The organism is Butyrivibrio hungatei NK4A153, assembly GCF_000424465.1.
Classification (GTDB): Bacteria; Bacillota; Clostridia; order Lachnospirales; family Lachnospiraceae; genus Butyrivibrio; species Butyrivibrio hungatei_A.
On sequence record NZ_AUJY01000002.1, the window covers coordinates 1 to 115,343 of the forward strand.

General features: G+C 41.1%; 119 protein-coding genes, 1 tRNA gene, 1 pseudogene and 1 riboswitch (1 of these 122 running past the window's edge). Of the genes and pseudogenes, 97 read left to right on the top strand and 24 right to left on the bottom strand.

Annotation, left to right across the window (positions count from 1 at the left end; genetic code table 11):
- Nucleotides 1-253: pseudogene (locus G628_RS19325) on the top strand (group II intron reverse transcriptase/maturase); the annotation flags it as partial.
- A gap of 90 nt (nt 254-343) precedes the next feature.
- Here the strand turns inward: G628_RS19325 and G628_RS0102755 are convergent.
- From G628_RS0102755 to G628_RS0102765, 3 genes are all read right to left on the bottom strand, one after another.
- The gene (locus tag G628_RS0102755; protein WP_027208393.1) at nt 344-1,282 is read right to left on the bottom strand and encodes an alpha/beta fold hydrolase; all 939 of its coding nucleotides are present in this window, start codon (nt 1,280-1,282) and stop codon (nt 344-346) included.
- Between the two features lie 86 nt (nt 1,283-1,368).
- Nucleotides 1,369-3,006: a hypothetical protein gene (locus G628_RS0102760; RefSeq protein WP_027208394.1), complete on the bottom strand. Its 1,638-nt coding sequence runs from the start codon at nt 3,004-3,006 to the stop codon at nt 1,369-1,371.
- 29 nt (nt 3,007-3,035) lie between these two features.
- Nucleotides 3,036-4,781, bottom strand: coding sequence for a S41 family peptidase (locus tag G628_RS0102765; protein WP_027208395.1), 1,746 nt, complete (start codon nt 4,779-4,781; stop codon nt 3,036-3,038).
- 422 nt (nt 4,782-5,203) lie between these two features.
- Between G628_RS0102765 and G628_RS0102770 the strand changes: the two genes are divergently transcribed.
- The 5 genes from G628_RS0102770 (at nt 5,204) to G628_RS16210 (ending at nt 11,296) form a co-directional block, all read left to right on the top strand.
- Nucleotides 5,204-6,955 (top strand): GH25 family lysozyme, encoded by a 1,752-nt coding sequence (locus G628_RS0102770; RefSeq protein WP_027208396.1) that lies wholly within the window; start codon nt 5,204-5,206, stop codon nt 6,953-6,955.
- A 79-nt stretch (nt 6,956-7,034) separates the two neighbouring features.
- A complete protein-coding gene (locus G628_RS0102775) occupies nt 7,035-8,264 on the top strand; it encodes a UTP--glucose-1-phosphate uridylyltransferase (protein WP_026656128.1) in 1,230 nt (409 codons plus the stop codon).
- Between the two features lie 40 nt (nt 8,265-8,304).
- On the top strand, nt 8,305-9,321 hold the full coding sequence (galE, locus tag G628_RS0102780) for a UDP-glucose 4-epimerase GalE (protein WP_026667862.1): 1,017 nt from the start codon (nt 8,305-8,307) through the stop codon (nt 9,319-9,321).
- 81 nt (nt 9,322-9,402) lie between these two features.
- The gene (locus G628_RS0102785; RefSeq protein ID WP_026656126.1) at nt 9,403-9,672 is read left to right on the top strand and encodes a hypothetical protein; all 270 of its coding nucleotides are present in this window, start codon (nt 9,403-9,405) and stop codon (nt 9,670-9,672) included.
- A gap of 100 nt (nt 9,673-9,772) precedes the next feature.
- A complete protein-coding gene (locus tag G628_RS16210) occupies nt 9,773-11,296 on the top strand; it encodes a S1C family serine protease (RefSeq protein ID WP_051198992.1) in 1,524 nt (507 codons plus the stop codon).
- A gap of 95 nt (nt 11,297-11,391) precedes the next feature.
- On the opposite strand, the gene clpX is transcribed toward G628_RS16210, so the two are convergent.
- From clpX to G628_RS0102820, 6 genes are all read right to left on the bottom strand, one after another.
- Nucleotides 11,392-12,939 carry an ATP-dependent Clp protease ATP-binding subunit ClpX gene (gene clpX / locus G628_RS0102795; RefSeq protein WP_026656125.1) on the bottom strand — a complete coding sequence of 516 codons (1,548 nt, stop codon included), beginning with the start codon at nt 12,937-12,939 and terminating at the stop codon, nt 11,392-11,394.
- Nucleotides 12,940-12,962: 23 nt separating this feature from the next.
- Nucleotides 12,963-13,901: a carbamate kinase gene (arcC, locus tag G628_RS0102800; protein WP_026656124.1), complete on the bottom strand. Its 939-nt coding sequence runs from the start codon at nt 13,899-13,901 to the stop codon at nt 12,963-12,965.
- 101 nt (nt 13,902-14,002) lie between these two features.
- Nucleotides 14,003-15,925 carry a glycoside hydrolase family 2 protein gene (locus tag G628_RS0102805; protein ID WP_027208397.1) on the bottom strand — a complete coding sequence of 641 codons (1,923 nt, stop codon included), beginning with the start codon at nt 15,923-15,925 and terminating at the stop codon, nt 14,003-14,005.
- Nucleotides 15,912-16,652: a DUF975 family protein gene (locus G628_RS0102810; protein WP_026656122.1), complete on the bottom strand. Its 741-nt coding sequence runs from the start codon at nt 16,650-16,652 to the stop codon at nt 15,912-15,914. Before G628_RS0102810 ends, G628_RS0102805 begins: the two co-directional genes overlap by 14 nt.
- A gap of 17 nt (nt 16,653-16,669) precedes the next feature.
- Nucleotides 16,670-17,164 (bottom strand): hypothetical protein, encoded by a 495-nt coding sequence (locus G628_RS0102815; RefSeq protein WP_027208398.1) that lies wholly within the window; start codon nt 17,162-17,164, stop codon nt 16,670-16,672.
- 9 nt (nt 17,165-17,173) lie between these two features.
- A complete protein-coding gene (locus G628_RS0102820; protein WP_026667865.1) occupies nt 17,174-17,572 on the bottom strand; it encodes a hypothetical protein in 399 nt (132 codons plus the stop codon).
- Nucleotides 17,573-17,790: 218 nt separating this feature from the next.
- Here G628_RS0102820 and G628_RS16215 point away from each other — a divergent pair, with 218 nt between their 5' ends.
- The 8 genes from G628_RS16215 to metK all read left to right on the top strand — a co-directional run bounded on the left by G628_RS16215 (nt 17,791) and on the right by metK (nt 28,801).
- Nucleotides 17,791-20,508: a Tex family protein gene (locus G628_RS16215; RefSeq protein WP_034500591.1), complete on the top strand. Its 2,718-nt coding sequence runs from the start codon at nt 17,791-17,793 to the stop codon at nt 20,506-20,508.
- A 792-nt stretch (nt 20,509-21,300) separates the two neighbouring features.
- On the top strand, nt 21,301-22,113 hold the full coding sequence (locus G628_RS0102830) for a hypothetical protein (RefSeq protein WP_027208399.1): 813 nt from the start codon (nt 21,301-21,303) through the stop codon (nt 22,111-22,113).
- Between the two features lie 358 nt (nt 22,114-22,471).
- Entirely contained in the window at nt 22,472-23,941 is a 1,470-nt protein-coding gene (gene xylB, locus G628_RS0102835) for a xylulokinase (RefSeq protein ID WP_027208400.1), read from the top strand.
- Between the two features lie 110 nt (nt 23,942-24,051).
- Nucleotides 24,052-24,882 (top strand): hypothetical protein, encoded by an 831-nt coding sequence (locus G628_RS0102840; RefSeq protein ID WP_027208401.1) that lies wholly within the window; start codon nt 24,052-24,054, stop codon nt 24,880-24,882.
- Nucleotides 24,876-25,109: a hypothetical protein gene (locus tag G628_RS0102845; protein WP_027208402.1), complete on the top strand. Its 234-nt coding sequence runs from the start codon at nt 24,876-24,878 to the stop codon at nt 25,107-25,109. The genes G628_RS0102840 and G628_RS0102845 overlap by 7 nt, the downstream gene beginning before the upstream one ends.
- Complete coding sequence (locus G628_RS0102850; RefSeq protein WP_207637984.1) at nt 25,084-25,737, top strand: hypothetical protein; 654 nt, start codon at nt 25,084-25,086, stop codon at nt 25,735-25,737. The genes G628_RS0102845 and G628_RS0102850 overlap by 26 nt, the downstream gene beginning before the upstream one ends.
- Before the next feature lie 275 nt (nt 25,738-26,012).
- A complete protein-coding gene (locus G628_RS0102860; protein WP_027208404.1) occupies nt 26,013-26,933 on the top strand; it encodes a TPR end-of-group domain-containing protein in 921 nt (306 codons plus the stop codon).
- Nucleotides 26,934-27,397: 464 nt separating this feature from the next.
- Nucleotides 27,398-27,518: riboswitch (SAM riboswitch) on the top strand.
- Nucleotides 27,519-27,610: 92 nt separating this feature from the next.
- Entirely contained in the window at nt 27,611-28,801 is a 1,191-nt protein-coding gene (gene metK, locus G628_RS0102865) for a methionine adenosyltransferase (RefSeq protein ID WP_026513558.1), read from the top strand.
- Between the two features lie 151 nt (nt 28,802-28,952).
- Here the strand turns inward: metK and G628_RS0102870 are convergent, their stop codons facing one another.
- Nucleotides 28,953-32,492 (bottom strand): DNA polymerase III subunit alpha, encoded by a 3,540-nt coding sequence (locus G628_RS0102870; RefSeq protein WP_027208405.1) that lies wholly within the window; start codon nt 32,490-32,492, stop codon nt 28,953-28,955.
- A gap of 192 nt (nt 32,493-32,684) precedes the next feature.
- Between G628_RS0102870 and pfkA the strand changes: the two genes are divergently transcribed.
- The 16 genes from pfkA (at nt 32,685) to lysS (ending at nt 48,102) form a co-directional block, all read left to right on the top strand.
- The gene (gene pfkA, locus G628_RS0102875) at nt 32,685-33,653 is read left to right on the top strand and encodes a 6-phosphofructokinase (protein WP_026656114.1); all 969 of its coding nucleotides are present in this window, start codon (nt 32,685-32,687) and stop codon (nt 33,651-33,653) included.
- A 193-nt stretch (nt 33,654-33,846) separates the two neighbouring features.
- A complete protein-coding gene (gene folE, locus G628_RS0102880; RefSeq protein WP_027208406.1) occupies nt 33,847-34,401 on the top strand; it encodes a GTP cyclohydrolase I FolE in 555 nt (184 codons plus the stop codon).
- Nucleotides 34,402-34,422: 21 nt separating this feature from the next.
- The gene (folP, locus tag G628_RS0102885) at nt 34,423-35,253 is read left to right on the top strand and encodes a dihydropteroate synthase (protein ID WP_026656111.1); all 831 of its coding nucleotides are present in this window, start codon (nt 34,423-34,425) and stop codon (nt 35,251-35,253) included.
- A 20-nt stretch (nt 35,254-35,273) separates the two neighbouring features.
- Nucleotides 35,274-36,089, top strand: a complete 816-nt coding sequence (folK, locus tag G628_RS0102890) for a 2-amino-4-hydroxy-6-hydroxymethyldihydropteridine diphosphokinase (RefSeq protein ID WP_026656110.1) — start codon at nt 35,274-35,276, stop codon at nt 36,087-36,089.
- Nucleotides 36,090-36,422: 333 nt separating this feature from the next.
- On the top strand, nt 36,423-37,139 hold the full coding sequence (locus G628_RS0102895) for a LytR/AlgR family response regulator transcription factor (protein ID WP_026667869.1): 717 nt from the start codon (nt 36,423-36,425) through the stop codon (nt 37,137-37,139).
- Between the two features lie 68 nt (nt 37,140-37,207).
- The gene (locus tag G628_RS0102900) at nt 37,208-38,440 is read left to right on the top strand and encodes a GHKL domain-containing protein (RefSeq protein WP_196803694.1); all 1,233 of its coding nucleotides are present in this window, start codon (nt 37,208-37,210) and stop codon (nt 38,438-38,440) included.
- A gap of 75 nt (nt 38,441-38,515) precedes the next feature.
- Complete coding sequence (locus G628_RS0102905; RefSeq protein ID WP_026667871.1) at nt 38,516-39,316, top strand: TrmH family RNA methyltransferase; 801 nt, start codon at nt 38,516-38,518, stop codon at nt 39,314-39,316.
- A gap of 4 nt (nt 39,317-39,320) precedes the next feature.
- A complete protein-coding gene (proC, locus tag G628_RS0102910; protein WP_026656106.1) occupies nt 39,321-40,115 on the top strand; it encodes a pyrroline-5-carboxylate reductase in 795 nt (264 codons plus the stop codon).
- A gap of 149 nt (nt 40,116-40,264) precedes the next feature.
- Nucleotides 40,265-41,425: a cell wall hydrolase gene (locus tag G628_RS0102915; protein WP_026656104.1), complete on the top strand. Its 1,161-nt coding sequence runs from the start codon at nt 40,265-40,267 to the stop codon at nt 41,423-41,425.
- 95 nt (nt 41,426-41,520) lie between these two features.
- Complete coding sequence (argF, locus tag G628_RS0102920; RefSeq protein WP_027208408.1) at nt 41,521-42,513, top strand: ornithine carbamoyltransferase; 993 nt, start codon at nt 41,521-41,523, stop codon at nt 42,511-42,513.
- Between the two features lie 2 nt (nt 42,514-42,515).
- Complete coding sequence (locus G628_RS0102925; RefSeq protein ID WP_051198993.1) at nt 42,516-43,334, top strand: biotin--[acetyl-CoA-carboxylase] ligase; 819 nt, start codon at nt 42,516-42,518, stop codon at nt 43,332-43,334.
- 19 nt (nt 43,335-43,353) lie between these two features.
- Entirely contained in the window at nt 43,354-44,127 is a 774-nt protein-coding gene (locus tag G628_RS0102930) for a type III pantothenate kinase (protein ID WP_026656101.1), read from the top strand.
- A 21-nt stretch (nt 44,128-44,148) separates the two neighbouring features.
- Nucleotides 44,149-44,778, top strand: coding sequence for a DUF6145 family protein (locus G628_RS19090; protein ID WP_242827157.1), 630 nt, complete (start codon nt 44,149-44,151; stop codon nt 44,776-44,778).
- A complete protein-coding gene (dusB, locus tag G628_RS0102940; RefSeq protein ID WP_196803695.1) occupies nt 44,778-45,755 on the top strand; it encodes a tRNA dihydrouridine synthase DusB in 978 nt (325 codons plus the stop codon). Before G628_RS19090 ends, dusB begins: the two co-directional genes overlap by 1 nt.
- Nucleotides 45,756-45,911: 156 nt before the next feature.
- Nucleotides 45,912-46,397 carry a transcription elongation factor GreA gene (gene greA / locus G628_RS0102945; protein WP_026513575.1) on the top strand — a complete coding sequence of 162 codons (486 nt, stop codon included), beginning with the start codon at nt 45,912-45,914 and terminating at the stop codon, nt 46,395-46,397.
- Between the two features lie 121 nt (nt 46,398-46,518).
- Complete coding sequence (gene lysS / locus G628_RS0102950; RefSeq protein WP_051198994.1) at nt 46,519-48,102, top strand: lysine--tRNA ligase; 1,584 nt, start codon at nt 46,519-46,521, stop codon at nt 48,100-48,102.
- A 345-nt stretch (nt 48,103-48,447) separates the two neighbouring features.
- On the opposite strand, the gene G628_RS0102955 is transcribed toward lysS, so the two are convergent.
- Both G628_RS0102955 and G628_RS0102960 read right to left on the bottom strand, forming a co-directional pair.
- Entirely contained in the window at nt 48,448-49,200 is a 753-nt protein-coding gene (locus tag G628_RS0102955) for a hypothetical protein (RefSeq protein WP_242827158.1), read from the bottom strand.
- A complete protein-coding gene (locus G628_RS0102960) occupies nt 49,191-50,153 on the bottom strand; it encodes a hypothetical protein (RefSeq protein WP_027208413.1) in 963 nt (320 codons plus the stop codon). Before G628_RS0102960 ends, G628_RS0102955 begins: the two co-directional genes overlap by 10 nt.
- A gap of 529 nt (nt 50,154-50,682) precedes the next feature.
- On the opposite strand from G628_RS0102960, the gene G628_RS0102965 reads away from it, so the two are divergent.
- The 26 genes from G628_RS0102965 (at nt 50,683) to G628_RS0103095 (ending at nt 70,058) form a co-directional block, all read left to right on the top strand.
- A complete protein-coding gene (locus G628_RS0102965; RefSeq protein WP_026499325.1) occupies nt 50,683-50,985 on the top strand; it encodes an ArsR/SmtB family transcription factor in 303 nt (100 codons plus the stop codon).
- The gene (locus G628_RS0102970; protein WP_034500592.1) at nt 50,982-51,983 is read left to right on the top strand and encodes a permease; all 1,002 of its coding nucleotides are present in this window, start codon (nt 50,982-50,984) and stop codon (nt 51,981-51,983) included. Before G628_RS0102965 ends, G628_RS0102970 begins: the two co-directional genes overlap by 4 nt.
- 14 nt (nt 51,984-51,997) lie before the next feature.
- Complete coding sequence (locus tag G628_RS0102975; RefSeq protein ID WP_027208415.1) at nt 51,998-52,225, top strand: thioredoxin family protein; 228 nt, start codon at nt 51,998-52,000, stop codon at nt 52,223-52,225.
- Between the two features lie 14 nt (nt 52,226-52,239).
- Nucleotides 52,240-52,716 (top strand): GNAT family N-acetyltransferase, encoded by a 477-nt coding sequence (locus tag G628_RS0102980; RefSeq protein WP_027208416.1) that lies wholly within the window; start codon nt 52,240-52,242, stop codon nt 52,714-52,716.
- A gap of 24 nt (nt 52,717-52,740) precedes the next feature.
- Nucleotides 52,741-53,259 carry a GNAT family N-acetyltransferase gene (locus tag G628_RS16220; RefSeq protein WP_034500594.1) on the top strand — a complete coding sequence of 173 codons (519 nt, stop codon included), beginning with the start codon at nt 52,741-52,743 and terminating at the stop codon, nt 53,257-53,259.
- An 18-nt stretch (nt 53,260-53,277) separates the two neighbouring features.
- On the top strand, nt 53,278-53,538 hold the full coding sequence (locus G628_RS16225) for a C-GCAxxG-C-C family protein (protein WP_051198995.1): 261 nt from the start codon (nt 53,278-53,280) through the stop codon (nt 53,536-53,538).
- A gap of 64 nt (nt 53,539-53,602) precedes the next feature.
- The gene (locus tag G628_RS16230; RefSeq protein WP_196803696.1) at nt 53,603-53,821 is read left to right on the top strand and encodes a hypothetical protein; all 219 of its coding nucleotides are present in this window, start codon (nt 53,603-53,605) and stop codon (nt 53,819-53,821) included.
- A gap of 55 nt (nt 53,822-53,876) precedes the next feature.
- On the top strand, nt 53,877-54,602 hold the full coding sequence (locus G628_RS0103000; RefSeq protein ID WP_027208417.1) for a MerR family transcriptional regulator: 726 nt from the start codon (nt 53,877-53,879) through the stop codon (nt 54,600-54,602).
- A 144-nt stretch (nt 54,603-54,746) separates the two neighbouring features.
- Entirely contained in the window at nt 54,747-54,923 is a 177-nt protein-coding gene (locus G628_RS18645) for a hypothetical protein (protein WP_155841030.1), read from the top strand.
- A 111-nt stretch (nt 54,924-55,034) separates the two neighbouring features.
- A complete protein-coding gene (locus G628_RS0103010; RefSeq protein WP_027208418.1) occupies nt 55,035-56,456 on the top strand; it encodes an ATP-binding protein in 1,422 nt (473 codons plus the stop codon).
- Between the two features lie 137 nt (nt 56,457-56,593).
- Nucleotides 56,594-57,013, top strand: a complete 420-nt coding sequence (locus tag G628_RS0103015; RefSeq protein ID WP_027208419.1) for a DUF523 domain-containing protein — start codon at nt 56,594-56,596, stop codon at nt 57,011-57,013.
- A gap of 260 nt (nt 57,014-57,273) precedes the next feature.
- Nucleotides 57,274-58,047: an HD domain-containing protein gene (locus G628_RS0103025; RefSeq protein ID WP_026667078.1), complete on the top strand. Its 774-nt coding sequence runs from the start codon at nt 57,274-57,276 to the stop codon at nt 58,045-58,047.
- Between the two features lie 347 nt (nt 58,048-58,394).
- A complete protein-coding gene (locus G628_RS0103030; protein WP_026667079.1) occupies nt 58,395-58,844 on the top strand; it encodes an Hsp20/alpha crystallin family protein in 450 nt (149 codons plus the stop codon).
- Nucleotides 58,845-59,170: 326 nt separating this feature from the next.
- Nucleotides 59,171-59,650 (top strand): YbaK/EbsC family protein, encoded by a 480-nt coding sequence (locus tag G628_RS0103035; protein ID WP_026656056.1) that lies wholly within the window; start codon nt 59,171-59,173, stop codon nt 59,648-59,650.
- Nucleotides 59,651-59,677: 27 nt separating this feature from the next.
- Nucleotides 59,678-60,229, top strand: a complete 552-nt coding sequence (locus G628_RS0103040; protein WP_027208420.1) for a flavin reductase family protein — start codon at nt 59,678-59,680, stop codon at nt 60,227-60,229.
- A gap of 94 nt (nt 60,230-60,323) precedes the next feature.
- A complete protein-coding gene (locus tag G628_RS0103045; protein ID WP_034462088.1) occupies nt 60,324-60,566 on the top strand; it encodes an AbrB/MazE/SpoVT family DNA-binding domain-containing protein in 243 nt (80 codons plus the stop codon).
- On the top strand, nt 60,563-60,874 hold the full coding sequence (locus G628_RS0103050) for a type II toxin-antitoxin system PemK/MazF family toxin (RefSeq protein WP_026656053.1): 312 nt from the start codon (nt 60,563-60,565) through the stop codon (nt 60,872-60,874). The genes G628_RS0103045 and G628_RS0103050 overlap by 4 nt, the downstream gene beginning before the upstream one ends.
- A gap of 158 nt (nt 60,875-61,032) precedes the next feature.
- Nucleotides 61,033-61,248 carry a hypothetical protein gene (locus G628_RS0103055; RefSeq protein ID WP_026656051.1) on the top strand — a complete coding sequence of 72 codons (216 nt, stop codon included), beginning with the start codon at nt 61,033-61,035 and terminating at the stop codon, nt 61,246-61,248.
- Nucleotides 61,214-61,810 carry a DUF4143 domain-containing protein gene (locus G628_RS16235; protein ID WP_051198996.1) on the top strand — a complete coding sequence of 199 codons (597 nt, stop codon included), beginning with the start codon at nt 61,214-61,216 and terminating at the stop codon, nt 61,808-61,810. The genes G628_RS0103055 and G628_RS16235 overlap by 35 nt, the downstream gene beginning before the upstream one ends.
- Nucleotides 61,811-61,947: 137 nt before the next feature.
- Entirely contained in the window at nt 61,948-62,703 is a 756-nt protein-coding gene (locus G628_RS0103065) for a tRNA threonylcarbamoyladenosine dehydratase (RefSeq protein WP_026656050.1), read from the top strand.
- 404 nt (nt 62,704-63,107) lie between these two features.
- The gene (gene nadA / locus G628_RS0103070) at nt 63,108-64,019 is read left to right on the top strand and encodes a quinolinate synthase NadA (RefSeq protein ID WP_027208421.1); all 912 of its coding nucleotides are present in this window, start codon (nt 63,108-63,110) and stop codon (nt 64,017-64,019) included.
- Nucleotides 64,019-65,329: an L-aspartate oxidase gene (locus G628_RS16240; protein ID WP_026656049.1), complete on the top strand. Its 1,311-nt coding sequence runs from the start codon at nt 64,019-64,021 to the stop codon at nt 65,327-65,329. The genes nadA and G628_RS16240 overlap by 1 nt, the downstream gene beginning before the upstream one ends.
- Nucleotides 65,330-65,331: 2 nt before the next feature.
- Nucleotides 65,332-66,183 (top strand): carboxylating nicotinate-nucleotide diphosphorylase, encoded by an 852-nt coding sequence (gene nadC, locus G628_RS0103080; protein ID WP_027208422.1) that lies wholly within the window; start codon nt 65,332-65,334, stop codon nt 66,181-66,183.
- Nucleotides 66,184-66,191: 8 nt separating this feature from the next.
- Complete coding sequence (locus G628_RS0103085) at nt 66,192-66,725, top strand: transcription repressor NadR (protein WP_026656047.1); 534 nt, start codon at nt 66,192-66,194, stop codon at nt 66,723-66,725.
- A 296-nt stretch (nt 66,726-67,021) separates the two neighbouring features.
- Nucleotides 67,022-69,184, top strand: coding sequence for a DUF6055 domain-containing protein (locus tag G628_RS17915; RefSeq protein ID WP_051198997.1), 2,163 nt, complete (start codon nt 67,022-67,024; stop codon nt 69,182-69,184).
- Nucleotides 69,185-69,377: 193 nt separating this feature from the next.
- The gene (locus tag G628_RS0103095) at nt 69,378-70,058 is read left to right on the top strand and encodes a Pr6Pr family membrane protein (protein WP_155833757.1); all 681 of its coding nucleotides are present in this window, start codon (nt 69,378-69,380) and stop codon (nt 70,056-70,058) included.
- Between the two features lie 13 nt (nt 70,059-70,071).
- Here G628_RS0103095 and cobI read toward each other — a convergent pair whose 3' ends face one another.
- Entirely contained in the window at nt 70,072-70,731 is a 660-nt protein-coding gene (gene cobI, locus G628_RS0103100; protein WP_027208424.1) for a precorrin-2 C(20)-methyltransferase, read from the bottom strand.
- Nucleotides 70,732-70,864: 133 nt separating this feature from the next.
- On the opposite strand from cobI, the gene msrA reads away from it, so the two are divergent.
- The 11 genes from msrA to G628_RS16265 all read left to right on the top strand — a co-directional run bounded on the left by msrA (nt 70,865) and on the right by G628_RS16265 (nt 79,369).
- The gene (msrA, locus tag G628_RS0103105; RefSeq protein ID WP_027208425.1) at nt 70,865-71,356 is read left to right on the top strand and encodes a peptide-methionine (S)-S-oxide reductase MsrA; all 492 of its coding nucleotides are present in this window, start codon (nt 70,865-70,867) and stop codon (nt 71,354-71,356) included.
- 21 nt (nt 71,357-71,377) lie between these two features.
- Nucleotides 71,378-72,031, top strand: a complete 654-nt coding sequence (locus tag G628_RS18380; RefSeq protein ID WP_081670537.1) for a metallophosphoesterase family protein — start codon at nt 71,378-71,380, stop codon at nt 72,029-72,031.
- A gap of 80 nt (nt 72,032-72,111) precedes the next feature.
- Nucleotides 72,112-72,519, top strand: coding sequence for a hypothetical protein (locus tag G628_RS18835; protein ID WP_051198998.1), 408 nt, complete (start codon nt 72,112-72,114; stop codon nt 72,517-72,519).
- A 2-nt stretch (nt 72,520-72,521) separates the two neighbouring features.
- Nucleotides 72,522-73,691, top strand: coding sequence for a hypothetical protein (locus G628_RS0103120; RefSeq protein WP_027208426.1), 1,170 nt, complete (start codon nt 72,522-72,524; stop codon nt 73,689-73,691).
- 24 nt (nt 73,692-73,715) lie between these two features.
- Nucleotides 73,716-74,048, top strand: a complete 333-nt coding sequence (locus tag G628_RS16260) for an SDR family NAD(P)-dependent oxidoreductase (protein ID WP_196803697.1) — start codon at nt 73,716-73,718, stop codon at nt 74,046-74,048.
- Nucleotides 74,049-74,130: 82 nt separating this feature from the next.
- Nucleotides 74,131-74,301, top strand: a complete 171-nt coding sequence (locus tag G628_RS18650; RefSeq protein WP_155833758.1) for a hypothetical protein — start codon at nt 74,131-74,133, stop codon at nt 74,299-74,301.
- A 42-nt stretch (nt 74,302-74,343) separates the two neighbouring features.
- Nucleotides 74,344-74,661, top strand: a complete 318-nt coding sequence (gene trxA / locus G628_RS0103135) for a thioredoxin (protein ID WP_027208427.1) — start codon at nt 74,344-74,346, stop codon at nt 74,659-74,661.
- Nucleotides 74,662-75,043: 382 nt separating this feature from the next.
- On the top strand, nt 75,044-75,454 hold the full coding sequence (locus G628_RS0103140) for a hypothetical protein (RefSeq protein WP_026656037.1): 411 nt from the start codon (nt 75,044-75,046) through the stop codon (nt 75,452-75,454).
- Nucleotides 75,451-76,257, top strand: coding sequence for a hypothetical protein (locus tag G628_RS0103145; protein WP_026656036.1), 807 nt, complete (start codon nt 75,451-75,453; stop codon nt 76,255-76,257). Before G628_RS0103140 ends, G628_RS0103145 begins: the two co-directional genes overlap by 4 nt.
- Nucleotides 76,254-77,927 (top strand): vWA domain-containing protein, encoded by a 1,674-nt coding sequence (locus G628_RS0103150; protein WP_026667096.1) that lies wholly within the window; start codon nt 76,254-76,256, stop codon nt 77,925-77,927. Before G628_RS0103145 ends, G628_RS0103150 begins: the two co-directional genes overlap by 4 nt.
- 311 nt (nt 77,928-78,238) lie before the next feature.
- Entirely contained in the window at nt 78,239-79,369 is a 1,131-nt protein-coding gene (locus G628_RS16265) for a phosphoribosyltransferase domain-containing protein (protein ID WP_051199000.1), read from the top strand.
- A gap of 77 nt (nt 79,370-79,446) precedes the next feature.
- Here the strand turns inward: G628_RS16265 and G628_RS17925 are convergent, their stop codons facing one another.
- Entirely contained in the window at nt 79,447-81,546 is a 2,100-nt protein-coding gene (locus G628_RS17925) for an RICIN domain-containing protein (protein ID WP_051199001.1), read from the bottom strand.
- A gap of 552 nt (nt 81,547-82,098) precedes the next feature.
- Between G628_RS17925 and G628_RS18655 the strand changes: the two genes are divergently transcribed.
- The 3 genes from G628_RS18655 (at nt 82,099) to G628_RS0103170 (ending at nt 83,436) form a co-directional block, all read left to right on the top strand.
- Nucleotides 82,099-82,179, top strand: a tRNA-Leu gene (locus G628_RS18655).
- Between the two features lie 710 nt (nt 82,180-82,889).
- Nucleotides 82,890-83,144 (top strand): helix-turn-helix domain-containing protein, encoded by a 255-nt coding sequence (locus tag G628_RS0103165; protein WP_026656033.1) that lies wholly within the window; start codon nt 82,890-82,892, stop codon nt 83,142-83,144.
- Nucleotides 83,145-83,187: 43 nt separating this feature from the next.
- Nucleotides 83,188-83,436: a hypothetical protein gene (locus G628_RS0103170; protein WP_026667097.1), complete on the top strand. Its 249-nt coding sequence runs from the start codon at nt 83,188-83,190 to the stop codon at nt 83,434-83,436.
- Between the two features lie 67 nt (nt 83,437-83,503).
- Here G628_RS0103170 and G628_RS0103175 read toward each other — a convergent pair whose 3' ends face one another.
- Nucleotides 83,504-85,549, bottom strand: coding sequence for a methyl-accepting chemotaxis protein (locus tag G628_RS0103175; protein ID WP_027208429.1), 2,046 nt, complete (start codon nt 85,547-85,549; stop codon nt 83,504-83,506).
- A 282-nt stretch (nt 85,550-85,831) separates the two neighbouring features.
- Here G628_RS0103175 and G628_RS0103180 point away from each other — a divergent pair, with 282 nt between their 5' ends.
- The 7 genes from G628_RS0103180 to G628_RS17930 all read left to right on the top strand — a co-directional run bounded on the left by G628_RS0103180 (nt 85,832) and on the right by G628_RS17930 (nt 91,036).
- Nucleotides 85,832-86,599 carry a nucleoside phosphorylase gene (locus G628_RS0103180; RefSeq protein WP_026667099.1) on the top strand — a complete coding sequence of 256 codons (768 nt, stop codon included), beginning with the start codon at nt 85,832-85,834 and terminating at the stop codon, nt 86,597-86,599.
- Nucleotides 86,600-86,608: 9 nt separating this feature from the next.
- The gene (locus tag G628_RS0103185; RefSeq protein ID WP_027208430.1) at nt 86,609-86,950 is read left to right on the top strand and encodes an arsenate reductase family protein; all 342 of its coding nucleotides are present in this window, start codon (nt 86,609-86,611) and stop codon (nt 86,948-86,950) included.
- A gap of 98 nt (nt 86,951-87,048) precedes the next feature.
- Nucleotides 87,049-87,501, top strand: coding sequence for a PaaI family thioesterase (locus tag G628_RS0103190; RefSeq protein ID WP_026656027.1), 453 nt, complete (start codon nt 87,049-87,051; stop codon nt 87,499-87,501).
- Between the two features lie 16 nt (nt 87,502-87,517).
- On the top strand, nt 87,518-87,961 hold the full coding sequence (locus tag G628_RS0103195) for a GNAT family N-acetyltransferase (protein ID WP_026667101.1): 444 nt from the start codon (nt 87,518-87,520) through the stop codon (nt 87,959-87,961).
- A gap of 224 nt (nt 87,962-88,185) precedes the next feature.
- Entirely contained in the window at nt 88,186-89,610 is a 1,425-nt protein-coding gene (locus G628_RS0103200) for an AAA family ATPase (protein ID WP_026656026.1), read from the top strand.
- Nucleotides 89,611-89,684: 74 nt separating this feature from the next.
- On the top strand, nt 89,685-90,173 hold the full coding sequence (locus G628_RS0103205; RefSeq protein WP_026656025.1) for a flavodoxin family protein: 489 nt from the start codon (nt 89,685-89,687) through the stop codon (nt 90,171-90,173).
- A gap of 401 nt (nt 90,174-90,574) precedes the next feature.
- Nucleotides 90,575-91,036 (top strand): hypothetical protein, encoded by a 462-nt coding sequence (locus G628_RS17930; protein WP_139233789.1) that lies wholly within the window; start codon nt 90,575-90,577, stop codon nt 91,034-91,036.
- Nucleotides 91,037-91,090: 54 nt separating this feature from the next.
- On the opposite strand, the gene G628_RS0103215 is transcribed toward G628_RS17930, so the two are convergent.
- Together G628_RS0103215 and G628_RS0103220 are read right to left on the bottom strand one after the other, a co-directional pair.
- Nucleotides 91,091-92,176, bottom strand: a complete 1,086-nt coding sequence (locus G628_RS0103215; RefSeq protein WP_027208431.1) for a radical SAM/SPASM domain-containing protein — start codon at nt 92,174-92,176, stop codon at nt 91,091-91,093.
- Nucleotides 92,177-92,206: 30 nt separating this feature from the next.
- Complete coding sequence (locus tag G628_RS0103220; RefSeq protein WP_027208432.1) at nt 92,207-92,494, bottom strand: hypothetical protein; 288 nt, start codon at nt 92,492-92,494, stop codon at nt 92,207-92,209.
- A 200-nt stretch (nt 92,495-92,694) separates the two neighbouring features.
- Between G628_RS0103220 and G628_RS0103230 the strand changes: the two genes are divergently transcribed.
- The 5 genes from G628_RS0103230 (at nt 92,695) to G628_RS0103250 (ending at nt 99,155) form a co-directional block, all read left to right on the top strand.
- Nucleotides 92,695-93,849 (top strand): AAA family ATPase, encoded by a 1,155-nt coding sequence (locus tag G628_RS0103230; RefSeq protein ID WP_027208433.1) that lies wholly within the window; start codon nt 92,695-92,697, stop codon nt 93,847-93,849.
- Entirely contained in the window at nt 93,850-94,389 is a 540-nt protein-coding gene (locus G628_RS0103235; RefSeq protein WP_027208434.1) for a hypothetical protein, read from the top strand.
- Between the two features lie 137 nt (nt 94,390-94,526).
- Complete coding sequence (locus G628_RS0103240; protein WP_034500596.1) at nt 94,527-97,493, top strand: DUF3427 domain-containing protein; 2,967 nt, start codon at nt 94,527-94,529, stop codon at nt 97,491-97,493.
- A 15-nt stretch (nt 97,494-97,508) separates the two neighbouring features.
- Nucleotides 97,509-97,910, top strand: coding sequence for a (deoxy)nucleoside triphosphate pyrophosphohydrolase (locus tag G628_RS0103245; RefSeq protein ID WP_026656021.1), 402 nt, complete (start codon nt 97,509-97,511; stop codon nt 97,908-97,910).
- A gap of 129 nt (nt 97,911-98,039) precedes the next feature.
- Nucleotides 98,040-99,155, top strand: coding sequence for a 5-methyltetrahydropteroyltriglutamate--homocysteine S-methyltransferase (locus tag G628_RS0103250; protein ID WP_027208436.1), 1,116 nt, complete (start codon nt 98,040-98,042; stop codon nt 99,153-99,155).
- Nucleotides 99,156-99,215: 60 nt separating this feature from the next.
- Here the strand turns inward: G628_RS0103250 and G628_RS0103255 are convergent, their stop codons facing one another.
- Both G628_RS0103255 and G628_RS0103260 read right to left on the bottom strand, forming a co-directional pair.
- Nucleotides 99,216-99,941 carry a hypothetical protein gene (locus G628_RS0103255; RefSeq protein WP_027208437.1) on the bottom strand — a complete coding sequence of 242 codons (726 nt, stop codon included), beginning with the start codon at nt 99,939-99,941 and terminating at the stop codon, nt 99,216-99,218.
- Nucleotides 99,942-100,050: 109 nt separating this feature from the next.
- The gene (locus G628_RS0103260) at nt 100,051-100,395 is read right to left on the bottom strand and encodes a winged helix-turn-helix transcriptional regulator (protein WP_027208438.1); all 345 of its coding nucleotides are present in this window, start codon (nt 100,393-100,395) and stop codon (nt 100,051-100,053) included.
- Nucleotides 100,396-100,513: 118 nt separating this feature from the next.
- On the opposite strand from G628_RS0103260, the gene G628_RS0103265 reads away from it, so the two are divergent.
- The 4 genes from G628_RS0103265 (at nt 100,514) to G628_RS0103280 (ending at nt 102,450) form a co-directional block, all read left to right on the top strand.
- Nucleotides 100,514-100,714 carry a 4Fe-4S binding protein gene (locus G628_RS0103265; RefSeq protein WP_026656017.1) on the top strand — a complete coding sequence of 67 codons (201 nt, stop codon included), beginning with the start codon at nt 100,514-100,516 and terminating at the stop codon, nt 100,712-100,714.
- Complete coding sequence (locus G628_RS0103270; RefSeq protein ID WP_027208439.1) at nt 100,701-101,300, top strand: 4Fe-4S binding protein; 600 nt, start codon at nt 100,701-100,703, stop codon at nt 101,298-101,300. Before G628_RS0103265 ends, G628_RS0103270 begins: the two co-directional genes overlap by 14 nt.
- A complete protein-coding gene (locus G628_RS0103275) occupies nt 101,297-101,689 on the top strand; it encodes a C-GCAxxG-C-C family protein (protein WP_027208440.1) in 393 nt (130 codons plus the stop codon). Before G628_RS0103270 ends, G628_RS0103275 begins: the two co-directional genes overlap by 4 nt.
- 92 nt (nt 101,690-101,781) lie before the next feature.
- Nucleotides 101,782-102,450, top strand: coding sequence for a CatA-like O-acetyltransferase (locus G628_RS0103280; protein WP_051199003.1), 669 nt, complete (start codon nt 101,782-101,784; stop codon nt 102,448-102,450).
- 84 nt (nt 102,451-102,534) lie between these two features.
- Here G628_RS0103280 and G628_RS0103285 read toward each other — a convergent pair whose 3' ends face one another.
- Entirely contained in the window at nt 102,535-103,065 is a 531-nt protein-coding gene (locus tag G628_RS0103285; protein WP_026656014.1) for a GNAT family N-acetyltransferase, read from the bottom strand.
- Between the two features lie 159 nt (nt 103,066-103,224).
- On the opposite strand from G628_RS0103285, the gene G628_RS0103290 reads away from it, so the two are divergent.
- Genes G628_RS0103290 through G628_RS0103300 form a run of 3 tightly spaced genes read left to right on the top strand, consistent with a single transcriptional unit; the run spans nt 103,225 to nt 105,435 of the window.
- Nucleotides 103,225-103,914: an amino acid ABC transporter permease gene (locus G628_RS0103290; protein WP_034500597.1), complete on the top strand. Its 690-nt coding sequence runs from the start codon at nt 103,225-103,227 to the stop codon at nt 103,912-103,914.
- A 10-nt stretch (nt 103,915-103,924) separates the two neighbouring features.
- Nucleotides 103,925-104,656 (top strand): amino acid ABC transporter ATP-binding protein, encoded by a 732-nt coding sequence (locus G628_RS0103295; protein ID WP_278246531.1) that lies wholly within the window; start codon nt 103,925-103,927, stop codon nt 104,654-104,656.
- Nucleotides 104,657-104,682: 26 nt separating this feature from the next.
- Nucleotides 104,683-105,435: a basic amino acid ABC transporter substrate-binding protein gene (locus G628_RS0103300; protein ID WP_026667117.1), complete on the top strand. Its 753-nt coding sequence runs from the start codon at nt 104,683-104,685 to the stop codon at nt 105,433-105,435.
- Between the two features lie 62 nt (nt 105,436-105,497).
- Here the strand turns inward: G628_RS0103300 and panD are convergent, their stop codons facing one another.
- The 3 genes from panD to panB are packed head-to-tail and all read right to left on the bottom strand — an operon-like array spanning nt 105,498 to nt 107,667.
- The gene (gene panD / locus G628_RS0103305) at nt 105,498-105,890 is read right to left on the bottom strand and encodes an aspartate 1-decarboxylase (RefSeq protein ID WP_026656010.1); all 393 of its coding nucleotides are present in this window, start codon (nt 105,888-105,890) and stop codon (nt 105,498-105,500) included.
- 17 nt (nt 105,891-105,907) lie between these two features.
- On the bottom strand, nt 105,908-106,759 hold the full coding sequence (gene panC / locus G628_RS0103310) for a pantoate--beta-alanine ligase (protein ID WP_026667118.1): 852 nt from the start codon (nt 106,757-106,759) through the stop codon (nt 105,908-105,910).
- 44 nt (nt 106,760-106,803) lie between these two features.
- Nucleotides 106,804-107,667 carry a 3-methyl-2-oxobutanoate hydroxymethyltransferase gene (panB, locus tag G628_RS16275; RefSeq protein ID WP_051199004.1) on the bottom strand — a complete coding sequence of 288 codons (864 nt, stop codon included), beginning with the start codon at nt 107,665-107,667 and terminating at the stop codon, nt 106,804-106,806.
- 276 nt (nt 107,668-107,943) lie between these two features.
- Between panB and G628_RS16280 the strand changes: the two genes are divergently transcribed.
- From G628_RS16280 to G628_RS0103345, 6 genes are all read left to right on the top strand, one after another.
- A complete protein-coding gene (locus tag G628_RS16280; protein ID WP_081670539.1) occupies nt 107,944-108,957 on the top strand; it encodes a transporter substrate-binding domain-containing protein in 1,014 nt (337 codons plus the stop codon).
- 138 nt (nt 108,958-109,095) lie between these two features.
- On the top strand, nt 109,096-109,755 hold the full coding sequence (locus tag G628_RS0103325; RefSeq protein ID WP_026667119.1) for an amino acid ABC transporter permease: 660 nt from the start codon (nt 109,096-109,098) through the stop codon (nt 109,753-109,755).
- 4 nt (nt 109,756-109,759) lie between these two features.
- Nucleotides 109,760-110,428, top strand: coding sequence for an amino acid ABC transporter permease (locus G628_RS0103330; protein WP_027208443.1), 669 nt, complete (start codon nt 109,760-109,762; stop codon nt 110,426-110,428).
- A gap of 1 nt (nt 110,429) precedes the next feature.
- Nucleotides 110,430-111,164, top strand: coding sequence for an amino acid ABC transporter ATP-binding protein (locus G628_RS0103335; protein WP_027208444.1), 735 nt, complete (start codon nt 110,430-110,432; stop codon nt 111,162-111,164).
- 220 nt (nt 111,165-111,384) lie between these two features.
- Nucleotides 111,385-113,709: a carbohydrate-binding protein gene (locus G628_RS0103340; RefSeq protein WP_027208445.1), complete on the top strand. Its 2,325-nt coding sequence runs from the start codon at nt 111,385-111,387 to the stop codon at nt 113,707-113,709.
- Between the two features lie 228 nt (nt 113,710-113,937).
- A complete protein-coding gene (locus tag G628_RS0103345; RefSeq protein WP_330365408.1) occupies nt 113,938-114,339 on the top strand; it encodes a pyridoxamine 5'-phosphate oxidase family protein in 402 nt (133 codons plus the stop codon).
- A 73-nt stretch (nt 114,340-114,412) separates the two neighbouring features.
- Here the strand turns inward: G628_RS0103345 and G628_RS0103350 are convergent, their stop codons facing one another.
- Entirely contained in the window at nt 114,413-114,664 is a 252-nt protein-coding gene (locus tag G628_RS0103350; protein ID WP_027208446.1) for a TIGR03905 family TSCPD domain-containing protein, read from the bottom strand.
- Between the two features lie 130 nt (nt 114,665-114,794).
- Here G628_RS0103350 and G628_RS0103355 point away from each other — a divergent pair, with 130 nt between their 5' ends.
- Together G628_RS0103355 and G628_RS0103360 are read left to right on the top strand one after the other, a co-directional pair.
- On the top strand, nt 114,795-115,028 hold the full coding sequence (locus G628_RS0103355) for a GlsB/YeaQ/YmgE family stress response membrane protein (protein WP_026656002.1): 234 nt from the start codon (nt 114,795-114,797) through the stop codon (nt 115,026-115,028).
- Between the two features lie 75 nt (nt 115,029-115,103).
- Nucleotides 115,104-115,343, top strand: partial view of a 2-C-methyl-D-erythritol 4-phosphate cytidylyltransferase gene (locus G628_RS0103360; protein WP_027208447.1) — the beginning only. Its footprint extends 489 nt past the window's final position; only the first 240 of its 729 coding nucleotides appear in the window; its start codon is at nt 115,104-115,106; its stop codon lies beyond the right edge, outside the window.

A 115,343-nucleotide genomic window follows, 5' to 3' on the forward strand; every position in this document is an offset into this window, starting at 1 on the left:
GGACTCAAGAATTCGTTTTAGATTGCGTATGTGTATTTGGAAGCATTGGAAAACTCCACAGAATAGAGCTAAGAATTTGATGAAGCTGGACGTACCAAGATGGGCGGCGTATAATATCGCCTACTGCGGAGACAGATATGCAAGACTCGCTCACAATGGATGGGTACAAAAGGCTATAAGTACAAAGAGACTAACCTCATTTGGATTAGTCTCAATGTTAGATTACTACACCGAAAAGTGTGTTACTTGTTAAGTTGATTGAACCGCCGTGTACCGAACGGTACGCACGGTGGTGTGAGAGGTCGGAATTTCTCATTTATGAGAAATTCCTCCTACTCGATTATTATAGTGCTTTCAAAAACTCTTTTATATCCTTCGCGATTCTTTTTTCTTCAAATTTATATACATAGTGTGCACAGTTGAGTTTTACAAGTTTTCCGTTAGAAGATGCATCTACGAGGGCCTGATGGCCTTCAAGCCAGCCGGGAGAGAGTTCGGTAGTCTGTGCCGAGATGTACTGGATTGTCGGAGCTGTAGGGAGAGGATTGCTACTGATTTCATGTAGGGCTTCTATGCAATTTAAGCCTTCGTCCAGCTTGCAGTTATTTACGTCGTTTCTGTATCCAATGGCAGTTTCCATTTTAGCAAGCTCATCGGCTTCATCTGAATGTCCGCTCAGAACTCGCATAATTCCTGAATCAATAAGGCATCTCATAATTGGAAATTGCTTTTTGGCGGCGTCAAACTCTTCCTTATATTGATCATCCAAACCGGGGATTGATATATCCATTCCAACGATTCCCTCTACTTCCGCGGGATATTTCTGAGCCCAGAGAGTTGCTTCAACTCCTGCGATTGAATGAGGACATAATACGAAGGGGCCTTCTATGCCGGCTTTGGAAAGGCATTCTCTGTCATTTTCGACGATCTTATCGAAGGTTCTTTCTTCTTTTACAACGTCGCTTAAGCCGTAGCCGAATCGTTCAATGATAACCACTTTTGCATCGGTGCTTAAGTCTTTGCAAAGAGGAAGAAAATTGACGTATGGACTTGTGTCGCCCCAGCCTGACATAAGTACGATTGTGTGGTCGCCTTCGCCTTCCGTGTAGATGTGCATTTTGTGGCCGTCCACTTCGACATACTGTCCGGGAGGATTTTGCCATATCGCTTCTTCTTTTTTGAGCTCTATGCGGTGGTATATAAATGCACCTGTTATAAAAAGCAGGACGATTATTAAAATAACTGAAAAGATTCTTCCGAGTATCTTTAAAAATTTTTTCATAGTATACCTCACTTATCTAAAAGGGGGTCCTTGTTTCAAATACACTTTATCTTGTCTTAAATATACTGATTCATTGTGGTGAATGTTTAACTGTTCTTATTTTCCTGTTTGAAATAATTGGTGTCGGATTTATAGCATGCAAGCCATCTCGTTTCGCCGACATATTCGTATTCGTTTGCAATGTCTTCGGAGACGTAATCGGTTAACTTATTGAAGTTTGGAATAGCAATTACATTTTTGTCCCCGTAATAATTAAAGTTCTTTTCATCATTGTAGTAGTTGATCTCTAGCGTGATGCTCTCGTTTTCGCTGTCGTAGCAGGCATACTTCTTGCTGTCGTCAACGGCCTTGCACATGAGCGCAGTGTCTTTATCATCTGCAATGAAGACGGTGTCAACGTCAAGCGTATCAAAATAGTCGGTCATATCGACGATGTAATCTTTGTCCATGAGGTTGTCGTTTGCTACTTTGAAGTTGCCGACAAGCATATATGCACAAGCGAGCATTATGAGAGCCATTACAGGCATGGACTGCTTGTTTTGGTGAGTTGCGAGGTATCTGTTGAGCATGATTCCCATTCCGGTCAAAAGAATCGGTATTCCCACAAAAAGGTATCTGTAAGGAATGAAGTCATTGCCGGCGCGCATATCACCAACGATCAAAATGAGCATGTTAAACAAAATTACCGAGAAGAACGGTAAATAATAGTTATAGTTTGCGGCGCCGCGGATCCATTTATAGATGACGAGCGCTGTGACAATAAAAATCAATAAAACAAAAAGTGTTTTTAGCAAGATGAAAAACCACATCTTGGAAAATACAGGAACAGTTTCGTGTCCCATAATACCAAAGGCCTGGAAAACTCCTGCAAAAACGTACTTCAGGTTATCCCAAAACTCTGATATCTTTACCGGGGATGTGTCGGGAGAATGACCTGTGTAGATCAGGTTATAGGTAAACACACCTATTGAGGCAAAGATGCCTGTCATTGCCCAGACCGGAACCACACTTTCCTTGAAGGGATATCTCTTTTTCCACAAAGAGAACAGAGATGCAAAAAAGATTGGTGTGACTCCGCAGACAATTGTGTAAATTCCTGTAGAAGCGCATGTCACAAAAAGCAGTGACAGATATGTAAATAAGAATATGATTCTTTTTCTCTTGCTGAAACAATCGGCGAACTCACCATCATCAAATGCTATAAGGCATAGCACAAGCATGATCGGAACAAGAGCCTTAATGCTGTAATTGGCGTGCGCAAAGAACAGCATCTTGAAGTAATCAAGCCAGTCATAGTTATAAGGTGTTATGATGACGGCAAGCGAAAGAAATCTAACGCCGATCCGCACATGGAGCGCCATTAAAATGTTCCATATTGCGTAAATATATATGAAAACGATCAAAAGATCGGATAAGCCCACCGATAAGAACTCGTTGCCTGTGATCGCAAAAAACGGAACTGCAAATATGAGAGTGGAGTCAAACTCCATGCTGGTGGTTGCTACCCAGTTTGGAAGAATGAGACTTCCTTTATTTACAATCTCTCTAAGATGATATACAACGGTTGCAAAATCGGGATCCAGCGAAAGGCGAAGATCTGAAAGGTTAAAGTAGAAGATACTTGAGAGATTAACCGTAAAAAGTATCATCGCTGCTATTTCCCATAAACACATGCTCTTAATTCTCTGATATATTGTCTTAAAATAATTCTTCAAGTAATTCATTGCTGTCTCTTTTCTTATGTCGGGTAAAACTAAGTATTGCTTTGGGTAAGGTAATTTATAGCCCAATTAAGTTCGTAATCCTCGCCGGTGTGGAATATTTCAAGTGCGGCGTTTTTATCAAAAGGAATGTGAACCTCTACAGGGTTACGGCTGATGCGGTCTGCCTTTACATCAATATTGGGCTCGTCATTTTCGTTCAAGATAAGGCTGACCGGATAACTGACCTTGATTTTGTCATTTGCCAGAGTTATTGCTCCGCCTACAGCCTGGTTTGAACCATTGGGATTGGTGATTCCTGCAAGGGTTACATTTGGAAGCTTTGAAAGATAAAGCGATGTTCCGTCTCCTGCGCTTACACATGCAAAATTTGTGAGAGCAACTGCTTTAATGTCAGCAAATTCGCCTGTTCCATGTACAGCATGATCGGGAGAAACATCGATGTATTTTCCGTTCTTGCGAATACCGAGTCCCTGACCGAAGTAGTAATCATTTGTGAGGAGACTTGCAAGTGCACAGCCTATTTCGTCTAAGCCACCCGTATTTCCTCTGAGATCTATAACAAGGTATTCCATGCCCTGAGCCTTGAGTTCGGTAAGTCCTTTACGGAATATTTCTTTGGATTCCTTGTGATTGCCGGTGAGCATACCGAATATGTCACCGGGTTCGATCGATTGAACAGAGAGCATTTCACTGTTTAAACGCAGGTATCCGACATTGCCGGTAAGCATTTTTGTGCTAAAGTTTTCGTTAAACCACGGTAAGGCTTCTTCAATTGATTTAGCATTCGGCCTGTGTGAGTATGTTGTAAGTGTTTTTATACAGGTTGTGTTTTCTCCGATATTTTGCAGAGAAACAGTCTGCTCGGTGCCTTCTTTATTAATGAAAGATACGTCGACTGTTTCATTCCCGTAAGCTGATAAATAAATATATGAAAGGAATTCAGCATTTTCTTTTACCGGGACGCCCATGTCAGGGATACTTTCGGCAGCAGCTTTGATCGGCTTACCGTCCCACTTTGTAATAACGGTTCCGTCTTCGATCCCAAGTTGGTTGACTTCGGGAAGTGTGTTTACTGCAATAACTTCATCGTTATCAAGATGAACCATACAAAGGCCATATTCGTTATTTTTAAATATGGAATTGTTGGTTTCTTCATTCGAATCAAGTTCTACACCTACGTGCCCGTCATGAAGCTCGTTACAGAACATCTTCACCGCGTCGTAGTATTTGGTCAGATTCTTCTCGTTTTCAGCTTCTTCAACCATAGGCATATATTTTTCTTCAAGTGCTGAAAAATCTACATCTTTCCATTCTTTTAATATGTATGTTTTATCCATTGCCTGAGCCATCAGGTGAAATGATTCTGTATAACTCTTTTCAGAAAAGTTATATGTATTTGACGGAAGCATGAATAATAATGCTATAAAGCAGGCAATTGAAAGAAGGAAGGTAATGACGGTAACTACTTTGTAACCGATTTTTCTTTTTCCCAATAAAGTAGCTATCAGTGTCATAAGAGCCAATGCGTAGATTGGGAGGAAAGAAATAATGCTTTCTTTGCCGGCAATAACATAAATAATAATGTGGATCAAAGCGAGAAATATTGGGACAAAGCTTGCTTTTTTCCACAACTTGAGTTTGTTTTCATCGCCCTTTATTCGGGTATGGAGTATTCCGAGGGTCAATGCGATCAGTGCAAAAACTGCGAACCAGATAAGGTGAGTTTTGTCCATGGTGTATATGACCTGGTAAAGGGAGCCGAGTAATGTCTTCATTGTTACAATCCTTTCCTATATGTCATTTTCCGGTTAGTAGTTCTATTGCTGATGAAATAAATACTATCAGCAATATCAAAAGAATGCATAGCCGCTATGTTGCTTTAAATGCTTTGTTTTTTATGCCATATCTCTTTTGTTGCGATATTTCGATAAAAGAGTATCGACATATGCTATGCCTGTCATGGTACGACTGTAGTACTACGATAGGCATAGTACCATATGAAAACTGTGTTGTCAACATTTCGCTGAAAAAACTTTTTTACGTATCGGAACTGTTCTGATACCGTTAGTTTCAGGTAAGTTGTTAATAAAGTGTAAATATGCCAATTCTCCATTGACCTACGCAAACGTTTACTAATATAATGAGAACGTTAAGTGTGTGATTTAATGCGATAAAAAAATGGGAGCGAGGTATTATAATGAGAAAAGTTTCGAAGATTGTTACATCACTGGGGGCTGTCGGTATGTCAGCTGCCTTATTCTTTACTCCTATTGCCGGCGTAAGTGCGAGTGCACGTGCGGTAGGGCCTGAATTGGCTACAGGTATCGACGTATCCAAGTTTCAGGGTGGAATCAATTGGCAACAGGTTAAGGCAGCAGGTATCAGATTCGCCATGATACGTGTGGGAACAATGAAAAAGGGACTGGATGAACAGTTCGTCAACAATATTAATGGCGCAAATGCAGCAGGCATCAGAACAGGTATTTATATCTATTCTTATGCAACAACTCCGGAGGCAGCAGCTGTGGAGGCAAATCAGGTTCTTGCCTGGATTGCACCCTATGCGGTAACATTTCCGGTTGCGATTGATATAGAAGATAACGTTCAGAAAGGTCTTAATGCTGCACAGCTTCAGGCTATTGCAGATACATTCTGCAATATTCTCAGTGGCGCAGGATATGAGACATTGGTATATGCAAACAGAAACTGGTTCATGCAGAGGATGCCTTCAGTATCTGCACCTAAGTGGGTTGCACAGTACGACGTTGCCTGTGATTATCCGGGCGATTACGTAATGTGGCAGTCAAGCAGCCATGCAACTTATCCCGGAATTCCCGGTAGAGTAGACGTAGACCACCTTTATTCCGACTATTTCACAAGAATTATTCCTGAAGGTTTTAACAGCTGGGGCGGACATACATTCTATTATCACAACTTCCGTAAGCAGTTCGGATGGATTAATCTTGAAAACAAGAAATACCATTCCGATCCTAACGGATATATCCAGACAGGCTGGTTCCAGGACGAGAGTGGAATCTACTATCTCGATCCTACAGCAGGCGGACTTGCCAAGACAGGATTTGCCGATATCGAAGGCAAGCGCTATTACTTTGATGAAGCAGGCGTAAAGAGAACAGGACTTCTCAACCTCGGAGGAACTGTTTACTACGCAAATGCAGACGGTGTATGCCAGAAAGGTCTTGTACCTCTTGAAGACGGCGTTCACTACTTTGATGATGAGTATAAGATGCACACAGGTCTTACGCAGGTTGGAGATAAGCTCTACATGTTCAATCCTCAGGGTGTAATGCAGACCGGTATGGTTGCACTTGAGACAGGCAAGTATATGTTTGGTTCAGACGGCGCAGCTATCAAGGGATGGTATTCAAACGAGCAGGGACAGAAGTTCTTCTTTAACCAGGATCATGTTGCGGTTACAGGTAATCAGACTATTGAAAAGGCTAACTACCTCTTCAATCCTGAAGGCGTAATGCAGACAGGTTGGTCAGGAGAGATTGCTACAGGAAGATATTACTTCGGACCTGACGGAAAAATGGTTACAGGATGGAGCGATATCGAAGGACAGAGATATTACTTCGGTGCAGACGGTAAGATGGTTGTAGGAATGGCTTCACTTCCTGACGGAGTATACTATCTTGAGCCTAAGGACGGACACAGAACTGTAGGATGGGTTCAGCAGCCTGACGGATGGCGTTACTTTGACGGCAACACAGGTAAGATGCTTGTAAAGACAACTGCAGTACTTGAGAATGTGTCATGCACATTTGATAAGAACGGTCTCCTTGCAGATCCTGCAGGTTGGACACCCGGAACACCACTTCCGGCTCCGGCACCTGACGCAGGTGCGGCTGCATCAACAGGAGCCTCAACACCCGCTGCTTCAGCAGGAGCTTCAGCACAGACAGCTCCCGCGGCACCGGCTAATTAATATAATAATGAGGGGTTGGACGCTCAGTGCAAAAGCGCGGAGCGTCCAAAAATGTTTATAAACGGAGGGAAATTTAAAAATGAACATCGAAGAAGCAAAAGAGAAATTACAGAAGTACGGACAGGAGCATGTACTTAAGTATTATTCCGAACTTAGCGATTCTGAGAAGCAGGAGCTTCTTGCGCAGGTTGAGGACACGGATTTTGCGGTACTTGCTAATTGTAAGAATCTTGGACATGCTGACGAAAGAGGAGAGTTTGCGCCTTTGGCGGCTCTTCAGGTATCAGAGATCGAGAAGAGGAAAGACGAGTTTACTAAGCTTGGCGTTGAGACGATCAAGGCAGGCAAAGTTGCCGCAGTTCTTCTTGCAGGTGGAATGGGAACAAGACTTGGATCCGACAATCCGAAAGGAATGTATGATATCGGTATAACCAAGCCTGTTTATATCTTCCAGAGAATAATCGAGAACCTTCTTGATACAGTTAAGCAGGCAGATGGCACATACATCCGTCTTTTCATTATGACTAGTGAAAAGAATAATGATGCTACTGTTAATTTCCTTAAGGAGAAAAACTTCTTCGGTTATCCTGAAGATAAGATCACATTCTTTAAGCAGGAGATGGCACCGGCATCCGATTATGACGGAAAGGTATACATGGAGAGTAAGTCAAGAATCTCAACTTCTCCCAATGGTAACGCCGGCTGGTATTCATCACTTCTTAAAGCAGGACTTCGTGATGTCATCGTAAAAGAGGGCATCGAATGGATAGACATTTTTGCAGTAGACAACGTTCTTCAGAGAATTGCAGATCCTTGCTTTGTAGGAGCTACAGTTGCAGCTAAGGTTTCTTGCGGAGCCAAGGTTGTAAGGAAGAACGCTCCCGATGAAAAGGTAGGCGTTATGTGTCTCGAAGATGGCAAGCCTTCAATCGTAGAGTACTACGAGCTTTCACAGGAGATGATGGATGCCAAGGACGAGAATGGCGATCCTGCTTACAACTACGGAGTTATCCTCAATTATATGTTCAATGAGAAAGCTCTCTATGAAATCGCTCAGAAGGAACTTCCGCTTCACGTTGTTGAGAAGAAGATTCCATATATAGACGAGAATGCCAATCTCGTTAAGCCCGAGTCACCGAACGGATGCAAGTTTGAGCAGCTCGTTCTTGATATGATCCACATGCTTGATACATGCCTTCCTTATGAGGTAGTAAGAGAGCACGAGTTTGCACCTATCAAGAACAAGACAGGTGTTGATTCTGTAGAGTCTGCAAGAGAACTTTGCAAGAAGAACGGAATCGAGCTTTGATCATACGCAGAAATTTGAATGACAGAAAGAAGGTAGTAATATGACTATACTGGTGACAGGAGGAGCAGGTTACATCGGCTCTCACACTGTTGTTGAACTTCAGAACGCCGGATACGATGTTGTCGTAATGGACAACCTTGCCAATGCGAGCAAAAAAGTAATCGGAAGAATTGAAGCAATCACAGGCAAGAAAGTACCTTTCTACGAGACAGATATCAGAGACCGTGAAGGTCTTGAAGAGATCTTTTCAAAAGAAAAAATTGACGGAGTTATCCATTTTGCAGGACTTAAGGCAGTTGGAGAATCTGTTGAGAAACCTTGGGAATACTACGAGAACAATATCTCGGGAACACTTACACTTGTTGATGTTATGAGAAAGCATAACTGCAAGAACATAATCTTCTCGTCATCGGCGACTGTATACGGAGATCCCGCTTTTGTTCCTATCACTGAGGAGTGCCCTAAGGGAACATGCACAAACCCTTACGGATGGACTAAATCAATGCTTGAGCAGGTACTTTCCGATATTTATAAGGCTGATAACGAGTGGAACGTTGTTCTTCTTCGTTACTTCAATCCTATCGGAGCACACAAGAGCGGAACAATGGGAGAGAATCCGAACGGAATCCCTAACAACCTTATGCCTTACATCACACAGGTTGCTGTAGGAAAGCTCCCTCAGCTCAATGTATTCGGTAACGATTATGATACGCATGACGGAACCGGTGTGCGCGATTACATCCACGTTGTGGATCTTGCACTCGGACATGTTAAGGCGCTTAAGAAATTTGAGCCCGGAAGCGGACTTAATATCTATAATCTTGGCACAGGTGTCGGATACAGCGTTCTTGATATAGTCAAGAACTTTGAGGAAGCAACGGGAGTTAAGATCCCTTATGAGATCAAGCCCAGACGCGCAGGTGATATTGCTACGTGTTATTCTAATGCGGATAAAGCGGCAAAAGAGCTTGGCTGGCACGCGCAGTATGGAATAAAAGAGATGTGTGCGGATTCATGGAAATGGCAGAGTCAGAATCCTAACGGATATGATGAATAATTAAGATGTAAAAATATGTCGGTCGTATGCTCTGTAGGGAACATGCGACCGGTTTTTACTATCGGAATAGCAGGAGATAAGATGTTTAGACTTTGGGTAAGATTGGTGGAAGACAACCACCTTATAAAAGATATGGTCGTTTGCGACGAATCAAACGATACAAGAACACATAAAGTAATGAATGCCATTGAGAAGGCATGTTATGAAATGGACCTTTCCAAACCTATTTGGCTTGATAATATAGTAAAAGATTTCCAGATCCATTCAAAGTGTCGATTCAACAAAGACGCTTTTGTGGAGCAGATTGAGTTTGATTATATGGAGATACAAGTTATCGAAGAAGACTATTAAAAATTTACGTTATTTTTTTATAATAAAATAAACACAATTTCGACACATAATGAAACTATACTTATTTTAACAAATAGAAAAAAGGAAGAAGGTAGATACTATGTATGAAGATGTTACCAAAGAAAACAGTGGTGTAAATTCGTCAAACTCATACAACAGTTATAACTACACTAATTATAATTATTCCGATGATAAGACATATAACGGAGATTTGACAGGAAAGAGCGCATATGGATATGGAAACGGCGGGAATAATTACGGAGCCTATCAATATTCAAATGCAGGAAGTACAATGGGGAATGCTATGGGTAATATGGAAAGACCGGCTAAGAAGAGAGGTCTGAAGATTTTAGTTTCAATTATTGTGTTGCTTGCGATTGTCGGTGGAATTGGCGCAGGCGGATATTTGTATCGAACATACGGTAAGGACAAGCCGTTGTTCTCATTTAATACTAAGAAGACAGAAGAGAATACCGGTGCAAATCCGGATAATATAGCTACCACGACGGTATCAAACGTGGGAAAAGCTACAGTAACGGATGTTACAGGTGTTGTTCAGGAAGTTATGCCTTCAATGGTTATCATTCATAATAACCGTATCAAATCATCAAACTTTTTCGGATACGGTCAGGAATCAGAGGGACTTTATGCATCAGGAAGCGGAATTATTGTCGGCAAGAATGATTCGGAGCTTTTGATCGCAACAAACTTCCACGTAGTAGACGGAGCTGATTCAATCGAAGTTATCTTTTCCGATGGATCATCCGATGAAGAGGCGGCTAAAAAAGCGGTTCAGGCAGATCTAAAGGGTCCCGACCCCGAGATGGATCTTGCGGTAATTGCTGTATCTCTTAAGGATATTCCTGCTGATACGGCGTCAAAGATTAAAGTTGCCACACTTGGTGACAGTAATGCGCTTACACTTGGTGAGCCTGCTATCGCGATCGGTAATGCTCTTGGATATGGTCAGTCTGTATCTACAGGTGTTATCTCAGCGGTCAACAGAAAGTTTGATATGGGAGAGGGTTCATCCAAAATATATATTCAGACAGATGCAGCTATTAACCCAGGTAACTCAGGTGGTGCACTTCTTAATATCAAAGGTGAAGTAATCGGTATTAACTCTATCAAGATCGGTGAAGCGGCAGTTGAAGGTATGGGATATGCTATTCCTATCTCGCTTGCTAAGCCTAAGATTGAAGAGCTTATGAACCAGGAAACCAAGAAGAAAGTAAAAGAAGAAGACCAGGGAGTTATTGGAATCCAGGGTATAAGCGTTTCTGCTGAAGATACAATGAAGTATGGTATCCCTCAGGGCGTATATGTTTATGAGACTATTCCCGGAGGCGGAGCAGAAAAGGCAGGTATCGAAAAGGGCGATGTTATTGTGAAGTTTGACGGATCCGAGATCGGTTCTATGGAAGAACTTCATTCAAAGCTTAGATACTATTCGGTTGGAACTTCGGTTAATATAACGATACTCAGACCTAACGGAAATCAGTACGATACGATAGATGTTACGGTTCAGCTGTCCAATAAGAATATAGGTTCATCGGAAGATAATAATTCCAATGCGGAATCCGATAGTGCTTCAGATGATGAGAAGGCAGGAACAGGCGGCTGATATTAAGATAAGAAAGATAACAGAAAAGTATTAAATAAAAGAGGCGGTTCAAAATGGAAATTCATTTTGAACTGCCTCAATTTTTTGATCAAAATTTATACAAGAGTGGCTTGTTCCTTGTTGAATACAGGAATCTGAGGGTGAATACCTTCGCCTCGTATCTCAATAAGAGGTGAAGCCTTTCCTTCGATGTAATCTCTTGTAATGGTTACGCGTCCGATGTTGTCATCTTTGGGAATCTCATACATGATATCAAGCATGAAATCCTCGATGATGGCTCTGAGGGCACGTGCACCGGTTTCTTTTTCCAATGCTTTCTCAGCGATTGCTTCGAGAGCGCTGTCGTCAAATCTAAGATCGACCTCATCCAGGGCAAGTAGCTTCTGATACTGCTTAAGGATTGCATTCTTTGGCTCTTTGAGAATCTTGATAAGCATTTCTTTGGTAAGAGCCTGCAATGTACAGATGATTGGAAGTCTTCCGAGGAATTCGGGAATCATACCAAACTTCTTAAGGTCCTCAACCGTTACATTGGAAAGAACGTTGGGGTCATCTGCATATTTATCCTTAAGATCGGCATCAAAACCGATTGAAGTCTGTTTATTAAGTCTCTGAGTGATGATGTCTTCGAGGTCGGGGAAAGCACCGCCGCAGATAAACAGGATGTTTCTGGTGTTTACTGTGGCAAGAGGAACCATGGCGTTCTTGCTTCCTGCTCCTACGGGAACTTCTACATTTGAGCCTTCGAGAAGCTTAAGCATTCCCTGCTGAACAGATTCGCCGCTTACGTCTCTTGCTGTTGTATTTTTCTTTTTGGCAATCTTATCTATCTCATCGATAAATATAATGCCGTGTTCTGTCTTTTCCACATCGTTGCCTGAAGCTGCAAGGAGCTTACTTACAACGCTTTCGATATCATCTCCGATGTAGCCTGCTTCTGTTAGAGATGTTGCATCAGCAATAGCAAGCGGAACATCGAGAAGCTTGGCAAGAGTCTTAACAAGATAAGTCTTACCGCTACCTGTGGGACCAAGGAGAAGAATGTTTGATTTTTCTATCTCAATCTCATCCATGGTATCTGTCGCAACCCTTTTATAGTGGTTGTAAACCGCTACAGACATGACTTTTTTGGCCTTGTCCTGTCCTATGATAAATTCGTCAAGTTTGGCCTTGATCTTGTGGGGAGCGGGAATGTTCCTTATGTCTATAACGGGTTTTGATTTAGCTTCGCTCTTTTTCTTGATCTTCTGTGAGTTGGGAATGCCACCCATGTTGAAATCACCGGGCATATCGCCTAAGTTGAAAAAGCTCACATTCGGAAATGTCCCCATATTCTTATTGAGTTCATTCATAAGATTGGGGTTATTCAGAAGATTCTGATAATCAAACTGTGTGACCGTGTCCATTGTTTTGTGCATACAGTCTTCACAGATGCAGATATTATTGGGAAGATGGAACATCTTGCCCGCCTTGCTCTCAGGTCTTCTGCATACGAAGCAGACATCTTCAAACTCCGACTTGTCATTATTATCATTGTTGTCGGTATTTGAAGTGGTGTCTTCGGTATCTTTTGTGTCTTTGTTATTCAGTTCTTCGTCTGTAACTTCTCTGAAATCGAAGTTATCGTCTCTTTTATCTTCCATATTATCTCCATAGAGAAAAGAGGTTACTCAAAAGTTATGAATGTACCTGCTTTTCCTTTGAGTGCATCAGCTACAGAAGCAAGAGAAGTAATTAGAACCGAACCGTCGTGATTTGATTCCAAGAACTCAATTGCTGCCTGAATCTTGGGAAGCATGTCTACTTCGCCAAATTCGTCTGCTTCGATGTACTCTTTAGCTTCTTTAACGTTCATTTTAAGGATAGGTTCCTGATCATCCTTACCAAAATTCTTGTATACGTAAGGAACCGATGTAAGAATGATAAGTCTGTCAGATTTAAGGTCTGCAGCGAGCTTTCCTGCGATAGAATCTTTTTCGATTACCGCTGAAGCGCCTTTAAGAACGTGACCTTGCTCAATTACCGGGATTCCGCCGCCGCCGCATGCGATAACTTCCTGACCGGCTTCTACAAGAGTCTTGATAGCATCAATCTCAACAATCTTGATGGGGTTAGGAGCGGCAACGATTCTTCTGTAGCCTTTTCCGGGATCTTCTTTTACAAAGTTACCTTTCTTAATCTCTGTATCGGCGTCTTCTTTTGACATATAACGTCCGATTGCTTTAGTCGGTGCATAGAAAGCTTCGTCATAAGGATCTACCGTAACTTGTGTAAGGATAGTGCTTACCGGTTTGTAGATTCCTCTGCTTGTGAGCTCTGTTTTAAGAGAGTTCTGAATGTCATAGCCTACATAACCCTGGCTCATTGCATTACATACGCACATAGGAGCGGATGTGTAATCGATATACATTCTGTGGAGCTCAGTCATTGCTTTGTGGATCATGCTGACCTGAGGTCCGTTACTGTGAGTTATAACAAGCTGATAGCCTGCTTCTATAAGGTCGGCGAGTGCTTTTGCCGTAAGCTTTGTGGCATTTCTTTGTTCGTGTGTGGTTACTCCCAGCGCTTCGTGTCCGAGAGAAACAACTGCTTTGATGTTTTCCATGTTGGCCTCATTTCTGCACGTTGATCGTGCTTAATAAGATAATAATTTATTGTACAATAACTCCGTCTTTTTTGGAAGTAATACAGTAACGTACTACACTGCTAGTTGCGGTGCAGTCTGGCGTATACGTTGGGATCGAGATCCGGATTGACCTTGGTTATTTTTCTGTCATAGGTCATAAGTCCGTTTACTTCCTCTTCAACGTCGCTGACCTGCGTATATACTGCGCCTGAGAGCCCCTTTGAGATAAGCGGGATAATGTTCGCGTTTATCACGTTGTAGTAAGCAACGCCGAGTGCCTCGAGGTTATCGTATTTTTTGTATCCAAATACTCTGTCAACGCTTGAATGTCCGTCTATGTGGCAGGTAAATCCGCCATATTCGGAGATGACAAAAGCCCTGTTCTTAGGATCTTTTTCTACGGCAAGAGGTCTGAAGTAGTTGTGCACGCTTCTAAAGTCGCCGCTTCCTTCATCAAACCAGCCGCTGGCCTGGTCGATAGGTCTTGTGTTGTCGAGCTCTTTTGCCATAACGGTAGCACCTGCGGCGTTAAACTGCCCCCATCCTTCGTTGAAGAGAACCCACGTTGCTATTGAAGGTACGCTGTAGAGGTATCTTATAGTGTTCTGCATCTCGTTAAGCCATTCTCCCCGTCCTTCTGCCGAGTGTCTTGAGAATGTCTTGTAGTACGCGGGGCCGTCTGACATTCTTCCGAATACTTTCGGGAAAAGAGTCGGAAGATAGGAGACCATGGGCTTTGCATAGGATGAACCGCCGCTTACCATGTCCTGCCAGACTATCATTCCGAGCCTGTCGCAGTGATAGTACCAGCGCGCAGCCTCAATTTTTACGTGCTTTCTCATCATATTGAAATGAAGTCGTTTCATCTCAGTTATATCAAATATCAGCGCTTCGTCTGAAGGAGCGGTGTAGAGGCCGTCCGGCCAATAGCCCTGATCGAGAACTCCCATGAGGAAGTAGGGCTTGTGGTTAAGGAAGAAACGCTTTGTTCCCGTATTGTCTTCTTCAATGGTAAAAGATCTCATGGCAAAGTACGACTGAACGCTGTCGTCGCCTGCTTCTATGAGAATCGGGTACAGGTACGGATCCTCGGGGCTCCACAGATGAGCATCTTCAATTTCAAAAGAGAAGCTGTAACCTGCGGGAGCAAATTCTTTTACGCCGGCTTCGTTAGAAGGATATGTGTCTGACGAAAAGAAATCCTCACGCTCGGAGTTAAAGCTTTCGCCGGATTTCTTGGGCTTAATTGCCTCGTGTCCGGGAATTCTGACATCGATGTCGCAAGGCTTATTTGTTGAAACTTCGATAGTTACGCTCTTTAAATCCTGTGAAGGAGTTACGATAAGCTCTCTTATGTAAGTTTCGGGAACTTCCTCAATCCAGACAGTCTGCCAGATTCCGCTCTGAGCGGTGTAGTACATTCCGCCTCGTCTGAGAGTCTGCTTACCTCTGCTGTGGTAGGAGCTGTCGCTCGTATCCCTGACTTTAACATGAATAAGAGTGTTAAGAGCGGTGCTGTCATTATCCGTAAACTTCAGATGGTCCGTTATGTCCAGTGTAAAAGGAAGATATCCGCCGCCATGCGAGCCTACAAAAGATGAATTTATATATACTTCGGCAAACTGATCCACAGCTCCGAAATGCAGTAAGAATCTTGAGTTTTCATGTTTTCTTTTAAGTGTCGGAAGTACCTTTTTGTACCAGAGAACCTGATCGGGAAGAAGTCTTTTTTCCACACTTGATAAAAAGCTTTCGGGTGAAAAAGGTACGAGAATTTCGCCGTCAGTGTCCGCAGGGAGAACATTTGCCGATATATCCTGAACAATCTTGTATTCCCAGATACCGTTCAAATTCATAAAGCCGTCTCTTACAAAGCGCGGCCTTGGATATTCGGGAAGAACATTGTCTTTATCAAGATTTTCTCCCCATACTGTATAAAGCCTGTTAAGCACATCGTCCTCGTGAGGTTTGTCGATTGCTTTTATTGCATCAATTAAGTCCATTTTCAACCTTTCCTGTATTTCCGGCAGCGATGAGATCTTGGTAGAACGCTGTCAATGTTGCATATCTGTAGACAAAAATCCACAAAAGCGGAATGAAAAAGGTCAAGCATCCGAAAATGATAAGCGGAATGAAGCTTATGTGCAAACGAAAGAGCTTAAACCTGTTCCCTTGCATAAGAGTTTTGCTGTATGCAAGGAGCTCTTTTGCCGATCTGTCAGGATAATCATGTAATAAATAAAAAGCCTGTGAATATGTAAGTGACACGTAGATGTTCACGATAAGTCCGAATAGCAGTGCGATGAAGAGTGCGACTCTGACGGAAAAAGGTGATCTCGGTGTCAGGATAAACCAAATTATTGAAGCGGGAAGACTTGAAAGGAAGTCCGCAAGTACAAAGACTGATTGAATCTTTACCGCTTTGTCGGGGTGCTGCTTAAGTCCGAAGAAAATGTCGCCTGTTGAAACCGTCTGTGAGTAGATGAGATTCATGTACAGGTACGCTTTTCCTGAGACCAAAACACCAAGTAGTATGCTTACTATAAGGAATATTATTTGATTTATCGCAAATATAACAAGGCTACCCGAGCTTGAGATTGTCACAATGCTCGAGATAGCCATTTGCAGAACGAAAATTATAATATTTGCAAGTATTAAAATTCCGTATTTATCAAGTGATCTTTCTTTGGCGATTGCCTTTAATTCTGTCGATGTCTTAAGATTAGTCATTAAATATTGCTCCCAACTTACCCTGTAAGGTCTATATTTGCACCGACAAGTCCCTGACGGTGCATTGCTTTTCTCTCTTTTTCATACGGATTGTCTTCGTTTCCGTAGCGGATCTTGGTGGTTGTTTCACCTCCGCAGACATAGGTTCTGCCACATTCCGGGCAAACTGCAGTCTTTATCGAAACTGAAGCCTGAAGAACTTTGCCGTTATTCATGGCGGCTTCTTTGTAAGCATTACTTACATGTTCAGCCTCATGACCGCGTACTCTTGCAGGAGCGGACTGCGGACTTATGTGCTGAGCGCTCTTAAAAGAAACCATCTCATCGGAACCGTCCTGGTATTTGCGGTTCTTGCAGGTTTCGCACTCTGCGGGAGATGATACTCTGCCCGGTGCCTTCTCGGTGGAGGCATTGGGATTCAATATTGGTTTGTTTCCGGCTACAGCACTTGTGCCGATGGCGGCAGATCTGTATGGTGCATATCCGTTGCCTATCGCACCGATAATACTCATAACTTCAAATTACCTCGATTTTATTTCATTTAACATATCATCAAAACTTGTTCCGTACATTTGCTCAGACATCATGTTAAGCTGCTGGCGCTGTTCGGGGTTGGTAAGTACCGTATGTATGCTTGTAACCATCATGGTATATCCGAGAACTACGCCGACAGTTCCGAGTACAAGCGCTTTTTTGGCCTGCGGAAGGAATGTCTTCATGGTTCCCTTTGACAAAAGAGCCAGAACGACCGCTACACCGCCAAGAATGATGCCTGTGTAAAAGATAAGGCAAAGCGGTATTGAAAACATTCCCAGGATTCTGGCAAAAGTAGCAAGTGCCACGTGGCTGTCCAGCTCGTTATGTGCCTTGTTGTAGTTATAATTGTTGTAGTAGTATTTCTCGTCGTCGTTTTCTGCCATTTATATAAGAATGACTCCTTTTGAAATTTTTGGTTAATTACTTAAATTTTAGTATAAAACCCCGTATTTTACAATGCTTCGACATTTTACGGACTCTTGAAATACGTCCGCAAGGCTTGGTATAATATGGGAGTGCGCGGTTTATGAAAAAATAATCAAAAATTATTCTTTTTATCATAATTTCGGCGCACAAAGCATATATATACTGCGAGGTAGGTATGGATATAGTAGTAAAGATAAAAGAGGAGCTTAATGTAGAGAAGTGGCAGGTAGAAGCCGCTATTAAGCTTATTGATGAAGGAAACACCATTCCCTTTATCTCACGTTACAGAAAGGAAGTAACAGGCTCATTAAATGACGAACAGCTTCGTAACCTTGATGAGAGACTTAAGTATTTAAGAGGACTTGAGGAGAGAAGAGAGCAGGTTCTTGCTTCTATCGAAGAGCAGGGCAAGATGACAGATGAGCTTAGGGCTAAGATAGTTGCAGCCGAGACTATGGTTGCGATTGAGGACCTTTACCTTCCTTATCGTCCAAAGAGAAAGACAAGGGCAAGCATTGCCAGAGAGAAAGGGCTTGAAGGATTATCCGAGATCATTCTTGCGCAGGAAATTACAGGCTCACTGGAAGAAGCGGCCAAAGCTTTCGTAGACGCCGAGAAAGGTGTAAATGACGAGAATGAAGCCATCAGCGGAGCAATGGATATTATCGCCGAGGATATTTCCGATAACGCCGACTATCGTAAGTATATAAGAGAAGCGACAATGGAGAACGGTATACTTGTCGGAAGAGCCAAAGACGAGAAGGTTCAGAGCGTTTATGAGATGTATTACAACTACGATGAACCTGTGAAAAAAGTTCTCGGACACAGAGTACTTGCTCTTAACAGAGGTGAGGCTGAGAAGTTCCTTGTGGTTAAGATACAGGCTCCCGAAGAGGATATCTTAAGATACCTTAATACCAAGATTATTACAAAAGATAACCCTGTGACTACTCCGGTCATCGAAGAGATTACAAGAGATGCATATGAGAGATTGATAGCACCTGCTATTGAAAGAGATATAAGAAATGAGCTTACGGAGAATGCTGAAGACGGCGCTATTTCCGTATTTGGTAAGAACCTGACACAGCTCCTTATGGCACCTCCCATCGTAGGAAAAACTGTCCTTGGTTGGGACCCTGCGTTCAGAACAGGATGTAAGCTTGCCATAGTCGATGCTACCGGAAAAGTGCTTGATACCAAGGTTATTTATCCCACAGCACCTCAGAATAAAGTTGAGGAAGCTAAGGCGGATCTTAAGAAACTTATAGATAAATACAACGTAGACCTGATTTCTGTAGGTAACGGAACGGCTTCAAGAGAATCCGAGCAGGTCATTGTTGAGCTTATAAAAGAACTTGATAGACCGATTCAGTACGTAATCGTAAATGAAGCCGGAGCTTCTGTTTATTCTGCAAGTAAACTTGCAACAGAGGAGTTCCCACAATTCGATGTTGGTCAGAGAAGCGCGGCATCCATAGCAAGACGACTTCAGGATCCACTTGCAGAATTGGTTAAGATCGATCCCAAGTCAATCGGTGTAGGTCAGTATCAGCATGATATGAATCAGAAGAAACTCGGCGAGACACTTGAAGGTGTTGTCGAGGACTGCGTTAATAAAGTAGGTGTAGATCTTAATACGGCATCAGCACCTCTTCTTCAGTATATTTCAGGTATTTCAAAGGCAATTGCCAAGAATATCGTAGATTACAGAGAAGAAAACGGTAAATTTAAGAGCAGGGCAGAGCTTCTTAAAGTTCCGAAGCTTGGACCCAAGGCATATGAGCAGTGTGCCGGATTCTTGAGAATAGCTGACGGAGAGAATCCTCTTGATGCTACAAGCGTGCATCCCGAGTCATATGATGCAACACTTAAGCTTATGGATAAGCTTGGAATAACATTTGATGATGTTCGTGCGGCTCAGAAGAATGCTGCCAAGGCAGTTCTTGAAAAGCCTGCCGCTCGTCCCGAGAATAAACCCGCACCAAAGAAAAAGCCCAAGCAGGTTGTTATCAGAAATACAAATACAGCTATGGGAGCAGCTCTTGCGGCTGCACTTGCGGGAAGCAATCTTGCTGTTGTGGAAGAAAATGCTAAGGGCGGAAACGCTTCTGCAAAAGCGGAAAGCGAAGCAGGAAACAAAACAGTATCGGCTTCCGGAAGCGCAGCTGGTTCTCTTTCACATAAGATCACAGAAAGTGAGAAAAAGAAGCTGTCAGAAGAACTTGGTGTCGGAGAGATCACTCTTACAGACATTCTCAGCGAGCTTGAGAAGCCTTCAAGAGACCCTCGTGAGAGCATGCCTGCACCGATACTCAGAAGCGATGTTCTTGATATGAATGACCTTAAGCCCGGTATGGTACTTAAGGGAACGGTTCGTAACGTAATTGACTTTGGTTGCTTCGTCGATATCGGAGTTCACCAGGACGGACTTGTTCATATTTCACATATCACAGACAGATTCATCAAGCATCCGCTTGAAGCTGTGAGCGTAGGAGATATCGTAGATGTTCAGGTTCTTGATGTTGAAGTTGATAAGAAGAGAATCTCTCTTTCGATGAAGCTTCGTGATCCCGCTCAGGTTGCGGCAGAGGCTGCGGAAAATGCGGCAAAGAGACCCGCACAGGAAGCTGCAAAAGCTGCTGAAAGAAAGGCAAGAGACGAAGAAGCTAAAAAAGCTGCTAAAGCGGCAGCTCCTGCAAGAAAGTCTGTAGTTAAGAGAACAACTGTTAAAAAGGCAGAGACTTCGACAAACGCTAATAAGAGTGCAAGCGGCACAACGGCTACAGTTGCAAAAAAGGCTACAACAAGCGCGACATCCGATGCCGGAGCAGCTCCCGTTAAGAAGTTTAAGAAAAAAGGAATTGTTATCTTTAAAGGTAATGCAAACGATTAATGAAATGCGTTAGCACTGCTGTTATTTGAAATATGCTGGTTAATTAGAGCGTTCCCGGCCGGATTTGTCCGGCTGGGAATTATGTATATTATGGAGATTGGAGTGCCGGTAATTTAATAAAGTATTCCGACATATAATTGATTAAAGCTCAGCGTACAGCTATTCTTGTATAGGAAATCAAATTAAACTTGCTAAATATTGTTTTGGAAAATATAATGTCTCTTTGGTATAAGAGTGTGGAGCATTATACTCAATTTTTCTTTTGTGGCTTGATTCAGAAACAAGCGTACATCTTGCCATTTCCGGCATGATTTCATTTGGTGATTATTGTAGATTTTTGGGATTATTATACATTTTTGTCATGGCGCGCTACACAGAGGTGCTTGATTGGTGTAAGAACATAACTACAGATAATAATTGTATAAGTGGAAGTGATTATCTGGGGTTCGCGCTACGTTTTGGAGAAAAACGGGAGGGAAACTGCCGAGATTCACAGATAAAACTGGTAAAAAATCCCGATTATCTGTGATAGTGCGGTATTTTATGGCAAAAAAAGCAGAAAATCACAGATAAAATACGTTTAGGATCTGTCGTTTATCTGTGATTTTGCATCAAGGATTAGATAAGAGTGCTGAAAAACACAGATTAAACCTGTATATGTAGTAATTCTAATCTGGGGTTTCGAGGCAGAAGACAAAGAAATCTGAAGAAAAACACAGATAAGATAATACAAAACTGTATTACAAACAATAAGGAGAAGAAATGTTACAAATTCAAGATATAGTATGCACATTGAAGAATAGGGAAAAGATACTTGAACGAGCGATTGCTATTGCACACAAATCAGAGAAGAGTTTGCCGTCTGGAAGGTTGAGGATCAATCATAACAGAGGTGTGGTGGAATATTATCGTATTACTGAAAAGAATGATACCCGCGGGAAATATTTAAAGAAGAATGATATAGAGTTCATAAAAAAGCTTGCTCAAAAGGACTATTTTGATAAGCAGATAAAGTGTGCAAAAAAAGAACTTGAAGAGATTAGAAAAATACAAAAGATTTTGCAGGGAATAATTGAAAAGGAATCAAGCGGAAGTGATATTTTATATAAATCTGACTGTGTTTATTCGATGATGAGAGAGGAACGAAAAAAACTGATAGAACCAATTCTTTTAAGTAATCATGAATATGCTGATCGGTGGAAAAAAGAGGAATACAAGAAAAATGAATATAGAAACGAAGAAAAAATATATCCAACAAAACAAGGCGATATGGTGAGATCTAAGTCGGAAGCTATGTTGGCGGATATGTACTATGATTTGGGAATCCCTTATCGCTATGAAGCAGAGCTTAGGCTTAACAGTGGCAAAAAAGTATATCCGGATTTCACGATATTTGATGTAACAAGACTTAGGGAGATATACCATGAACATATGGGACTTCTTGATGACGAAGAATACAGATTGCATAATCTGAGAAAAATAGAAGAGTACCGGAAAAATGGGATTTTTGCCGGGAAAAATCTTTTTATAACACATGAATCTAGTGGATGTCCGCTTAATATACGAGAAATTGAAAAATGTGTAAGATGGTTGCTTGATATGTGAGTACCGGGAGAAGACTTATATGTACAATTAAAAGGGATTCATGCATAAAAAAGCAGGAAATACCATATAACAATATTTAATTAGATATCAGCAAAAAATGGCGTGATTAGTAAGGGGGAAACGGGTATAATTGATTTGTATAATGCCGTAAAAGAAAAATCTTTTTTTCAAAGGCATCATATAGTGTAAATAATATGTCAGCGTCCGCAAATGGAGTGCTTTGACGAGGTTTGATCCGGCGGCGGTATTGATCGAAAGCCGGCGAGATATCACATCGGTTGCAAGATGTGATGGATAAATGATCGTAAGTCAGTTGGTACCATATTCGGAACGCTATATATTTAATAGGAGGTTACATATGCTTTATATTGGAGTAGATTTGGGAACGTCATCGGTTAAGCTCGTGCTTATGGATGAGACAGGTAAGATTCACGGAACAACATCAAGGGAATACAAGCTTTACTTCCCTCAGCCCGGCTGGTCAGAGCAGAATCCTGCTGACTGGTATAACGAGGCAATTGCAGGACTTAAGGATCTTCTTAAGGATGTTGATAAGTCAGAAGTTGCAGGTATCAGCTTTGGCGGACAGATGCACGGACTTGTAATTCTTGATGAGAACGACGAAGTTATTCGTCCCGCAATTCTTTGGAATGACGGAAGAACTCAGAAACAGGTTGATTATCTCAATAATGAGATTGGAAAAGAAACTCTTTCAAAATACACTGCAAACATCGCATTTGCAGGATTTACAGCTCCCAAGATTCTTTGGGTAAAAGAGAATGAGCCTGAGAACTTCAAGAAGATCAAGAAGATCATGCTTCCAAAGGACTATCTTGCATATAAGTTATCAGGAACATTCTGCACAGACTATTCTGATGCTTCAGGAATGCTTCTTTTGGATGTTAAGAATCGTAAATGGTCAAAAGAGATGTGTGATATCTGCGGAATCACAGAAGATATGCTTCCCAAGCTCTTTGACAGTTTTGAGAAAGTTGGCGAGTTAAAGCATGACCTTGCTGCAGAACTCGGTCTCAGAGACGGTGTTGTTATCGCTGCAGGTGCCGGCGACAATGCGGCAGCAGCTGTTGGAACAGGAACAGTAGGAAACAACAAGTGCAACATTTCACTTGGAACAAGCGGAACAATCTTTATGTCTTCAGACAGCTTTGCTGTAGACAGCAATAACGCTCTTCATTCATTTGATCATGCTGACGGACATTTCCATCTTATGGGATGTATGCTCAGCGCAGCAAGCTGCAACAAGTGGTGGATGGATGAAATCCTCAAGACTAAGGATTATGCAGATGAGCAGAAGGGAATCGATAAGCTTGGTGAGAACCATGTATTCTTCCTTCCTTATCTTATGGGTGAGAGATCTCCCTGGAACAATCCTAACGCACGTGCTACTTTCACAGGTATCACAATGGATACAACAAGAGAGGATATGACACAGGCTGTTCTTGAAGGTGTTGCATTCGCTACAAGAGATATGTACGAAGTTGCTAAGAGCATCGGCGTAGCTCCCAAGAGAACAATGATTTGCGGCGGTGGTGCTAAGAGCCCTCTTTGGAGAAGAATGATCGCTAACATCCTCAACGTAGAAGTTGATGTTCCTTCATGTGAAGAAGGTCCCGGAATGGGCGGCGCTATGCTCGCTATGGTTGCATGCGGAGCATACAAGAGTGTAGAAGACGCTGCAGCAGCTATCGTTAAGGTAGACAAGACAGAGAAGCCCGATCCTGAGCTCGTAGCTAAGTACGAAGCAAGATACCAGCAGTTCAAGAATATTTATCCTGCACTTGCTGATACGTTTGATAAGATTATATGATAAAATACATAGTGTTTTTAGGGAAACACTAGAATATAACAGACAAGAGAAATTCCCAGCCAATGCAGGTTGGGAATTTTTTTGTCCATAAATTGGAGAGAGTTTAAAGAATGAAAACAGCGGAAGAGAGAATTAAAGATTTAAAGAAACTTGCTATGATTTATCTTTTTCTGGGGATAGTTTGGGCTGTATTTTTGTTTATCGCTGAAAAGACAAGGTGTGTGGATTTTCGCGGTGATGTAAGTGAGTATAAGGGATATGGAATGACTTATGACTCAATTTGTTTTTTGAATGACGCGGATTTTAAATTGCCATATAAAGTCAATAATTACTTATCTGCAAAAGATGGTGTGTTTACAGAAGTTGTTGCAGCTGATAATTGGGATTCGGTTGATATGGATGATTTTCGACTGGATTATGAAAATGTGGATGATAATTTAATGATTTTTCATGATCACATAGAGGAAAGATATTTTTTGATGGAAAAAGATGGGAAAGTGTTATTTGTTTCCCCATATAGTATTGATACTTATTATTACGAAGACTATGGCTTATTTAGTCTTAACAGTCGAGCATTGATAGATAAAGAAGGAAACCGGATTTTAAAAGAAGAATGGTACAAGGAAGTATATATTTTGAATGAAAAAATAGTAGTTAAAACGAATGACGACCCGAATGAGCGCTATGGTTTATACGATCTGAACGGCAACTGTATTGTAGAGCCTGTTTGTGTAGACATGAAACACGGTGAAGGTTGGTTTTATTTTAAGTATCCTGATGGGAATTATAGATTGCTTGATGGTGAAGGCAACGATGTTGAGATTAAAGGCGGTTTTAAGGATTTAGAATATGTTTCTTGTGATAAAGAAGGTCTCCCAAAACGTTATTTCATAGTACAAGACAATGAGGGAAAGTGGTATACCTGCGATGAAAAATGGTAAAAAATCATGATTGGGATACACATAGTGATAAATGTGGTCTATACGATCTTAATGGTAATTTGATATTGGAACCCAAATATAAAAAAATTGAAATCAGGAATGATAATTTATTGGATGTAACAGACGAAAACGATAGCCATATGGTGCTTGACAGTGAAGGTAATAAAGTGGATGTTAGCAAAATTGCGGATTTGAATGCAGATGAAGAAGATGATGATGAAAATTAACGGGAAAGTTATGGAGAATTGGATGGAAAAATTTGAGAAATATTTAAAATATGTGCCTTTGATTTATGCGCTTTATTTGCCTATAAACTTTCTTCTTCATATGTATGAGGCGTTTAACGGATGTATAATGCCTGTTTTCATGTATGCATTGGATTTTGTGCGAGTGCTTGTTATTATTGCATTTTCATACTATCTTGCGAATGCATATACAACAAAGGGGAAATGGCATCCGAGTGGGGACATTATGATATTTGCCGGAGTATCATTTTTGGAATGGATAGTTAATGTTGTAATGTCCGATGTTTATGTTGAAACATATCGTGATCATAAGTATTTTCTTATATTTTTTGGGATGACGACACTTGTTGGATACTTCTTTGAAATAAAGGCTTTTTATAAGATAGCTTCAACATTTGATGGTGCACCTGATGCCGGATGGGTAATCTATAATGTAATAGTTTTATTTATAGTTGTTATTGTGATAGCAGGAAGAGAGAACGCAAGCAAAGTATTTACAGCCATAATTATCGGCAGGGCTTTGATAAGGGCAGTGTTCATAAGAAAAATTGTAAAAAAACAATATAAGACGGAAGCTGTACCAACAGAAAATCCGGGAGAAGGCGAATAGCTTTTTGCTTGACATAGCTTATGCTTTGTATATTAATGAAAGATGTATTAAAAATCTGATAGAAAGCGAGGTGCTTCATTATGAGAAAAAACAGAATGAAAAGAAAATCTGAATATCTTTTGAAGACCTCGGTTGCATTATAATAGTTATATAGAATGCCTTTGGCCGTGGCTTAGTTGCTGCGGCCTTTCTTAATAAACGTTGCTCCGACCTTCATAGATATTCATACAAGACCAAGAAACCGATCAACACGAATAATCTATGGAGGAAAATCTATGCGAGATCAAAATGAAGTTTGGCAGAACGATTTATATTTACAGGAAGAGATGCTTTTGGACAGAGCAGTGGAGATATTGGGGGAATCCGATGCACTTGAGGCATATAAATATCTTTTGACTGAAAAAGAAAAAATAAAAAGCCCAAGTAGCCAGCTGTACAACTATCTATATTGCCTTAGCGCAGTGGCGGGGATGAAGGAAGATGCGATTGCGTGGCTAAAAGAGGCGATAGAAGAAAAAGGTTTTTGGTACCGGCCGGAGGTATTTGATGATAGTGATCTGGAGAGCCTTCGCAGTGAAGCGATTTTTCAAAAATGCAGAAAACTTTCTGAGGAAAGGTTTTTGCGGGAATCAGCGAAAGCAGAGACAATATGTACATGGAGAAGTGTAAAAAGCAGGAAACTGGCATTGGTTCTGCACGGAAACCAGCAGAATATCAGCATGTGCAGAGCGCGTTGGGATGGTATGTCCGATCAAGGATATCAGGTAGAATATGTACAATCTGGGATAGTGGATTCTTGCAATCTTTATCGTTGGGATGAAGAAGCGCCGATCCGGCTTGATAAGGTTATTGAGGAAATTCAATGGGATAAGTATGATTCTCGCGTTCTGTGCGGATTTTCGGCAGGTTGCAATGAAATATTAAAAAGTATTAAGTGCGCAAAAATCAAATGTGAGGGAATAGTCTTGGTTTCGCCATGGATACCTGTCATAGAAACCGGCATGGATGAACTGCTTGAATTTATGAAGGATAATTCCATATGGATAGAAGTAATATGTGGGAAAAAAGACGATGATTGCATGCCTTTGGCTGAGAGATTTGCGGAAGCGGCAAAAGAAAAGGGCGTACAGATGACCACGCATTGGATCGACGGTTTGGGACATAAATATCCGAATAGCTTTCTTTACGAAGTATAGATAATTATTATCAATATAAAGAGGTTGGCAAAAGCGTCAATTTGACTATTTTGAATTACTTGATATAATATTAATAGGCAAAAAATGAAACTAAATGTCTACAGCAATGTAGCAAAAAACCCTAAGGGCGCAATCCTTAGGGTTTTTTTATTCCGTTTTTTGCAAGGTGGCTTAATCCTTAGGCTCGTTGCCGTTGTTTTTTCCGTCTAACCATTTGCAAATATAGTAAGCGACTATACTCGCCGTAACGGAAATTAAAAATGAAACTAATACGTCTGACAATGTAGCACCCCCTTTCCTGTGCCGGTATAGGGAGCGGCAACGTGTAGAATTATAACATAACGCAAGAAAATGTTTTAGATAAATATTATTATTAATTCTATTGCTTTTGTTGATTTATTATTGTAATATCAAAAGCGAACTTGTTAAAAAGCAAGTTCGCTTTTGTAATTTTATAAGACGTTCTCTTATTCAGAGTGGTGGAGGTACATAGGACCTGTGAAGCCACGGCAACCCCTTGATTTATTCAGGAAGGTGCCAACCTGAGCGTGCATTTCCGTTTTAACGGACGACGAGCAATAAGAGGATCTGAAAATCAATCAGTTCCGCTTGTTTGTGCACGCAAAACAAGCGGTTTTTATTTTTATGGCGCAACAGGCGCAGGAAAGGAAAATAGAATGGATAAATTTATTTTTACTTCAGAGTCAGTAACAGAGGGACATCCCGATAAAATCTGCGATAACATCTCAGACGCGATCCTTGATGCTTGCATGGCAGAGGATCCTATGAGCCGTGTTGCTTGCGAGACAGCTACTTGCACAGGTTTCGTACTTATCACAGGTGAGATCACAACAAAGGCTAACGTTGATTATGCTAAGATCGCAAGAGAGACAATCAAAGAGATCGGTTATGATGACTCAGCTAAGGGCTTTGACGGAAATACTTGTGCTGTATTCGTAGCTCTCGATCAGCAGTCAGCAGACATCGCCATGGGTGTTGATAAGGCTCTTGAGGCTAGAGAGAACCAGATGACAGATGAGCAGATCGAAGCAATCGGTGCCGGCGATCAGGGTATGATGTTCGGATATGCTACAAACGAGACAGAAGAGTACATGCCTTACGCAGTAAGTCTTGCTCACAAGCTTACAAAGAAGCTTACAGAAGTAAGAAAGAACGGAACTCTTCCTTATCTTAGAGCAGACGGAAAGAGCCAGGTTTCTGTAGAGTATGATGAGAACGGAAAGCCTATCCGTCTCGAAGCTATCGTAATCTCAACTCAGCATGATGAGAAGGTTACACAGGAGCAGATCCACGAGGACATCAGAAAGCAGGTTATCGACGCTATCGTTGATCCTAAGATGGTTGATGACAACACAAAGATCTACATCAATCCTACAGGCCGTTTCGTAATCGGTGGACCTCAGGGTGACGCAGGACTTACAGGACGTAAGATCATCGTTGACACATACGGCGGAGCAGCTCGTCACGGCGGCGGTGCATTCTCAGGAAAAGACTGCACAAAGGTTGACCGTTCAGCAGCTTATGCAGCAAGATACGTTGCAAAGAACATCGTTGCAGCAGGACTTGCAGACAGAGCAGAAATCCAGCTTTCATATGCTATCGGTGTAGCACAGCCTACATCAATCCTTGTAGATACATTCGGAACAGGTAAGGTTTCAGATGAGAAGCTTACAGAGGCAGTTCGTAAAGTATTCGATCTTCGTCCTGCAGGAATCATCAAGATGCTTGACCTTCGTCGTCCTATCTACAAGCAGACAGCAGCTTATGGACACTTCGGACGTAACGACCTCAATCTTCCTTGGGAGCAGACAAACAAGGTTGATGAGCTTAAGGCAGCAGTACAGTAATTTAGAAGAGAATTTATTATTTTTCTAATAAAGGGGTTGAGACAGCGGTTGAGTTTTTGAGACAGCTGTCTTGGCTCCTTTTGTATTTAAGGGAAGAGTTATGGGAAAAGACGTAAAAAGGGAATGCTGAAATCGGCATTCCCTTAATTTCTTATACTACCTGAACATTATCTTTTCCCGCGAGCTCTTCTAAGCGCTCGATCATCACTTTGTCCGCCTTGATTGTAGCGGAGCGTCCAAGTTTCTTAATCTGCTTGGTGTCCTTGAGGTAGATGGCAATCTCATCGCGTCCGTCCGAATCGGCGATTATTCGCTTGAGTTCAGCATCTTTTTCCGAATAGGCATCCTTATTGTCGAAACGAAGCCACACAGTCCTTGGAATCTCGTCAAATAGCGTGATCTTTGATGCGATAAGTTTGGCGTCGCGGTCATCTTCGACTGAAACGCGGCCTTCTATAAAGACTTTGGCATCAGCGTCAAGCCTTGGCGCGTTAGCTTCATATGTCTTGGGGAATACGATTACTTCGATGCTTCCGACAAGATCTTCAACTGTAAGGAAAGCCATGATCTGATCGTTCTTTGTATATTTGATCTTCTTATCGCTTATGATACCGCCGATGATTGCTTTTTCATTGTCTTTTACCGCGGGCTCGCCCGTCTCATCGTCGAGGTAGAAATCCGCAGTGGTATTTGAAATTCTCTTTTTCCACATTCCGACATAGTCATCAAGAGGATGGCCTGAAATATATATTCCAAGGACATCTTTCTCGAATTCAAGGAGAAGTTCCCGGGGGAATTCGCCTACATCGGGAAGGGGAATCTCGTATTGCTTCTTATCATCTTCGCTTACGATGTCGAAAAGAGTCATCTGTCCTGCCATGGAGTTTCTTCCATTGTTATGCAGACGGTCCATGATCTGAGCGTAGACTGTCATAAGCTGCTTTCTGGTTCCGGGGAAACAGTCAAGCGCACCGGCTTTTATAAAGTTTTCGATAGCTCGTTTGTTTACATCAGTGTCCTTACCCTGCATGCGGGAGAGGAAGTCGTTAATATCCTTGAACTTTCCGCGGATTGAGCGCTCTTTTACAATAGCGGCGATAGCCGGATAGCCGACACCTTTAATTGCGGTAAGAGCGTAGTGGATAGCTTTCTTCTTGCCGGGAGTCGTTGCAGCGACAGCGCCGGGAAGGGAAGTATCGCTTTCTTCCAAGTTGATCTCCGTAACGGAGAATCCTTCAAATCCTTCATTGATATCGGGGGGAAGGAGCGTAATGTTCATGTTTCTGCAGCTCATGATGTAGCCTGAAACCTTGCTCGGATTGTCTATGACGGAAGTCATAAGAGCTGCCATGAATTCAACGGGATAGTAGCATTTAAGCCATGCCGTCTGGAGCGCAACAACCGCGTAGCATGCAGCGTGTGACTTGTTAAAAGCATACTTTGCAAAGTCCATCATGGAGTCGTAGATTGCGTTGGCTATCTCGGGAGCAACGCCTTTTGAAGCACATCCCGGAACGTTCTCTTCGGGATTTCCGTTTACGAAGTTTGCTCTTTCAACCTCCATTACGTGCTGTTTCTTTTTACTCATGGCACGACGAACAAGGTCGGCACGGCCGAGAGTATAGCCGCCGAGCTGCTGAACTATCTGCATAACCTGCTCCTGATAAACGATACAGCCGTAGGTTGGCTTAAGTATCGGCTCGAGTTCCGGTGTGAGATAGCTGATGGAGCCTGCGTCGTTCTTACCTGAGATGTACTTGGGAATGAAGTCCATCGGGCCCGGACGATATAGTGAGATACCCGCTATGATGTCTTCCAGTGATTTAGGCTTGAGCTCCTTCATGAAAGCCTGCATACCGCCCGATTCAAGCTGGAATATACCGTCGCACTTGCCACTTCCTATAAGAGCAAGAACCGCGGGATCGTTGTAATCAATCTTGTCTATGTCAATGAAATTCGCATCACCTTTCTTTGCGCCGATGGATGCATTTGCAAAGCGGACAGCGTCCTTGATAACGGTAAGTGTGCGAAGCCCCAAAAAGTCCATCTTAAGAAGTCCAAGTTCCTCAATGGTTGTCATCGTGAACTGAGTGGTTATGTTACCTTCTGCTGAGCGCGACAGAGGAACAAGGTCTTCAGCGGGAGCCTGGCAGATAACGACACCGGCTGCATGGATAGAAGTGTGTCTCGGAAGTCCCTCGAGTTTTTTACACATGTCGATCAGCTTGTGAACCGTTTCGTCAGTCTCGTATCTGGTGCGAAGCTCAGGATTCATCTCAAGAGCTCTGTTAAGAGTCATGTTGAGCTCGTTCGGAATCATCTTGGAAATCTGATCGCCGTAGCTGTAGGGAAGATCCATTACTCTGGCAACATCCCTGATAACGCCCTTTGCGGCAAGTGTACCAAAAGTTATGATCTGAACAACCTTGTCCGCGCCGTATTTTTCTGTGACGTAGTCGATGACGTCCTGTCTTCTTTCATACTCGAAATCCACGTCTATATCGGGCATGGATACACGTTCCGGGTTGAGGAAACGCTCAAAGAGCAGATCGTACTTGATTGGATCGATATTTGTTATGTGCATGCAATATGACACGATACTTCCTGCGGCAGAACCTCTTCCGGGACCGACTGCGATGCCGTTCTCGCGACAATAGTTGATGTAGTCCCATACAATAAGGAAGTAATCGACGTAGCCCATTCTTTTAATGACACCGAGCTCGTAGTCGAGTTTCTTTTTAAGAGTGCCGTCATCATTGGGATATCTCTCGTTAAGCCCGTCGAGACAGAGCTTATTGAGATATGTCCATGAATCATAGCCTTCAGGAACCTCGAAATGAGGGAGTTTTGTCACGCCGAACTCAATCTCGACGTTACATCTTTCTGCAATCTTGGCAGTGTTGTCAATTGCCTGCTGCGCATATGGGAAAAGAGCTCTCATCTCTTCTTCACTCTTTACGTAGTACTGACCGCCTTCATAGCGCATACGGTCTTCGTCGGAAACTTTTTTGCCCGTCTGGATGCAAAGAAGGAGGTCGTGTGCCTCCGCGTCGTCTGCATAAGTGTAGTGGCAGTCGTTTGTGGCAACAAGCGGAATGTCAAGCTCCTGAGAAAGAGAAAGAAGCGCACTGTTAACTGTTCTCTGAGCGGGAATGCCGTGATCCTGAAGCTCTAAGAAAAAGTTGCCGTGTCCGAATATGCTATCAAGCCTTAAAGCAGCCTCTTTTGCCTTGGCGGGAGTGCCCTTAATGATGTTCCTTGGGATCTCACCCGCAAGACAGGCGCTGAGACAGATGAGTCCCTCGTGGTACTGCTCCAGAAGTTCCATATCAACTCGTGGCTTGTAGTAGTAACCTTCAGTAAAACCGCGGCTTACGATGTGTGACAGATTGGCATAGCCTGTATTGTTCTCGGCAAGAAGAACGAGGTGGTAATAGCGCTCGTCCATGCTGCCTGTTTCCTTTTCAAACCTTGATCCGGGGGCAACATAAACTTCACATCCAAGGATGGGATTGATTCCGGCCTCCTTGCACGCTTTGTAGAAATCGATGACGCCATACATGACACCGTGATCGGTGATTGCACCCGAAGTCATGCCAAGGTCTTTCAGGCGCTTGACATATTCTTTTATTTTATTGGAACCGTCCAAAAGACTGTACTCCGTATGGACGTGAAGATGCGAAAAAGCCATATAAATACTCCCTGTTTTTCAGATGAAAAAATTATATCATATGAAATGAAATTTTTTATGAAAACGCTCCGTCAATCATTGCATTTTAAAAAAAATTGCTCTAATATTATGAAAAGAGTATGTCAATAAATTGTCAAATGTGAGCGTTTGACATTTTTAAGGGTTTTAATCTATAGAATCGAGGAAATAATTATGGCAAAGCAGATCAAAACAATCGGTGTACTTACCAGTGGCGGCGATGCACCGGGTATGAACGCAGCTATCAGAGCGGTTGTACGTAAGTCACTTGCGAACGGTCTCAAGGTAAAGGGAATCAAGAAGGGTTACATGGGACTACTTAATGAAGAGATCGAGGATATGGACAGAAGAAGCGTGTCTGATATCATTCAGCGCGGAGGAACTATCCTTGGTACAGCTCGTTGTATGGAATTCACAACTCCCGAAGGACAGGCTAAGGGCGCAGAGATCTGCCGTAAGCACGGCATTGATGGCATAGTCGTTATCGGCGGTGACGGATCTTACCGCGGAGCTCAGAAGCTTTCACAGCAGGGCATCAATACGGTAGGTATCCCCGGAACAATCGACCTTGATATTTCATGTACAGATTACACAATAGGTTTTGATACAGCTATCAATACCGCTATGAGTGCTATAGATAAGATCAGAGATACATCATCATCTCACGAAAGAGTCAGCGTTGTTGAGGTTATGGGACGTCATGCCGGATATATCGCTCTTTGGTGCTCGATTGCCAACGGTGCGGATGACATACTTCTTCCTGAGAAATATGATTACAATGAGCAGCGCATTATCGACAACATCATCGACAATCGTAAAAAAGGTAAGACACACCACATCATCGTAAATGCCGAGGGTATCGGACATTCAACATCAATGGCTCGTCGTATCGAGGCAGCTACAGGTCTTGAGACAAGAGCAACTATCCTTGGATACATGCAGAGAGGTGGAAGTCCTACATGTAAGGACCGTGTTTATGCTTCTATGATGGGATGTTACGCAGCAGATATCCTTGCAGCAGGCAAGACAAACAGAGTAGTAGGATACAGAAACGGTCAGTTTGTTGACTATGATATCGATGAAGCTCTTGCTATGAAGAAGAATATCAACGAGTACATGTACGAGATCGCTCGTATTCTTTGATTAAAAAACAAAATGAAAATTTAAATTTTACCCCTTGCCGGTTAATTCGGTAAGGGGTTTCTTGTATGCAAAAAAGTAACAAACACTTCGCTCACGAAAAAAATCTGTTGTTTACTCGATAGTGATTGACCGCAAAAGCGTATTGTAATAGCCTTGTTGATGGTTACATATAAAAAATTATGTGGGTGGAGAGATGATCAACAAGGAAAAGATTGAGCAGGCAGTTCAGCTTCTGCTTGAAGGAATGGGGGAAGATGCCACTAGACCGGGACTTATCGAAACGCCCGAAAGAGTGGCAAGAATGTACGAGGAGATTCTTTCGGGTTACGGAGACTGCGCTGAGAGGCATCTATCAAAGACATTTCCTGTTACAGAAAGCGGAATGATCCTTGAGAAAGACATTCAATTTTATTCATTGTGCGAGCACCATCTTCTGCCATTCTTCGGTAAGGTGCATATCGCTTATGTTCCGGTAGATGAAGTTGTCGGTATCAGTAAGCTGGCAAGGACGGTCGAGGTATTTGCAAGAAGACTTCAGATTCAGGAGCAAATGACCGGCCAGATTGCGGATGCCATTGCAAAAAATCTTAAGACCAAGGGCGTTATGGTTCTTGTCGAAGCTGAGCACATGTGTGTCTCTATGCGCGGTATAAAGAAAAGCGGAAGTAAAACCGTGACTATCGCATCAAGCGGCTGTTTTGAGAACGATCAGAATTTAAGAGAGACTTTTTTTAAACTAATCAGTTAAAAACAAGGGCGGTGAGAAGAGATGAAGATAGGGAAAAAATTTTTCGATCTAGATTCAGACAGATCACTTATCATGGGAATTTTGAACGTTACACCCGATTCTTTTTCTGACGGAGGAAAGTACTTAGACGTAGACAGCGCACTCTTTCAGACGGAAAAGATGATAAGGGACGGTGCAGACATAATTGATGTAGGAGGTGAATCAACGCGTCCCGGTTACACGAAGATATCATGTTGGGACGAAATAGCAAGAATTAATCCGGTGATCAAAGCTATAAAAGAGCGGTTCGATGTACCCGTTTCTGTTGATACTTATAAGTGGGAAGTTGCGGAAGCGGTTATAGAAAGCGGTGCGGATATGATCAATGACATCTGGGGGCTTGATTATTACGAAGATACTGAGCATCGAATGGCACAGGTCGTTGCAGCCGCGGAGATTCCGGTCTGTATCATGCATAACAAAGCAGACAGGATCATAAGCATGGACAGATTTTCTTTTGAACGGGAAATAATTGAGGACATGGAAAAGAGGATAAAAATAGCCACTGATAACGGCATTTATGATTGGAATATCATCCTCGACCCCGGAGTTGGATTTGCCAAGAACTTTGAAGAAAATATGTGGTGCATATCACTTATAAGTCAGCTTAAGAAACTTGGCTATCCCGTGTTGCTTGGAATATCGAATAAGTCGCTCATCGGCAATATCACAGGACTTGAAGTGGATCAGAGAAAAGAGGGAACGATAGCACTTAATGTGCTTGGAAGAGAATTTGGAGGCAAGATTTTCAGAGTGCATGATGTATTGGCAAACAAGCGAGCACTTGCTGTTGCCGATAGTATTTGTGGATGAAACGAACAGGAGGGGGAAATATGGATTGCATTAAGATTGTTGATCTCGAAATTTTTGGAAATCACGGACTTTTGAGAGAAGAAAATGCTCTTGGGCAGAAATTTCTCATATCGGCAAATCTGTATTTGGATACGAGAAGAGCCGGAATGTGCGATACAATGGAGTTTTCTGTAGATTATAATGAAGTTTGCCATCTCATATATGATTATGTTAAAGGAAATACCTATAACTTAATAGAAACCGTAAGCGAGGAGCTTGCTGAGGAGATACTGTTAAGTTTTCCGCTTTTGGAAAAGGTTGATATAGAAGTAAAGAAGCCATGGGCACCTATAGGATTGCCGCTCAGCTACGTGTCCGTCAATATTTCAAGAGGCTGGCATACGGCATATCTGTCGGTTGGTTCAAACATGGGTGACAAAGAGAAAAACATAAAAGGAGCGCTGGAGGAGCTTTCGAAAGATTCGCTTATAAGGGTTGGCAAGAAATCGGAGTTCATAACTACAAAGCCTTACGGATATGAAAATCAGGATGATTTTTTGAACGGAGCGCTTGAGATAAGAACTCTTTACACTCCCGATGAACTCCTTGATAAGTTACATGATGTTGAAAGACAATTCGGAAGAGTCAGGGATGTCCACTGGGGACCGAGGACTTTGGATCTTGATATAATCATGTACGACCATCTGGTAATGAAAAATGAAAGACTTACGATTCCGCATATAGATATGCAGAACAGACAATTTGTATTAAAGCCGCTTGCCGAGATAAATGAACAGCTTGTTCATCCCGTATTACATAAGACGGTTGGGCAGATGCTCAGAGAAGTGCAAGCATAAACAATGGAGCGCCTGTAAGAATACTCTTGCAGGCGCTCCATTGTTTTTGTGTTGGGTGGATCAACGTCCGCTGAGCCAATCCCAGATATCCATTAAATACATCATTGTGGTCGTCGTAAACCTCTTTCCTTTCCCCAAAATTTTAATTCCATATGAAATAGAGTATAATATTGTCGAAAAAAAGAAAAGAATAAGTTAGTAAATGACAAATTTTTTGTGTAAATGACATAAAAACCGGTGGTCAAAAATTGCAGATATGCACGTTGTTAGGCCATTCACGATATGTTAATATTATATCAATGAGCTTTCTCAAGTGGATTGGGGGGTGGCAATATGGTGAATTTAAGTGTTGGTATATGCGACGACGACCCGAAATGTCATCGCAAGATCATGGAAATATGCGAAAAGCATTTTGCCGACAACGGTATCGCCTGTGAGATTTTTTCTTACTATTCGGGCGAAGAAGTGATAAATGAGCACGACAGTCACATTGATTTGCTTTTTCTTGACGTTGAGATGGAGGGCATTGACGGACTTAGGGTCATGCATAAGGCCGAAGAGATGCAGAATATCCATAGCATTGTCTTTGTTTCCGCTCATTCTGAAGCGGTTTGGGATTCTTTTGGTTACAAAACGAGGGGATTTCTTCAAAAACCTGTTGATGAAAAAAAGATATGTAAATGTCTCGATCAGGCTTATGAACGCAAGAAAAACGATTCTTTTATAGATTTTCCAAATTATAACGGTTCAATATTTTATAAAAAGTCAGATATTGTCTATGTTAAGTCAGACTCGAATTATGCGATATTATATCTTGGAAACAACGAAAAGATAATAACTTGTACTTTAAAAGAATGTGAAAAAAAACTTGGTGGAATGCCCTTTTTGAGGGTTCACAGGTCATATATCGTAAATCTTAACCATATAAAGAACATTACCGGGGAAACGGTATGCTTTAAAGACGGTTCTGCAATAAGAATCGGTAGGAGTTATAGAGAAAAAGTAAGAAAAGGATACAATGATTATCTGTTGGGTGAGCTGAAAAAATGAATGGGTGCGTGATTGCAGTAGTTTATTGTATATTGGATATGCTTAAATATTACTTTTGTCTGTTATATGTGTTTGATATACGTATAACACGCAGAAAGTATGCTGTTGTTGCGCTTATCGTGACTGCTTCTGCAGTTGACGGCCTTTTCTATTGGCTGACCGGCGGATCGGATGATTGTTGTATTATTCCGAATGTCTTTATGTTGCTGTTTGTTTTTCTGCTTCAGAAGGGGAACAGGCTTAAAGGGGCATTATATATTGTTCTTGCATGGATAATAATGGATTCGCTTACGGAACTTATCAAAATGTTTGCGTCTACCATAGGATTTGGACAGGAGATTCTGTTTAAAAAGATAGCCTGGGAGACAATAAATGCAAAAGTTTGTACCATTTTGATAATCATTATTTATCACGGCGTGGTAAACGTACTGGTCCGAAAGCGACTGGATTATTCATTCAGGACTGCTCAGTGGGGAGTGATATTTGTGTGCTTTTTGGGACTTGTTTTGATCATTCCGCCACTTGAGAGGATGAGTGCGGGAAGAAATCTTTCTTCCGGAGAGTACGTCAGGATGTGCATTTCACTGATGCTTGTGCTGTTTCTTTTTATCGGAGTCATGCTTTGGCAGAGCTATATTGTAAAAAAGAATCTCAGCATGAAAGAACGTGAGCTAAGGTATCAGTATGTTGTTAAGAGTCAGGCTGACTATTTTGAAGGGCTTTTAAATGATTACACCGAGATCAGAAAGTTCAGACATGATATGAAAGCTCATGTAATGGCGCTTTCAGAGCTTGCATCAGACAGTAAAAATGAAAAGATACTTGATTATCTTAAGTCTATCGATGCTAAGCTTGATTGTTCCGCAATAAAGAGCTATACGGGAAATAAGGCTGTGGATGCGGTCATAAACGAGCTTGCAAAGCACATGGAAGAAGCAAAAATTAAATTTGAGTATGAAGGTGTCCTCAGGAACAGGGAAGATGTTCAGGATTTTGATTTTTGCACTATTTTTTACAACGTTCTTCAGAATGCAATTGAGGCATCGAAAGCTCTTGACGAGGACAAACGTGAAGTGAGTATCGAGGTCAAGAGTGTAGGCGACAAAGCGGGCATTCTTATAAGTAACAATACACTTATTGAAAAGATTCCCGGCGAGAAGGATGACCGTTTTACGACCAAGAAAGATAAGGAAAATCACGGCTTTGGCATCCAGAATATCAAGGATGTTGTCAAAAAACATGATGGAATCTACGAAGCGCGCATTGCTGACTCGCGCTATATAGTGACAATCGTGATATAAACTCTTTTAATGTGGTATAATAATTATACACGTCGCTAAATTATCGCGTGAAATCGGTGACCAAAAGAGGTATATATGATCAAGAGTGTAAACAACGAACGTGTGCGTAAAGTTGTAAGCTATATACAAAAAAGTAAGGCCAGAAAAGAGGAAAACGTATTTGTCATAGAAGGCATGAAGATGCTGAGAGAAGCGCCTGTTCTTCAGGTAAGAGAGGCGTATGTGACAGAAAAATTTCTTGATGAGGCTTCGGAGGATGACAAAGAAATCCTTTGGAGATACGGAGCTGAAACGGTAACGGCCGAAGTTATGAAGAAAATGGCTGATACGCGTACACCGCAAGGGGTTTTGGCGGTAGTAAGTATGTATCATTACTCGGAGGAAGAGGTACTCGAAGGTTACAAAGAGATGGGGAATGAGAAACCTCTTTTACTCATACTTGAGAATATTCAGGATCCCGGAAATCTGGGAACCATGCTTAGATCGTCGGAGGGCGCGGGTGTAACGGGGGTTATACTGAGTAAGGGCTCTGCCGACGTTTATAATCCCAAGGTAATTCGCTCAACCATGGGATCTATATTCAGAATGCCCTTTATGTATGTGGATAACATTGCTTCTTATGTGGAAAAGCTCTCGGATAGAGGGATAAAGACCTATGCTGCGCATCTTAAAGGAAAAAAGAACTACGACAAATTTGATTATACGAAGCCTACGGCTTTTCTCATAGGAAATGAAGGAAACGGATTGTCCAAGGAGACAGCGGATGCGGCATCAGAGTATGTGCTGATACCGATGAAAGGGCAGGTTGAATCGATGAATGCTGCGACTTCGGCGGCTATACTTACATTTGAAGCATCCAGACAGAGGAGGAAATGAAGAAATGACAATTGGATTTATAGGACTTGGAAACATGGCAAAGGCGATGATCGGCGGGATTATTGCCAAAGGACTTATGGGACCTGATGAGATCATAGGAACTGCGGCAACCGAAGAGACATGCGCTAAAGTTTCCGAAAAATACGGGATTCAGACACGCAGTTCAAATGCTGCCGTGGCAAAGGAGGCTGACATCATAATTCTTGCCGTTAAGCCTCAGTATTTAAAGGTTGTTATCGCAGATATCATGGACAGTGTTGATGACAGCAAGGTAATCGTAAGCATTGCCGCAGGAAAGACAATAAGCTGGCTTCAGAACGAATTTGAGAAGCAGGTAAAGATTGTAAGAGTTATGCCAAACACACCGGCTCTCGTACTTGAGGGATGCTCGGCGGTTTGCAGAAACGATCTTGTGGATGACGATAATTACAGCTTCGTAAAAGAGCTTCTCGGAAGCTTTGGAAAAGCCTACACGGTTCCTGAGTCTCTCATGGATGTAGTTGTAGGAGTAAGCGGTTCTTCACCGGCTTACGTATTTATGTTCATAGAAGCAATGGCAGATGCCGCTGTAGAGGGTGGAATGCCCAGAAAACAGGCATATGAGTTCGCTGCCCAGTCGGTTCTTGGAAGTGCCAAGATGGTTCTTGAGACAGGAAAGCATCCAGGTGAATTAAAAGACATGGTATGCTCACCTGCCGGAACAACAATTGATGCAGTTCATGTTCTTGAAGAAAACGGATTCAGGGGTACAGTCATGAATGCGGTAACCGCCTGCATCGAAAAGAGCAGAAGCCTTTGAAATACCTGCATTTGCAGTCTTGAAAAAGTATAAAATTTGACAAAAAAAGATATATTTGCTAATATCTCTACTACAGTGTTTTGCTAACGTTAACAAGTCGAAACATAAATGTAATATTATTTAGTAGGAATTTATAGGAAACGAAAGCAATGAATAGAGTTATGAAGTTATTCTTGGAGGTTTCGAAGCTGCTATTTACCTGGGCTTTGATCATTGTACTTTTCATCTCTCAAGGAATAACAGCAGAGGCTAAGAGAAGTTCGCTCAAAGCCAAACCATGTGCGGATCTCTCAGCAGGAATATCCGATATTGTCAGTCCGGTAACGCCTCTTGGTGTTGATAAAACTTCAACGGAAGCAAGAGTACTTGGAAATAGCAACAAATCCTCCGTAGCTATGAGCGCATCGTCTTCAAGCACGAGCAGTGAAGAAAGCAAGCTTGTAATGTCTAAAGGAGCAGAGGCTATGTACATTCTGGCATCGCCTGACAGCGCGTCAAATGAAGATAGCAACAAGGTTGGTGTTCTTTACAAGGATTGCGGCGGAAAAATTTTAGAAAGAAAAGACGGATGGACCAAGATCAGTTCCGGTGATGTTATCGGATGGGCAAAGGATGACAGTCTTTTGTTCGACGAAGACGCGGAAAAACTTGCATCCGAAGTTGGAAAGCAGATCGTAACCAATAACAGTAGTGCACTTAAAGTAAGATCGAGTGACTCTGATGACGCAAAGGTTATCGGTGTGCTTGGTGAGAAGTCTTTTGTAGACATGCTCGAAGATATGGGCAACGGCTGGATCGCTGTTGATTACAACGACCATAAAGGTTTCGTTCAGGCCGAGTATGTAAGCACAGACTTTAAGATCGACCAAGGTAAGTCGATGGCAGCGATCAAGATGCGTGAGATCGACAAGAAGGGCAGACAGGCAGCCAAGGAGCCGTCTCTTCGAGAGAACAGAGGCGCTGTGGATGCAAGTGCTGATGAACTTAAACTTCTTGCCGCACTTATCCAGTGTGAGGCCGGCAATCAGCCGTATGACGGTAGAGTTGCGGTCGGAGCGGTCGTTATGAACCGAGTTAAGAGTGGAGCTTATCCTAACAGCATCTATAATGTTATTTATGCTTCAGGACAGTTCACACCGGCACTTAACGGAACGGTTGCAAAGGTTTACGACAGCGATAAAATTTATGATATGAATTATCAGGCTGCCCAGGCAGCGCTTAACGGTGAAACAACAGTAGGATCCGCTCTTCACTTCAGAAGAGTCAACGGACGAGAAGGAATTGTCATCGGTGAGCATGTATTTTGGTGATATTATGAGGGATTGCAGAAATGCAATCCCTTATTTACAATATAGAGACAGAGTGTAATAATAGTGCATAATTATTTTGAACGGAGGAGCATGACATGAATTTAAAGGGACGCGATTTTTTGAAACTTCTTGATTACACTGCTGAGGAGATTGAGTACCTGATCGACCTCGCCGCAGAGCTCAAGAGAAAGAAAAAAGAGGGTATTCTTCACGATGAACTTAAGGGAAAGAATATTGCTCTTATCTTTGAGAAGACAAGTACGCGTACCAGATGCTCTTTTGAAGTTGCAGCTTCGGATCTTGGAATGGGATCTACATTTCTTAATCCCACAGACTCTCAGATCGGTAAAAAAGAGAGTATCGCCGATACTGCACGAGTTCTTGCAAGTATGTACGACGGAATCGAGTACAGAGGCTTTGAGCAGGAGAAAGTTGAAGCTCTTGCCAAGTACAGTAAAGTTCCCGTATGGAACGGACTTACAAACGAGTTCCATCCCACACAGATGCTTGCAGATATGTTGACCATTAAGGAACACTTTGGCAAACTTAAGGGACTTCACCTTGCATACATGGGTGATGCAAGATACAACACAGGTAATTCGCTTATGGTCGTATGCGCTAAGCTCGGTCTTGATTTTACCGTTGTATCTAATAAGAAATATTTCCCTTCAGAGGAACTTGTAAACACATGTAAAAAAATTGCCGCACAGTCAGGCGCTTCTATAAACTTCAGCGAAGACCCTATGGAGGGAACAAAGGGTGCTGATATTGTTTATACGGATATATGGGTTTCAATGGGTGAACCCGACAGTATCTGGGAGGAGAGGATAAAAGACCTTCGTCCTTATCAGGTAAACATGGATATTATGAAGAATGCGGGAGAGAAGAGCGTATTCATGCACTGCCTGCCTTCATTCCACGATCTCAATACAGGAATCGGAATGGAGATCAAAGAGAAATTCGGCCTTGATGAGATGGAAGTTACGGATGAAGTGTTTGAGTCAGAAAGGTCTATAGTGTTTGATGAGGCTGAGAACCGCATGCACACTATAAAGGCTGTGATGCTGGCAACAATAAAAGGAAATTGATAATGCTAAATGCAGAAAATATAAGGGGGCAGCTCGGTACCAAGTGGGCTGCCCGTAACCTTATTTTTAAGGAAACTACGGAATCTACAAATGACGATGCCAAGATGCTCGGAGAAGAAGATGCACCTCATGGTACACTTGTTGTCGCGGATGTTCAGACGAGTGGAAGAGGTTCAAGAGGAAGAAACTGGGAGACTCCCGGCGGAAGCAATATCGCAATGAGCCTTATTGTAAGACCCACTGCGCCGCCTGACAAGATCTCGGTTCTTACACTTATTATGGGACTTTCGATTGCGCAGGGTGTTGAGGATCTTTTTGCCGACAACGAAGAGTTTGCGGATTATCCCCAGATTAAATGGCCCAATGACGTTGTCATAGCGGGTAAAAAAATTTGTGGAATACTTACGGAACTTCATATGAATAACGACAACACCATAAACAACGTGGTTATCGGAGTAGGAATAAACGTCAACATGAATTCTTTTCCGGAGGAGATCGAAGATATAGCAGGTTCTATCTATACTCAGACCGGATTTAAAGTTGACAGGGCAAGTGTTGTCGCTGCATGTATGAAGAGATTTGAAGAAAACTACGAGAAATTTGAGAAGACTTATGATCTGTCTCTTTTAAAAGATGAATATGAGGACAGGCTTATAAACAGAGACAGAACGGTCAAGATACTTGACCCTCGCGGAGAGTACGAGGCGGTTGCCTTGGGAATCGGAGATGACGGTGCGCTTAAAGTGCGACTTTCTGACGGGAATGTCGTTAACATAAACGCCGGAGAGGTATCGGTGCGCGGACTTTACGGGTATGTATGAGAAAAAGACGGAGGAAACTATGATTCTGGTAATTGATGTGGGAAACACCAACATTACTTTCGGAGTTTTTTCACAGGATGAGCTTGTGAGCTCCTTTAGAATGACAACACAGATGCCCAGAACTTCCGATGAGTTTGGAATTAATCTTGTGACGCTTCTGAGTTCAAACGGAGTTACGACGGATGATATTGAGGGAGTAATGATAGCGAGCGTAGTGCCTAAGACAATGCACGCTCTTGTAAATGCGATAGAGAAATATATCGGTAAGAAACCTTATATTGTAGGCCCGGGGATTAAGACGGGTATCAAGATCGCGACGGATAATCCGAGGGAAATAGGACCCGACCTTATTGCAGGCGCTGTCGGAGCGTATGAACTTTATGGCGGACCTGTTATGATAATCGACTTTGGAACGGCAACGACCTATGTTACCGTAAACGCCGAAGGTGAGTTTTTTGCCGGAGTTGTTGCACCCGGAATCGGGATATCAGCCAAGGCGCTGTGGCAGGATACGGCTAAACTTCCCGAGATTGAGATCGCGAAGCCTAAGAGTATTCTTGCAAAAGAGACCATCTCAAGTATGCAGGCCGGACTTGTTTACGGACAGATTGGGCAGACCAAGTACATTATTAAAGAGATGAAGAAAGAGGCCAAGATGCCCGATATGAAAGTTGTGGCAACGGGAGGCCTTGGAAGACTCATTTCCAATGAGACCAAAGAGATTGATATATACGACCCGATACTTATACTTGAAGGACTTAAGGTCCTTTATGATAAGAACAAAAGAAAATAATAAATGGAGATTTTAGTATAGATGGCAGGTTTTTTTGAAAAATTTAGTAAGAAGTTCAGTGAAGAGCCGAGCTTTGCTGAAGAATATAAGGAAGTTGAGATTCAGCCGAGTTTCTCGGAAGAGTATAATAAGGAACTTCAGAGTAAGCCTAGTTTTTCTGAAGAGAATGATGCGGAAGTTCGCGGCGAGACCGATTTTGAAAAGGAATATAAAAGAGAATTCCGTGAGGATAACGGCAAGGAAGATCTTCACATAGACAAGATGGATAAGACCAATAAGGGCCGTGTTTTTGAAGAAAATGCGGACGGAAGAGTGGTTCTTTGCGGTGCGAATGCATATGAGCTTAAATACTACTTCAATCCTCTTTTCAGACAGATTCCTGAGAGTATAAAGAAAGAGCTCAATATTATCAGTGTTCTTTTTACCCAGGAAGCCGGAGGCATATTTACCATACTATTTGAGAAGGATGGAACCATCAGCATAGAGACAAATGCAGATGAAGATGATATCACTTATGATGAGATCACAGCAGGGCTTCTTGTCGGTGAAGTGAGAAGAAAGAGACAGGATCTTTTCGAGGCGCTTGGACTTTATTACAGGATTTATGTGTTACACGAAGATCCGGCCGAACTTTTAGGGGAAGATGACTGATGCCGGGATATGGTAAGTTGCAGATCGGCAACGTTACACTTGATAACAACATAATATTGGGGCCTATGGCGGGAGTATCGGACCTTCCGTTTAGAATCCTGTGCCATGAGATGGGCGCGGGACTTGTATGTATGGAGATGGTGAGCGCCAAGGCTATAATTTACAAGAACAAGAACACGGACATGCTCATAGAGATACATAAAGATGAGCATCCCGTGTCTTTGCAGCTTTTTGGGTCAGAACCTGCCGTGATGCAGGAAGCGTACGGAATGATAAAGGACAGACCTTTCGATATCCTTGATATCAACATGGGATGTCCGGTTCCAAAGGTTGTAAGTAACGGAGAAGGATCGGCTCTTATGAAGAAGCCTGAGCTTATCGAAGAGATAGTTGCGGCGCTCGTGAAAGTTTCTGACAGGCCTGTTACTGTTAAGATAAGAAAGGGCTTTAACGACAAGAGCATAAATGCCGTTGAATGTGCACTTGCGGCGCAGGAAGGCGGAGCGGAGGCCATTGCCGTTCACGGAAGGACCAGAGAGCAGTATTATACCGGAGATGCTGATTGGGATATTATCAGTAAAGTCAAGGAAGCGGTAAGGATACCTGTTGTCGGAAACGGAGATGTTACGGATGGCGAGAGCGCAAAGAGAATGTTTGAAGAGACCGGATGCGACGGAGTTATGATAGCCAGAGCCGCTCAGGGCAATCCTTTTATCTTTAGGGAGATAAAAAGCTTTTTTGAAACGGGCAAAGCATGTGAGAGGCCAAGCACCGAAGAAATCTATAACACAGTCATAAGACATGCGGATCTTCAGCTTAAATACAAGGGTGAATATATCGGGATAAGAGAAATGAGAAAACATGTATCCTGGTATACTTTCGGAATGCCTGGAAGCGCCAGATTCAGAAATGAAATTAACCAAATGACGGACATGGATTCATTAAAAAAAGCATGCAAAGCGGTAATGCTTTCGTAGACATTACATTAACGGTAGATTTTTATATGATTGACACAGAAAATAATTGACTGTATAATATCCAAGTTAATATAGAATGCTGATTTGAAATTTTTTTTGATATAAATTTGCGCAACGCGCCAGACCTGAATATTTGAAGGGGTAGGAGACGTAACAATGGAAGAGAAGAAGAATATTTTAACTTACGAAGGACTTAAAAAATACGAGGACGAGCTTCACGAGCTTAAAGTTGTAAAACGTAAAGAAGTTGCAGAGAAGATCAAAGAAGCAAGAGAGCAGGGCGACCTTTCAGAGAACGCTGAGTATGATGCAGCCAAAGATGAGCAGCGTGATATCGAAGCAAGAATTGAGACGCTCGAGAAAATCTTGAAAAACGCAGAAGTAGTTGTAGAGGAAGATGTAGATCTCAACAAGATCAGCATCGGATGTAAAGTAAAGATTCGCGACCTTGAGTTCAACGAGGATCTTGAGTACAAGATCGTAGGTTCATCAGAGGCAAACAGCCTTAAAGGTAAAATATCTAACGAGTCACCTGTTGGTAAAGCACTCCTTGGAGCAAAAAAAGGACAGACTGTTTCGGTTGAGACACAGGCTGGCGTTATCAAGTATAAGGTACTTGGAATTGAGAGATTTGAAAACTGAGTAGCTGTACCTGTTTGAGTGTATGCGTGACTCTCAAAGAATTGGTGATTTAAAACAGTGAATTTTTTGGAGCCGGCGATTTTTACATTCGCTGGCTCTTTTTTGAGATTATATTAGATTGATGCGGAGGAATCAAAAATTGGAAGCCAATAATCAGCAGAATAACCAGAACACACAGGAAGACGTTGGACGTCTTCGTCAGGTCAGAAGAGATAAGCTTTCTGAGCTTCAGGCAGCAGGAAGAGATCCTTTTCAGATTGTGAAATATGACCAGACTCATCATACACAGGACATCAGGGATAAATTCGATACCCTTGAGTTTGTAGCTCCTGTAGATGCAGATGGAAGACCTGTGGTAGTGCCTCTTTCGGATGTTCCGGCAGAGAAGATCGTATCACTTGCAGGTCGTATGATGAGTAAGCGTGTAATGGGGAAGGCTTCTTTTGCTAACCTTCAGGATAGAGACGGACGCATGCAGCTTTACATCTCAAGAAATGATATCGGAGATGAGGCTTATGCAGATTTCAAGAAGCTTGATATCGGAGATATCATCGGTGTTAAGGGTTTTGCTTTCAGAACAAGAACAGGAGAGCTTTCTGTTCATGTTAAGGAGCTTGTTCTTTTGTCCAAGTCACTTATGCCTCTTCCTGAGAAGTTCCACGGACTTACAGATACAGAAATCCGTTACAGACAGAGATATGTCGACCTCATCATGAATGAGGAAGTGAAGGAGACATTTAAGAAGAGATCTGCGATCATTCGCGAGATCCGTAATTTCCTTGCGGGCAGAGATTTCATGGAAGTTGAGACACCTATGCTTGTAGAGAATGCAGGCGGTGCTGCAGCAAGACCTTTCTTCACTCACTACAATGCTCTTGATGAAGAGAGAAAGCTTCGTATCTCTCTTGAGCTTTACCTTAAGAGACTTATCGTAGGTGGCATGGAGAGAGTATTCGAGATTGGCCGTGTATTTAGAAATGAAGGTACAGATACAAGACATAATCCTGAGTTTACACTTATGGAACTCTATCAGGCATATACTGATTATGAAGGAATGATGGAACTTACAGAGTCCATGTTCCGTTATCTTGCCGAGAAGGTATGTGGAACAACACAGATTCCTTACGGCGATAATATCATCGACCTTGGCAAGCCTTTTGAGCGTCTTACAATGAACGATGCTATCAAGAAGTACGCAGGAGTTGATTTTGACGCTGTTGCAACAGATGAAGAAGCTAAGGCTATCGCAAAAGAGCGCGGTATCGAATTTGAAGACCGTCACAAGAAGGGCGATATTATCAATCTATTCTTCGAGGAGTTCTGCGAGAAGAACCTGATTCAGCCTACATTTATCATGGATCATCCTCTTGCAATCTCGCCTCTTACCAAGAAGAAGCCCACAGATCCCGAGAAGGTTGAGCGTTTCGAGCTCTTCATCAATACATGGGAGATGTGCAACGCATATTCAGAGCTTAACGATCCTATCGACCAGCGTGAGCGTTTCGCAGCTCAGGATGCCAATGCGGCAGCCGGTGACGAAGAAGCCGAGCACACAGACGAAGACTTCCTCAACGCCCTCGAGATCGGTATGCCACCCACAGGCGGTATCGGCTACGGTATAGATCGTCTCTGCATGCTGCTTACTAACAGTGCAGGCATAAGGGACGTGCTGCTCTTCCCGACCTTGAAATCGCTGAACAGCTGATAAATACTGGGCTTGAAACGATTTTTGTTGTCAAAAATATAAGTACATTGACTACGCCATTTGAAAAAACAAGTGGCGTAGTTTTTTTCAGTATCTTTTACTATTCAATTTCTACGGAGCTATTCGGACCGGTATGTAGTTTTCTCAATAAAATATCAGGACAAACATGGTGTGTCAGAGGAATGATCAGTTCATAAAAAAACATGATATAAAGACCACATTTTTCTAAAAAAGGAAGATCGAGCAGGTGAGGGCGCTTTCGGTGTTGTAAGGAGGGGTGTACATACAAGGCCAATTTGGGTGTTATGCAAATTGACCTTTCTGATAGGATTCTTGGATTTTTTTTCAAATTTTAATATAGATTTCCCGCAACGCTTTTATTTCTGTATCCATATCGCTTTCGATATCAAGATTAGCAAATACTATGTTTTCATTTACGATTATTTCCAGAAATTTATCAACGGCATCGGAAACATCTCCGGTTACTTCAACAGTTTCTCCTTCCGGAATAATTTGTAACAATTGGAAAACATCGTTCTTATGCTTTTTTAAATCTCTTGCATTAACGTGTTTGCCTTCTTCTTTTTCACTCATAAGATTGATCCAAGCCATCATCTTGAAAGGAATGATATAACTGGTCTTTAATACGCTTAGTCCATTAATCACAATTCGACCTTTGAGCATAAAATCATAAAAATCATCATTGAGAAGAATGGCTGAAAGTGAAGAGACATCTTCATCAATATGGATAGGAACAATAGTGGTTGCAGCTTCCAAGTGGTAATTTGGTTTTCTTGAAAAAAGTTCTATCTGTTTGGGATATCCTTCTTTAGGATTGGTGAATCTGTAAAAGTGTGGTTCATCGTTGTTTTTCCATCCATATGTATAACCGCCTTCTTTAATGTAGTTCCAGAATAATTCGGCAAATTCTTTGAACTTATCTTCAAAAAGGATGATCATATCAATATCTTTTGTTGCTCTGAAATCTCTGGGTGTCTGAGACATCAATATCTCGCATGCAGCACCGCCTATGATAGTATAACAATCTTCATAACCGGCGAAATGCCTTGCAAATTCTTCTATACCAATTACTGCCACTTAAAGTCCTCCAACATTTTTTCTAGTTCTCCCTCTACTCGGGGATCTTTTGTATCTTTTAATGAGCAATACAATGAAAGCTCATCAACCAAAGTATTTTTGCTTAGCTGACTTGGATTATATTTCCAAAGCTCAACTCTGCATATTTTATCAGAATCTTCCCACTCTGGTTCATCGACAATTTCAAAAAGCTCAACTTTTTTGTCCTTTTTATAGCAAGCATAGGATTCCACAGATGGTGGGTTCAACATACTGATTTCTGATAGTGCATAGTCAAATGATTTTGGAAGACATGAAACTAGATTTGTCTTTTTTACAAATATCACTTTGTCTATGGGATTAATGAGTGCCGTGCTACACATATCAAATAATTCTTTGGAATCATATTTTCGTTCAACCACTATATTGCGTCCATTCTTTACTTCTGTAATCAGGGCTCTTGATAGAAGTTCTTTTGTACCTCTGGTAACATAGACCGGATCAATATCAAGAGTGGTTGCAAGATGCTGTTTCGAATACTGTTCTTTTTTATTGTATATAAGGTAAAAAAGAATTTTCTGTGCGTTGGCAGATAACGGGAGCGATTCTTTTCTTTCTGATGCAGAAAACTTCTTGCTAAAAAGCATTCCTAAAAATGGAAGATAAATCTGTGTCGGTACCAATATAAAAGGAATATGGTGTTTTATATAAGCGTTTCTGTTATTCTTGGTAAGTTCGTTAAATAAAAAAGCGACAGGAGCGTGGAAATTTTCTTCGTAAAGTGCCATCTCCTTAGATAATACCCTGCTATCAACAGCTTTTGAAATTTTAATGATATAGAAAACAAAACCGTCTGATTCTGCCATGTAGATCTCTCTTCCTGATGCCATATATCTGGGAAGACCTGTTTTTTGTAATTTGTCTGAAACTTTAAAATCCAAGCCAAAAGCTTTTTCTAATTCTTTTTCAAACATAATAATTACACCTATATAATCCTTTACATTCAAATTGTAATAGTTTATTTATTTGTAATTATAATGCAATTATCTGGTATTGGCAACTTGAATCAAGCTGATTGTGAGTGAAAGTGGCATCATATAAGCGTAATAAGTATAATTAGACTAAGGAAAAAATTTGAAAACTGAATAATTTAAAGAAACCTGGGATAAATCTGAACGACCATTGATACATAGCCATAAACATGCACACACACATCTGATAACGCATACACATGACGGCTCTACACATACACATGCTATCGAGCATTCCCATGATCACGCCCATGTGATTAATGAAGACAAACACGGACATACACACAGTGTAGAGGAGCTGGAAATTGCTCTGGGTCATAGGGGAGCATTGTAAGATAAATTGGAAGATAAATTGCCCCGTAGGAGACAGAGTTTTAAAAGCTCTGTCTCCTTTTTGAAATAATACATTGACAAATATCTATGTATATGCTATTATCGACACATAGACAAACATCTATATAAGGAGGAGATTATGGCCAAATTAGACGAAGTGCTGATATGTAAGGCTCTTGGAGATCCCAACAGAATGGAAATAGTTAAGATGCTTTCTGATCAGGAGAAGTGCGGATGCAAGCTTCTTGAAAAGTTCGATATTACTCAGCCCACTCTTTCTCATCACATGAAGATACTGGTAGATTCGGGACTGGTTAACGACAGAAAAGAAGGCAAGTGGCACTACTATTCAATAAACACGGACATCATGAAAGAATTCTGTGGATTTATTAAAACTCTCTGTAATGAAACCACCGGCAAATGCTGTAAGGGGAAAGCATGATGTGGGACTTTATTCAGACACAGATCATGGGAATGAAGTGGCTGAACATTTTGATCGGGGAACTCCTGTCTGCATTAGGATTGGATATAGATAGTGGGATCGGCTCCAGCATACACTTTTTTATCTATGATGTTATAAAGATCATGATCCTTCTTTGTTTGCTGATCTTTGTGATCTCATATATCCAGAGTTTCTTTCCACCGGAGCGTAGCAGGAAGATAATGGGTAGATTTCACGGAATCGGAGCAAATATCGTAGGAGCCTTGCTTGGAACCGTGACACCATTCTGCTCGTGCTCATCCATCCCGATATTTATGGGATTTACGAATGCCGGATTACCGCTTGGAGTAACATTCTCTTTTTTGATCTCATCACCGATGGTAGATCTGGGGAGCCTCGTACTGCTTATGAGCATCTTTGGGGCAAGGATAGCTATCATTTATGTTTTGATGGGACTTATGATCGCTGTTGCAGGTGGTACATTGATCGAGAGACTTCATATGGAAGATCAGATCGCGGATTTTATCAGGAATGCGAACAGTAGTGTTGATATAGAAACTCCGAGCCTCACTGTTAAAGAACGATTGATCTATGCAAAGGACCAGGTAGTATCTACAGTAAAAAAGGTGTTTCCATACATTCTGATAGGAGTCGGTATAGGCGCTGTGATACATAACTGGATTCCGGAAAGCTGGATCAGGGCAGTGCTTGGGGGAAGAAATCCCTTTGGAGTGATACTTGCAACAATCCTGGGTATTCCGATGTATGCTGATATCTTTGGTGTGATCCCTATAGCCGAGGCACTCTTGTACAAAGGAGCTTTGCTCGGTACGATCTTAAGCTTTATGATGGCAGTGACTACACTCAGTCTTCCGTCGCTCATTATGCTGAAGAAAGCTATCAAGCCAAAACTGTTAGGAACATTTATAGCCATATGTACAGTAGGTATCATCATTGTCGGGTATGGTTTCAACTTATTTCAATTTTTATTCATCTGAAGGAGGATATGGTCATGAATATCAAGGTATTAGGCGGAGGATGCAAAAGCTGTGAGGCTCTCCTTGCATCTGCAAAAGAAGCAGTAGTGAAAAAAGGGATCGATGCGGAGATAGAGTATATCACGGATATGGAAAAGATCATGGGTTTCGGAGTGATGAGTATGCCGGCTCTTATTATCGACGGAAAAGTTGTTTCAGCCGGAAAGGTTCTTAAGACTAAGGAAGTTGAAAAATTCTTATAGGAGATGTCAGGGATATGGAGGAGAATATTATGCTTTTTGAAACGAAAGAGTGTACTAGTCCTGATATTGTGAAAGAGCTTTTCGTTGAGTATTCGCATATCAAAGGGGCAGAAAGCTGTTTTGTTTCCTTTGATAAGGAATTGAATGATCTGCCTGGGTATTATTCAGGTGGAGCGATAATAGTAGGATATGAAGAAGATAAACCCATTGCCTGTGTTGCCATAAAGAAAATAAGCGACGAAACCTGTGAAGGAAAGCGTCTGTTTATAAGACCGGAATACAGAGGAAAAGGATATGCAAAGATAATGCTCAAAGCAATGACGGATAAGGCTTTTGAACTTGGGTTTAAGGAATTGATTTTCACAACGAAACCGGAAGTTATGAGAATTGGATATAGCCTATATAAACGTTTGGGATACGAAGAATTATCAGAGGAAAATGGTATTGTATCAATGAGGATAGATCTTAGCAAGGAATATCCATATGGGTGATTACTAATTGTCTTTGGAGGTAATATGGAAAGAGAATTGTTTATAAGGGACGCTGATCCCGAAGATGCTAAAAAACTGGTGGAGATATATTCATATTATGTTCTGAATACCGCTGTTTCTTTTGAATATGAAGTTCCGTCAGTTGCAGATTTTGAAAACAGGATCAAGACAACAAAAGAAAAATATCCATATATGGTGTGCTTATTAAAAGACAGGATCGTCGGCTATGCGTATGCGGGACCATATAGTTCTAGAGAAGCTTATAACTGGACAGCAACAACATCTATCTATGTTGATAAGGAATATCGCAGACAGGGTATCGGTTCGTTGTTGTACAAACAGCTGGAAAAAAGGCTTAAGGAACAGGGTATAGTCAACCTGCTTGCAGGAGCCGCCTATTGTGATGAAGAGGATGAATATCTCACGCATGACAGCTATAAGTTTCATATACGATCGGGATATACAGAAGCAGCTCACATGAAGACTATAGGTAAGAAATTTGACAGATGGTATGATCTGTTATGGATGCAGAAAAAACTATAATAAGCGGAGTGAAGATCTATGACACACAAAGAAAAAGCAATGACGATATTTTATGAAAAATTCAATTGCTCGCAGGCAGTTCTTGGAGCATACGCGGATGATTATGGGCTGACGGTAGATCAGGCTATGAAAGTGGCAGCATGTTTCAGCGGGGGCGTGAGAAAAGGAGAAGTGTGTGGTGCTGTATCCGGGGCAATCATGGTGATCGGGTTGAAATACGGAGACGGCCCCGACTATAAAGCAACGGAATTCAGAGGCATGGTGGATTTACGGATGTAATGACAGGCAGCTGCCCATCCGATATAATGGGTGGGCAACCAAATATAATATGGAGGTAACAGTCATGAACAAGTATGTTTCGCTGGATAAGCGAAGTAAGAAGGCGCAGCGCGAGTATCACGCAAAGCAGAGACGCACCTGGGGAGAACTTAATCCCGTGACAAGGAGCGTACCGAGCGGAAAGACCTACAATCGAAAGAAGGAAAAGCAGAGGATCGGCAAAGAATTCAGAAATGGATTTGATGCCGATCTTTTTTTGCAGAATTATATATTTTTTGCTTGACTATGACGCAACGTAATAGTTTATGATGTAATCACACGTGAAGGAGATGATAGCCATGAAGACAGTAAATGAAGTGAGTAAGCTGACAGGAGTGAGTATACGCACGCTGCAGTATTACGATAAGATAGGACTCTTAAAACCGGCGGAGTATACCGAGTCCGGATACAGGCTGTATGACGATGCGGCGCTGGAGAGACTTCAACAGATTTTACTGTTTCGTGAGCTTGAGTTTCCGCTTAAGGATATTAAGGATATCGTAACCAGATCTGATTTTGACAAGAGATTGGCACTTGATCAACAGATAGAACTTCTTGAATTAAAGAAGGAACATATCGAAAATCTGATCAGTATGTGCCGTGGATTAAAACTGAGAGGAGTGAGACATTTGGATTTTACAGCATTTGATTCAAGCAAATTAGACGAATACGCTAAGCGTGCAAAAGAGCAGTGGGGCAATACTCCGGAATATAAGGAATTCGAAGAGAAGAACGGTAAGCGGTCAAAGAGCGAAGAAAAAAGTATGATGGCCGATTTTATGAAAATCTTTGAAGAGTTCGGAGCTATGAAGGATCAGGATCCTGCCTCTGCAGAAGTACAGGATCAGGTAAGGAAGCTGCAGAGCTTTATTACCGAGCATTTTTATAAGTGTTCTAATGAGATTCTTTCCGGACTTGGTAAGATGTATGCCGGTGGCGGAGAATTCACCGAGAACATTAATAAGATGGGCGGAGAAGGAACTGCTGAATTTACTCACCGGGCGATACAGATCTACTGCGGATGATACAAATTTTTGAAAAATGTAGGTTTTTGGTAGGAAAGTGGTAGGTTTTGAGTATTCTTTTTTTCAAAATAGGTGTGTTATATTTACAATGGACAAAGCGAACGGGAAAACAAAAAACACCCGAGCCGCCGAGTCCATTTTCTTTTGCAAAAGAATACCGGCAATGATGAGCGTCAGATTATGACTTCGAAAGAGGTTGTGAGCCTGGCGCTTTATTTTTACGGCGCGCAAGCGGAACAATATGCATCTGTAGAGATTCCAAAGGAGTTGCTCACAGGGAAGGACTATTCTTCCCTGTCGGCTTCGGCCAAAATGCTTTAATAAAAATCTTGAAAAAAATATCAGAAAGCAGTAAATTATATTCAAGAAGTTTTTATTAAAAATGAATTGAATAAAAAACAACTGAACGAAAATGATAACGAGGGTAGATAGATGTTTGTAGGAAGAGAGCGGGAGTTGAAAGCCTTAAAAGATGTGTATGATAAGAAAGATTTTGGAATGACTATCATATATGGACGGCGGAGGGTTGGCAAGTCAACCTTGATCAAGGAGTTTATCAAAGGAAAAAACGTTATTTTTTATACTGCTACAAAGGTTGGAGCAGAAAGAAATCTTGAATTGTTTTCAAAGCAGGTATTGGATGTTCTGGATCCTGCTATGAGCTCGGCAACATTTTCTTCGATAGAAAGTGTATTTGACATTATTACCAATAAGACGCCGGATGACCACAAGACAATCCTTGTGATCGATGAGTTGCCGTATTGGGCAGAGAAGGATGAATCACTTTTATCAGTTCTTCAAAAGTACATTGATACACAGTGGACCCATAAGAATATGATGATAATACTTTGCGGCTCTGCCTTGAGTTTTATGGAAAAAGAGGTGCTCAGTAAAAAAAGTCCGATCTTCGGGAGGCGTGATTCACAGATAAAACTGGAGGCATTTAATTACAGGGATTCGGCTTTGTTTGTTCCTGAATATTCTGCAGAAGAAAAAGCAATCTGTTATGGAGTTACCGGAGGCGTGGCAAAATATCTTTCGCTTTTTGATGCAGGGAAGAGTCTTGATGAAAATATTATAAGACTTTTCTTTAATGTGGATGGATATTTGTTTGACGAAACCAGAAATCTCCTCATTCAGGAGTTTTCAGATGTGACATTGGTAAACAACATAATCGAGCAGGTGGCTTCCGGTGAAAATACATTAAATAATATAGCTTCCAAAGTACACGAGAAGGATACCACCGTTTTATATTCCCTTGAGAAGCTGATTGCTGTCGGCCTGGTGGAGAAAAAGAACTGTATAACGGAGGAAAAAAATAAGAAGAAAACCCAGTATGTGCTAAAAGATCATATGTTTAAATTCTGGTATCAGTTTATCCCCAAAGCGATAAGTGTAATTGAAATGGGACAGGGTGATTCATACTATAAAAAGGTTGTCAAACCGCAGATCCATTCATATATGGGATCCGTTTTTGAAGAAATGTGCCGTTATTATACGTTAGAGAAAGGAATACAGGGTGCATACGGTTCCTTCCTGACTCAGACAGGCACCTGGTGGGGAGTGGAACAGATCATAGATGATGAAGGGCGGAAGTTTACACAATCGGCGGATATTGACGTGGTTGGCATTTCTTCTGTAGATAAGACTGCGGTTATAGGAGAATGCAAGTTTAAGAATGAGAAGATAGATAAGGAAATATATGAAACTCTTCTGCGGAGATCAAAGCTACTTTCCGGAAATTATCATGTTATATGTTTCCTGTTTTTTTCGCTAAATGGATTTACTAAATGGTTTGAAAAAGAGAATATTCAAAATATAGTAAAGATTACTGTTGAGGATTTATATTTATAAAAAACTTTAGCACACATAAATACCGATAAACACACATAAAGGGAATCGCATCATCCGGTATCAGGGATATGAAGCAGGCAGGACGATGAGAGGGTGGAGGCATCAGTAAATGAAATGCTAGAGGAGTATGTATGGTAATGGTTATAGCTGTTAGCGCATGCCTTTTAGGTGAGAACTGCAAATATAATGGTGGGAATAACTACAGCGAGAAGGTCAGGGCTTTCTGTGAAGGGCACGAGGTGATTCCTATATGCCCTGAGGTAATGGGAGGTCTTCCTACACCAAGGGTTCCTGCTGAGATAGTGAACGGAGTTGTTACCAATAAAGAAGGCAAGATTGTTGATAAAGAGTTCAGATTCGGAGCAGAGGCGGCCTTTAATAAGATAATGGATGCAGGTGTTGAAGTTTGTATTCTTCAGTCAAGAAGCCCGAGCTGCGGAGTAAAAGAGGTTTACGATGGTTCTTTTACCGGAAAGAAGATCCCAGGAATGGGAGTCTTTGCGCAGAAGGTTAGTGAAACTTCAATAAAGATGATTGATGTGGAGGACTTGGACTGAGGCTTATGTGGAAAGCCTTACCAGGTTGATGATCTATTCGCGGCAGCAAACACAAAACTCACAGACGAGGAAGTGAAGCTTCTTGAAAATGAAGCAGATAAGCTGAATGTGAAAATCCTTGGTGCAGATATGTTTAGATTTGCGGTAAAGAAGAGTTGAAGCATACAATTATAGTGGTTGCGTGGGGAAGCCAATGTATATTAAAATTTGTTCAAAAGAAAAACATGAGAAGTACATAGACATAAGAAAGATAATGATTTATGCAGATAGACAGAAGAAAAGTCAGGGAGCAGTTTGCCTCCTATACAAGGAATTATGATCCGGAGGATCCTAAGATTGCTCTAAAAATAGCCCATACATACCGTGTAGCAGATATTTGTGAAGAGATTGCAAAGTCAATTGGCTTATCTGATGAGGATATAGAGCTTGCATGGCTTTCAGGAATGCTCCATGATATAGGAAGATTTGAGCAGGTAAAAAGATATAACACTTTCATAGATTCAGAATCAGTAGATCATGCAGAGTTTGGAGCGGATCTTTTATTTGGAGATGAGCACCTCATCTTGAATTATTGTGATGACAGGTCTTTTGACGAGATGATGGAAAAAGTCATAAGACAGCATAACAAATACAGAATCGATGAAGCAGTTGTCGGAAAAACTCTTATCTTCTGCAATATTTTACGAGACGCAGATAAGGTTGATATATTAAGAGTAAATGTAGAGACGCCTATGGAAGAGATATACAACGTTTCTGAAGATGAGCTGTTATCATCAGGTGTCTCTGAAAAAGTCATGGATCAGGTAAGGGAGCATCATGCAGTAAACCGTGACGTGATGGATTCTCCCGCAGAGCACTTGATCGGACATATAGCTCTTGCTTTTGAATTGGTATATCCAAAAAGTTGGGAGATAGCAAAGGAGCAGGGTTACATTTATAGAATGTTTGACTTTCCTTCAAGGAATGAGCGGACATTGAAGGCTCTGAAGGATACCCGTGAAGAATTGGAGATGTTTTACGGCGGTGGCTGCTGATTTGTGATTTTTCTTTTTCATGAGAAACTGTCAGTTCCACAGGTCATATTTATGTTACCCGTGAAAATCGTGTGTGAACGGATTGAGCTTTTTTTAATCATTTTAATATGTGCTAGATAAAAGAGTGACGTAAACATCAGTGTTTCCGCTGCTTTTTCTTTTTTGGAAATAAGCCTTTTTTAATCAAATTAGCACTCTCTATTGACGAGTGCTAATTGTGGTGTTATACCATAAGTAGAACAAAGGAACAGAGAAGACCGTTAGGACTTAACGTTCCAATGATCCGAACCCTCCGTCCCAATGCTCATATTCAAAAAAATTGTCTATGTGCAAAGGAGGTAAGAATTATGTTAGTACCTAGTATTTTCGAAGAAAAATTTATGGATGACCTGTTTGGATTCCCGGAACTTAAGGAATTCGACAACATGGAGAAGAAGCTCTACGGAAGAAGAGCCGGCAGGATGATGAAGACCGATGTCAGGGAAAAAGATGACAACTACGAAGTAGTAATTGATATTCCCGGTTTCAAGAAAGAAGAGATCACTGTAGAGCTGGATGAAGGCTATCTTACCATCAATGCAGCCAAAGGCCTTGATAAGGATGAGAATGACAAGAAAGGAAAACTCATCAGACAGGAAAGGTACGCGGGATCAATGACAAGAAGCTTCTACGTTGGTGAGAATGTTCAGAAAGAAGACATTGAGGCCACCTACAGACATGGGGTTTTGAAACTTACCATTCCTAAAAAGGCAATGGAAAAAATCCCTGAAAAGAACCTTATAGCCATTGAAGGCTAACAACATAATAATCACATTTCGCCCTCCGCTGTTCATTATTATGAATGGCGGAGGGCCTTTGTTTTTAATGCGCGTGTTCGTATTAAATCTACAGCAACAGTTCTTACGGCTGAGACAGAAGGACTTCTCGATCATGAAGTATGCTTTAATATGTTAAAAGTATATGGAAATGAGATGTGCCCGGACTGCATGGAAAGCAGTAGGTGCTATAACTTCCGGCTATCACCGGCAATAGGTAAATGTTTACGCAAAAAGCGCGTGGGTAGCGATATAATGGTGGCGTAGATATTTTTCTTTTCCTAAATAAATGTGAGGGGTGAGTAGAAATGGTTAATGAAAAGGTAAAAGAGTTTCTTATCTCCAACAACCTTGGTGACAGGCTTACAGAGCATGCAGAAACGATTGATACGGTGGAACATGCCGCACAGCAGATAGGCTGTACCGAGCCGGAGATTGCCAAGACGTTGTCTTTTGTTGTTGATGAAAAACCTGTAATTGTGGTAATGGCAGGCGATGGAAGAGTTAACAGTTCGAAGTTCAAGACACTATTTCATACTAAACCTCACATGATCCCCAGAGATCAGGTGGAGAGTATTACGGGATTTCAGCCGGGAGGAGTATGTCCTTTTGCTATAGCTGATGATATCCCTATCTGGCTTGACGTTTCCATGAAGCGTTTTGAATATGTCCATCCGGCAGGAGGAAATGAGTTTACTTCCGTCAGGATTACACCTTCGGAGCTCGAAGCGGTTACAGGCGCCGAAGGCTGGTGCGATGTATGCAAGGGATGGGAAGATACTGAGTAAAAGAGCTTGTGTTAAAGGAGGAAGCAGATGAGCAGAGTTAATTTTGGAGCAAAACCACTTATGTACCCGCAGCCGGTGCTTATCATTGCAACATATGATGAGAATGGAGTGCCGAATGCTATGAATGCTGCCTGGGGCATAACCACTGATTTTAAAGAAATATCGATCAGTTTGTCTGAACACAAGACTACTGACAATCTCGCAAAGAGAGGAGCTTTCACAGTAAGCCTTGCTACAGAAGAGCAGGTGATTCCAAGCGATTATGTCGGTATAGAATCAGGAAGAAAAGTACCTGATAAATTTGAAAAGGCCGGATTTCACGCAACAAAGAGCGAGTTTGTTGATGCTCCTTTAATTGATGAACTTCCTGTTGCTCTTGAGTGTAAAGTAAAGAGTTTTGAAGATGGCATTCTTGTCGGAGAAATCGTAAATGTCTCAGCAGATGAAAGCGTAGTGACAGACGGAGTTGTTGACGTCACAAAAGTTAAGCCGATAAGTTTTGATCCATTCGGTAATGCATATTACGGAATTGGAAAAAAGGTGGGCAATGCCTTTAAGGATGGTACAAAATTGAAGTAAGGTTCAGGCGGTGAGTTAAAAGACTCATCGTCTTTTTTGTTGAAGACATGGCGGATATACCGTATAATGTATATACATTCGAGGAGGTGATTTCATGGAACAAGTAGCAATAAGGACATGGGGTAACAGCCAGGGAATACGCATACCTAAGGATATTTTGGAAAAACTTCAGTTGAAGGTTTCTGATGTATTGGACATAGAAGTACAAAATGACAGTATTGTGCTCCGAAAACAGTTTGTTCATAAAACTTTTGAAGAAAGACTGGCAGAATATAACGGTGAGATAACGGTCAGTGATTTTGATTGGGGCGAGCCGGTAGGAAGAGAGATTTTATGAACGAGTATTATCAGGGCGACATTATAAAGATTACAGGTTATAAAAAACAACTTTTTGTTATAGTTAGTAAAAATGCATTTATAAAGGCAACCGGAATATTCCATGTATGTCCGATGCTTCCTAATGTTCAGGCCGGTCCTATACATATTCCGATATGTGGGAAAAAAGGTGAGTCGGGAACAGTAATTTGTGAACAGATAAAAGCAATTGACCCTAAGGCAAGAGGGTGTAAAAGAGTAGATCTCCTTGCATATGAGGATATTATGAATGTATCCGATGCGGTTCAAGGAATTTTAGAGTATGCTTGATATTTGTTGAAGAACCGGAGTGCTTGCTATTCCACCAGAGTTTTAGTACCTGAAGAGATTAAGTGATTAGAAAAGCAAGATTAAAAGTCAAGGGGACGGTTGTGACATTGGAACCGTCTTCTTGATATATAGAAATGATATAGGATGGAGGAACCGATATGTTTTTTAAGAAAAAAAGAGAAATAAAAACATATGACAGGGAGAACCTGCGTCCTGTTATCAAAGCAAGCATATGTAACGGCGAGCAGGTCGCGGGCTTCCGAGATATACATACAGGGGCGTTTGAGGAAGTCATGCTTATCAGGGGAGATGACGATCTTGCAGAGTTCATGCGCATGTATGGAATCGAAGGAAAAATCGAGAAAATATACTGATAATGGCGATAGCGCCAAGAAGGATGGAAAGCGCTCAGCAGAATTGGAGGATGCGTTACAGTGGCTGGTAGATGCAGGTTTGCTTGTTAAAGCAGAATTGGTTGAGAAGCCGGAATTACCGTTGGAAGGTGCGGCTGATAAAACATATTTTAAGGTGTATATGTCTGATATCGGTTTGTTGCGAGCCAAATCCAAAGTATCTGTGAATACGATATTGGAAGAGACAGATCTTTACGTCAGATATAAAGGTGCCTTTGCAGAAAATTATGTTTTAAATGAGCTTAAGTCGCTTGGAAAAGAGCCATTTTTCTGGCGTTCAGGAAATACGGCAGAGGTTGATTTTATTTATGAAGAGGAAAGCGAGATCGTTCCGGTAGAAGTAAAAGCGGCAGATAATACGCAGGCAAAGAGCTATAGGCAGTTTTGCAGGAAATATCAACCAAAGAAAGGATTGAAATTATCCCGGAAGAATATAGCCGAGAATCTGTGCGAATCTACTACAACTTACAATATTCCTTTGTACTTGGAATGGAATATTGATAGCTATATCAAATATAATTGATGGCGATGGCGTAGGTGTAACTATAGCAAACTGCCGCTATTTTGTGTTTTGCAATTAGTATGAAGTATGATATTATGATTTGGCTAATTAGTTAATGAAGTAGATAGAGGGAATTACTCCCTGAGAATGAGGTTGTGATGCTTAATCAGTTTTCAAGGACACAGTTGTTATATGGTGCAGATTCTATGGCTAAGCTGCAGGCTTCCCGCGTCGCCGTTTTCGGAATAGGCGGAGTCGGCGGTTATGTCGTGGAAGCTCTTGTAAGGAGTGGAGTAGGCGCCATTGATCTTATAGATGATGACAAGGTGTGCCTTACCAATATAAATCGTCAGATACTTGCAACAAGGAAAACAGTCGGAAAATATAAGGTAGACGTTGCGGAAGAGCGTATACATGAGATAAATCCCGACTGCGAAGTCAGAGGATACAAGACTTTTTTCCTTCCCGATACTCAGGATCAGTTTGATTTTACAGAATATGACTACGTTGTCGATGCAATCGATACGGTTACAGGTAAGCTTGCAATAATAGAAAAAGCAAGAGACGCAGGCGTGCCCGTCATCTCATCAATGGGTGCCGGAAATAAAGTAAATGCGGCAATGTTCGAGGTGGCTGACATATATGAAACCTCAATTTGTCCGCTTGCCAAGGTTATGAGACGTGAATGCAGGAAAAGAGGTATCGAATCTCTTAAGGTAGTATATTCCAAGGAAAAGCCGATAAGACCGTATGAGGATATGTCGATAAGTTGCAGACAGCACTGCATCTGCCCTCCGGGAACAGCAAGAAAATGCACGGAGAGAAGAGATATCCCCGGATCGACTGCATTTGTTCCTTCAGTAGTGGGACTTATCATCGCAGGTGAGATAATCAATGACATCACAGGCAAATGATGCCATTTCGGGAATTTTTTAAAACCACATAAAAAGCACAAATTTATAAGTTAAATTATGAACTGTAGTAGAAGAAAACAATTTCTACTACAGTTTTTTTGTGTAGAGCACTTAGCGAGGTATTTTACGAGCTTAGTGCGAACCACGCAAGTCAACTTGGCGAGGTTCTTTCGAGTCTAGTTGAGCTTGTTATCGTAGTGCGCTTATGAAAGGTGTGAAGCTTGATGAAAAGAAAATCGATGCAAAAGTTACGGGATCTGAAGTTGCCGTATTTGCAGACAGGGGAAGAACCGTCCCCTTGACACGCCAATGTTCAAGTGAATTAACAACTGTCTTGTCAGTAGACTTTACATGTGGTAGACTTGTGGAAACCAATGTATGACTCATAAAAGGGAGAGCTATGTATGACAAGTAAAATAATTGAGGAAATTGAAAGGCTGAAGGAAGAGAAGGACGCAGTGATCCTTGCTCACTATTATGTTACTGACTGGGTGCAGGAAATTGCCGATTATGTCGGAGACAGCTATTATCTTGCAAAGGTGGCAGCAGGATTGGATAAAAAAACAATAGTTTTTGCGGGAGTAAGTTTCATGGGAGAATCGGCAAAAATTCTTAATCCCGATAAGACAGTGCTTATGCCTGATATGCAGGCGGACTGCCCGATGGCACATATGGCAGATGTTGAGCGCATCGAGCAGGTAAGAAAGAAGTATGATGATGTTGCGGTTGTATGTTATATCAACTCAGTTGCTGAGCTGAAGGTACACTCTGATGTGTGCGTGACTTCTTCAAATGCAATGAAGATCGTAAAATCTCTTCCTAATAAGAATATCTTTTTTATCCCCGATGAAAATCTCGGAAGATATATCGCATCTAAGCTTCCGGAAAAGAATTTTATATTTAATGACGGCTTTTGCCATGTACACAAAGGAATCACAGCCGAGAATCTAAAGGCGGCAAAAGAGGAGCATCCCGGTGCGGAAGTTCTTGCACATCCCGAGTGCACCTCTGCAGCGCTTGAGTATGCGGATTATATCGGAAGTACGGCTGGCATTATAGATTATGCCACGAAGTCCGACAGCAAAGAGTTCATCGTTGCAACAGAGCTCGGAGTGCTATATGAGTTGGAACTTAACAATCCCGGCAAAAAATTCTATTCGGCAGGAAGTACACAGACTTGTCCGAATATGAAGAAGGTAACTCTTGAGAAAGTAAGAGATTGCTTAAGAGACAACACGGGAGTGGTTGAAGTAAGTGATGATACGAGGGCGGCTGCGTTAAAGCCTCTTTCGAGAATGTTGGAGCTGGCAAAATAATGGAAAAAAAATATGATGTTGTAATAGTAGGTACAGGTGCTGCGGGACTTTTCTGTGCACTTAGTCTTCCGCAGGATAAAAAGATCCTTTGCATTTCAAAAGATGCACTTGACGGAAGCGACAGCTTTTTGGCTCAGGGCGGAATCTGCATGTTAAGAGACGATAACGACTATGACTCTTATTTCGAGGATACCATGAGAGCGGGACACTACGAGAACCGCAAAGAATCCGTTGAGATCATGATAAAGAGCTCTCAGCAGATAATTCACGATCTTGAGGGCTATGGAGTGGAATTTGAGAAAAAGGATGGGCAATTTGTATTTACAAAGGAAGGTGCTCATTCAGACAATAGAATTCTTTTTCATGCTGATGTCACAGGAAGAGAGATTACAAGTAAACTGTTGGCAAGAGCGCAGGAGAGAGAGAACATCACATTGATCGACTATACTACAATGGTGGATTGGGTATGCAAAGACAATGTATGTTATGGTATTGTAGTTGCGGATGAGAACGGTAAAGCAGAAGCTATCGAAGCGGATGTGACGGTTCTTGCCTGCGGAGGATTGGGCGGTGTTTACAAGCATTCAACCAATTACCGTCATATATCGGGAGATGCACTTGCGCTTTCTTTGTATCACAATGTGCGACTTGAGAACTGCGATTATGTGCAGATTCATCCGACTACTCTTTTTACAAAGCAAAGTGGCAGAAGTTTTCTTATCTCAGAGTCTGTAAGAGGCGAAGGCGCGGTGCTTCGTGATAAGAACGGCGAGCGCTTTACAGATGAGCTTCAGCCGAGAGATGTGGTCAGCAATGCGATATTTGCCAAGATGAAAGAGCAGGGAACAGAGCATGTGTGGCTTGATTTTTCTCCGATTCCCAAAGAAAAGATTTTAAGTCACTTTCCAAATATATATAAGCACTGTGCCGAAGCGGGATTTAATCCATTGGAGACTTGGGTTCCCGTTGTGCCCGCACAGCACTATTTCATGGGTGGAATATATGTGGACAAGGATTCCAAGACCACTATGGAGCAGCTTTATGCAATCGGAGAGACAAGCTGTAACGGTGTACACGGAAGAAATCGTCTTGCAAGCAATTCTCTTTTGGAGAGTCTTGTTTTCGCAAAACGTGCGGCAGCAGATATTATGACAGTACCGGAATTTAAAAAGACAGAGGATTTTGATAATCTGGTTAATCTTGATGATTATGAGGATCTTCAGGGAATTATGGAAAAATATCACAAGATGGTGGTAAAAGAAATAAAAGAAGAAGCCAGATTACGAGCTTTAAAAGAGGAGGCTGTATAAAAATGAACGATATTACCATGAAGTTAAATGCTGATGAGCTGATAAGGATGGCTCTCAGAGAAGATATATCAAGTGAGGATGTAAGTACAAACGCTGTTATGCCAAAGGCGCAGGACGGTGAAGTTGAGCTTATCAGTAAGCAGGACGGAATCATCTGCGGTATGGATGTTTACGAGAGAGTATTTAAAATTCTTGATGACAGCGTTGTTGTGGAAAAATATGTCGAAGACGGCGATGAAGTCAAAAAAGGTCAGCTTATGGCAAAGGTAAAAGGCGACGTAAGAGTTCTTTTATCAGGTGAGAGAGTTGCGCTTAATTATCTTCAGAGAATGAGCGGAATTGCTACATATACACATCAGGTTGCAGCTCTTCTTGAAGGCAGCAAGACAGTTCTTCTTGATACCAGAAAGACTACGCCCAATATGCGAATCTTTGAGAAGTACGCGGTAAAATGCGGCGGCGGTCAGAATCACAGATACAATCTTTCTGACGGAATTCTTTTAAAAGACAATCATATCGGTGCGGCAGGTTCTGTAACAAAGGCTATACAGCTTGCTAAGGAATATGCTCCTTTTGTAAGAAAGATTGAAATTGAGACAGAGACACTTGATCAGGTAAAAGAGGCGGTAGAAGCAGGCGCAGACATCATCATGCTTGATAACATGGATCCTGCTACAATGAAAGAGGCCGTTAAGATCATTGACGGACGTGCAAAAACAGAGTGTTCCGGAAATGTTACAAAAGAAAACATTTTAAATATTATCGATAGTGGAGTAGACTATGTATCAAGTGGTGCTCTTACTTATGCGGCACCGATCTTGGATATTTCAATGAAGAACTTGCACGTAATATAGGAGGGCATATGGATGGACAGGCCAGAAGAAATAAGATAATTGAGATTGTAAAAAAATCTGACAAGCCTGTGTCCGGTACATTTTTGGCTGAACAGTTGGAAGTCAGCCGCCAGGTGGTGGTCACGGATATTGCACTTATCAGGGCAAACGGTGTAAATATTATATCCACTAATCGAGGGTATATCATTAATTCAGATAGCAGATGTGAAAGGATAATAAAGAGCCGGCACACAGATGAGCAGATTCTGGATGAGTTGTTTACGATAGTTGATAACGGAGGATGTGCAGAGAGCACTATAATAAATCACAGATATTATAACAGGCTGGAGGCACCACTCAATGTCAGTTCGCGCCGTGAGGCAAAAAAATTTATGGAAGCGATTGAATCCGGTAAATCTAAAACGTTAAGCTCTGCAACAAGTGGATATCATTATCACGTAATAAGCGCAGATGATGAAGCTACGCTTGATATAATCGAAGAAGAGCTGAAGGCCAAGGGATACTGGTTACCGCTTGATGATTGGATCTCAAAAAATAAGTAAGTATGGGAAACGCTGCGAGGCGTTTCCTTTTTTGTTGCATATTGTGCGACACATCAGAGCCTATATTGGTTGATTTCATAAAAGGTTAATGGTAAAGTAATATTTGTAACAAATATATTAATAGTTGGTGTCGAGTTAATTATGAGAGAAACTTGAGTATTTAGACGTTGGGGGTATATTTACTGAAAAAGTTTATTTTTTGAGGCATTTTGATTTACGAAAAATTGTTAAATGCCCGTTAGCAATGTCTCTTATAAAATGTATGACACTACCTACATTGCTATTGGGGGTACAATATGAACAAAAAAACCTTATTATCTACTTTTACGGCAGTCGGAATGGCTGCGGTGCTGGCAATTTCGCCGGTTCAAAGTATTGATATAGAAGCAGCACCGGTTAACACTATCTCAACAACACCTGTCGCTTCTTCAAATATTGTCGATCTTACAAGAAATGACGCTTACAAAGTACGTGATGCTTTTTATTCACTTTCTGACAACAGCGTAAACCGTATGGCTTCTGAGCATTTCCAGATCATATGGGGAAAAAGCAACTCAACTAATATTAGAATTGATGAGGAATTCATCAAGGGAAATCTGACAAATCTTGAAAACATCTACGCCTTTTATACTCAGGAACTTAAGATGAAAGATATCGGAGTATCGGGCAATTCAAAATTCAAGACTAACGTATATATTTCAAATACAGGACTTAGAGCCTTTGAAGATAACTGGGCATATATGAACACCGACAGAGAGGGTTTTGGATTCCTTTTTGTTGCACCGGGAGCAATGGTAGTATCCGATCCTAATCCAAGCTGGGTACTTCCTCATGAGCTTGCACATGTGTTTACTTACTATCAGGGCGGAACAATCGACTATCCTTGGTACGAGTCAACAGCTAACTGGTTCAGAGATCAGTTCCTCGGAAGTGAATATTATTGCTATCATGGTAAGAAGTTTGGACCTTATTCGGATTTCTTTTCACCATATTTGATAAATGCGGATTACTATGTGCCTCATATGCTCAACTGGTATGACACATGGCCAATCTTCCTTTATATTTCAGAGAACCCTGATAACATCCAGGGACTTGGAATGGATCTTATTCATAAGATCTTGGAAAACAAGCAGAAAGACGATTCCATGTATGCAACAATCGAGAGACTTTCAGGAGTGCCAATCAAGACAATCCTCGGCGGAATGTCAAAGAGACTTGCAACTATGGATTTCAGCAGACAGAAGTTCTATCTTGAGCATCTCAACAATGAGACTTTGAGAGAACCCGGAAATCGTGAGAAGATCTATACAACTCTTGAAAGAGCAGATGCACAGGGCTACCAGGCAGTTCCTGCAAACAAGGCTCCTATGCAGACCGGATTTAATGTAATCCCTCTTAATGTTGATCTTAAGAAGGGCGGAATCTCTGCAGACTTCGTTAACACATCAGGAGTACAGGGCTCTGATTTCAGAGTAACATTGGTTACAAATACAGCTGACAACAAGACTCGTTATTCAGAGACTTTCAGCAGCGGAAAAGGAACAATCGCACTTCATGGCGATGAGACGGCGGCTTATCTTGTAGTTTGTGCAACACCCGACAGACTTAAGGGATATCACACAGACTGGAACTCAAAGACAACTGAGAGCGATACAAGATTTACATATAAAGTTAAGATATCAAGCGTTGACGGTACACCTACACCTGCTCAGGAAGAGAAAAAAGAAGATGTAACACCCGAACCTGAGAAGAAGGAAGATACTTCAGCGGTAACACCTGAACCTGACAAGAAGACTGATGAGACACCTTCAGAGTCCGAGAAGGTTACCGAGAATAAGGATAATGACAAAAAAGAAGATGCTAATAAGGATGATGCCAATAAAGAGAATTCAAATAAGGACAACGGAAATAAAGAAACATCGACTGATTCTCAAAAGGTAACCGATAACAAGGATAACGCAAATAAGAATGCAACTGACAGTGCTTCAAACGGAAATACTGCTCAGCCTACAGACACATCTGACAAGAAAGATGATGTGATCAGCTCAGGAGTTTCAACCGATACAAATTATCGTGGTGATGAAAACAATAACAAGGACAATAATACATCATCCGATAATAACAACAATAATAGCAGCAATGACAACAGTGGCAATAACGGCTTAGACAGTAATAACGGAAACAACGGTAATTGGCCGTTCGGAATAACAGAAGGTAATTGCAATAACGGAACATGGCCGACAGATACATCCTGTGGTGGTGACAGTACAGGATACAAGCCTTCACCGATAGGACCCGGATATACAAACGGAAATACATGCGGCAACACTCAGGGATTTGATACAAGCACGCAGGGAACCGATACAGTAGATTTTGACTACATGTTTGAGGAAGAAGATTCCGGAAGTTCGATCTGGAAGATAATAGGAGCAATAATAAAGAGATTCTTCGGATTTTGATAAATAAATACTGAAATATGATTAAAAGACCTTATCAGGCTGGTATACAGTTTGATGAGGCCTTTTTACAAAAAAACGTTTATAATATATGTATATATCGAATAGATATGTATGGCTATTTTTTTATAAAGAATGTAGTATAAAAAGAAAGAGAGAACATATAGGACTTTGCAGGAAGGGAGAAGGATACTACATGAATGAAATGACAAGCACCCAAAAAAAGCTTAGCTGTGTTTTAAAGGTGATCGTAATATTGTCTGCGTTTATCGGAACCGGCATAAGTGCTTACGGAGACAGAAATGTATTCTTTTGCGGCCTCAATATCTTTATGTATTTCACCAATCAATCAAATATTGTGATAGCGGTTATATGCGCTGTGGGCTTATACTTGATCGTGAAAAACAAAAAGATAAGCGAATTACATTACATTGTGAAGTATGTGGGAACTGTTGCCATTACACTCACAGGCGTTGTATTTATTGCGGTACTTGCGCCGGCCTCGGGACCGGAAGCATGGGATCTGCATAACGTGCTTGCGCATATTGTTGTTCCGATAGCGTCCATTGCAGATTTCTTTGTTATCATCCCCGGAGTAAAGTTCAAAAAGAAGGATGTCCTTTACGTGATCATTCCGCCGCTTATATATGTGATATATGCCGGAATAGGCTATGTCAGAGGTTGGGATTTCTATGAAGGAAATACATACCCATACTTTTTCCTAAATTGGGGAAGTCCTGCCGGAGCGTTTGGATTTATAAAAGAGTCACCTTTTATGGGATGTGTATGGTGGATATTGGCATTGCTTATTTTCCTTATCATCATGGGATATGTGTATCTGGTGATAGTGGATCATATGGGAAAAAAGAGTAAGTAATCCTAAATTATAATTAAGCGGTTACAATTAGTATAGAGAAATAGCCTGTTTTATCTGGTATTGCATCCACACCTGAATAAACAGTTTCATTTTGCATGCCGCAGTTTTCAATGAGATATGCAGTTTTTCCGTCATTTCTTATTGCGTATTTCAACTCTTTTAGTTTACTGCCGGCTTTCATGATTATAAGCGTTCCGTTAAAAGTTTTGTATTCGCCGGCTGTGATCATTACAGCTTCATCACCTTCGGCAATTGATAATCCAATTTTGGCGGCCGCAGCGCAAAAAGAAGGAATTCCGGTTATAATTTCGATGTTATAACCGGATTTTTTTACCGCATCGGAAATGTAGGAAAATGTCGAATAAAAACCGGGATCGCCTAAAGTAAGAAATGCTACGCTCTTGCCGGATCTTAGTTCTGCAATAATCTTCTCTGAGGCACTATTATGCGCATCCGTCAGGTTTTCTTTTTGCATCGGAAAATTAAGAGAAAGCGTTTTCTTCGATGCTTTATTGGGGCAGGCTTGCAAGGCTATTGTATATGCGATTCCCGGTTCATTATCTTTTGCAGGACAAGCAATCACATCTACTTTTTCTAATGTCTTAACAGCCTTTAATGTAAGCAGATCCGGATCTCCCGGGCCAACGCCTATTGCATATAACACTTCGCTCATCATAAACTCCTTTGCACTTTTATTAAAAAACAATTCGTTTTGCCATAAGCTACGATATATTATAATAAAGCATGGATTTATTACAATCAGTGCTTATTAAATTCGATTATATAAGGAACAGAGGAAAGATAAAATGAAAGAGGCATATTTTGCGGGCGGATGTTTTTGGTGCGTTACGCCGATTTACAAGATGTACGGAGTTGACAAGGTAATCTGTGGCTATGCGGGTGGAAGTGAAGAAAATCCAACGTATGAACAGGTAAAGCATCAGAAGACAGGTCATAGAGAAACAATCAAGCTTGTCTACGATCCTGAGAAAGTTTCGTTTGAAAAGTTGTTGGATATTTATTTTGCCAACGTTGATCCGTTCGACTCCGAAGGCCAGTTTATTGATAAAGGTTTTTCATATACTCTTGCGATTTTCTATAACGATGAAGATGAAAAGAATCTGGCAAGTATTAAACTCGAAGAGATTGAAAAGAACGCAGGTAAAGAGACGCATGTAGCTCTTTTGCCCTATAAGAATTTTTACGAGGCGGAAGAGTATCATCAGGATTACTATCTGAAGAACCCGGAGGCTTTTGAGAAAGAACTTATAGAGTCAGGAAGAAAAAAAGCTGAGTAAAGCGGCATGAGGGGGATATTTATGCGCATAGGAATAGTATCTGACACGCATGGATTTCTGAGACAGGAAGTTATTGAAGGATTACGCGGTGTGGATTACATAATTCATGCAGGAGATATAGATGATAAAAGCGTGATCGAGGGGCTGGAGAAAATTGCGCCGGTAACGGTTGTTAGAGGAAATGCGGATAAAGAGTGGGCAAAAGATATTCCTGAGAGTGCTACTTTGGATTATCTCGGTAATAAGATATTTGTGATTCACAACAAGGGTAAGATAACTCAGCTTCCGGCAGAAGTTTCTATAGTTATATACGGACATAGCCATAAATATAGCCTTGTTGAGAAGGAAGGCGTAGTCTGGTTTAACCCCGGATGCTGCGGAAAGCGCAGACCAGGACAAGAAATATCGTATGCGATTCTTGAGGTGAATGGACGTGAGGATTTTGAATTTAAGAAGATGGTTATTGCGACTTCGGGATCAACCACAGAATCCAAACTTCCCAAGAACATCGATAGGATTATTACCAAAGCAATGTCCATGACTGATAGCGGAAAGTCCTATCAGGAAATCGCAAAGAAACTTAAAATATCTGAAGAACTTGCAGAGAGTATCTGTCGAATGTACCTCACACATCCTGGAGTTGATGTGGCGGGAATCTTGCAGAGGATTTCATAGAAGCTTAATTTGACATTTATTATTGATATAGATACACTATAATTGTAGATATAGTGTATCTATATTTTTGGAGGAAAAAGATGGGTGCAATTTATACAGAGGCACAAAAAGAGGCCACACGAAGATATGTGAATTCTACCGATCAGATTAGGGTACGCACGGAAAAGGGAAATCTTGATTTCATTAAAGCTCATGCAAACGCCATGGGTGAAACTATGGGTGAATTTGTTAATAGAGCCATTTCAGAAGCAATATATAGAGACAGAGGAGAGTCTTTGATAGAGACTACTCATAGTGATGAGTATGATATTTCTGGAAAGCTACTTTTATCAAGTGATGATCATTATGAAATTGATTATATTGCTGATGGTGTTCGAATGATAAAAAAACTAGATTTTCAGAAGGATGTGCCAAGTAGTTTTATTTCAGATTATGCGTGGATGTCATTGGAAAATGAATATGAAAATGAATTGCTGGGCGGTGAATAAATATGGCTATGTATACCTTAATGCGAAAAAATGAAGAAATAATGATGCTTCAGATTGGTGAAGATGGAAATATTGTTAAGCTGGGTAAGAAAGAGAATACAGCTCTTTTGCCGTTGCAGAATAGAATCAATCCCAAGGGAATTATAGAATGGTGGCGTGATCGTGCTATTCCTATTAAGCAGGGTAAGATTGAAAAGATGCTTAGGGATAATGGAATTGAAACGAACGGATTATTTCTTACGCATAATTTAGGGCTTAGTCTTACTGACTATTATTGGATAAGGCCTATTGGATCGGGACTTACATGGGAAAATGTAAATCTGTTTGATAATGATTTTAAGGAAAATTTATTACTTGGGAAAATTAACTATAATGATGATGAAGTTGATGAATATCAGCCAAATTCTTCTCTACAGGGAAATTTAGAAAAGACATGGATTATAGATGATGGTGTAAGGAAACTTGTAAAAGGGAATCATGATATTTATTCCAGCGAGAGTATAAATGAGGTTATTATAAGCGAAGCTATAAAAGCGCAGGGAAGAGAAGCTGTTCAGTACGAGCTCCTTCATATTGATGGAAAAAGCTATGATTATGGATGTATATCAGGACTTTTTACTTCTCAGAAAAAAGAACTTGTTTCTGCTTATGCGGTAATGACTAGTGAAATTAAACCAAATAATATTTCAGGGTATGAGCATCTGATAAATGTATGCGAAAAAAATGGTTTAGATAGGAATATAGTAAGAGAATATTTAGAGTTTGAAATCTTGATTGATTTTATATTCAGTAATCGCGATAGACATTTGACAAACATTTCAGTTTTGCGCGATGCCGATAATCTTAAGTTTATTTCTATGGCACCGATTTATGATAGTGGAAAAAGTATGTTGGCTGGACGAGACATAGTGACGGTTACTGATAAGTATGTACTGTCTCAAGATTCACAAGGGTTTAAGGAAAAAGAGTTGGAATTACTTAAGTATGTTCAGAATAGGAAATTAGTAGATGTTCATAAATTACCCAACGCTGAATATATAAAAGAAATGTATCACAAAGACTCACAGGTTAGTGAAGAAAGAATAGAATTTGTGGTTGAAATGTATAAAAGAAAAATCGATATGTATGAAAGGTTTGCGTCGGGAACTAATCTTAGTACGATAAGATTTTGAAAGCGCAGGTAGATTATGGGACGAATGGATAACAAACTCGCAATAGTAACCGGGGCAAATTCCGGTGTGGGAATGGCTACGGTGGAGGCGCTAAGTGACGAAGGTGCTAAGGTAATAATGCTGTGCAGGAGTGAAAAACGCGGCAAAGAAGCACTTCAGAAACTGAGCGAAAAAAAGGACAGACAGCTTGAACTCATGCTCTGCGATCTTGGGGATTATGATTCAATTCGTTCTTTTGTTTCCCGGGTAAAAGAAAAATATAAGAAGATAGACGTACTTGTAAATAATGCAGGTTTTATTTCTTTGGACAGACAAGAAACGAAGGAAGGGCTTGGCGCCATGGGCGCAAGTTTCTAATGCTTGACATTTTAGATTGTGTGCAATATAATTTTGTAAAAGCTCAAGCGGAATAAATGTTACAGATAAAGAGGTATGCGTCATGAATACAATTACACACGATTTTGTAATTGCACCCGGTGCTGGAATCAAAAAGAAAAGCGTCATCTATGTTATCATTCCTCCGCTGCTTTACGCTATTTATGCGGGGATTGGATATTGTTATCTGGTAATTGCAGAGAAGATTGAAAAAAATAATAGTTCAAACAAGTAAAAAGAAAGGCGCCTGCAATTAGTGGGTGTAAAGGTAAAAAAGATGGAATACAGATTTACAAATGAAAATTTTGATACAGAAGTTATGAACAGTGAAGTACCGGTACTTATCGATTTCTATGCGGATTGGTGCGGACCTTGCAAGATGATGGGACCTGTAGTTGAGGACCTTGCAAAAGAGTATGACGGCAAGGTGAAAGTAGGTAAGATTAATGTAGATGAGCAGCCGGAACTTGCGCAGAAATACGGAGTTATGAGCATTCCGTACTTTGCATTCATCAAGAACGGTGAGCTTGTTTCTGATGAGATGGGCGCCGTTCCCAAGGACAGACTTGCGGCTAAATTACAGGAAATGCTATAAGTACTCGGCAAAATATGATATAGTAACGGCACTTTCCCCGACAGTATGAAATATTCCGACGGCACATACGCAGATGCATACTGGATGATGAAAAAACTTAGACAAGGACATGCCTATAATACTTGAGCACCTCAGCACAGACGAAGAATACTACAAATACATGGATTACCTTAAGACAATTCTTGAGGGTATCTGACAAAAAAATATATGTTGAAAGTCGCACCAAAAATGAATATAATGTTGCATAAAGGTTAATATTTTTGTATGTAAAATCGATAAAAAGTGCGATGGCAGGCAGAAAATTTAAGACTTTAAGAGTCACTTTTTTAGTATTTTTAGGAAAGTGGCTCTTTTTTTGTGCGCTATTATTGGGAGATTAGGAATGGACAAACGACTTGCAGGGAAAATACAGCAGTATCCTGATGAGATAGCTAAGATACAGGACTCGCTTCAGGATATATTGAATAAGATATCCGGCTGTACCCAAACGGGCGACGATATGCAGTTAAGATTGCTTGTGCCGAGATTACGGTATCTTAAATCCATGATAGAGGCTCTAAAGGCCGATATGAATGACACACTATCAGGGATTGACGAATCGGATAGCGTAACGAAACAGGTGATAATGCAGCAGATATTGCTACTTGATGGCTTGCACGGGCAGCTTTCGGGGGTCGCGGATTCAATAAGCGTATCGCTTAAAGCGTTGGATGAATCAGGTAAACAGGTACTTATGGCAGAAATATTGAAGAGGTGTAGCGACCTACAGGTTGCAGCTAAGGAGCTTACATGAATAAAGATGTTTTACTGGATAAATTTAAAAAGAATGTAGTTAGATTTGGAATCGGAGCGACTATTTTCGTTGTCGCACTTGTTTTGAAGATAGTAGTCGGACTGTTTACGGACATACTTGTTGTCTACGCCGGAATACGTCTTTTCGGAGTGCTTTCGGCACTTACGACTATTCTTTTGATAGTGGGAATTGCCGCAGGTGCGGGTACACTGGCTATCCTCCTTAAATCGCGCGCTGAACTTAGGAAACTGGAATCGGTTGAGTCTGCCGATTCAAACGCAGGTCCTGTTTTGAAAGTGAAGGGAAAGCTTGATCCTGTTCAGATCAGGAACAGTCTGATCACAGAGGGTGATAAGTGGCTGAGCGTCGTTTCGCCGACTAATCCGAAGGAAGCAGAGGAGATGGACGTAGCGCTTAAGAGTGTAAAAGAGACTATGGCGCAGATGGATGATTACCAGCTCAGGCTAAAAAATCTTTTGGACAGCAACGGTGCGGATGCACTTAGGGACACAGAGGAAGTCCTTGACGGCGTTGAGCAGCATATCTGCAGAAATGTCAGAAAGCTTCTTAATATAATGACGGTTTCGAGCCCGAATACACAGAACGATCTTGATGTTGTTGAACTTACAGCTAAGAATTGTGCAGAAGATAACAACAGACTTTTACAGACTACAAAGGAGTTTATTGTTGCGGTAACTGAATTCCTCAACTCGCAGGGAGACAGTGGAAGTAGCATAAATGAGGTTGAAGTATATAAGAATGCTCTTACTACGCAGATAGAAGAGGGAGGAATTTATTCATGAAAAAGAAAGTTTTATCAATGTTGCTTGCCACGGCAATGGTTACAACATCGCTTGTTGGATGTAGCAACGGTCACAATGATGGTGTTGTGAGCAAACTTACCGAGGACGAGGCCAAAAAGGAACTTAAGTCTCTTATGACACAGGTTTCCGTTGATACCAATTCAAATCCTGTTCTGGATATCTACGCCGAAGATGTTTCTGAAGCAGACACTCTTGCAGATATCGATACTTTTCCGATCACTGTTACAGGTAACGGACAGATCAATATCGAGATTGCCGCTGCAACAGAGCTTTCAGCCGATGCTCCCGATAACTGGATAAATGAAGTTGCCGAGAAGTTTAATAAGGCAGGCTATGAGATAGACGGCAACAGCGTTTCTGTATCGGTTCGTAAGATCACATCAGGTGAAGTTGTAACATACATTACAGCAGGCGGCTATCAGCCTGACGTATTCATTCCCAGTAATGCCGCATGGGGCATGATGCTTGATGCTTCGGGATGCAGGACTGAGACAATTGCCGACCGTATAGCAGGCAATACTGCAGGTATCCTTATTAAAAAAGATGTTTTTGATACATTTAAGGAAAAGTACGGCGATGTTACCGTAGGAAATGTTCTTGCGGCAGCAAACGCAGGCGATATTACTTTTGCATATACCAATCCTTACACATCATCAACAGGACTTAACGTTCTTTGTGCGATGCTTGCATCATTTGATGCTTCAAATCCTCTTTCAGATACCGCTACAAATGCACTTATGGAGTATCAGAAGAAATCTCCTCCGGTTGCTTACACAACAGCGGTTCTCAGAAACCAGGCTGCAAAAGGCATCATAAATGCGATGGTAATGGAGAGACAGGCTTATTCAAACACTCCTGAGCTCAAGAATTACATTTATACTCCTGTTGGAATAAGACACGATCATCCTGTATATACTTTTGAGTGGACTAACGATCAGGAAAAGGCAGCAGCAAATATGTTTGTTGAGTTCTGCAAGAGCGCTGATATGCAGAAGCTCGCTACTGATAAGGGATTCAATCAGGATGACGATTATGCCGCTCAGGACACAGGAATGTCAGGTGCTGATTATATCGCTGCACAGAAAGTTTGGAAGCAGAACAAAAACGGTGGTAAGCCCATTGTAGCTGTATTCGTTGCAGACGTTTCGGGATCAATGGACGGTGAGCCTCTTAATTCACTTAAGCAGTCACTTATAAGTTCATCTTCATATATAAGTTCAGATCATCATATCGGACTTGTAAGCTATTCAAACGGAGTTTCTGTAAATCTTCCGATAGCTCAGTTTGATTCAACGCAGAGAGCATACTTCTCTGGTGAGGTAAAAAATCTTTCTGCAGGTGGCGGAACTGCAACATATGACGCGGTTCTTACAGGTATGCAGATGCTCGAGGATTATAAGGAGCAGGTTCCTGATGCAAAGCTTATGCTGTTTGTTCTTACAGACGGTGACCAGAATACGGGGTATTCATTGGAGCGTATCACAGATGTTGTCGGCGGACTTAAGATCCCTGTTTACAGCATTGCATACAACTATGACAATGTAAAAGATCTTGAGACACTTTCGGGTATCAACGAAGCGGCTCAGATCAAAGCTAACAGTGATGACGTTGTAAACCAGCTCAGAAACCTGTTTAATGTAAATCTGTAATAATGTGTTTTTATAATAAAACAATAATGTAATTATGTAATAATGAGGACTGTCGCCCATGGATTCAGTGGATTCGGGCGACAGTTTTTTTGTTCAATTTTGTTGAAAAAAATTTATATTTTTTAGTTGATAAATCATATTAAAATATGTAAAATATAAATACACACAGTTAATTATTGTGTAATCATTATAAGTATGATATAAGTGTACTTAAGGAGCAAAGGTTACTACAAGGTTAACTGCGGTGCTTTTACAGATAACGCTAAAAAGGAAAGAGTATTTGAGTGGGGATATGTTTACAAGGAGATAAAGTGAGGAATTATACAGAACATGAGCTGTTGAGATTGGCGAAGTGTTTTCACGATACGGAAAAAACATATCTTTTGGTGGATCCTTTACAGGGCAAGCATTTGCCGGTAAAACCATCTGATGCTATGGACATGCTTCGCTCATTCGGACAATTAGTGAGCGAAAAATATCCGGAGACAAGGCTTGTGATAGGCTTTGCGGAAACTGCAACTGCTGTGGGGATGGCTGTTGCAGAAGAAATGCCGGATGATTGTATCTATATTCATACGACCAGAGACAATATTTTGCAGGAATCGGAATGGATCGAGTTCCAGGAGGAAAAGAGTCATGTTACCGATCAAAGGCTGCTTGCTTCACATCTGGAGAAATGGTTTGCGAATACAGAGACTATCGTATTTGTTGATGATGAGATCTCAACTGATGAACCAATAATCAACTACATAGAACAGTTAAAGAAGAAATATCCGGAAATCGGTAAAAAGAAGCTGGTCGTGGCATCGATCATTGACCGTGCGACAAAAGAAGAAAACGAAAAGATGAAAGCAGACGGCATAGAAGTTATTTCACTTATTAAGCCGGATGATACCGATTTTTCCAAGGATGTGGAAAAATACGACATATGCGAAGCGGATGAAATAAATGAGAAAATAGGCGTGGGAAGATATGAGAGTCTGAGTTCACGCGTAAATCTTATGAATCCGAGACTTGGGGTAAATACAAGGGAATATGTGGAAAACTGCAAGATGTTTGCATATGATTATGTGATCCAGGAGAAATTGGCAGAAGAATGTGATTGCAGCAGTATCCTGATACTCGGAACGGAAGAGTGCATGTATCCTGCAATAGTTCTTGGCGAGATAATCGAGAGGAATACAAAGGCCAACGTTTATACCTATTCTACAACCCGCAGTCCTATAGGAATCTGCAGGGCGGATGGATATCCGATAAAAAGCGGTTATAGGATAAAGAGCTTTTATGCCAATGATAGGAAAAGCTACATATATAATCTCAAGAAATATGACATGGTAATTGTTGTTACTGACAGCGAACGTGATTCTTTTTGCGAAAGACACAGCCTTATAGAGGCTCTTTTCAAAGAAAGAAACGAAAAAGTTGTTCTGTATCGGGGATAAGCTTTTGGCTTAAAACAAATGAATATGAAATATTTAAGGGGCTGTCATCTGACAGCCCCCGTTTTATTGGTGGAAACTCAATCAATTGCATATACTAAAGGAGAGTTCTGAGAACCTGCATGGCTTGTAGCCCATGCTTTGGCATCTGCTGCGTTTCTTGCTCTGTAACCGTAGTTGGATGAAGGTCTCCAGTTACAGCCTCCGATGCTGAGTCTTGATACGTCTGAAGAAAGAACAGAACCCTGGTCTGTGAAGTTTCCTCTGTCCATATCATTTACAACACCGCCTGAATCTCTTCCTTTATCAAAGAAGTTATTCTCTGAGAAGATATTACAATTGGTATAAGGTGTATATCCTATATTAAAGTTGTAGACAAAGTTATTATAGCAATGGAAATAACCGTATCTCATAAGTCCCGGTGCTCTGGTCTGAGTACCGTTGAAGTAGCTGTTGCATATAGTCATGCAAGGATATCCGTTATATGTAGGAGCGCCGTTCTCTTCGGGATAACCAAGGATAAGACCGTATTTATGTCCGCCGAAGTAGCAGCCTGTAACTGATACGAAGTTTGCTTTAAGTCCTACATAGAGGAACTTGTCTTTGTCATTTCCGTGAATATTTCCGTCTTTTGCCATGTCATGGCCTGTCCATGAGCAGTGGTCGAGCCAGAAATTATTTCCGTCTGTAATGTACATTTGAATATCGTCGTTATCGTTGATGTTTACAGAGTGCGCGAAAGTAATGTTCTTATATATATTGTTTCCTGAAGCGGATATGTTTCTAAAGTGTATGTTGTTAAGCGTATGTGCGCCGTAAGATCCGATAAAGGTCTTATTTGCTCCAACCGATACTTTTGTAAGTGAGTTTGCCGATATGTCACCGGTTATTACGATTGTGCATGGATTAGAGCCCTGAGCACAACGCTGTAAATCTGAGAGGTTGTTTACTTTTACAACCTGTCCGAGAACACCACCCGTTACGGATGCTTTTTCTCTTTTGCTCATATCAAGACTGTATCCCGCAAAGCCCTCTGCACCGTATGAATTAAGTCTGAAGCACTGCGCTGCAGATCCGTTAAAAGAGCTAAGGGTATAGTTGTTTCCTGAAAGAGTAAGCGCAAGTGAGTTGTTGGTCTTACTTACGATCTTGTAGTTAAGAGGAATACCGTTTGCGTCAGCTTTTACGGAAGCTATGGTCCAGCACTGAGCATTATCATTAGAAGAAGCAGGTGCCGTGGACACTGCGTTGTTTGCCTGAGTAAGGCATGTTCCGTCTGCTACATTTATAATTCTGAATGAATCGTTACTTATATAATCAATGACCCATCTTGTGTTTGCTGAAGATGAATTACTTGTTGTAACCGAGCCGCCGTTTGCAGTTACGTACTTTCCGTCAGAGCAGTTCTGGAATTGCATCTGCTGCTGAGGATATGTTGAATCAAGCTTTGCTGAAGCAGTGTTTGAGCTGTTGCCGCTTGGCTGCGGATTAGCAGGCTGCGGATCTGCGGGTTGGTTATTATTGTTGTTGCTATTGTTATTCCACCATTGATTCCATGTATTGTTTCCGGAATTGCTGTTATTACTTCTTTTGTTTTTGGAAGAATTGCCGCCGGAAGGCATATCAGTTTTTTCAAAGTACCAGATCTGATTGCTCTGCTTTAAGTTTCTGTACTGCTGTACATTTGCGCCCGATGAAGTGCTCTTTCTGTTTACATCAAGTACGGATGCAAAGTTAGAAGCTTCTGTTGCTATATAGTAGCCCTTTTTGGAATCTGCCTCTACGAGCTTAAAGTTCTGTGCGGAAGCACCGTTGTTGGAATAAATCTGAACGTTGGTCGCATCCTTTGCCGAACCGTATGCTACATCAAGAGACATGCCGCCTGATGTATCTGTTGCGGGATGCAAGCGATATGTTCCCAAGCTGTTTTCCTCTAAGATCCATTTCTGACCGGGAGAGCCTGTTCCCTTAGACTGCACTACGTTAGCGGCATTTGTTGCGGAATCGTTCTCAACTGTTAGATATAATCCGCTATTTTTGCTCTTAAGATAGTAAACACTGCCTGATTCGGGCGTTATAGCCTCGGCGTGAGCCGTAATTGGCGGTATTATATACAATGAACAAGCGAACATTGCTACACCTGTTAAGAGTGAGCCGATGCGCTTTGATAATTTGACCATACCTTTTCTTCCTCCGTTTATTGCAAATTGGCGGTATTCGCCTTTATACAGATATTTATAGCAGTAGATATGTTAAAAAGCAAGTAACAAATATGGCCATATGATGCAAATAATCTGACATCTTATATATTTATACCAGAAGTATAATGACAGTTTTTTGAAATGGTGCTATCATACATTCATAAGCTACAAACGGGGCTTGCAAAAAGGCTCTGGGAAAGGAAAAAGAATTAAAGTGACAACATTCAATAGCATGTTCTGCAAAAAAAATATGAAATCCTTTAAAAAATCATCATTCGTTAAACGATTCGAGTGGGGATTTTCTTTTGTGCGTTCATATAAGACAAAGCAGATGCTGGAAGATGTTGGTTTAGCAGAGATTCAATAAAGAATCAAAGCATATAGATAAACATAAAAGCAAACCGCTTGCCTTGTATGAAGGCAAGCGGTTTTTTGTGTAGAGCACTTAACGAGGTGTTACCGAGTTTAGTGCGAACCATACGAGTTCATTTGGCGAGGTTCTTTCGAGCCTGGTGAAGCTTGTAATTCCTTATACGAGTGCGAAACCGGTAATCGCACCTGACGTAAAGTCAGCGGCAGAAATGCATGTGGGTTCGAATCCCTCCTCGTGTACTGTTCAATGATTTTGTTGAACAATATAGTTTTTGGAAAATGATCCGTAGTGAAAGGAGACTATAGTAAAATCTTTTGTTTTAAGGATAGTCAAAGACGAGATAGCTAAATAGACAAGACGGATATGTGATTATCCTGCGACAGAGGTTATACGACCGAAATTATGACCGGCGTTCGGTCCGGTAGAGGTTGAGCCATAGGAACCACATATAATTCTTACAGGTAGACAGTTCTTTAGTTGGCTGCACCGATATCGGATTCGGAACGTATTTATATAAAACCAAACGATCAGACTATACGTGTAAATGGGACAGGGTGAAGAGAAGAGGCGTTTAATGAACTTGATTGCTGGTTTGGTATAACGGAAATGAATTCGGGTTTAAGCTTTTTGATGCACATAATTATATTGAGACAGGTGGAGTTGTAACGGAAGGGGCGCAAAACAGCAGCCCATTGTAGAGAGAAAGTGCTGATTCTAAATAGATTTTTGTTGAGGAAAGCTTAGAGATCATCTAAAAACAGAATTGTAAAGAAAATACATTGAACAGAGAAACCTATGACATACAAGGGGCTAGGAGGACATAAAAATATGTACTCAGAGAAACTGTAAAACATAATCCATTGACATAATAATACTCATTTTAAATACATAAAGGCATCGCGTCAAGGAGAAACCATCTCTTTGGCGGATGCCGGAATAGGAGGACGAGATGATAACAATGCCTTCCATAGATATGGCGGCTACAGGTAGAAATATTGTAAGGATGAGAAAGGCAGCTGGATTGACTGTTAAAGAATTGCAGCACATTTTTGGTTTTGCAACTCCACAGGCAATCTACAAATGGCAGCATGGAACAACAATGCCTACCATTGACAACCTTATTGCTCTTGCAATGATCTTTCAAGTATCTATGGAAGACATCATTGTTTTGGATACAGGTGCAAGAGCACGTATCTGTGCTTGAAAAAGCATGATCGTCTCAGACATAAATGCAGGGGATGTTCCGCATGTTTTGCGTAGATTCGCAGGAAAACGGTGACATCCCTTGTTTTCTTTTATTTAGAAAGGTAGCCATATTAATGATCTTCGGAAAATCTTTTTTCTTTTATATTGTTTTTGGCCTTATATGGGCTGCAATCGGGATTTTCTTGTTTCCATATCTGATAGTCAGAGTAATCTGGAATCTTATTATCAAGAACCTGATCTGGACATTTGTTTCCATGTTTATGACAAATAGAGAATTGAGCGGTGAATAAAATAAAAGGAGACGGCCATTGATATTGATGCGACCGTCTCCTTTTGGTTATGCAGAGCCATGTTGATTTATGATTTGAAGAACTTTATTTCTTCATTGAGCTGTTCGGCGATATCTTTCAGGTTGTCGGCTGAGCATGCAAGAGTAGTAACTGTAGCGGAAAGTTCCTGCATGGATGCTCCCGTCTCCTGTGAAGAAGCGGCGTTTTCTTCAGAGATGGCTGAAAGAGCACTCATAGTGTCGACTACGGCATTCTTGGATGAAGCACAGGTGTCGGCACCGTTTGAAATATCTTTTACTCCGCCTACGGTACTTCCTATGTCCTGAAGCATTCCGTTTACGGCATCAAGTGTTTCTCCGATAGCAATCTGTTGCTCGTTATTTCCGTTCTTTACATCTTCTGCAGCAGAAACGGCAGCTTTACTCTGCTCAAGAAGTGTGCTCATTTCTTTCATGATATCATCAGCCATTGCCTTGGAATCGTCGGCAAGTTTTCCGATTTCTTCCGCAACAACCGCAAATCCTTTTCCGGCTTCTCCTGCTCTTGCAGCCTCAATAGAAGCGTTGAGTGAAAGGAGATTGGTCTGCGTTGCGATCGATGTGATTCCTTCAACTTTTTCACTGATATTATCAACAGCTTCCTGAGTTGCCTGAATGGTCTTAGCAATATCATCTATCTTAGATGTCATCTCAACGGATGAAGTCTGAAGAGATGTAAGTGATTTACTTGATACTTCGGATGCTTCTTTCATCTTACCTGCAAGGTCAGAAAGATTACCGGTAGATGTCTGTACTTCAGTTACCGCGTCACCGATGAGACTTACATTTTCGGAAGCACTCTGAATCTCATCCGCCTGCTGTGTAGCTCCCGAAGCAATTTCCTGAACTGCGTTTGAAACATCTTCCGCTGTCTGAGAAATCTGGTTGGCCATATCGGACAGCTCTTCCGATGATACTCCTACGCTGGATGCAGATTCTTTTATATGGCTTACTATATCGTCAAGAGTTCCGATGACGGAGTTGGTAGCTTTGGAAATGGTTCCGAATTCGTCATTTCTCTTATCGAACTTGTCAACCTTCACAAATCTTCCGTCAGCGAGAGCTCCGAGTGATTCGTTAACTGCAGCGATGGGATCGGTAAAGCTCTTTGCCATCATAAGTGAAATAACTGTAGCGACAATAAGGAGAATTATTCCGATTATTATAACGGTGAGTGCTGAGCGAATTGCAGGTCCCATTATCTCTGCGTTTGTCTCGGAAACCGCGACCACGAAGCCTGTTGCAGGCTCTTTTATCCATGCCGTATATGTGGGCTTGCCGTCAATCACACTGTTAAAAATGTTGCTTGTAAGAGAAGAAGTCATGTATTCTTCATCAGTATGTACTATGGGCTCATCCTCAGGAGATATCTCAAACTGCGAATGTGCGGCTACAGTTCCGGCTTTATCTAGGATATATCCGTTTTTAACGTTGTCTGCAAGGAATTCGTGCAATACGTTAAGATCAAAGCTTCGCTGCAAAGAACCGATCATTTCACCTGTTGCCGGATCTAAGACAGGAACAATGATGATAACTATTCTGTTTCCGGCTGCTTTACTTACGACAATCTCTGATACAGCGATGGCTTTGTTAGCCCAACATTCCTGGAAATATGCTCTGTCAGCTATATTTGTGTGTTCTTTACGGTCGGTTCTAAGAAGCTGATCACCGGTGGAAATAGAAAGAATGCAGTTAGTATTGCCATCATTGATGTTCGTATTGATGGCATCCATCTGTGCCATGATAAGCTCGCTTTTTTTCTCAGCACCGCTCATATTAAAAGTTTTAAGATAATCAACGGTACTTTGCGCTGAAGCACAGGTCTGGAGTGCTATTACATTCTGCTGGACAATTGTTGCAAATTTACCTTCAACCACTTTTGCATCAGAAGTAAGAAGGTTTAAGGCATCATTCTTTGCCTTGGTTGTGGAAGTCTGGTAGCTTACGATTACGGCAATTGTGAGAGGAACTGCTGCAACTGCCAGTAAGATTGCGACCAGTTTTGTCTTGATGCTGTCTTTGAAACTGATGTTACTGCTTGCATTTTTGCTACTAACATTAGATTTCGCCGCCATAGATACCTCCTTGAAGAAATCAAGAAAACTTTTTTATATCAATAGGGAATTGCTTTCCTATGATATAAAAAACGCTCCGCTATGGATGTTGATAGTAAATTACTATTAAATAAATGAAAAAAAAGAAATAATCTCAATAAAGGGGTCAATTTCAATTTTACAATGAAAATAAACAAAATAATGCATATTTATAGACTTTTTATCAAATTTTTAGAAACCTTATTGACGTAAAAAGAAGTTAGTATTTATATTAAGTAAATTGGCATTATAAGGAGCGACAATATGATTATAAAAAATGAGATACCTATACTTGAATATGATGACAGTTCGTTGGAAGTTATTACGCCGAATCATGGTAATGAGGACTTAAAGCTTCCGGAGAAGTGCTTGTTTGCTTTCCTTGGGGATGTTGTACATAATTATGCAAAAGAGCATGATGCGGAAATTGCAAATGAATACATCACCGTCTCACATAACGTGAACGTTTATATATTGCATGAGGAAGAAGAGGATATTTGCCTTGTCCAGCCGACAATTGGCGCTCCTGCCGCAACGGGGCTGATGGATTTTCTTGTTAATTGCGGGTGTAAAAAAGTAATCGCGGTCGGTTCATGCGGAGTTTTGGCTGATATACCCGAGAATGCGTTTCTTGTTCCGACAAGAGCACTTCGCGGCGAAGGCACATCGTATCAGTATCTGCCTGCTTCAAGATATATAGAGCTTGATGAAGAGCCGATATCAGTTATCGAGAACTGCTTCAAATCCCACAACCTTCCTTTTGTGACCTGCACAACCTGGTCTACCGACGGCTTTTTCAGGGAGACAAAAGATATGGTGAAGTACCGCTTGGAAGAAGGCTGTTCTGTAGTCGAGATGGAGTGCTCGGCGCTCGCGGCCTGCTGCAGAAAGCGTGGAGCAAAGTTTGGACAGTTCCTGTTTACCGCAGATTCACTTGCAAATGTGCATGAATACGATCTTCGCGATTTCGGAATGGATTCGCACGAGAAAGCTCTTTTGCTGGGACTGGACATATTAAGAAGTTACAAGTGAGGAAAAGAAATGAATATACAGATATTTGGAACAAAAAAGTGTAACGACACCAAGAAAGCCGAGCGATTCTTCAAGGAACGCGGTATAAAAATACAGTTCATAGACATGAAAGAAAAGGGCATGAGTAAGGGAGAACTCACATCGGTCGCAAGCGCCAACGGCGGAATCATGGGAATGATCAATCCCGATGCAAAAGATAAAGACGCCGTCGCGCTCATGCAGTACATAGCGGATGAAGACAAGCTCGAGAAGCTGCTTGAGAACCAGCACATAATCAAGACTCCTGTAGTTAGAAACGGTAAGCAGTCTACACTAGGATATCAGCCTGATGTGTGGAAAAAATGGGAGTGAATGAAGTGTGTCAAAAATAAAATGGAACTCTATTGACGCGAAAAAGTATTAGAATCTATTATGGTAGTTGCAACGCTATATTTAAGGAGAGTACCAAAATGAGACCAACACACACAGAAAAAGAAAATGCAATGAGGGAAAAGATAATCCCTGAATTATATGCAAACGAATACAATAAATTTATAGGTTTTGAAATATTGGAATTAAGCTCAACATACAGTAAAGCCAGAATCAAAGCTGATTCAAGATTGCACAACACATACGGAAGCATCCATGGTGGAGCACTTCTTTCATTTGTCGATGCAATGGCGGGAGCAACAGGAAGCATGAGCGGACATTATGTTACGACCGTCTCAGCGAATCTGAACTTCTTACTTCCTGCAGTAAACACTGAGTATATCTACTGCGAGTGCATGAAGCTTAAGACAGGTAAGCACATCCTTGTATTCGATATCAGAGTTACCGATGATAACGGAAATCTTCTGGATAGTGGAGAATTTTCATTCTTTGCAAGCAAAGTTCCGGTACTTGGTGACAATCTTAAATTCTGATAAGGGTTAACTGATTATGGAATTGATCGTAAAACATTTCAATGAGCTTAGCACACGCGAGCTCTATGAAATATTGAAAACCAGATTCGAGATATTCGTAACCGAGCAGGAGTGCATATACCAAGACCTTGACGATAAAGATCAGGACGCGATTCATGTCTTTTGCATAAATGACAGTGGTCGTGTGGCCGGATGCCTTAGAGTATTCTGGAATGACAAAGCATCCGGCATTGCACAGATTGGAAGGGTTGTGACGCTTGAACACGGCAAAGGAATAGGCCGAGAGATTCTTCATAAGGGCGTAGAGATAGCGACAGAACAGCTTGGCGCAAAAAAGATATATCTTGAAGCTCAGGAGTATGCCATTGGCTACTACGCTAAAGAAGGCTTTGAAGTTGTATCAGATGTCTTTATGGAGGACGGGATTCCTCATGTGAAGATGGAACGAGCCACAAAATAACTTGATAATGAAGCATGTATGCCCCTATCAAAAAGATAAATTTGGCGGCGCCGGAACTGCAGAATTCGTGTACAAGGCCATAAAGAAATATTGCGGCAAGTAAAAATGACGACTTTTATCTTTATCTCAATAATAAACAGAGATAAAGATAAAAGTCGGTTTGACTTTCATCTTTATCTTCATTAAAATCATAGATAAAGATAAAAGTCGTTCAGGAGGCCGTTATGGAAAATCTTATAGGACGTGAAAATGAGATAAAGCGCTTGGATAGAGCAATGTCTGAAAAAGAAGCACAATTGATAGTAGTATATGGTAGAAGAAGGGTTGGAAAAACTTTCCTTATAAATGAGTACTATGATAATTCCTTTGCGTTTAAGTTCACAGGATCAGAAAATCAAAAAAACAGAGAACAATTAAAGAATTTCATTCTTGAATTAAATAATACGTCGCATACAAAGTATGATGATCCAAAGGATTGGACAGAGGCTTTTTTTGCGCTTAGAAATTATCTTGAGTCTTTAGATTCAAAGAAAAAGCAAGTGGTTTTCTTTGATGAGCTTCCATGGATGGACAAAATTAACTCCGGATTTTTGGATGCATTTGAATGGTTCTGGAATTCATGGGGATCAACCAGAAAGAACCTGGTATTTATTGTATGTGGTTCGGCAACATCATGGATGGTTGATAAATTGGATGAGAATAGAGGTGGCTTATTCAATAGACAAACGTGCAGATTATTCTTGGAACCTTTTGATCTTAGGCATACGGAGATGTATCTTAATTCTCGAAATATCTTTTGGTCAAAATATGATATTGTACAGGTCTATATGATAATGGGAGGCATTCCGTTTTATTTAAGGCTTTTAGACAGTGAAAAGACTTTAAATGAAAATATTGATAGCATATTCTTTGGAAAAAGAGCTGAATTATGGAATGAGTTTGAGCATCTGTATCATACTTTGTTTTCGAATAGTGATCAGTATATAAAGGTTGCGACAGCTTTAAGCGAGAAGAGGAGTGGCCTTTCCAGAGAGGAACTGGTTAAGAAAACAGGGTTATCATCAAACGGCGTGTTGACAAAGATGCTGTCGAATCTTGAAAAATGTGGTTTTATAAGAGTAAATAGGATGTATGGAAATAAAAAACGAGGGATGCGTTATCAGTTATCGGACTATTACTCATTGTTTTATTTCAAATTTATTCGGGATAATTACGGCAAAGATGAGCATTTTTGGAGTAATATGAACGATAATCCTGCAAGGCGCGCATGGTCGGGACTGACTTATGAACAGGTATGCAAAGATCATATTAATCAGATAAAGCAAACTCTGGGAATATCAGGTGTTCTTACAGAAGTATCAACGTGGGATAAACAAGGTGATAATAACGAAAACGGAGCACAGATTGATCTGATTATAGAAAGGCGTGACAGGGTAATAAATCTGTGTGAGATTAAGTTTGCAGGGCGTGAATATGAGATAGACAAAACGTATGACCTTGCGCTAAAAAATAAGGTTGAAGTTTTCAGAAAAGCTACTAAAAACACTAACACAATAATAGTTACCATGATTACTACGTATGGTGTGAAAAAGAATATGTACAGTAATTATATTGGAAAAGAAGTGCTTATGGATGATTTATTCAATTAATGACAAGCGGAAAATTGTTCGTTACAATTGAAGTGCAATTAGGAAGCTGACAATTGAAGAGAGAGGGAGGTCGCATGAAGACGCTGATAGTTTACTACTCAATGGAAGGAAACACGCAGTACGTTGCAGACAAGGTAAAAGAAAAGGTAGATGCCGATACACTTCGCCTTGTGCCCAAGAAAGCCTATAACGACAAGGGTTTTGCAAAGTTCTTCTGGGGCGGAAAGAGTGCGCTCATGGCGGAAAAGCCTGAGCTTGAAGATTACAGTGTTGATTTTTCAAAGTATGACCGCATCATTTTTGGTTTCCCTGTGTGGGCAGGAACTTTCACACCGCCGATTCGTACTTTCGTCGAGGATAACAGAAAAAACCTCGCGGGAAAAAGATTCTGCGCTTATGCCTGCATGGCCGGATCGGGCGGAGCAAAAGCTATAGGTAAACTTGCGAAGTTTCTTGAGATACCCGGCTTTGAAGCTACTTCAATTTTTATAGATCCCAAGGCAGCGCCAAACGCTGAGAAAGAGGCGCAGATCAACGGTTTTTGCGTGGCGCTCAATCAATAAAAATTAATTTATAATCTTTTAATTTCATTTTTGTTTTATTTGGTGACCCGAACATATATAATTGCAATTACATACTTCCCAGTCGCGTTTCGGTATGCAGTGTTCGAGCTTATGGACTGTACCGGGCGTAGGCAGGATAGGCCAACCTGATCATTATTTAACGTTGAAGTGATAGGGTAAGGCTGAGGTATAACGCAAAAGGAAAGAGTCAGGGAAAAATGCATTTCATATGCTGCAGGAGAGATCAGCATAAGAAGTGCATTTTTTCTATACTTTTTTTATTTTTAGGGAAAATATTTTTACATTCTTTTTATCCCGAGTTTGTTTCATTTGTCGGCGCTCATGATTATAATTGCAATTACATAATTTGTAGAAAGTGAGGAAATGCAATTGAGATGTTTGTGAAAAGAAATCTATCTGTGATAACAGCGTTTCTCGTGATTGCCGCAATGTTTGTAACGGGTGAGGTAAAGAGCAATGCTGCAGGCGCGGGAGCAAGTAGTGATACTACCGTGTATGTTACCAAGACAGGCGATTGTTATCATAGCTCAGGTTGTAACAGTCTTCGTAAGAGCTGCATTTCGATAACACTTCAGGAGGCGATAGACGATGGCTATAAACCATGCAGAAACTGCTACCCCGTAGCGCTTGATACGGTTCCGCTTACAAGTGAAGTTGAAGAAGAAATTGAAGCACTAAAGACCTACGAAGGAAACACCAAAGAATTCAACGCATACACTTACTACATGAACAATATTGATCTCCAGATCGAGATCGGCCCCGACGGTGATGCCCTTCTGGAGCACTTTATCGAACAGGGTAAGGAAGAGGAAAGAATCGCAAAAGAAGAAAAGAGAAGATAGGGTTCAAAAAATGCACCTCGCATGCTGCAGGAGAGACAGCGTTCGGGGTGCATTTCATATCTTTTTTTCAAGTGAATCCATAAGACATAGGCGCTGAGTTTTGTTTACATAGTCCCATGTATGGAAAGCTCCGCCCATACAATACTTGTTGCTTGAGCAGTTTGCGCATTTCTCGTTATCGCCGGATCTGTCATAACGAAAGGCTTTGAATTCGTTTTCCCAGATGTCGGAGAAACGCCTGTCATGTATGTTGCCCTGAATTATACCGGGCTGTGTTCTGTCTATATCAAGACAACCGTAAACGTCACCTGTCACAGTTATGCTGGCAACAGTAATGCCTGCCATGCAAAAGAAGTACCAGTCCCTTACTTCTCTTTCGTATTCAAGGCCTAAGTAGTGGCAGCAACCGTAGGTCACTGGCTCGTTATCGGCTCTTTTATCACGGATAAAGTTCAGAAGATTTCGTTGATCATCAGCGGTAAGAAGAAGCTCGGGATGATCAAGTGCTCTACCGATAGGCTCAATGCCCATGATACGCCAGCTGTCGATATCTATATCGGACATTATTTCGTAAAGAGGCTCTAATTCGCATATAGTTTGGTGATTAACGACGGTTGTCACCATGATCTCATCAAAGCAATCAAGATCTATGAGGTTCTGAATACCTTCCATGGCTCTTTTATACGCACCGTCAAGTCCCCTTATCTTATCATGCGTTTCGGGGAGTCCGTCGATACTGACAGATATGGTGTTCATGCCGCATCTTTGAAGCATCTTGGCAACTTCGGGAGTGATAAGAACCGCGTTGGAAGTCATTCCCCACTTAAAACCAAGTGAGTGGGCATAACCCATAACATCTTCAAAACCATGGTATAAAAGAGGCTCTCCGCCTGTAACATTTATTTGTGGAAGTCGGTTTTTAAAGTCCTCTTTTAACTGATCAAGGATATTTTTCCATTCCTGAGGATTCATTTCCTCTGCTTTTATATCACCACATCTTGAACCGCAGTGCCAACAGTGCTCGTTGCAGTTGAGAGTAAGTTCAAAGAAAAGCTGTTTGAGAACGGGCTTTTTAAAAAACTTTTTTCTCACGTCATACTGAAGATCAAGGTGTGACAGCTTCATTTTATTTTTATTCATATCAGATTTCCTAATACTATCAAACGGTTATTACTTTGCCTTAGGCGGTCCGTATACTACAGGTCCTTTTTCAAAATCAATATCAGGATTCTTGTCTTGCGCATCATCAGTTGGTTCAGCGGATTCAGGTGCTTCTGAAGTGTCAGCGGTTGCATTATCAATAGATGATTCTTCATCAACAACAGATGATTCATATGAGCTGTAGGTATCAGCATCTTCATAATGTTGCGGCGGACCATAAGCGCAAGCGGCGTTAAGTACCATGCTAGCGACACTTACTGATGTGGCGATCACTACTTTTTTTGTCCTTTTTTTCATAAGTAATGCCTCCAAATATATTAATAATATATTAATCTAAAAGGGAAAAATTATCAAATAAGGCAATTAATGTGGGTGTTATAGGATATGGATTCCAGGGTGATAAAAACGAAAATCACGTTGCAGACAGAATAAAAATAATGTATTATGTTATTGTGCAAATGGATAACAACGCAATATTTGTTTTTAAGAGGTAAAACATGAAAATATTAAGAATACGAGTGAACGGACTTCCGTTATATAAAGAGCCATTTGATGTTTCTTTCTATGCTGTTCAAAGAGTACAGAGCAAGCACATGGATTCTGTATATTATTTAGGGGGCAATATATATGTAAATACTGCTGAGGCATTTGCGGGAATAAATGCTTCCGGAAAAACAACAACATTGAAAGTAATTTCTTTTGTAAGTGCGCTTTTAGGAGCAGTGCCATTGAATTCGAGATTTGTTCCACAGATTTTAGAGGAGAATAAAAAGGCAGTATTTGATATTGATTTTTTTGCTGATAATAGAATTTTTCATCTTAAAAGTCAGATAATAAGAAGCAGGAATTCTGATGATAGAAATAATATCAAAATAGTATCTGAGGAATTATGGGAAAAAAGTATTACGAGTAAAGTGAATAAATCGAATTTGCTGTCTTACGATGGATTAGAGCCATCTAGAGTTCGTGATAATTCGGATGAGTATCTGCCAGATGATGTTAGCATTATGATTGCGGTTCGAAAGCAGGCAAATGATAATAGTATATTTGTTGATCTTGTAGGCCTTACCAATATTAATCTCTTCGTTCCTCGGAGGGGAGATGTTTTAAATGAGATTATTATGCTACTTGATCCTACAATTGAATATATTACAACTGAGAATGTAAATGATAAGATAATCACCAGATTGAAGTTTATTGATCAGGACGAACGAGTTCTTTCGGACCCAAGGGAAATTAATGTCTACCTTTCTTCTGGAACTGTTAAAGGCGTAAGAGTATTTACCGATGCTATAAGAGTACTGAAAAAAGGGGGATACTTACTTATTGATGAGGTTGAGAATCATTTTAATCGTGAATTGGTAACATCCTTGATTCGGTTGTTTTTAAATAAAAAAACTAATCCTAAGGGGGCGGTTATTATCTTTTCAACTCATTATCCTGAATTATTGGATGAGCTTAATAGAAATGATTCTGTGTTTATAACAAGAAGTGATAAAGGGCTTAGCGTTGATAATCTCAATTCACTTCTAGATAGAAATGATATGAAAAAGAGTGAGGTGTACCAGAGCAATTTTCTTGAAGGAACAGCGCCGAAATATAAGTCTTGGCTTGCTTTGCAGAAACGCATTATTAGTAGCTTGGAGGAATAAATGAAAGTAAAGATTTCAGAATCTAACCCTATAGCTTGTATCTGTGAAGGTGGAGCCGAAACAGCAATAATGGATATTCTTTTGGATAATGACTTGTTGATATTTAAAAGAGAACAGTTGTTGGAAGAAAGTGTATTGCCTCGAACATCTGTAAAAGAATTTGAACGTCGCTATTTGAGAATGGCATTTGATCAAAAGATTATTATACTTCGTGTCATTGATTCCAGAGGAGAGGAGTTTAATTTGAGTAAAGCATATCGTTGTCAGGTAGAAGTGATCAATGTGATTACAGCTCCTGAGATAGAAATGCTAATTATTGCAAGTCAGAAAAAGTATGATGAGTATAAACGCTCGGGAGTTAAGAAGCCAAGTGATTATTGTAAGAATGTGTTGGGAATAAAAAATGTAAAATCTCCTAAGTATATTAAAGAATACTTTTCGAATCCTAAATGCCTTGTTGATAGTATTAAAGAATATAATCGTGTTCATAAGCAAAAGAACAATGAGGCTTCACTTTATGATTTGTTAAAGGATAAATAGATACAATAAAAATACACCCCGGATGCTGTAGGAGAGAGCAGCGTTCGGGGTGCATTTTGCATATAACGAAAAAAAGTTTGATCGCAAATTTATATGCAACTATACTTGTAGTAAGGGTTTTTCTAAAGGGGGACATTATGGGAGATTCCATTACTGAATTAAGAAGAGGATTAGAAACAGCCTATATTGACGGATCTATCGTTTCGAACGAGAGGTATAGACCACAGTTTATTTCTAATAACTATAAAGAAGGAAAGAAAGTTCTCTCATCTATTGAAGATGAGCTTTCAGTATGCGATTCCTTTAGGATTAGCGTGGCATTTATTACGCTTGGTGGAATAACGCCTCTTTTACTGACGCTTAATGAATTAGAAAAAAAGGGGATTAAAGGAGAAATCCTTACAACGAATTATTTGAATTTCAGCGAACCCAAGGCGCTTGAAAAATTGAATTCTCTTTCGAATATTACCTTGAAAATATATGACTCGGAAAGTTCAGGTGAAGGCTTTCATACAAAGGGATATATTTTTAGAAATGAAGAAGTTTATAGAATAATAATTGGAAGTTCCAACATGACAGGCGGAGCTCTGAAGCAGAACTATGAGTGGAATACTAAGATTGTTTCAACAATAGACGGAGAAGTTTCGAAGCAGATTATTGAAGAGTTTGAGCGACTTTGGGAGTCTCCGTATGCCAGAGATTTTAATGACTTTATTGAAGAGTATAAGCAAAAGTATCAGATAATAAGACATCAGCGTGACATTGCCAAAAAAGAAGAACTTGTTTCGCTTGAAAAATATAGATTAAAACCAAATAGTATGCAGGTAGGATTTATAACAAATCTGCGAAAAATAATCAGCGCGGGAGAGAAAAAAGCTCTTCTTATATCTGCAACCGGAACGGGAAAAACATATGCGTCAGCTTTTGCCATGCGTGAACTTGGCTATAAGAGGGTTCTTTTTCTTGTGCACAGAGGCCAACTTGCCAGACAAACTAAGAAATCATATGAAAAGGTATTTGGGAAGTCTGTGACTATGGGACTTGTTGGAGCAGGAAACAGTGATTATGATGCTGATTTCGTATTTGCGACTGTTCAGACCTTGAATAGAGATGAACATTTGCTTCAATATGCTCCTAATCATTTTGATGCAATCTGTCTCGATGAAGCTCATCATGTTCCTGCGTCAACATATCAGAAGATTATGCATCATTTCACGCCTAAATTATGGCTTGGAATGACAGCTACACCGGATAAACGTGATGATAACGTTGAGGGACGCAATGTATATGAGTTGTTTGAACATCAAATTGCGTATGAGATAAGATTACAGCAGGCTATGGAAGAAGATTTGTTATGCCCGTTTCACTATTTTGGCATAACGGATATTTCTATTATTGGCGATGACAAAAACCGTGATTTTTCTGTATTAACTTGCGATGAGCGAGTAAAGCACATTGTTGAACAGGCCAATTATTACGGATATAGCGGGGACAGAGTAAAAGGATTGATATTCTGTAGTTCTATAAAAGAGTCTGAGGTTCTTTCAGAGAAGATGAATCATACCATCAATCCGGCTACAGGCAAGTATTACAGAACAATAGCGCTTAACGGAAGTGCATCAGACTCAGAGCGAGAAGAAGCGTTTGAAAGATTAGCAATGTATGAAAATGAAAGTGATTCATACACAAACGATAATGGACCGCTTGACTATATTTTGTCTGTGGAAATTCTCAATGAAGGTGTGGATATAGTAGAAGTTAATCAGGTTATAATGCTTAGACCTACACAGTCTCCGATAGTATTTATTCAGCAACTTGGAAGAGGTCTTCGTAAGGCTGATGGAAAAGAATTTGCGGTAATACTGGATTTTATCGGCAATTATAACAATAATTTTATGATACCCATAGCATTGTCTGGTGATAGAACATATAACAAAGACAATATTCGTAGATATGTTATGGAAGGCGGTAAGATTATTCCGGGTGCATCAACAGTGCATTTTGATAAGGTAAGCAAACAAAGAATTTTTGAGTCTATCGATAAGTCTACTTTACGTCTTACGATGCTTAAGGAAAAATATGAGCTGTTAAAAGATAGATTGGGAAGAATACCATCTATCATAGATTTTTATAATTATGGTGAAATTGATCCGATGCTGTTTATCGAATATACAAAAGAATCATATCACTCATTTTTAAAAAGGATTGAACCTTATTACAAGATTCTTTTTTCAAAGGAACAAGAAGAAATGCTTGCCTTTGTCTCGCAGTTTCTTATGAATGGAAAAAGACCGCATGAGTTAATAATTCTCAAGTCGTTGCTGGAAGGAAACCAAGGTGTTATTGACAACATGAGGTTCAAAGAGTCTTTGGAAGCTGTCGGAGGAACATATAGGGAAGAAGATTATGATTCTGCAATGAATATAATTAGCTTATCATGGCTTAACTCAAAGGCAGATAAAACTAAGTATGACCTTGTGGAGTGGATTGATGAAGAAGAGGCAAAAGAGAGAAGGCTTAAAAGAGCAAAAGCTTATGCACAGGCACTTGTAGATAAACAATTTGAAAAGCAATTAAAAGAAACAATTGAATTTGGATTACTTAGGTATAAAGATAATTACAAGGAAGCAGATGAAAATAATCTTGTCCTTTACAGAAAATACTCAAGGAAAGATGTATGCAGAATCTTGAATTGGGAAAAGGATGACAGTTCAACTGTTTACGGCTATAGATATAAATATGGTACTTGTCCGATTTTTGTTACATATAATAAGAATGAAGACATATCAAGCTCTACGAATTATCCTGATCATTTTATAAATGAGCAGTTATTTAATTGGATGACTCGAAGCAGAGTGTCTTTGGAAAGTAAAGAAACTCAGCAGATTATTCATGCAAATGAAAATGGGGAAAAACTATTCTTATTTATAAAGAAGAGTGATGATGAAGGCACGGATTTTTACTATATGGGAGAAGTAACACCTGTATTCTGGCAGCAGACGAGCATTAAAAATGATGAGGGTGAAGCATTGCCAATAATGAATTTTCATTTGCAATTAAAGCAATCTGTCAGAGAGGATTTGTACGAGTATTTATCAAAGTAGTTGAAGGGAGCAAAAATGAAAACCATACGTGTAGTTGCGGCAGTAATAAAAGCAGAAAATGAAGAAGGACAGCCAATAATATTTGCAACCCAGAGGGGATATGGCGAATATAAGGATGGATGGGAATTTCCAGGTGGAAAGATTGAAGAAGGTGAGACACCACAGGAGGCTCTAAAACGAGAAATTCGTGAGGAACTTGATACAGAAATAAGTGTTGGTGAGTTAATTGATACCATCGAATATGATTATCCGGCTTTTCACTTATCAATGGATTGTTTTTGGTCAGACATTCTGAAGGGAAATTTGGTTCTAAATGAACACGAAGCATCAAGATGGCTTACAAAGGAACAACTTGGGGACGTTGATTGGCTTCCGGCGGACATTACATTGATTGATGCAATCAAAGAAGCATTATAGAATTTAACTCCTAACATCTCCTTTTCATAGATAAAATCTATCGATAACTCAATGAAAAATATATTATACCTATCACTGTGGTAGGTATATTATTTTGCCTATAATACTAGCTTGAAGAGGAGATATAAGATGAGTAGTTTACAGACACCGTTCAGATATGATTTTGTTGGAAGCTTTTTGAGACCTAAGGCGCTTAAGGATGCTAAGGCAGCGTTTGCTGAAGGTAAGATTGGCAAGGAAGAACTTGATAAAGTTATCAATGATGAGATCACTAAGGTAGTTGCAAAGCAGAAAGAGCTTGGATTTCAGGTGATAACAGACGGAGAGTTCAGAAGAACCTTCTGGCATCTTGACTTTATGTGGGGCTTTGAAGGCGTAGAGCATAAGGCTACCGGCAAAGGAGTTGAGTTTAACGGTGAGCTGGCTGTTCTTGATGATACATATCTTGTTGGTAAGATCAAAGCAAAGGCGCATCCTTTTGTGGAATATTACAAGTTCCTTAAGCAGTTCGAGGATGAGAACACTGTCGCGAAGTATACAATTCCTGCACCTGCGCAGACTTTCCAGCAGATGATCGTGCCTGCGAACTTTGAGACAACAAGGAAGTTCTATTCTACAAACGATGAACTTATTGAAGATATCGCAAAGGCATATCGTGATGTTATAAAGCAGTTCTACGATGCGGGATGCCGTAATCTTCAGCTTGATGACTGCACATGGGGCGCGATTGTCGGCGATGCGGCTAAGCAGCGCTATAAGTCACTCGGAATAGATCTTGAGGAGGTAAAAGAGCAGCTCCTTAGAGTGAACAATCTTTCACTCGAAGGAAAGCCTGCCGACATGGTGATCAATTCACATATCTGCAGAGGCAATTACCACTCAACATATTTCACCAGCGGACCTTATGATACCGTTGCTGATTATGTGTTTGCAAAAGAGAATGTGAATGCGCTTTTCCTTGAGTATGATGATGAGAGATCCGGTGGATTTGCTCCGCTTTCCAAGGTTTCTGATGATAAGAAAGTTGTTCTTGGTCTTATCACAACAAAAACACCTGCGCTTGAAGATAAGCAGAAAGTTATTGAGAGAATTCATGAAGCTGCAAAATATGTTCCTCTCGACAGACTTTGCCTGAGCCCGCAGTGCGGTTTTGCTTCCTGCGAGATAGGCAATAAGCTTACGGAAGAAGAGCAGTGGGCAAAGCTCAAGCTTGTTAAAGAGATTGCAGAAGAAGTGTGGGGATAACGCTTTCATAAAAAGTGTGCGGTTTTGATAATGTTTCAAAAACGCACACGTTTTTTATAATTACTCTACAACTGTGAAGCTGATCGGTGTTGCAGCTTCATAATTCTTCCAATATTCTTTGAATTCTTTTTCGCTGCCTGTGAAATCTTTTGTATCAGCTTCATCAAGACTGTTGGTCTCTCTTAAAAATCCTAAATATGTATCACCGTCTTTAGTGATGTGATCCTTTATCATAAGACCGTCGCCGTCAGGATTTAAGAAAAGTGACTCGTAGCAATCCGTATAGCACGCATATACCATATCGTTTCCTGTCGCTATCGGATACTCTTTTTCACAGGAAAAAGCATTACCGATATTCTTAACTATGCCATTTACTTCGCCATAAAAAGCTACCTCTACTCCATGCTTCTCAGCGTCAACTGAATCTGTAATTGCAAGAACCTCGCCGTTGTAACCTTTAATCTTTATCTTTGTATATCCCTGGCCTTTTGTAAGATAAGAAATTATCTCATCATAACTCTTAAACTTATCCTTTTTTGACGCTTCCTCAACAAATGAGCTTGGCATAAAATCATCGTCTGCAGCATTATCCTCCGCTATCTCGTCAGCCGATGCCTCATCATCCGATCCTGTTTCAGCATCCGCTGTTTCCGGTTCATCTGCTTCAGGCTCGGCTACCTCTGCTGTCTCTGTCGGCTCCCCTGCGTCTTCGGATGTGCCAATCCCCGCGCATCCCGTAAATGTCAGCATTCCTGCCATAACTAAATAAGCAATTCTTTTTTTCATTTCTTTTTACTCCTCTTCCCTGTTAAAAAAATGTAAATATTGTAAAATGACAAATAAATAATATCACACATTTGTGTTCTATCTGCGTATTTTATATTGTTTTATAAATTTACAGATTATTCTCGCCCCATCTTTTTAATTCGAGAAGAATAGGGATTAGGCTCTTGGTTTTTTTAGTAAGACTATATTCAACCCTCACAGGCATCTCATCATACTGCTTTCTCTCAACTAGGCCGTCCGCTTCAAGTTCTTTTAATGAATTGGCCAGCATCGTATTGGTGATTCCGTGTATTGAACGGCTCAATTCTCCGTATCTGACAACTTCATTCTTGTCGATGACGCATAAGATCATAATTTTCCACTTACCGCCGACGGTATCAATAACCTTTTTTAATCCGCAACCTTTTCCTGCGATATCTTCACATAATAGCTCATGATTCTCTTTTTTTCTCATAGTATACTTTTCCTTACCAGATAACTAATAACTGCGTACTTGATATAAAAATTATACCACATATAATAAAAGCATCGAGCAGGAAAAACAAGTAGATTTTGAGATAAGGAGATTCATTATGAGAAAGGCTGCTGTTGATACAAACAGATGTGTAGCCTGCGGAGTATGCGCGTTGCAATGTCCGAGGGAAGCGATTGACATTTATAGAGGCATTTATGCGGTTGTTGATGTTTCTAAATGCGTGGGATGCGGTATATGCGAAAAAGCTTGTCCGGCAGGATCTGTAAAAGTAGTGGAGGTGCAAGATGGTATTAAATAAGAAAAAGCAATGGTACGACTATCTTTGGATATGGACGATCATTTATTTTGCACTCGGATTCTTTAATATCTTATTTGCCTGGCTTGGAATGATCGATTTCATACTTCCTCTTATCTTTGCGATAGTCGGTGGAAATAAATGGTTTTGTAATCACATGTGCGGCAGAGGTCAGCTTTTCTGGGTACTTGGAAGGAATCTTAAGTGCTCACGAAAAAAGCCGGCGCCTAAGTGGATTTCCTCAAAGTGGTTCAGGTATGGATTCCTCACATTTTTTATGACAATGTTTGGAACTATGATATTTCAGACCTATCTTGTGTTCTCGGGAGCGGAGTCCCTTAAGAAAGTAGTAAAGCTCTTTTGGACATTTAAAGTACCATGGAAATGGGCGTATAATGGAAGTGTCTTCCCCGATTGGGTGGCGCAGTTCGGATTTGGCTTTTACAGCCTTATGCTGACATCCACTCTGATAGGACTGATAGTGATGGCAATGTACAAAGAGAGAACCTGGTGTTCTTTCTGTCCAATGGGAACAATGACACAGGGCATTTGCAAGATAAAGGCAAAGAAAGGTATGGAGAATTTATGACATTAGAAGAAAGAGCTGAGAGGGCTGTGGAGCTTAAGAATTCGGGAAAGTATAACTGCGCGCAGGCAGTGACTGCGGCTTTGGCAGATCAGACAGGACTTACGGAGGAACAGCTCAAACAGGTATCTGCCGGATTCTGTGCGGGAATGGGCAATCTTGAAGCAACCTGTGGAGCCTTGATTGGTGCAGGAATGATAGCAGGCCTCAAGACAGAAGGCAAAGGAACTCTTGGAGTTACAAAGCAGATTCAGGAAGAGTTTGGCAAAAGATGCGGTGCATTAAAATGCAAAGATCTAAAGACCGTCACAGACGGTAAACCGCTGTGCCCCTGCGAAGACTGCGTTAGAAATGCGGTTATGATCTATGGCGAGATAATGGGCCTGAAATAGGGAGAAAAAGAGTATGAGAAATACTATGAAAACTATTTATCTGCAACGCCTATAGATTTTACACCTGTAGATTGAGGAAAAGGATAAAGATAATGTATAAGAATATTGACATGACAACATATCCGAGGAAGGAGCATTTCGATCATTTTCGCAATATGGAATATCCGTTTGTGACGATGACGGTTCAGGTTGATATCTCGGATTGGATAAAAAGGCTTAAAGAAGCGAAATATTCTCTTTTCCTTTGTTTCCAGTATGCGGTTGCGCGCGCGGCCAACAGTGTTCCGGAGTTTAGGCAAAGGATTGAGGGAGATGGAATCATAGAATACGATTATTGCAATCCTTCATATACTGTGGCGCTTCCTGATGAGACATACAGATATTGCATGGTTAACACCAATCAGCCGCTTAATGACTATCTTGCGGAGGCCAAGATAAAGCAGGATAAAGCTCTTAATGCGGAGCATTTGGAGGAAGAGGGAGAAGCTCGAAGCCACCTGTTTACATCTTGTGTTCCGTGGCAGGATTTTACAGGGGGAACTATGCCTTATCCCGATTCGAAATTCTCAATACCGAATGTTGTCTGGGGAAAATACAAGACGGAGAAGTATCTTGCACTTGAAGACGGCAAAGTTACAGAAAAAGAAAAGACAACCATACCTGTAGTTGTTTTTGTAAATCATGCGATTATTGACGGTTTGCATATATCCAAGTTCTATGCGAACCTGGATGCGGAACTTTCCAGAATGCAATTTAAGTAGTTTATTAGAATGTAGTTTTTAAAGGAAACAGTAATTGAAAAAGAAAGAGTGATCATCCGGTAAAGGGTAATCACTCTTTTTTTCTTAAGTGTTTTTTCTTTTAGCCTCGAGAATTATCATATCTTTCCGTTCGCCGTCGGTACATTCGACGTCATGTAAAATCATGCATGGGAGCATTCCTGCTTTTATGTGAATAACAAGTGAGGGAATATTGTCACAAAAGATACTGCTGATTATCCTGTCGACTTCGAATTTTTCAAAGCCGAGTTCCATACTAAGCTGCGCGGTTTCTTTTCCGTATCCTTTTCCGATGGTATCATCTTCGCCGATGAACAGGCCGTATTCAATCTGTCTGTCGGAAAGCTTGTAATCTTTAAAAACAACGGAACCGATAGCGCGGTCATTGTTGTTAAGTTCGCATATCATGTATTGGAATACGTTTTTGGTCTGTACTTGCTCTTTGTAGTATTTCTGCTGAGCTTCGAGAGAGAATTTTTCGCGGTAAACATAGCGTTCTCTCACTCTTTCGTTATTTCTCCATTCAACGATTTTTTCACAATCATCGATTTTCATTTTCCTGAGGCCGATTGTCTTCCCTACGATGTCGTATTTCAATTTATGTCTACCTCCATAATTTACAATGGTAACACGTAATAAGGTGTCGGTAAAGGATTTTGCAAACTTCCCGATAATTGCGATATTGGCTTAACATGTTGTAAAATTGATGATTATATGGTATTTTTCATTAGGAATTTACTGGGAGAAGTTGATTGTATGAAAGAATGGTTTGCTAAACTGGCTGAGGATTTCAGTCGTTGTTTCATTGAGGAAAACAGATACATGATGCTTATAGACGGTATCGGAGTGACTGTTAAGGTATCGCTCGTTGCCGTTGTTATAGGTATTTTGATAGGTTTTTTGATCGCTATGTGCAATATGTCTTCTAATAAAATACTGAAGACTATCGGCACAATATATACGGATGTCATAAGAGGAACACCTTCCGTTACACAGCTTATGATTATCTATTTCGTTGTATTTGCAAGCGTTCGCTGGCCCAAGTGGATCATCGCGGCGATCGCATTCGGAATAAATTCGGGTGCGTATGTTTCGGAGATTGTCCGCGCAGGTATTCAGTCGATCGATAAAGGGCAAACCGAAGCGGGCAGATCGCTTGGTCTCAACGCAAGACAGACACTTATGGGAATCGTTGTTCCACAGGCTATCAAGAATATTTTTCCCGCACTTTGCAATGAGTTTATCGTTCTTATAAAAGAAACCGCCATCGTCGGATATGTTGGCCTTATGGACATTCAGAAGGCGGGCGATTTCATAAAGAGTTCTACATTCCTGGCATTTATGCCTTTGATCGGAACGGCCGTAATCTATTATGTTCTGATCAAGCTGCTGACACTTGCACTTAAGAGAGTTGAGAATACTCTTCGTAAGTCTGATGTACGATGAGGAGAATGCCATGAGTGATATGATTGAAGTAAAGAATCTTAAAAAGAAATTTGAGAATTTAGAAGTTTTAAATGGCATCACCACTTCCATCAAGCAGGGAGAAGTGGTAGTTGTCATCGGTCCCTCAGGTTCAGGTAAGAGCACGTTTTTGCGTTGTCTCAATCAGCTTGAGGAGATCTCCGAGGGAGAGGTTTTCCTTGATGGGCAAAAGATAAATGACCCGGCGACGGATATCAACAAGATCCGCCAGAAGATGGGAATGGTATTCCAGCATTTCAATCTTTTTCCACATATGACTATCATTGATAATATCACCTATGCACCGGTCAAGCTCGGTAAGATGACTAAGCCCGATGCACAGAAGAAGGCACTTGAGTTACTTGAGAGAGTCGGCCTTGCAGAAAAAGCCGGCAATTATCCCGTTCAGCTTTCCGGCGGACAGAAGCAGCGTGTTGCTATTGCAAGAGCGCTTGCGATGGAACCGGAAGTAATGCTTTTTGATGAACCTACATCAGCACTTGACCCCGAGATGGTAGGAGAAGTTCTTGATGTTATGAAGAGACTTGCAGAGACAGGAATGACGATGGTTATCGTTACTCACGAGATGGGATTTGCAAGGGAAGTTGCTAACAGAGTTCTTTTCATGGATGAGGGAGTCATCATGGAGGAAGGAACTCCGGAACAGATATTCAGCCACCCGACCTGCGACAGAGCAAAGTTGTTCTTGAGTAAGGTCTTATAAATACAAAGGCAAAAAGGGAGATAAAAATGAAAAAGAGAATATTGTCAGTTGCACTTATTTTGGTAATGGGTGTCCTTGCACTCACAGGATGCGGTTCTTCGTCTTCAGACAAGATCGTGTTTGGAACAAATGCGGAATTCCCGCCTTTTGAGTTCAAATCAACAAACGGTGTTATTGATGGTTATGACGGAATCGACATGGCTATCGCAGCCAAGATCGGTGAGAATGCAGGAAAAGAAGTTGAGATTGCCAACATGGAATTTGATTCACTTCTTGTTGCCATTCAGAACGGTCAGATCGATGCCGCTATCGCAGGTATGACAGCTACGGAAGAGAGAGCTAAGACAGTTGATTTCTCAACTCCTTACTATACAGCAACACAGGTTATGGTTGTAAAAGAGGGTTCTGATATCAAGACTGCCGCAGATATGGAAGGTAAATCAATCGCGGTTGTTCAGGGATATACAGGTGAGACTGTTGTAAAAGATCTCGGATATCAGTACGAAGCATTCAAGAAAGGAACAGAGTGCATCCTTGAGCTTGTAAACGGTAAATGTGATGTGGTTGTTATTGATTCAGCAACTGCAAAAGATTATGTCGGAGACAACGAAGGTCTTGTTATCGTAGAAGATCCGAGTGCTTTTGAGTCTGAGGAATATGCTATCGCAGTTAAGAAGGGTAACACAGAGCTTCTTAATACTATCAACGAAGCAATCGATAAGATGCTCGCTGACGGAACAATTTCAGAGTTTGCAGCAAAGTATGCCGATGCTGAATAAAGAATTTTAGATGATCACAGGGCTGTCGCTATAGCGGCAGCCCTGTTTGTCTAAGTAGATATTTATGTCATATCTGTGAGTTTTCCGTGTTTCTCATATCTTGTGATGCGCGCTGGTTTGTTGGATTCATCCACAAATACTACGGTAGGTTTGTGAGTCTTGGCTTCCTGTGAATCAATTGTGCAGTAGGACATGATTATCACATTGTCGCCGACGCACACTTGCCTGGCGGCCGCGCCGTTAAGGCATATCATTCCGCTTCCCGCTTCTCCTGCAATGGTATATGTCTCGAAGCGGTTTCCGTTCTGCACATCGACAATCTGAACCTGTTCATATTCAAGGATTCCCGCAGCTTCCATAAGAGAGCTGTCGATGGTGATACTTCCTATATAATCAAGCTCGGCGTGAGTTACGGTCGCACGATGAATTTTTCCTTTTAACATGGTTATATTCATATGCACATCCTTCCTCATCAGGCCAAAGAGTCAACGAAGAAATTGTCGATGAGTCTTGTCTTTCCTATATAAACAGCAAGTGCTGTAAGGATAGGACCTTCGATCGTTTCAACGGGCTGAAGTTTTTCAGAATCTACAAGTTCTACATAATCAATCTTGGCAAGAGGCTCGGATTCGATTATCTCTTTGATAGCAGCGATAACTTTCTTTGCGCTTTTTTCACCGCTTCGGACCATTTCTTCGCCCTTTGTAAGTGCTTTGTGAAGGATTAGAGCGGCGCTTCTTTCTGCCTGATTCAGATAGGTGTTCCTTGAGCTCTTGGCAAGTCCGTCTTTTTCCCTTATGATGGGGCAGCCGATAATCTCTATGTTGTAGTTGAGGTCGGAAACCATCTTACGAACAATTGCAAGCTGCTGATAATCTTTTTCTCCAAAGTATGCTCTGTCTGCCTCTGCAATGTTGAAAAGCTTGGTCACGACTGTGCATACACCGTTAAAGTGCGTGGGGCGGCTCCTTCCGCAGAGCCCCTTGGAAAGTGTATTTACGCCGACATGTGAGAAGAACGTATCGCCATACATCTCAGCCGGTTCGGGATGGAAGATAAGATCGGCGCCAAGTCCGTCGCATAGCTTGCAATCGGCTTCGAAGTCTCTGGGATAAGTTGCAAGATCTTCATTTGCACCGAACTGGATCGGGTTTACGAAGTCACTTACGATTACCTTGTCATTTTCTGCAACGGCTCTTTTTATAAGGCTTGCGTGACCTTCATGAAGATAGCCCATTGTAGGAACAAGTCCTATGGAGTAGCCTGCTTTCTTCCATTCTTTTACATGTTCTTTTACTTCATCTATTGTTTCTGTAATTATCATTTGATTGTCCTCTCTATGATGCTTTATGTGTTTTTGATAAATAATCAGATTGCACGTGCTTCATCATGTATTGCGAAATCAGGAGCGATAGCGCTTATAACATCATCATCAATTGCAAAAGAATGTTCTTTTGAAGGGTATTCGCCCGCTTTCACAGCTTCATCGTAAGCACTGAAAGCTTCCTTCATTTCTTTTCCAATCTGTGCGAACTGCTTTACGAACTTGGGCTTGATACCTTCGAACATGCCAAGCATATCCTGATAAACAAGTACCTGTCCGTCGCATCCGGCACCTGCGCCTATTCCGATCGTAGGAATGGTCAGACGTTTTGTTATAAGTGTTGCAAGTTTTTCGGGAATACATTCGAGAACTACCATGAATGCGCCGGCTTTCTCTACTGCGAGTGCATCTTCGAGAATTTGCTTTGCCTGCGCTTCGTTTTTGCCTTGTACTTTGAAACCGCCGAAGGCATTGACGGACTGAGGAGTCAGTCCAAGATGTGCGACCACGGGAATGTCCGCTTTGGTGATTGCTTCAATCTGTTCACAGACCTTAGTTCCGCCTTCAAGCTTGACAGCCTGCGCGTGGCCTTCTTTCATGAGTCTGCCGGCATTCATTACGGCATCATAGATTGACGTCTGATATGACATAAAGGGCATATCAGCGATTAGGAAGGTGTTCTTTAAACCTCTTGAAACGGCTGCGGTATGATGGATCATGTCTTCCATGGTGACGGGAAGAGTGTCGTCATAACCGAGCATGGTCATTCCGAGAGAGTCGCCTATCAGCACTGTGTCTACGCCTGCCGCCTCCATAAGGCATGCGGTAGTGTAGTCGTAGCATGTGAGCATGCTGATTCTACGGCCTTCCAACTTTTGTTGTTGTAACGTCGTTACTGTCTTCTTCATTTTTTTACCTCTTTTCCATACAAGCCTTGATCGTTCAAGGTCTCATTGTTTTAGGGCTTCGATGTAACTATATCAGACATGAGTTGCATATTCCAGCATTAATTGTCCGGATATAACCGTAACCTATCAGGAGATATAAAGATTAGCTATCGAAAAACCTATTGACCTAATAGGTAATTGGAAGTAATATTTGTTCAGTGATTACGAAACGGACCCGTTAAAAAATCTGACAGTAAAGTTCAATTGGAAAATTTAAGTTTTGAGGAGAGTAACATTATGAAAAAGAACAATTTGAAAAAAATATTAGCTGCAACACTTACACTTGCACTTGGAGCAGCAACACTTACAGGATGCGGTTCCGCTTCTGCTAAAGATAGTTCTGCAGAGCAGACAAGCAGCGAAGCTCCTGCAGCACAGGAACAGAGCACAGACAAAGTATACAGAACACTTGATGAGATCAAGGAGAGTGGCGAGATCAACATCGGAGTTTTCTCAGATAAGAACCCCTTCGGATATGTTGATGAGAACGGTGAATATCAGGGATATGATGTTTACTTCGCAAATAAACTTGGCGAAGACCTCGGTGTAAAGATCAACTTCGTATCAACAGAGGCGGCAAGCAGAGTTGAATACCTTGAGACAGGTAAGGTTGATATCGTACTTGCAAATTTCACGGTTACAGAAGAAAGAGCAGAAAAAGTTGACTTCGCACTTCCTTATATGAATGTAGCTCTCGGAGTTGTATCTCCCAAAGCAAATGTAATTAAGGACCTCAGTGAGATCAAGCCTGACGATCAGGTTATCGTTATCTCAGGAACAACAGCAGAGACATATCTTGAAAAGAACTATCCCGACATCAAGCTCCAGAAGTTTGATACATATGCAACAGCAAAGACTTCTTTTGAAAACGGAACAGGCGTAGCTTGGGCAAATGACAATACAGAGGTTATTGCATATGCAATCGAGAATGAGGGATATGAAGTAGGTATTCCTTCACTCGGAAGCCAGGATACTATCGCACCTGCAGTATCTAAGGGCAACACAACACTTCTTGACTGGATCAACGGTGAGATCGAGACACTTGGAAAAGAGAACTTCTTCCATGCAGATTATGAGGCAACTCTTATCGATACATACGGCAAAGATTATGAGGAAACACTCGTAGTTGAGGGCGGAAAGGTCGCCGATGCCGCAGAAGCTTCATCTGACGCTTCATCAGCTTCTTCAGAGGATGCAGGCGCAGCAGCTTCAGATGCAGAAGCTTCAACAGAGGCTTCATCTGCACAGTGAAGTACATGAATTAAATTGCAGAAATCCGCACCGGTTGCGGATTTTGTAAGAACATGATTCAAGATATCATAACCGGTAACATAAATGAGGGAGAGCTTGCGGGCTCTCCCAATACTTGTTTTTAAAAGGAAACACAACATGAACTTAGACGTTATTATTTCCTATATTCCACTATATATAGAAGCATTTTTCTTAACGATAAGGATCGGATGGCTTGGTATATTGTTTGCGTTGGCCATAGGACTTGTTGTCGCATTTATCATGCACTTTAAGATTCCGTTTCTGTCTGGGATAGCGCTTGTGTATATCGAGCTTTTCAGAAATACACCGCTTCTTGTGCAGCTTTTTTTCATATACTTCGGACTTCCGAAAGTAGGGCTGTCGATATCTGCGGAGACGTGCGGATTTGTCGGGCTTGGGCTTCTTGGCGGAAGTTACATGGCTGAAGTATTTAGGAGCGGACTTGAGAGCGTGCCGAATTCACAGACAGAGAGCGCGCTCGCACTTGGATTATCAAGGAAACAGCTCTTTTTATCGGTAATACTGCCGCAGGCAATCTCGCAGAGCGTTCCGGGAATACTGGCAAATGTCATTTTCCTTCTCAAAGAGACAAGTGTCTTTTCTGCGATAAGCCTTATGGACCTTATGTTTACGGCAAAAGACCTGATAGGACTTTACTACGATACGAAGGAAGCGCTGTTCCTGCTGGTTATTTTCTATATAATAATGCTGCTTCCCGTTTCGGTGATAGGAAGCTTTATTGAGAAAAAGGCAAGATTTAGGACGTTAGGAGTGTGAGCATATGGGATTTGAAGTTTTATTAAAAGGAAATAATATGATAAGGCTCCTGACGGGACTTGCAGTTTCGCTGAAGATAAGTTTTATATCCGTTGCGATAAGTATTGTGCTTGGAGTTATACTTGGAATTTTGATGGCATTCAAGAACCCTGTAATTACGGTGATCACAAGAGTGTATCTTGAGATTGTAAGGATAATGCCGCAGATGGTGCTTCTTTTCATCGTGTACTTCGGGACCACGAAAGCACTGGGAATCAATCTGGAGGCAGAGACGGCTGCCGTCATCGTGTTCTCGTTCTGGGGAACGGCTGAGATGGCGGACCTTGTTCGAGGCGCACTTCTGAGCATACCTGTGATTCAGTACGAAAGCAGCATATCGCTTGGACTTAACAGATTTCAGACGTACAGATATGTTATCGTGCCGCAGATCATAAGGCGCATGATACCGCTGTCGATAAACCTGATCACGAGAATGATAAAGACTACGAGCCTTGTTATGATGATAGGAATCGTAGAGGTGCTCAAAGTTGGACAGCAGATAATCGAGGCAAACAGGAAAGCATCGCCCACGGCGGCGTTTGGAATATTCCTTGTAATATTTTTGCTGTACTTTATGGCATGCTGGCCGATCAGTATGCTTTCAAGATATTTAGAGAAGAAATGGGAGAACTGATATGGAAGAGATACTCAAAGTAAATAATGTATGCAAAAGATATGAAGACATAACAGTTTTCGAAAATATGAATCTTACGGTAAAAAGAGGCGAAGTTGTGGTTATCGTCGGTCCTTCGGGCTGCGGAAAAAGTACGTTTCTGAGATGCCTTAACGCTCTTGAAAATATACAGGACGGAGAGATCTTGCTGGACGGTGAGAAGGTTGATGCTGCGAGCAAGAATATCGGAAATATCAGGGAAAAAGCGGGGATGGTATTTCAGAGCTACGATCTTTTCCCGCATCTTACGGTACTTCAGAATCTTATGCTTGCACCTGTAAAGGTTAAGAAGAGAGATAAGAAGGAAGTTGAAAAGGAGGCGCTGACTTTACTTGAGAGAGTAGGTCTTTTGACCAAAAAAGACAGTTTCCCCAGGCAGTTGTCAGGCGGACAGAAGCAGAGAGTTGCGATAGTAAGGGCGCTTATCATGCATCCTGAGATACTGCTTCTTGATGAGATAACGGCGGCGCTCGATCCTGAGATGGTACACGAGGTCCTCGAAGTTGTTCTTTCACTGGCAAAAGAAGGGCGGACAATGATAATCGTGACGCATGAAATGCAGTTTGCAAGAGCTGTTGCGGACCGAATGGTGTTCATTGATAATGGAAGAATTGTTGAAGAAGGAAGCCCCGAAGAGTTTTTTGAAAATCCGAAGTCGGATAGATTGAAGCAATTTTTGCAGACATTCTCGTATTGAATACTATATTAATAACAACTTTATTTGATACAATCCGACGTTAAAAGAAAAGTAACAAATTTTCACCAAAAAGCAATAATTGGGCAGGCGAAAGCAATATTTGACAAGTCGTCTTAAACGTTTACTGCTATAATTTGTCTTATCCTAACAAATATTAAAGAATATTTAATATATAAAAATATTTGTAAGGAATAAGTTTACAAAATGTGGAGGTACATGTATGAAAAGACAAATGACGGTTTTATCAAGTATTGCCATGGGGGGCTTACTGGTACTTAACAACAGCGTAGATGTTAATGCGGCACCTGCGCTTAATCCTTATAACGGGGTGGAAGCAGAAGTTAATTTCGGACAGTCAGGAACAAAGGTTGTTACTGATGGGGATGTCAAGGCGGTATCAAGTATTGATTCCGGTGATTATTTTATAGTAAAGGATGTTAACTTTTCTAAGGGAGTATCAAAGTTCAAGGTAAATGCAAAGGCTGATTCAGCTTCACTTCTTGAAATCAGAGAAGGCGGTGCTGACGGTGACGTCATCGCAAATATTAAAATTGGTGCAACAAAGGGCGAATATAAAGAGTTCGTGATCGATTCATCAGTGAAGATTGATGGTAAGAAGACCATTGCTTTTGTTGGAAAGATGGGAACTATAGCTATTGATAAATGGTCAGCTGTAGAGGCATCTTCAGAGGATGAAGCTAAGACAGAGTTCCCTGTTGATTCTGAGACAGGAAAGACAGGTGAAGGAGATTTTGTTTCACCTTATGATGTAATCAAGACAGAAGAGGTTTCTAAGGACTCTAAGGGAATCGAGCAGCAGGATAATAAGGACACAAAGGTTCTTACAAGCCTTGAGAAGGACGACTACTATGTAGTACATAACCTTACTTTTGATAAGGGCGTAGCTGCATTTAATATATCACTTAAGTCTGATGAGCCTTCAGCATTGGAGATTAGAGCTGACGGCGTTGAGGGAACATTACTTGGTAAGGTTAAAGTTACTTCTACAGACGGCGAGTATAAGACAGTAACAGTAAAGGCAGAGGAGAACGATGTTACAGGAACTCATGCCGTTGTATTCGTAGGTAAGGCAGGTAACGTAAGTATTGAGAGCTGGAAGGCATTACATGCACCCGGCGCTAAGACAGATGATAAGACAAAGACTCCTGATAAGGATACACAGGGAGACAATAACAAAGAGCCTGAGAAGGTTGAAGATACAACAGGAAAGACAGGAACAGGAGCAACTCTTTTCCCTTACAATGAAATCTCAACAGATGTGAATTACGGTGAGACAAAGGGCATTGAATATGTAGATTACAACGGAAAGAAGGTAGTTTCAAGCCTTGGTTCCGGTGACTACTTCACAATAAAGGATGTAGATTTCAAGAAGGGCGTTGCTACAATGTTCATAAATGCAAAGTCTGACAAGCCTGCTATGGTAGAGCTTAGAGAAGGCGGCGCAGACGGAAAAGTGCTCGGAACATTTAAGATTAATTCTACAGACGGAAAATATGAGACATTCAGCGTACAGGTTGATGGTCTTACAGGAAAGCATACAATCGCATTCGTAGGAAAGCTTGGAAATACAAGCATTGCAAGCTGGAAGGCAATGAGCGCACCTGAGAAGAAGGATGATGTAACACCTACTCCTACTCCTACTCCAACACCTACTCCTACACCTGAGAAGACAGAGGATACAAAGAGTGGTTCAGGATCAACTCTTTTCCCTTACAACGAGATCTCAACAGGCGTTAACTATGGTGAGACAAAGGGCATTGAATATGTAGATTACAACGGAAAGAAGGTAGTTTCAAGCCTTGGTTCCGGTGACTACTTCACAATAAAGGATGTAGATTTCAAGAAGGGTGCAACATCAATCACTATCAGTGCAAAGGCAGATAAGCCCGCTGTTGTCGAGATCAGAGACGGTGGCGTTGACGGAAAGGCACTTGGAAATATCAAGATTGCCAATACAAACGGTAAATATGCAACTTATACATTGAAGTTTGATAATATTACAGGAAGACATACACTTGCATTTGTTGGTAAAGTTGGTGATGTAAGTATTGCAAGCTGGAAGGCAAGCGTAGATGATCAGGGTAACGGAAGCACACCTACTCCCACACCTACACCTACACCTACACCTACTCCCACACCTACACCTACTCCTACACCAACACCCACTCCAACACCTACACCGGCACCCGATAACGGAAACGGTGGAAGCACAGAGACACCTACACCCGCTAAGTCAAACCTTACACTTTCTCACACTGTAAATGACTGGGGTTCAGGATATCTCGTAGATTTCAGAGTAAGCAATAACTCAGGTGAGACAGTAAACGGCTGGAAGCTCAGAATCAAGAAGGATGGAATCAAGATCAACCAGAGCTGGTGCATGGAAGTCAAGGAAGAAGGCGATTATTATGTAATTACTCCTTTCTTCTGGAATGCATACATCGAGAACGGTAACTTCATCTCATTCGGTATTATTGGACAGGGCACAGCACCCAGAACAATAACATATGAGTTTGTAAAATAATTTAAGAAGTTTAATAAAGATAATTGAATTGAAATAGAAAGTAAAAAGCTGATACGAAACCGGAAGCTCCTCTCTACTGTGAAAAACAGTGAGAGGAGTTTTCTGCGTATAGCAATTTATAAGGAAATTCTTACATAATTTAATCAAGTTTGTATATTTACACATCTTTTTTTTTATACTAACATGAACTTTGTGAAATAAAATGATGTACATTTGGAGGGTAGATAAATGTCAGATATTCAGAAAGTATATGATTTTTTAAATGATGCAGGGACTTATTATCTCGCTACTGTAGACGGAGATCAGCCGAGAGTAAGACCTTTCGGCACAGTTCTATTGTCAGGTGACAAGCTCTATATTCAGACAGGTAAAGTTAAAGACGTTTCTAAGCAGCTTGCAGCAAATCCTAAGGCTGAGATCTGTGCATTTAAGGATGGCAGATGGATCCGTGTAGCCGGAGAGCTTATCAATGATGATTCTCACGATGTTAAGGTTGCAATGCTTGAGAAGATGCCTCAGCTTAACGGAATGTACAGCGCAGATGATGACAATATGCAGATGTTGTATTTCAAAAATGCGACAGCAACAATTACATCATTTACAGAGGCTCCCGTAACACTGAAGTTCTGATGAAAATTTAAAATAGCTGTTTTCAAGACTTAGTCGCTTGGAAACAGCTATTTTTTCAATAGGAAATTATAATTTAGTTTGCAAGTGCCTGTTCTACAGCGATTGCGAGCTGGTCGGCGCATGAAGTGCCTTTTCCGTTGCAATCGTTTCCTTTTAAGATGGCAACAGCTTTTTCTGCATCCATTCCTTCAAGAAGTTTGCCAACGGCAGCGGTGTTGCCGGGACATCCGCCTGTGAATTTCACATTGTGAAGTTTGCCGTCTTCGATATCAAAATCGACCTTTTTTGCACAGACACCGCGGGTCTGGTATGAATAATTCTGCATAATAGAAATCTCCTTTTTCTGATATGGATATTCTACATTTTACGTAAAAAATATCAAGTACCGAAATTTCTAAAAATGCGGTATCATATAAAATGATAGTTAACGTTTTGTTTTTTGAATGGAGGAAAAAATGGGATTGATCGGTAGTCTTATATTGGGAGCTGTTGCAGGTTTTATTGCGAGCAAGATCATGAATGAATCTTCGGGAACTCTTAAGAACATAATTCTTGGAGTTGTCGGTGGATTTGTCGGAGGATTCGTATTCGGACTTCTTGATTTAAATGCGAACGGTCTCATCGGAAGACTTTTGATATCAGTTGTAGGTGCTTGCATCTGCATTTGGGGCGGAAGAAAGCTGTTCTAAATAATCATTTTTCGTGGTCGTGGCTTATTTGCTATGGCCACTAACATTATATGTAAAAGGGAAGCGGTTTAGATTATGAATTATGCGATTTTTTTGGCCGGGGGGACCGGTACCAGGACTGAATCAGATGTACCAAAGCAGTATGTGCGTGCGGGCGGATATATGATGGCAACTTATGCTATAAAGCCGCTTCTTGAGTGCAAGCACATCGATGGCGTATATGTGGTTGCAGGCGATGATTGGACAAAAGAGATTGTGGCAGATGCCGAGAAGGCCGGTCTTAATGTGAAGAAGATAAAAGGCTTTGCCATGCCG

What these genes read in the sequence shown, in the direction of transcription:
- G628_RS0103275 (WP_027208440.1), top strand. Translation starts at nt 101,297, where the DNA reads ATGACATTAGAAGAAAGAGCTGAGAGGGCTGTGGAGCTTAAGAATTCG.
- pfkA (WP_026656114.1), top strand. Translation starts at nt 32,685, where the DNA reads ATGGCAAAGCAGATCAAAACAATCGGTGTACTTACCAGTGGCGGCGAT.
- G628_RS0103200 (WP_026656026.1), top strand. Translation starts at nt 88,186, where the DNA reads ATGGAAAATCTTATAGGACGTGAAAATGAGATAAAGCGCTTGGATAGA.
- G628_RS0103065 (WP_026656050.1), top strand. Translation starts at nt 61,948, where the DNA reads ATGCTTAATCAGTTTTCAAGGACACAGTTGTTATATGGTGCAGATTCT.
- nadC (WP_027208422.1), top strand. Translation starts at nt 65,332, where the DNA reads ATGAACGATATTACCATGAAGTTAAATGCTGATGAGCTGATAAGGATG.
- G628_RS0103175 (WP_027208429.1), bottom strand. Translation starts at nt 85,549, where the DNA reads ATGGCGGCGAAATCTAATGTTAGTAGCAAAAATGCAAGCAGTAACATC.
- G628_RS0103085 (WP_026656047.1), top strand. Translation starts at nt 66,192, where the DNA reads ATGGATGGACAGGCCAGAAGAAATAAGATAATTGAGATTGTAAAAAAA.
- G628_RS0103235 (WP_027208434.1), top strand. Translation starts at nt 93,850, where the DNA reads ATGAAAGTAAAGATTTCAGAATCTAACCCTATAGCTTGTATCTGTGAA.
- G628_RS0102895 (WP_026667869.1), top strand. Translation starts at nt 36,423, where the DNA reads ATGGTGAATTTAAGTGTTGGTATATGCGACGACGACCCGAAATGTCAT.
- G628_RS0103120 (WP_027208426.1), top strand. Translation starts at nt 72,522, where the DNA reads ATGGCTATGTATACCTTAATGCGAAAAAATGAAGAAATAATGATGCTT.
- G628_RS0103170 (WP_026667097.1), top strand. Translation starts at nt 83,188, where the DNA reads ATGTTTTGCGTAGATTCGCAGGAAAACGGTGACATCCCTTGTTTTCTT.
- G628_RS0103150 (WP_026667096.1), top strand. Translation starts at nt 76,254, where the DNA reads ATGAAAAAGAAAGTTTTATCAATGTTGCTTGCCACGGCAATGGTTACA.
- cobI (WP_027208424.1), bottom strand. Translation starts at nt 70,731, where the DNA reads ATGAGCGAAGTGTTATATGCAATAGGCGTTGGCCCGGGAGATCCGGAT.
- G628_RS16220 (WP_034500594.1), top strand. Translation starts at nt 52,741, where the DNA reads ATGGAAAGAGAATTGTTTATAAGGGACGCTGATCCCGAAGATGCTAAA.
- G628_RS0103015 (WP_027208419.1), top strand. Translation starts at nt 56,594, where the DNA reads ATGGTTATAGCTGTTAGCGCATGCCTTTTAGGTGAGAACTGCAAATAT.
- lysS (WP_051198994.1), top strand. Translation starts at nt 46,519, where the DNA reads ATGCGGAGGAATCAAAAATTGGAAGCCAATAATCAGCAGAATAACCAG.
- G628_RS0102930 (WP_026656101.1), top strand. Translation starts at nt 43,354, where the DNA reads ATGATTCTGGTAATTGATGTGGGAAACACCAACATTACTTTCGGAGTT.
- G628_RS0103265 (WP_026656017.1), top strand. Translation starts at nt 100,514, where the DNA reads ATGAGAAAGGCTGCTGTTGATACAAACAGATGTGTAGCCTGCGGAGTA.
- G628_RS0103270 (WP_027208439.1), top strand. Translation starts at nt 100,701, where the DNA reads ATGGTATTAAATAAGAAAAAGCAATGGTACGACTATCTTTGGATATGG.
- folK (WP_026656110.1), top strand. Translation starts at nt 35,274, where the DNA reads ATGGATTGCATTAAGATTGTTGATCTCGAAATTTTTGGAAATCACGGA.
- G628_RS17925 (WP_051199001.1), bottom strand. Translation starts at nt 81,546, where the DNA reads ATGGTCAAATTATCAAAGCGCATCGGCTCACTCTTAACAGGTGTAGCA.
- G628_RS0103215 (WP_027208431.1), bottom strand. Translation starts at nt 92,176, where the DNA reads ATGAATAAAAATAAAATGAAGCTGTCACACCTTGATCTTCAGTATGAC.
- G628_RS0102840 (WP_027208401.1), top strand. Translation starts at nt 24,052, where the DNA reads ATGAAAACAGCGGAAGAGAGAATTAAAGATTTAAAGAAACTTGCTATG.
- G628_RS0102975 (WP_027208415.1), top strand. Translation starts at nt 51,998, where the DNA reads ATGAATATCAAGGTATTAGGCGGAGGATGCAAAAGCTGTGAGGCTCTC.
- G628_RS0103010 (WP_027208418.1), top strand. Translation starts at nt 55,035, where the DNA reads ATGTTTGTAGGAAGAGAGCGGGAGTTGAAAGCCTTAAAAGATGTGTAT.
- G628_RS0103140 (WP_026656037.1), top strand. Translation starts at nt 75,044, where the DNA reads ATGGACAAACGACTTGCAGGGAAAATACAGCAGTATCCTGATGAGATA.
- G628_RS18380 (WP_081670537.1), top strand. Translation starts at nt 71,378, where the DNA reads ATGCGCATAGGAATAGTATCTGACACGCATGGATTTCTGAGACAGGAA.
- G628_RS0103190 (WP_026656027.1), top strand. Translation starts at nt 87,049, where the DNA reads ATGAGACCAACACACACAGAAAAAGAAAATGCAATGAGGGAAAAGATA.
- G628_RS0103340 (WP_027208445.1), top strand. Translation starts at nt 111,385, where the DNA reads ATGAAAAGACAAATGACGGTTTTATCAAGTATTGCCATGGGGGGCTTA.
- folP (WP_026656111.1), top strand. Translation starts at nt 34,423, where the DNA reads ATGAAGATAGGGAAAAAATTTTTCGATCTAGATTCAGACAGATCACTT.
- metK (WP_026513558.1), top strand. Translation starts at nt 27,611, where the DNA reads ATGGATAAATTTATTTTTACTTCAGAGTCAGTAACAGAGGGACATCCC.
- G628_RS0102980 (WP_027208416.1), top strand. Translation starts at nt 52,240, where the DNA reads ATGGAGGAGAATATTATGCTTTTTGAAACGAAAGAGTGTACTAGTCCT.
- G628_RS16225 (WP_051198995.1), top strand. Translation starts at nt 53,278, where the DNA reads ATGACACACAAAGAAAAAGCAATGACGATATTTTATGAAAAATTCAAT.
- G628_RS17915 (WP_051198997.1), top strand. Translation starts at nt 67,022, where the DNA reads ATGAACAAAAAAACCTTATTATCTACTTTTACGGCAGTCGGAATGGCT.
- trxA (WP_027208427.1), top strand. Translation starts at nt 74,344, where the DNA reads ATGGAATACAGATTTACAAATGAAAATTTTGATACAGAAGTTATGAAC.
- G628_RS0102925 (WP_051198993.1), top strand. Translation starts at nt 42,516, where the DNA reads ATGCTAAATGCAGAAAATATAAGGGGGCAGCTCGGTACCAAGTGGGCT.
- clpX (WP_026656125.1), bottom strand. Translation starts at nt 12,939, where the DNA reads ATGGAAGATAAAAGAGACGATAACTTCGATTTCAGAGAAGTTACAGAC.
- G628_RS0103245 (WP_026656021.1), top strand. Translation starts at nt 97,509, where the DNA reads ATGAAAACCATACGTGTAGTTGCGGCAGTAATAAAAGCAGAAAATGAA.
- dusB (WP_196803695.1), top strand. Translation starts at nt 44,778, where the DNA reads ATGCCGGGATATGGTAAGTTGCAGATCGGCAACGTTACACTTGATAAC.
- G628_RS0102785 (WP_026656126.1), top strand. Translation starts at nt 9,403, where the DNA reads ATGTTTAGACTTTGGGTAAGATTGGTGGAAGACAACCACCTTATAAAA.
- panC (WP_026667118.1), bottom strand. Translation starts at nt 106,759, where the DNA reads ATGATAATTACAGAAACAATAGATGAAGTAAAAGAACATGTAAAAGAA.
- G628_RS0103330 (WP_027208443.1), top strand. Translation starts at nt 109,760, where the DNA reads ATGGGATTTGAAGTTTTATTAAAAGGAAATAATATGATAAGGCTCCTG.
- G628_RS16240 (WP_026656049.1), top strand. Translation starts at nt 64,019, where the DNA reads ATGGAAAAAAAATATGATGTTGTAATAGTAGGTACAGGTGCTGCGGGA.
- G628_RS0103300 (WP_026667117.1), top strand. Translation starts at nt 104,683, where the DNA reads ATGAAAAAGAGAATATTGTCAGTTGCACTTATTTTGGTAATGGGTGTC.
- G628_RS0103055 (WP_026656051.1), top strand. Translation starts at nt 61,033, where the DNA reads ATGTTTTTTAAGAAAAAAAGAGAAATAAAAACATATGACAGGGAGAAC.
- folE (WP_027208406.1), top strand. Translation starts at nt 33,847, where the DNA reads ATGATCAACAAGGAAAAGATTGAGCAGGCAGTTCAGCTTCTGCTTGAA.
- G628_RS16235 (WP_051198996.1), top strand. Translation starts at nt 61,214, where the DNA reads ATGGAATCGAAGGAAAAATCGAGAAAATATACTGATAATGGCGATAGC.
- G628_RS0103345 (WP_330365408.1), top strand. Translation starts at nt 113,938, where the DNA reads ATGTCAGATATTCAGAAAGTATATGATTTTTTAAATGATGCAGGGACT.
- G628_RS0103250 (WP_027208436.1), top strand. Translation starts at nt 98,040, where the DNA reads ATGAGTAGTTTACAGACACCGTTCAGATATGATTTTGTTGGAAGCTTT.
- G628_RS0102970 (WP_034500592.1), top strand. Translation starts at nt 50,982, where the DNA reads ATGATGTGGGACTTTATTCAGACACAGATCATGGGAATGAAGTGGCTG.
- G628_RS0103255 (WP_027208437.1), bottom strand. Translation starts at nt 99,941, where the DNA reads ATGAAAAAAAGAATTGCTTATTTAGTTATGGCAGGAATGCTGACATTT.
- G628_RS0103030 (WP_026667079.1), top strand. Translation starts at nt 58,395, where the DNA reads ATGTTAGTACCTAGTATTTTCGAAGAAAAATTTATGGATGACCTGTTT.
- G628_RS0102850 (WP_207637984.1), top strand. Translation starts at nt 25,084, where the DNA reads ATGAAGAAGATGATGATGAAAATTAACGGGAAAGTTATGGAGAATTGG.
- G628_RS0102815 (WP_027208398.1), bottom strand. Translation starts at nt 17,164, where the DNA reads ATGAGTATTATCGGTGCGATAGGCAACGGATATGCACCATACAGATCT.
- G628_RS0102810 (WP_026656122.1), bottom strand. Translation starts at nt 16,652, where the DNA reads ATGACTAATCTTAAGACATCGACAGAATTAAAGGCAATCGCCAAAGAA.
- G628_RS0102755 (WP_027208393.1), bottom strand. Translation starts at nt 1,282, where the DNA reads ATGAAAAAATTTTTAAAGATACTCGGAAGAATCTTTTCAGTTATTTTA.
- G628_RS0103195 (WP_026667101.1), top strand. Translation starts at nt 87,518, where the DNA reads ATGGAATTGATCGTAAAACATTTCAATGAGCTTAGCACACGCGAGCTC.
- greA (WP_026513575.1), top strand. Translation starts at nt 45,912, where the DNA reads ATGGAAGAGAAGAAGAATATTTTAACTTACGAAGGACTTAAAAAATAC.
- G628_RS16210 (WP_051198992.1), top strand. Translation starts at nt 9,773, where the DNA reads ATGTATGAAGATGTTACCAAAGAAAACAGTGGTGTAAATTCGTCAAAC.
- G628_RS0103165 (WP_026656033.1), top strand. Translation starts at nt 82,890, where the DNA reads ATGATAACAATGCCTTCCATAGATATGGCGGCTACAGGTAGAAATATT.
- G628_RS0102960 (WP_027208413.1), bottom strand. Translation starts at nt 50,153, where the DNA reads ATGTTTGAAAAAGAATTAGAAAAAGCTTTTGGCTTGGATTTTAAAGTT.
- msrA (WP_027208425.1), top strand. Translation starts at nt 70,865, where the DNA reads ATGAAAGAGGCATATTTTGCGGGCGGATGTTTTTGGTGCGTTACGCCG.
- G628_RS0103205 (WP_026656025.1), top strand. Translation starts at nt 89,685, where the DNA reads ATGAAGACGCTGATAGTTTACTACTCAATGGAAGGAAACACGCAGTAC.
- G628_RS0102870 (WP_027208405.1), bottom strand. Translation starts at nt 32,492, where the DNA reads ATGGCTTTTTCGCATCTTCACGTCCATACGGAGTACAGTCTTTTGGAC.
- G628_RS0103355 (WP_026656002.1), top strand. Translation starts at nt 114,795, where the DNA reads ATGGGATTGATCGGTAGTCTTATATTGGGAGCTGTTGCAGGTTTTATT.
- G628_RS0102915 (WP_026656104.1), top strand. Translation starts at nt 40,265, where the DNA reads ATGAATAGAGTTATGAAGTTATTCTTGGAGGTTTCGAAGCTGCTATTT.
- G628_RS0103230 (WP_027208433.1), top strand. Translation starts at nt 92,695, where the DNA reads ATGAAAATATTAAGAATACGAGTGAACGGACTTCCGTTATATAAAGAG.
- G628_RS0103295 (WP_278246531.1), top strand. Translation starts at nt 103,925, where the DNA reads ATGAGTGATATGATTGAAGTAAAGAATCTTAAAAAGAAATTTGAGAAT.
- G628_RS0103040 (WP_027208420.1), top strand. Translation starts at nt 59,678, where the DNA reads ATGAGCAGAGTTAATTTTGGAGCAAAACCACTTATGTACCCGCAGCCG.
- galE (WP_026667862.1), top strand. Translation starts at nt 8,305, where the DNA reads ATGACTATACTGGTGACAGGAGGAGCAGGTTACATCGGCTCTCACACT.
- G628_RS0103185 (WP_027208430.1), top strand. Translation starts at nt 86,609, where the DNA reads ATGAATATACAGATATTTGGAACAAAAAAGTGTAACGACACCAAGAAA.
- G628_RS0102965 (WP_026499325.1), top strand. Translation starts at nt 50,683, where the DNA reads ATGGCCAAATTAGACGAAGTGCTGATATGTAAGGCTCTTGGAGATCCC.
- G628_RS0103180 (WP_026667099.1), top strand. Translation starts at nt 85,832, where the DNA reads ATGATTATAAAAAATGAGATACCTATACTTGAATATGATGACAGTTCG.
- G628_RS0103240 (WP_034500596.1), top strand. Translation starts at nt 94,527, where the DNA reads ATGGGAGATTCCATTACTGAATTAAGAAGAGGATTAGAAACAGCCTAT.
- G628_RS0102775 (WP_026656128.1), top strand. Translation starts at nt 7,035, where the DNA reads ATGAACATCGAAGAAGCAAAAGAGAAATTACAGAAGTACGGACAGGAG.
- G628_RS0103095 (WP_155833757.1), top strand. Translation starts at nt 69,378, where the DNA reads ATGAATGAAATGACAAGCACCCAAAAAAAGCTTAGCTGTGTTTTAAAG.
- G628_RS0103280 (WP_051199003.1), top strand. Translation starts at nt 101,782, where the DNA reads ATGTATAAGAATATTGACATGACAACATATCCGAGGAAGGAGCATTTC.
- G628_RS0102765 (WP_027208395.1), bottom strand. Translation starts at nt 4,781, where the DNA reads ATGAAGACATTACTCGGCTCCCTTTACCAGGTCATATACACCATGGAC.
- G628_RS0103220 (WP_027208432.1), bottom strand. Translation starts at nt 92,494, where the DNA reads ATGAAAAAAAGGACAAAAAAAGTAGTGATCGCCACATCAGTAAGTGTC.
- G628_RS16260 (WP_196803697.1), top strand. Translation starts at nt 73,716, where the DNA reads ATGGATAACAAACTCGCAATAGTAACCGGGGCAAATTCCGGTGTGGGA.
- panD (WP_026656010.1), bottom strand. Translation starts at nt 105,890, where the DNA reads ATGAATATAACCATGTTAAAAGGAAAAATTCATCGTGCGACCGTAACT.
- G628_RS0103025 (WP_026667078.1), top strand. Translation starts at nt 57,274, where the DNA reads ATGCAGATAGACAGAAGAAAAGTCAGGGAGCAGTTTGCCTCCTATACA.
- G628_RS0103335 (WP_027208444.1), top strand. Translation starts at nt 110,430, where the DNA reads ATGGAAGAGATACTCAAAGTAAATAATGTATGCAAAAGATATGAAGAC.
- G628_RS0103050 (WP_026656053.1), top strand. Translation starts at nt 60,563, where the DNA reads ATGAACGAGTATTATCAGGGCGACATTATAAAGATTACAGGTTATAAA.
- G628_RS0103145 (WP_026656036.1), top strand. Translation starts at nt 75,451, where the DNA reads ATGAATAAAGATGTTTTACTGGATAAATTTAAAAAGAATGTAGTTAGA.
- G628_RS0102760 (WP_027208394.1), bottom strand. Translation starts at nt 3,006, where the DNA reads ATGAATTACTTGAAGAATTATTTTAAGACAATATATCAGAGAATTAAG.
- nadA (WP_027208421.1), top strand. Translation starts at nt 63,108, where the DNA reads ATGACAAGTAAAATAATTGAGGAAATTGAAAGGCTGAAGGAAGAGAAG.
- xylB (WP_027208400.1), top strand. Translation starts at nt 22,472, where the DNA reads ATGCTTTATATTGGAGTAGATTTGGGAACGTCATCGGTTAAGCTCGTG.
- G628_RS0103325 (WP_026667119.1), top strand. Translation starts at nt 109,096, where the DNA reads ATGAACTTAGACGTTATTATTTCCTATATTCCACTATATATAGAAGCA.
- G628_RS0103290 (WP_034500597.1), top strand. Translation starts at nt 103,225, where the DNA reads ATGAAAGAATGGTTTGCTAAACTGGCTGAGGATTTCAGTCGTTGTTTC.
- G628_RS19090 (WP_242827157.1), top strand. Translation starts at nt 44,149, where the DNA reads ATGGCAGGTTTTTTTGAAAAATTTAGTAAGAAGTTCAGTGAAGAGCCG.
- G628_RS16230 (WP_196803696.1), top strand. Translation starts at nt 53,603, where the DNA reads ATGAACAAGTATGTTTCGCTGGATAAGCGAAGTAAGAAGGCGCAGCGC.
- arcC (WP_026656124.1), bottom strand. Translation starts at nt 13,901, where the DNA reads ATGGAAAACATCAAAGCAGTTGTTTCTCTCGGACACGAAGCGCTGGGA.
- G628_RS0102845 (WP_027208402.1), top strand. Translation starts at nt 24,876, where the DNA reads ATGGTAAAAAATCATGATTGGGATACACATAGTGATAAATGTGGTCTA.
- G628_RS0102820 (WP_026667865.1), bottom strand. Translation starts at nt 17,572, where the DNA reads ATGGCAGAAAACGACGACGAGAAATACTACTACAACAATTATAACTAC.
- G628_RS0103045 (WP_034462088.1), top strand. Translation starts at nt 60,324, where the DNA reads ATGGAACAAGTAGCAATAAGGACATGGGGTAACAGCCAGGGAATACGC.
- G628_RS0103260 (WP_027208438.1), bottom strand. Translation starts at nt 100,395, where the DNA reads ATGAGAAAAAAAGAGAATCATGAGCTATTATGTGAAGATATCGCAGGA.
- G628_RS16215 (WP_034500591.1), top strand. Translation starts at nt 17,791, where the DNA reads ATGGATATAGTAGTAAAGATAAAAGAGGAGCTTAATGTAGAGAAGTGG.
- proC (WP_026656106.1), top strand. Translation starts at nt 39,321, where the DNA reads ATGACAATTGGATTTATAGGACTTGGAAACATGGCAAAGGCGATGATC.
- G628_RS0103035 (WP_026656056.1), top strand. Translation starts at nt 59,171, where the DNA reads ATGGTTAATGAAAAGGTAAAAGAGTTTCTTATCTCCAACAACCTTGGT.
- panB (WP_051199004.1), bottom strand. Translation starts at nt 107,667, where the DNA reads ATGAAGAAGACAGTAACGACGTTACAACAACAAAAGTTGGAAGGCCGT.
- G628_RS18835 (WP_051198998.1), top strand. Translation starts at nt 72,112, where the DNA reads ATGGGTGCAATTTATACAGAGGCACAAAAAGAGGCCACACGAAGATAT.
- G628_RS16280 (WP_081670539.1), top strand. Translation starts at nt 107,944, where the DNA reads ATGAAAAAGAACAATTTGAAAAAAATATTAGCTGCAACACTTACACTT.
- G628_RS0102805 (WP_027208397.1), bottom strand. Translation starts at nt 15,925, where the DNA reads ATGGACTTAATTGATGCAATAAAAGCAATCGACAAACCTCACGAGGAC.
- G628_RS0102905 (WP_026667871.1), top strand. Translation starts at nt 38,516, where the DNA reads ATGATCAAGAGTGTAAACAACGAACGTGTGCGTAAAGTTGTAAGCTAT.
- G628_RS18650 (WP_155833758.1), top strand. Translation starts at nt 74,131, where the DNA reads ATGAATACAATTACACACGATTTTGTAATTGCACCCGGTGCTGGAATC.
- G628_RS0103000 (WP_027208417.1), top strand. Translation starts at nt 53,877, where the DNA reads ATGAAGACAGTAAATGAAGTGAGTAAGCTGACAGGAGTGAGTATACGC.
- G628_RS0102860 (WP_027208404.1), top strand. Translation starts at nt 26,013, where the DNA reads ATGCGAGATCAAAATGAAGTTTGGCAGAACGATTTATATTTACAGGAA.
- G628_RS0103350 (WP_027208446.1), bottom strand. Translation starts at nt 114,664, where the DNA reads ATGCAGAATTATTCATACCAGACCCGCGGTGTCTGTGCAAAAAAGGTC.
- argF (WP_027208408.1), top strand. Translation starts at nt 41,521, where the DNA reads ATGAATTTAAAGGGACGCGATTTTTTGAAACTTCTTGATTACACTGCT.
- G628_RS0102770 (WP_027208396.1), top strand. Translation starts at nt 5,204, where the DNA reads ATGAGAAAAGTTTCGAAGATTGTTACATCACTGGGGGCTGTCGGTATG.